Consider the following 108,993-nt stretch of genomic DNA (forward strand, 5'->3'; position numbering starts at 1 on the left):
CCACGGCCTCGCAGAGCTCGGCCGGTTCGTGAGGCGTTCAGATGTCCGCAGGGACATCTTCTCGTCCACACTCACCCACGGCCTCGCAGAGCTCGGCCGGTTCGTGAGGCGTTCAGATGTCCGCAGGGACATCTTCTCGTCCACACTCACCCCCCCGCAATCGGCGGCCAGATGGCGAGCACGTCGCCTTCGACGAGTGCGAGCGTCGCGCGGTCTTCGGGGGCGACGTAGCGGCCATTGACCAGCACCAGGTGCACCAGCTTCATCGGCAGACCGAAGGGTTCGATGACCTGGGCGATGCTGGCGCCGTCGGCCACATCCAGCCGCACTTCGTTGCCCGGTGGGCGATCATGCGGCAGGTACTGGGCCAGGCTGGCGTAGAGCTTGAAGGTGATCTGCATGTCGATGCCCAGTGTCGTGCAAGGCGCATGGCCTTGCACGAGCGGGCCCTTGCAACTCAGGCGCGGACGTGGGCCTGTTCGCCCTGCGCCTGGGCGCAGGCCAGGTAGGCTTCCATCAGCAGCGTGGGTTCCTTCAGCAGGCGCTCGCGCCAGTCACCCAGCTTGACCTGGCCTTCGACCAGGCCGCGCATCACGCCGACATGCTCGGTCCAGCCGATGGCGTTGCAGCCGATCAGCTTCTCGTCGTCGAACTGCAGGCTCAGGTGGCGGCCGGCGGCCTCGTCGGTCTGCTCGACATGCGCGCCACCTTCCACACCGTCCCACTTGCCGAAGCTGGCCGAGATCATGCCCAGCGTGTCGAGCACGTTGATCTGGGTGACGCCCTTGAGCTCGGTCGTGCGGCCGATCATGTTGAGCGCGGCCACGCGGGCTTGTTCAGCCGCGTTGGGCTGGATCGCGCTGACGATGGTGCGGCCGGTGACCTTGTCGAAGGCCTCGGCGCAGTCACCGGCGGCGTAGATGCCCGGCACGTTGGTCTGCAGATGCTCGTCGGTCAGCACACCCTGCAGGCAGGTGATGCCGCTGTCCTGCAGGAAGCCGATGTTCGGGCGCACGCCGGTGGCGCTGATGACCAGGTCGGCCTCCAGCACCTGGCCGGTGGACAGCTTCACCCGCATCGGTGCGCCGCCCGCCGGCGCGGGCGCCGGTGCCGGGGCGCTGCCCAGGCCGAAGGCGTTGGCGATCTTGCCCAGCAGGCCGGGCTCGGCAGCTGGCGCGGCCGCGGCGGCGCCAGGGCGCTCGATCGCCTCGACCTTGGCGCCGGTGAAGACCTTCACGCCCTTGCGCTCGACCCATTCCTTGATCATGCGGCCGGCGGTGGGGCCCATCATGCGCGGCACCATGCGGTCGCCCATCTCCACCACGGTGAGCTGCACGCCACGCGTGGCCAGCGCTTCCATGATGATGCAGCCGATGAAGCCCGCACCCAGCTGCAGCACGCGCGCACCCGGCTTGGCGCTGGCCATGATGGCGCGCGCATCGGCCAGGGTCCAGCAGCTGTGCACGCCGGGGCCGTTGATGCCCGGGATGGGCGCAGTGGCGGGCGAGGAGCCGGTGGCGATCAGCAGGCGGTCGAAGGACTCGCGGCTGCCGTCGGCCAGCACCACCGCCTTGCCCGCGACGTCGACCTTGGCGGCCTGGCCACGCTTGAGCGTGATGCCCAGTTGCGCGAAGTGGCCGGTGGTGTGGCGCAGGTGCGTGCCTTCTTCGCCCACCTTGCCGATCAGCAGGTAGGGAATGGCCATGCGCGAGTAGGGCGCCTCGGGCTCGTCGCCGATGACGACGACGCTGTCCTGGGGAGCCTGCTTGCGCAGGGTCTCGGCCGCAATGATGCCGGCCGGGCCGGCGCCGAGGATGACGTGCTTCATGGTGCGTGCGGTGCAGGAATGAAAAGGGCGGTCACGAGAACCGCCCGGTGGATCGTGGACCGAGGACTTACAGGCCCAGGCGCGAGCGCGTCTCGGGCTTCAGCTGGCCGTTGTTGTCCCAGCCACGCAGCTCGTAGTACTTGGGCAGCATCTCGGGCAGCTTGCTGACCAGGCCCTTGGCGGGGCCGGTCTTGGCCGGCTCTTCGAGCAGGCGCTTGGGCAGCGTGTCGTCCTTGGCGGTGAAGCCGGCCTGGTTGTTGAAGTCGCGCTCCATGTTCCAGATCCGCTCGCCGATCTTGGCCATGTTCTCGAGGGTGAACTCGGGACCGCAGGCGGCAGCCACCTGCGGCGCGACATCGGCCAGACCCCAGGCGAAGCTGGTGAAGATGCAGATGCCGGCGGCGTCAAACGCGGCGGTGGCGTCCTGGAAGGCGATGACCAGTTCGGGCTTGCCGTCGGCCGTCAGCGGATCGGTCTTGACGGGGATGCCCAGCACCTCGGAGGCGACGGTGTAGCTGCGCAGGTGGCAGGCGCCGCGGTTGGAGGTGGCGTAGGTCAGGCCCATGCCCTGGATGCCGCGGCCGTCATAGGCCGGGAACTCCTGGCCCTTGACGCTCATGCTCAGCTCGGGGTGGCCGTACTTCTCGCACAGGCGCTTGGAGCCCTGGCCGATCTCCTTGCCGAAGCCTTCGCCCTTGGCGGTGATCTCGGCGAAGTAGGCCAGCGCCTGGGCCGAGCCGAACTTGGCGTCGATGCCCAGTTGCTCCTGGGTGAGCACGCCCATCTGGTAGAGCTCCATCACCGCGCCGACGGTGGCGCCGAAGGTGATCGGGTCCATGCCCTGCTCGTTGCACAGCACGTTGGCGTACTGCAGCGCTTCCAGGTCGTTGACGCCGTTGGCGGCGCCCAGGGCCCAGGCCGCTTCGTACTCCAGGCCGCCCGAGGCGCCCCAGTACTGCGGCTTGTTCTCGACGGTGAAGTGGCCCTTGTCGATCTTGCTGATGCGGCCGCAGGCGATGGTGCAGCCGAAGCAGGCCTGGTTGGTCACCAGGTGCGGCTTGCCGTCGCTGGCGCGCGGCGTGGCCATGGCTTCGGCGGAGATGTCCTTCGCGCCTTCGAACTGCACGTCCTGGAAGTTGCGGGTGGGCAGCGCGCCGACCTCGTTGATGACGTTCATCAGCACCTGGGTGCCGTAGGTCGGCAGGCCCTGGCCGGTGACGGCGTTGTCGTGCAGGATCTTCTTCTTCTCGGCGGTGACCTTGAAGAACTCCTTGGCGTCGGCCAGGTTGCCCACGCCCTTGGTGCCACGCACCACCACGGCCTTGAGGTTCTTGCTGCCCATCACGGCGCCCACGCCCGAGCGGCCGGCGGCACGGTGCAGGTCGTTCACCACGGCGGCGAACAGCACCTGGTTCTCGCCGGCCAGGCCGATCGAGGAGACGCGCACCAGCGGGTCCTGGTGGGTCTTGTGGATCGTGGCCTCGGTCTCCCAGACCGACTTGCCCCACAGGTGCGAGGCATCCTTCAGCTCGGCCACGTCATCGACGATCGACAGGTACACCGGCTTGGGCGACTTGCCTTCGAAGATGACCATGTCCCAGCCGGCCATCTTCAGCTCGGCGCCCCAGTAGCCGCCCGAGTTGGAGCAGGCGATGGCGCCGGTCAGCGGGCCCTTGGTGACAACGGTGTAGCGGCCGCCGGTGGAGGCCATCGTGCCGGTCAGCGGGCCGGTGGCCCAGATGATCTTGTTGTCAGGCGACAGCGGATCGACCTTCGGCGAGATCTCGCTGGTCAGGTACTTGGAGGCCAGGCCGCGCGAGCCCAGGTACTCCTTGGCCCAGTCCATGCGCAGCGGCTCGGAGGTGACGGCGCCGGTGGTCAGGTTGACGCGGAGGATTTTTCCAGCCCAGGACATGTGTGATGCTCCTTGTTGCCTGTGGTCAGGCCGCGGCCTGTTGGTTGCCCAGCTTGTTCGCCCAGGCCTGCATCTTGTCGATGCCGGTCCAGTTGGCGTCGACATAGGTGATCGCGCCGGTGGGGCAGGCGTCGGCACAGGCCGGCTCGCCACCGCACAGGTCGCACTTCTGCACCTTGCCGGTTTCCTGGACGTAGTTGACGGTGCCGAAGGGGCAGCTGATCGTGCAGACCTTGCAGCCCACGCAGGTGCTCTCGGCCACCACCTTGGCGCCGGTGGCCTTGTCCACCGTGATCGCCTCGACCGGGCAGGCGTGCAGGCACCAGGCCTCATCGCACTGGGTGCAGGTGTAGGGCACCTTGCGACCGGTCTCGTGGAAGTCGAACACGCGGATGCGCGAGCGGGCGGTGGCGAACACGCCGTAGTTCTCGTAAGAGCAGGCCATTTCGCACTGCCGGCAACCCGTGCACTTGTCCGGGTTGATGTGAAGGCTCTTCTGCATGGAGGGTCTCCGCGTCGGTCCTTGTGAAGTTCGTGAGCCGGGCATAGGCGTTCAGCGCCTGACCTCGGGCTATGCAATGATCTGCATAGCCTCTGCCAACGCCTACCCCGGGGTAACCCGAAATCCTGTGCGGGTATCTGAGGCAGGTGTGCCAGTCTGGTACGTCACGCGCCGACGCCTTGCCGGCGAGGGGGTGAATACTGTATAAATATCCAGTGGATTCGCTGGATGTTTCACCCCTGGCCGACCCGGCTGCGCTGCACCCGGCGCTCTGGCGCGCCCGCCCGGGCGGCGGCGCTGCTGCGGGCGACACCACCCCCAGCGGGTTCGCGGCCCTGGATGCCGAACTGCCCGGCGGCGGCTGGCCGCACCGCGCGCTGACCGAGCTGCTGCTGGCCGGCCCCGGCCTGGGCGAGTGGCGACTGCTGGCACCGGCGCTGGCCCGCCAGGCGGCGGCCGGCCGCTGCCTGATGCTGGTCGACCCGCCGGCCGAGCTGTCGGCCCCCGCGCTGGCCGAGCTGGGTCTGCCGCCGGCGCAGTGCATCGTCGTGCGGCCGCGCCAGGCGGCGCGGCCGGCGGCGCGCAGCGCGGTGCGCCGCCACCAGGGCACGCCGGTCGAGGTCTGCTGGGCCATGGAGCAGGCGCTGCGCAGCGGCCAGCTGGGTGCCTTGCTGGCCTGGCCCGGCGCCGCCGCGCGGCCCGAGGTCCTGCGCCGCCTGCAACTGGCCGCCCAGGCCCACGCCGGGCCGGCCTTCCTGCTGCGCGAACCCGCCGCGGCCGAACGCCCCAGCCCGGCGCCGCTGCGCCTGCTGCTGAGCTGCAGCGGCCCGGATGAACTGTCGCTGCGCCTGCTCAAGCGCCGCGGCCCGCTGCGCGAGCAGCCGCTGCGGCTGGCGCTGCCGCCGGTGCTGTCGGCGCGGGCGCGCCAGCGCGCCAACCAGCCCTGGCCCGCCCCGGCCCGCCAGCCGCAGCCGGCGCTGCCGGAGCGGGCCGGGCCCGGTCTGGCGGCGGTGCCGGGCAGCGCACCCTGGCTGGCCCGGCTGGGCGCCCCTGCCAGCGACCGATGAGGGCCCAGGCATGCTGTGGCTGGGGGTGCACCTGCCGGTGCTGTCATTGGCGTCGCTGGCGGCCGAGCGCGGGCCCGCCGCCGCGGCCGAGCCGCTGGCGCTGATCGGTCAGCACCGGCTGCTGGCGGTCAATGCCGCCGCCCGGGCGCTGGGCCTGGCACCGGGCATGAAGCGCGCCACCGCGCTGGCGCTGTGTCCCACGCTGCAGCTGGGCGCGGCCGACGACGCCCGCGATGCCCGCGCGCTGCACGATGCCGCACACCGCCTGATGGTCTTCACGCCCAGCGTCGTGCTGTGCCCGCCCCAGGCCCTGCTGGCCGAGCTGCAGCCCAGCCTGCGCTGCTTCGGCGGTCTGGCGGCGCTGCGCGAGCAGCTGCTGGCCGCGCTGGCCCCGCTGGCGCAACCGCTGCAACTGGCCTGGGCGCCCAGCGCCCAGGGCGCCGCCTGGCTGGCCCGCTGGGCGCCCGATGACACCGCTCCCGCGGCGCTGACCCACGCGGTGCTGGCGCCGCCGCCACCGCCCGGCGGTGGCCACTCGCGCGATCCGGCCTGGGCCGCGCTGCAGCAGCGCCTGGACGCCCTGCCCGCCAGCGCGCTGGCCGACAGCCCGGCCCAGGCCGAGGCGCTGCAGGCCCTGGGTCTGGCTACGCTGGCCGACTGGCGGCGCCAGCCGCGCGCCGGCCTGGCGCGGCGCTTCGGCCCGGCGCCGCTGGACGCGTTGGACCGCGCCTGGGGCACTTGCCCTGATCCGCGCCAGCCGCTGCAGCCGCCCGAGCGCTTCGCCGAACACCTGGAGCTGCCCGGCCGCACCGATGACGCCGATCGCCTGCTGGAAGCCGCCACGCTGCTGCTGGGCCGCCTGGGCGCCTGGGCGCGTGCGCTGCAGGCGCGGGTGGGGCGCTTCACGCTGGTCTTCCACCACGAAACGCGCCTGCGCGCCGGCCCGGCCGGCGAGGCTGGCGCCCACACCAGCCCCTTCACGCTGGCGCTGGCCGAGCCCTCAGCCGATCCCGCCCACTGGCGCGCCCTGCTGCGCGAGCGCCTGGCGCGCGAGCCGCTGGCCGCGCCGGTGCTGGGCCTGACGCTGCGCTGCGACGACCCGGTGCGCAGCCCCGGTCCGCCCGCCGCGCTGTTCGACGAGCCCGGCGCCAGCGGCGAAGGCCTGGTGCGCCTGCTCGAGCGCCTGCAGGCGCGCCTGGGCGAGCACAGCGTAGGCCGGCTGGCGCCGCGTGCCGAGCACCGCCCCGAGCAGGCCAGCGCCACCGAACCCCTGCCGGCCTGGGAGCGCGCCCGCAGCGCCCCGCCGCCGCCCGCCGCCCGCCTCACACGACCCGCCTGGCTGCTGCCGCAGCCGCTGCCCCTGCCCGAGCAGCAGGCCCGCCCCTGGCTGGACGGCCAGCCGCTGCGCCTGCTGGCTGGCCCCGAGCGCATCGAGTCCGGCTGGTGGGACGGCGCGCCGGTGGCGCGCGACTACTTCATCGCCCAGACACCGCAGCAGGCGCTGCTGTGGATCTACCGCTTGCGCCCGGCACCGCCGGCCGGCCAGCCGGGTTGGTTCCTGCACGGTCGTTTTGCCTGACCCTCAGCCCCGCTTCAGTCGACGGGCGAGACAGCGGCGACAATCCGGCGCCATGTCCCGCCCATTGATGAGCCCCGCCGCCGACCAGCGCGGCGCCCCCAGTACCGACACCCTGGCCCTGGTGGCCAGCCTGTGGTTTGCGCTGGCCTGCAACCTGAGCTTCTGGCACGAGGTGCTGAGCGGCCGTGACGCCACCGCCCCGGCCACCTGGCTGTTTGCCGGCGCGCTGTTCGTGGCCCTGGTGGCCGTGCACTTCCTGCTGCTGGGCCTGGTGCTGCACCGCGCCTGGGCCAAGCCGCTGCTGGGCCTGCTGCTGGTGGCCACCGCCTTCGCGGTGCACTACACGCAGAAGTTCAACGTCTACCTCGACCCGTCCATGCTGCGCAACGTGCTGCGCACCGACGTCAAGGAAGCCAGCGAGCTGTTCACCTGGAGCATGGCGCCGCACCTGCTGTTCTACGCCGTGCTGCCGCTGCTGCTGCTGTGGTGGGTGCCGATCCGGCGGCGCCGCTGGCCGGGCGCGCTGGCGCGGCGCATCGGCTGGCTGCTGCTGGCAGCGGCGCTGGGCGTGGGCGCGGTGATGGCCGTGTTCCAGGACTTCGGCAGCCTGATGCGCAACCGCAAGGAACTGCGCTACCTGATCACCCCGGCCAACTACCTGTACTCACTGGGCCGCGTGGCCGTGGCCGACACCCGCAGCGCCGCCAAGCCGCGCGAGCCCCTGGGCACCGACGCCCGCCCCGGCGCGGCCTGGGCTGCGCGCAGCAAGCCCACGCTGTTCGTCTTCGTGCTGGGCGAGACCGCCCGCGCCGCCAACTGGGGCCTGTCGGGCTACGCACGTCAGACCACGCCGCAACTGGCCGAGGTGCCGGGCCTGATCAACTTCAAGGACGTCAGCGCCTGCGGCACCAACACCGAGACCTCGGTGCCCTGCCTGTTCTCGCCCTGGGGCCGGCGCCAGTACGACGAGGACCGCATTCGCGGCAGCCAGGGCCTGCTGCACGTGCTGGACCATGCCGGCCTGGGCACCTTCTGGCGCGACAACCAGTCGGGCTGCAAGGGCGTCTGCGATGGCCTGCCCAACGAGCGCCTGGCCACCACCGCCAGCGCCCTGTGCGATGGCGAACGCTGCCTGGACGAGGCACTGCTGCGCGACCTGGATGCGCCGCTGGTGGCCGCCTCCGCCACCGCCGCCAGTGCCGCGCAGGGCCTGCCCAAGGCCGTGACCGACAGCCGCGTGGTCGTGCTGCACATGCTGGGCAACCATGGCCCGGCCTACTACAAGCGCTACCCGGCGAGCTTCCGCCGCTTCGAGCCCACCTGCGACACGCCCGACCTGCGCCAGTGCGAGATCCCGCAGATCGTCAACACCTACGACAACGCGCTGCTCTACACCGACCACGTGCTGGCCCGCACCATCGACTGGCTCAAGGCGCGCCAGGACCGCTACGACACCGCGCTGATCTACGTGTCCGACCATGGCGAATCGCTGGGCGAGAACCGCCTGTTCCTGCACGGCGTGCCCTACGCCATCGCCCCCAAGGAGCAGACCCAGGTGCCGATGGTGGCCTGGTTCTCGCCGGGCTTCGCCGACAGCCGCCGCCTCGACCTGGGCTGCGTGCAGGCGCGCGCTGCCCAGCCCGCCTCGCACGACCACCTGTTCCACAGCCTGCTGGGCCTGATGGACGTGAAGACCGCGGTGCGCGAGCCCGCGATGGACCTGTTCGCCCCGTGCCGTCGATGATGCTGCAGCCCCCCGTCACCCCCGCCCCGCAGATCGACGCCACGCTCGCCGCCCAGGGCTTTGGCGTGCTGGACGCCGACGGCGCCGGCCACCTGCTGGGCTGCCCGTCCACCGCACTCGATGCCTGGCTGCCCTTCTGGGACCGCCTGCCCCCCGACCGCTACCTGAAGGACGGCGGCCGCTACCGCTACCGCCGCCACGGCTGCTTCATCGTCGAGGGCGAGCAGCTCACGCTGGCGCCGCACCGGCCGCACTGGCAGCCGGTCGAGTACAACGCGCTGCACGGCGGCATCGAGCGCCACTTCGAGCCGATCGAGCCGGCGCTGCTGGCGCATCCGCTGTGGAACCGCTGGCTGGTGGCGATGGCCGCGCGCGCCTCGGCCCTGAAGGGCGCCCGGCGCTGGTATGTCGAGGCGCATCCGTTCCGCATCGACACCACCGATGGCATCGGCCGCCCCACGCCCGAGGGCGCGCACCGCGACGGCGTCGACCTGGTCACCGTCACGCTGGTGGCCCGCCAGGGCATCAAGGGCGCCGAGACCCGCGTCTTCGCCGCCCAGGGCCGCGAGGGCCAGCGCTTCACGCTGAGCCAGCCCTGGAGCACGCTGCTGCTCGACGACGAGCGCGTGATCCACGAGTCCACGCCCATCCAGCCCGCCGAGCCCGGTGGCCATGGCCACCGCGACACGCTGGTGCTGACCTTCCGGGCGAACGGCTTCCAGGGACCCTGAGCCCGCTCAGGACGACCATGCGTGATTTCGCCTGGGGACTGATCGGACCGGGCGGCATCGCCCACCGCTTTGCCGATGCCGTGCAGCGCCTGCCGCAGGCGCACCTGGCCGCGGTGCTGGGCCGCCAGCCGGCGAGCGCAGCGGCCTTTGCCGCGCGCTGGCAGGTGAGCGGCAAACCGGCGCCGCGCGTGGCCGACAGCCTGTCCGCGCTGCTGGGTGCGGGCCGCATCGACGCGGTCTACATCGCCACCCCGCACAGCGCGCATGGCGACTGGGTCCGCGCCTGCCTGCTGGCCGGCGTGCCGGTGCTGTGCGAGAAGCCGCTGGTGCCGCACGGGGCGCTGGGCCGCGAACTGGTCGCGCTGGCGCAGCAGCGGCAGGTCTTCCTGATGGAGGCGCTGTGGACGCGCTTCCTGCCGGTCTACGAGCTCATCGGCCAGTGGCTGGCCGAGGGGGCGATCGGTCGGCTGCAGACCATCCAGTCCAGCTTCTGCTTCCCCGCCGACGCAGGGCCCGAGAGCCGGCTGTTCAACCCGGCGCTGGCCGGTGGTGCGCTGCTGGACATCGGCATCTACAACCTGTCGATGTCGCGCTGGGCCGTGGCCGCCGCCACGGGGCAGGCCAGCGACCCGCTGGACCTGGCGGTGGACGGCGTGCTGGCGGCCACCGGGGTGGATGCACGGGTCACGGCCACGCTGCGTTTTCCCGGCGCCATCCAGGCCCAGTTCGTCTGCGGTTTCGACGGCGCCGCCGAGAACAGCCTGGCGCTGTTCGGCACACAGGGCTCGATCCTGGTGCCGCAGCACTTCTGGGAAGGCACGCGGGCCGTGCTGACGCGGGCCGGCCAGGCGCCCGAGGTCCACGACCGGCCCTTTGCGATCAACGGTTTCGAGTACGAGATCGCCGAGGCCATGCGCTGCATCCGCGCCGGCCTGACCGAGTCGCCGCAGATGCCGCTGGCCGAGACCCTGGCCACCCTGGCCTGCATGGACGAGATCCGCGGCCGGCTGGGGGTGCGCTACCCGTTTGAATGATGGGGGACGCCGTTCACTGAGCTGTGCCCCATGCGCTTGAGGCGATCGCTCAGGCGCGCTGCGTGCAAACAATTGCACTTTCGTTCGTCGAGTCCGACCGCGACTTCCGGTGCCAGTCCCGTGCCGCCGGTGGCAGAGGTCGGTGCCCAGCGACATGCATCAGCCCTGAACACCTATGAAGTATTGATGCATTTCGCTATCCAACAGACCTCCAGGCGCTGACTCACGTAGCGCTCGAAGGCAGGGAACTTCCGGGCAAACCCTATGTGCAAAGGTTTGCACAAATGGCACACTGGCGCCCAGCGACGCGACACCCGCGACGCGATGGCCCTGGCCCAACCGACCCTGCCCCGAACAACACAAGCACTGGAGATGACGATGAAACACCCTCAAGCTCGGCTCACGCCGGTGGCCGTGGCGGCCACCATCGCCGTGCTCAGCCTCTGCGCCCAGCAGGCCCAGGCCCAGGCTGCGCCCGCCGCCGAGTCCACCGCCACGGACGCCGCCAAGGCATCCCCCGCGCCGGCCGGCGACGCCGGTGCGTCGGCAGCGGACATGCTGGAACTCAACAAGGTCATCGTCACCGGACGCGGCGCCGACATCACCAAGTTCAAGACCTCCTACTCCATCAGCACCTTCTCCGAGAAGGATCTGGCCCGCAAGGCGCCGCTGAGCATGGCCGCGCTGATCACCCAGACCCCTGGCATCTTCACCGAGAGTTCGGGCGGCGAGGTCGGCAACAACGTCTACTCGCGCGGCCTGCCGAACGACAACTACCGCTACCTGCCGCTGCTGGAGGATGGCCTGCCGGTGTGGGAGGAGGGCGCCGGTGCCTTCACCAACGCCGACGCGTTCTTCCGGCTCGATGCCACCACCAAGAGCGTGCAGATCACCCGTGGCGGCACCGCGTCCATCCTGGCGAACAATGCGCCTGGCGGCTCGGTCAACGTGATCTCCAAGAAGGGCACCGACACGCTGGAGGGGCTGGTGAAACTGGAGGTGGGCGACTACGACCACCTCCGCACCGATTTCAACCTGTCCGGCCCGATCAATGACAAGCTGCTGTTCCAGATTGGCGGCTTCCAGCGGGTCGACAACGGCCTGCGCGACCCCGGCTTCAGCGGCAACAAGGGCGGCCAGTTCCGCGGCGGCCTGACCTACAAGCTCGACGACGGTCAGATCTACCTGGGCTACAAAAAGCTCGACGACCGCAACATCTTCTACACGGCGATGCCGATGGCCTCGCCCAGCAAGGGCTTGCCGGGCCTGTCGGCTGGCGACGGCACCCTGGTCTCCAGTGCCTTCAGCGCGATGCAGATCCCTGACGGGCAGGGTGCGTTCAACACCCCCTACAACCTGAAGGATGGCATCCACACCGACACCAACACCTTCACCGCGCTCTTCGAGAAGAGCCTGTCCGACTCGGTCACGGTCTACAACAAGTTCCGCCGCACCACCGGCAGCATCGACTTCAACGGCCTGTTCAGCAACGGCGTCGACAACGCCCAGACCTTCCTCGACAACGCGCTGACCCGCCTCAAGGCGGCCAACCCCAACACCGTCTCCGCCGCCTACCGCGTGGTGGGTGGCGACGGCCGCAACCTCAGCGCCTCGCAGATCGGCAATGGTCTGGCGGTGACCGAGGGCCTGTGGAACACCAAGGTGGCCCTGGACAACATCGTCAACGACCTGAGCCTGAAGAAGGACATCGAGACCGCCATGGGCACGCACGAGGTCGTGGCCGGCGTGTACTACAGCCAGTTCGACCAGCAGCAGAACTGGAACTGGAGCGATGTGCTGACCGAAGCGGTCAATCGCCCCCGCCTGCTCACCGTGGTCGGCCTGGATGCCGCGGGCAACGTCACCACCTCGCGCACGCGTGGCGGTCTGCTGAACCTGCACACCAACCTGCAGGAGTTCCACGACCACGTGACCAACCTGGACTACTACGTCACCGATAACTGGCAGGTGTCCAAGCCGCTGCGCATCGACGGCGGCATCCGCTACCACACGGTCAAGAAGAACGGCCTGATCGCGCAGACCACCAACAAGGACCTGGGCGACCCGAACACCGTGGCCGATGACAGCGTGGCCGTGTTCACCGGGGAGTACAAGCCCTACAGCTTCTCGGCCAAGGAACTGGCCTGGTCGCTGGGCGCGAACTACGAGTTCAGCCCGCAGGTCTCGGTCTTCGCCCGTGCCGGCAAGAGCTTCCGCATCACGCCGGAGTTCGCGCAGTGGTTCAACTGCTGCACGCCGATCGAGAAGAACATCGGCATGTTCGAACTGGGCTTCAAGTACGCCACCCGCGAGTACTCCGCCTTCGTCACCGCCTACTACAACAACTTCCCCAACCTGTCCTTCAACACCACGTCGACGGTCAATGGCCAGCAGGTCACGCAGTCGGCCAAGGCAGCGGCCAAGTCGATGGGCCTGGAAGCCGAGTTCGTCTGGCGACCCAACAGCACGTTTGATATCGCGCTCAGTGGCGTCTACCAGGACCTGAAGTACAGCGGCTTTGCCGGCAACAACCCGGATGGCACATCGTTCGATTTCACCGGCAACCAGATCGTGCGCCAGCCCAAGCTGCAGGCCTCGATCCGACCGGCGGTGCACTTCGGCGACAACAAGGCCTACGACCTGTTCGCCGACTACCGCTACACCGGTCAGCGCTATGCCGACGTCGCCAACACCGTGGCCCTGCCGGCCTACGGTGAACTGGACCTGGGCTTCGCGGCGGCGATCAATCCGCAGACCCGCGTGCAACTGCTGGTGACCAACCTGTTCAACACGGTTGGCGTGACCGAAGGCAACCCGCGGGCTGGCGTGATCCAGGGCGGCCAGGAGGCGGCCTTCCAGGGTCGTCCGATCTTCGGCCGCCACGTTCGGGCCAGCGTCGAGTTCAAGTTCTGATCGAAGGGCAGGGCCAGCAGCCCCAGGGAAAGCCCGGTCGACCCAGAGGTCGACCGGGCCGATCGTTGAGGCCTCCGGCCTGTCCTGTCCCAACACACCAACATCGACCGCCCTCGTCTCCAGCAGCATGGCCTCACTGAGCCTTCAGGGCATCCGCAAACGCTACGGCGCCCTTGACACCATCCACGGCGTCGACCTGGACATCGACAGCGGCGAGTTCGTCGTCTTCGTTGGTCCGTCGGGCTGCGGCAAGTCGACGCTGCTGCGCATGGTCGCCGGCCTCGAGGAGATCAGTGACGGGCGGCTGACCATCGGCGGGCGCGATGTCACGCACCTGCCGCCGCCGCAGCGCGGGGTGGCCATGGTGTTCCAGTCGTACGCGCTGTACCCGCATATGACGGTCTACCAGAACATGGCCTTCGGGCTGAGCCTGGCCGGGACCGACCGGGCCGAGTTGCACCGACGCGTCACCCAGGCGGCTGAGATCCTGCAGCTGGGACCGCTGCTGGAGCGTCTGCCCAAGGCCCTGTCGGGCGGCCAGCGCCAGCGCGTGGCGATCGGCCGCGCCATCGTGCGGCGGCCGCAGGTGTTCCTGTTCGACGAGCCGCTGTCCAACCTGGACGCGGCGCTGCGGGTACAGATGCGCATCGAGCTGGCGCGGCTGCACGCCGAGATGCAGGCCACCATGGTCTACGTGACCCATGACCAGGTCGAGGCGATGACCCTGGCCGACCGCATCGTGGTGATCAACCAGGGCCGCATCGAGCAGGTGGGCACGCCCTTGAGCCTCTACCACCACCCGCGCAACCTGTTCGTCGCCGGTTTCATCGGCTCGCCGCGGATGAACTTCCTGCCGGCGCGCGCCGGGCACGAGCCCGGCCGGTTCGTGCTGGCGAACGGTGGAATCGAGGTCGCTGGCATCGCGCTGCCGGGCTTGGCACCAGCGGCTGCGGTGACGCTGGGCATCCGGCCGGAGCACATCGAGCTGGCCGACGATGCTCCGGGTGCCATTCCCGCCCGTGTGGAGGTCATCGAGCACCTGGGCAACGAGACCTTCGCACACCTCGACATCGGCGACGACGCACAGGCCTTGCTGGTGGCGCGACTGGACGCCGAATCCGCCGTCGTCCGCGGCCAGCGTCTGTGGCTGCGCCTGCCGTCCCAGCGCCTGCAGGTCTTCGCGGACGATGGCCGGAACCTGCGACCCGAGGTGGGCGCATGACCCTGCTGTCCCTGGCCACGCTGCGTCAACTGGTCTGTGCCGCAGGGGCGGTGCTGGCGATCATGGGCGCGGCGCAAGCCGCCACCGTGACCATCACCTGCGGCTCCACCGGCCGCGAGTTGGCGCTGTGTCGCGAGGGCACCGAGTCCTGGTCTGCACGCACGGGTCACAGCGTCAAGCTGGTGACCATGCCCGGTTCCGACACCCTCACGCTGACCCAGCAACTGCTGGCGGCAGGCGCGGCCGATATCGACGTGTTCCAGATCGACATCGCCTGGACCGGCATCCTGGCGCGGCACCTGCAGGCCTTGGGGCCAGCAGCCGCCGACCGCACGGCGCAACACTTCCCGGCCATGGTTCAAAGTGCCACGGTCGGAGGACAGTTGCTGGGCATGCCGTGGTTCGGTGATGCGGGTGTGCTGTACTACCGCAAGGACCTGCTGCAGCGCTACGGCCTGGCCGTGCCGCGCACCTGGGCCGAGCTGCGACAGGCCGCTCAGACCATTCAGGCTGGCGAGCGCCGGCGGGGCGCGGACAAGTTCTGGGGCTTCGTCTGGCAGGGGCGTGCCTATGAAGGCCTGACCTGCAATGCGCTGGAGTGGGTGGCGAGCCAGGGTGGCGGCGGTGTGGTGGACGAGGGCGGTCGGATCACGATCAACAACCCCGCAGCCGCGAAGGCCCTGCGCGAGGCGGCCGGCTGGGTGGGCACGATCACGCCCAAGGGCGTGCTCAACTACACCGAGGAAGAGGCGCGTGGCGTTTTCCAGTCGGGCAATGCCGCGTTCATGCGCAACTGGCCCTACGCCTGGTCGCTGGTCAATGACCCAGGCAGTTCGGTGCGCCACCTCGTGGGCGTGGCAGCGCTGCCCGCTGGCGCCGGAGGTCGATCGACTGCCACGCTCGCCGGCAGCCTGCTGGTGGTCAACAAGTACTCGCGCCACAGCGACCTGGCCATCGACCTGGTTCTGCACCTGACCAGTGCCGCCGAACAGAAGCGCCGCGCCATCCAGGGCTCCTACAGTCCGACGCTGCCGGGCCTGTACGGTGACCCGGAGGTGCTGGCCACCGCGCCCTATCTGGCCACACTCAGGGACACCTTGCTCAGCGCGGTGGCCCGACCTTCGACGGCCACCGGGGCCAAGTACAACCGGGTGAGCATCGAGTTCTCGAATGCCGTGCATTCGGTGCTGACCGGCGAGTCCGACGCCGACGAGCGGCTGCAGGTGCTGGACAACAAGCTGCGCCGACTGCGCCGCGGAGGCCAGTGGTGAACGCACGTCCTCAGACACCGAGGGTGAGCATCGCCCGCCAGCGCACGCGCATGGCCTGGTGGCTGCTCAGTCCGATGCTGCTGGTCCTGCTGGTGGTGGCGGGTTGGCCGCTGGCGCGCAGCGTCTGGTTCAGCCTGACCGATGCCAGCCTGACGGATCTGTCCCAGGTCAGTTTCATCGGGCTGGACAACTACCTGTCGCGCGATGAGGGCCAGTGGATCGGACTGTTGGCCGACCCTGACTGGTGGCATGCGGTGTGGAACACCTTCCGCTTCGCGGCGCTGTCGGTGGCCATTGAGACCGTGCTGGGCACCGTGTTCGCGCTGGTGCTGCATGCGCAGTTCCCGGGGCGCGCCTGGGTGCGCGCGGCCGTGCTGATTCCCTGGGCGGTGCCGACCATCGTGTCGGCGCGCATCTGGGGCTGGATGCTCAACGACCAGTTCGGCGTGATCAACCAGGGCCTGCTGGCCGTGGGACTGATCGATCAGCCGCTGGCCTGGACGGCAGACCCCAGCCTGTCGATGGTGGCCATCGTGCTGGTCGATGTGTGGAAGACCACGCCGTTCATGGCGCTGATGGTGCTGGCTGCGCTGCAGATGCTGCCCACCGACTGTTACGAAGCGGCGAGGGTGGATGGCGTGCCGGCCTGGACCGTGTTCTGGAAGGTCACCCTGCCGCTCATCCGGCCGGCACTGATGGTGGCGGTGATCTTCCGACTGCTGGATGCGCTGCGGGTGTTCGACGTGATCTATGTGCTGAGCGCGAACGGCCAGAGCACGATGTCGATGTCGATCTACGCCCGGCAGCAGTTGGTCGACTTCCAGGATGTGGGCTATGGATCGGCGGCGTCGACGATGCTGTTCATGCTGATCGCCGGCTGCGTTGGCGTCTACCTGACGCTGGGCCGCGTGCGTCTGGGCGAGGAGGACTGAACCATGCATCGCCATTGGGGACGTCTGGGGTTCTGGCTGCTGGTCGGGGTGATGGTCGTGTACTCCGTCTTCCCTTTCTACTACGCGGTCGTCACGTCGCTGAAACCGGGTTCGGCGCTGTTCCGTGTCGATGTCCTGATCCGGGACTGGCACTGGGAGAACTACGCCACCGTGTTCCGCGAACAGGCCTTCGGCACCAACATCCTCAACTCGGTGCTGGTGTCGGTGTCGGTGGTCGCTCTGTCGTTGGGCTTGGGCGTGCTGGCGGCCTATCCGCTCGGGCGGGTTCGCTTCGCCGGGCGTTCCACGCTGCTGGTGACCATCCTGGGCGTGTCGATGTTTCCGCAGGTGGCCGTGCTCTCGGGCATGTTCGAGCTGATCCGCGCGCTGGGTCTGTACAACAACCTGCTCTCGCTGACGCTGTCCTACATGATCTTCTCCCTGCCGTTCACGGTCTGGGTCCTGACCACCTTCATGCGCGACCTGCCCAAGGAGCTGGAAGAAGCCGCGTTGATGGACGGTGCCACGCCCCTGACCCTCATCACCCGCATCTACCTGCCGCTGCTGGGCCCGGCGGTGGTGACCACCGGCCTGCTGGCCTTCATCACCGCCTGGAACGAGTTCCTGTTCGCACTCACCTTCACCTTGAGCACCGAGCAGCGCACGATTCCCGTGGCCATCGGCCTGATCAGCGGTGCCAGCCAGTACGAGCTGCCCTGGGGCCACATCATGGCGGCGTCCGTCGTGGTGACCTTGCCGGTGGTCGCGCTGGTGCTGGTGTTCCAGCGCCGGATCGTCTCCGGCCTGACGGCCGGCGCAGTGAAGGGATGAGCGCGGGCCGTCCCCGCACGCACCCGAACGGAAAGCAGATGAACGAGACCCTGACTCCGGCCGTACCCGTGGCCGCTTCCCGCACGACGGACAAGGATTGGTGGCGCGGCGCCGTCATCTACCAGATCTACCCGCGCAGCTTCGCCGACAGCAATGGCGACGGCGTGGGTGACCTGCGAGGCATCACCCGTCGACTGGACTACGTGGCCAGCCTGGGTGTCGATGCGATCTGGGTGTCTCCTTTCTACCGCTCGCCGATGCGCGACTTCGGCTATGACATCGCTGACTTCCGCGAGGTGGATCCTCTGTTCGGCTCCCTGGCCGACTTTGACGAACTGCTGGCGCGCGCCCACGCGCTGGGTCTGAAGGTGCTGATCGACCAGGTGCTCAGCCATACCTCGGACGAGCACGCGTGGTTCCGCGCCAGCCGTGCCAGCCGCGACAACGACAGGGCCGACTGGTACGTGTGGGCCGACCCGCAAGCCGATGGGACACCACCCAACAACTGGCTCAGCGTGTTTGGTGGATCGGCCTGGCAGTGGGATGCGCGGCGCCGCCAGTACTACCTGCACAACTTTCTCGCCAGCCAGCCTGACCTCAACCTGCACCACCCGGCGGTCCAGGCGCAACTGCTGGACGATGTGCGCTTCTGGCTGGATCGTGGCGTCGACGGCTTCCGCTTTGATGCCGTCAACTTCTACTTCCACGATCGTGCGCTGCGCAGCAATCCAGCCTGGGGTGACGAGCCCCGGACCGATCACTCCACCCCCGACAGCAACCCCTACGCCTGGCAACGCCACCTGCACGACAAGACGCAGCCGGAGAACCTGGACTTTCTGCGCCGCCTGCGTGCGCTGATGGACGCCTATGGCGCCACCACCAGCGTCGGTGAGATCGGCGACGACAACGCGCTGGCGGTGATGGCCGACTACACCAGTGGCGGCGACAAGCTGCACATGGCCTACACCTTCAACCTGCTGCGCGATGAACTCGACGCGGCGCATGTGCGCAACGTGGTCGAGCAACTGCAGGCGGGCATCGGCGATGGCTGGCCCTGCTGGTCGATTGGCAACCATGACGCACCGCGCGTGATGAGCCGCGTGGGCGGCGAGCATGCGCCTCCTGAGCTGGCCAAGGTGCTGCTGGCCATGCTGGTCAGCCTGCGCGGCAGCGCCTGCCTGTACCAGGGCGAGGAGCTGGGCCTGCCCGAGGCAGAGGTGCCCTTTGAAGCTTTGCAGGACCCGTACGGCATTGCCTTCTGGCCCGAGTACAAGGGGCGCGACGGTTGCCGCACGCCAATGCCCTGGGACGACCAGTTGCCGCACGGTGGCTTCTCCAGCGTCACCCCCTGGCTGCCGATGTCGCCGCGCCACCTGCCCCTGGCGGTCAGCCGCCAAGAGGCCGACGCCAACTCGCCGCTGCACTTTGCGCGACGCTTCCTGGCCTGGCGGCGCACGCAGCCGGCACTCGCGAAGGGTGAGCTGCGCTTTCTGCCGGCGCCGGCGTCGTGCGTGGTGTTTGCCCGCAGGCTGGATGCCACCGACCTAGTGGTGGCGCTCAACATCTCTGCCGAGCCCGCCTGCATCGCGCTGACGGGCCTGGGCACGCTGCAAGCCCTGTCAGGACATGGCCTGTCGGGGGCGCTGGTCGGCGACCACATCGAGTTGCCCGCCTACGGCGGTTTCTTCGGACTGGCCGGCGGCGACGCCGCTTGAGCACCGGAGCGGCCATGCAGCGGGGCATCGTCGTGGCGCGCGCACCGCAGGTGGTGGCTGCGGCCGGACGAACGCGGCCGCAAATGGCCGATGTCGCGCGGCTGGCCGGGGTATCCGTGGCCTCGGTGTCGCGTGCGCTCCGCGGAGAGCCCGGCGTGCGCGAAGACCTGCGCCACCGCATCGAGGGCATCGCCAGGCAGTTGCACTACGAGGTCGACGAGGGGGCACGCAACCTGCGCATCCGGCACAACCGGACGATTTCGGTCGTGGTGCCGCACAGCCCTGCTGCCGGGGAGTCGCTGTCGGATCCCTTTCTTCTGGCGCTGATCGGCAGCATCGCCGATGCACTCACGGCCCGCAGCTACGACCTGCTGCTGTCACGGATCGACACCACGCAGGTGGGCCGGCTGTGCCGCGATGTCGAGTCCCGCCGCGCGATGGGTGTGATCGTCGTGGGCCAGGGGCATCACCATGAACAGCTCAACATGGTGGCTGACCGCGGCGTTCCGCTGGTGGTGTGGGGCGCGCACATCGAGGGGCGCCGCTATGCAACCGTGGGCAGCGACAACCGCTTGGGCGGTCGACTGGCTACCGCCCACCTGCTGGACGGCGGCGCTCGCCGGGTGGCCTTCATCGGTGACACCAGCCTGCCCGAAGTGGCTCACCGCCACGCCGGTTATGTGGATGCTCACCATGCGCGCGGCCTGCTGCCACCGATGGAGCTGACGCGCCCGGCGCCTTTCGTGCAGGCGCGCGTGGAGCGCGAACTGGCCAGCCTGCTGGCGATGGAGCCGGGCATCGATGCGATCTTCGCGAGCAGTGACCTGACGGCGATGACGGTCGTCCATGCGCTGCATCGTGCGGGCCTGCGTGTGCCCGAGGACCTGCAGGTGGTCGGCTTTGACGACATCCCCATGGTCGCCCAGATGCGACCAGCGCTGAGCTCCGTCGCGCAGTCGGTCGAGCAGGCCGGTGCCGCCTTGCTGCGGGCATTGGAAGCCGTGGTGGACGGTGCCCAGGCACCGAGCATCGTGCTGCCGACCACGCTGCAGCCCCGTGAGTCGACGCGGCTGGCGCCATGTGAATCGGCCAGACAGACGTGAGCCTCGCGGTTGGTGCCAGAATCGCCGGCGAACGGCGCCCAAGGACCCAGCTGCTGCCCATGCCCCGCCCCAAGCCGACCTCCGGCGAGCCACGAGACACCCCGTCGGGCCGCCCCACCAAACTTCAGATGGCCGACATTGCCCGGCTGGCGAATGTGTCCATCTCCACGGTGTCCCGAGCGCTGTCCAACAACCCGCGCCTGAGTGAGGAGACCCGCAACCGGGTCAACGAACTGGCGCGCAGCCTGAACTACTCGATCAACGTCGGCGCGCAGATCCTGCGTGGCAAGGCCATGCAGACAGTGGCCGTGGCCTTTCCCTACCATCCCGAGCACCGCCAGCACTTCAAGGACCCATTCTTCCTCGCGACCCTGGGCAGCATCGGTGACGCGCTGATCGACAGCGGCCACAGCATGCTCATCGTCGGTGTCGAGACCGACAAGAGTGAAACACTGACACAGCCCCACGAGTCCGGTCAGGCGATCGGCACCATCATGCTGGGTCAGGAGAACAACCATGACCGCTTCAACGAACTGGCTGTCCGCGGCTTGCCGTTCGTGGTGTGGGGCGCGCGACTGCCTGACCAGCTCTACTGCACCGTCGGCAGCGACAACCTGATGGGCGGTCGCCAGGCAACCGAACACCTGTTGGACTGCGGTGCCCGGCGCGTCGCCTTCTTCGGCGACGGCAGCCTGGCGGAGATCGGCCAGCGTCACCAAGGCTACGAAGCCGCTCTGGTGGCGGCCGGCCTGACGCCGGACCCTCAGCTGTACCGGCCTGTGCCCTTCGTCGACGCGGCCGTGCAGCGGGAGGTGACCGCCATGCTGGCCCAGGGTGTCGAATTCGATGCCGTGTTTGCCGCCAGCGACCTGGTGGCCTTGGCCGTCATTGCCGCACTGCGCGACCATGGCCGCCAGGTGCCACAGGATGTGCAGGTGGTCGGTTTCGACGACATCCGCCTGGCGGCGGAGTCGCACCCGGCGCTGACCACCATCCGTCAGTCGATCGATGAGGCCGGACGCGTGCTGGTCCAACTGCTGCTGGACAAGCTGGCCGGGCGCCGCGTGGAGTCGGTCATGATGCCGACGCGCTTGATGGTGCGGCAGTCCACGCGTGCGCGCTGAGCTGGCAGACCGTCAGCGATCGCGCCGCGGGTGCTCAGTCCTCCAGCGACGTGTCCAGCACGCCCGCAATCGCCTTCTGGTAGGCCGCGAACACGTCGATGCGGCCGTTGCCGATCATCGCGTTGGGCCACACCGTGGCGGCGGTGCCGCCGCAGGTCTGGTTGACCGGGTTGGTCACGCCGCTGCGCTGGGCTGTCTTGTTCAGCAGCTTCTCCACCGCGGCCGGGTTGCCCTTGAGCGTGGGCACGGCCGACATCAGCAGCGCCGCGGCGCCGGCCACGTGGGGCGTGGCCATGCTGGTGCCGCTGAGGTTGGTGTAGGTGTTGGGCGGGTAGGCCGAATTGACGTTCACGCCGGGCGCTGACACATCCGGCTTGACGCCCTTGCCGGTGACCGGGCCGCGGCTGGAGAAGCTGGCCAGCTTGTCGGCACTGTCGGTGGCGCCGATGGTGTAGGACAGCGGGTAGATCGCTGGCGGCTCGGTGATCGTGCCGCAGCTGGGGCCGGCGTTGGTGGCGGCGGCCACGAACAGGATGCCGCCCTTGACCAGGTTGGTCACCGCGCCCTTGATCTCGTTGCCCACCGTGCAGCCTTCACCGATGGTGCAGCCCCAGGAGTTGCTGATGATGTCCGGTGCCAGGTCCGGGTTGGGGTTCTGGTTGGCCAGGTCGGTGGGCGCCAGCAGCCACTGCATGCACTCGATGTAGGTGGCTGGCGTGCCGTTGCCGGCGTTCATGTTGCGGCAGCCGATCCACTTGGCGCCCGGCGCTACGCCGATCTGGTGGGTGGCGTGGTCGTCGCCGGCGAAGGTGCCGGCGGTGTGGGTGCCGTGGCCGTTGTCGTCGCAGGGCGCGGGTGAGTTGGCGGGGCAGCTGCCGTTGGCCACGTGGATCGCGTCATGCCAGCTGTAGTTGTGGTCGGCGGTGCTGCCGTTCCAGCCGCGGTACTGGGATTTCAGCGCCGGGTGGTCCCAGCGGTAGCCGGTGTCCTGGCCGGCGATCACCACGCCCTGGCCGGTGATGCCCTGGGCCCACACCAGCGGCGCGCGGATCTTGTCGACGCCCCAGGCCACGGTGGACACGCTCTCGACCTGCGCCGGCTGCCCGGTGGGGCGGGGCAGGGCCACGGCGATCGTCGGGTTGGGATCGATGCGGGCCACCTCATCGCGCTCGGCCAGTGCCGCCAGCTCACTGGCGTTGAGCCGGGCGTGGACGATGTTGGCGATCCAGAAGGGCTGGTAGGCGATCTGGCGGGCATCCATCCAGGCGCGCAGGCCGCGCTGCTGCTCGTCGGCGCGCGCCACCAGCGCGGCCACCAGTGCGCGCCGCCGCGCCTTGTAGTCGGCGTCGGCCGGCAGGGTCGCGGTGGCAGGCGTGCGCTGGTCCTTCAGCACGATCAGCGCCTCGGCGCGGCCCTGGCGCTGCGCGGCGGCGGCCAGATCGGGGTGGACCTGACCGGCCCAGGTGCTGCCGCCCACCAGGGCGAAGCTGCTCAGAACCAGCGCGCTGGCGCGCTGCAGCGGGAGTCGGAAAGCCATGGGAACTCCAGAAGTGGTGGGCGAGGTGACGCCGACGCGGCCGATGGTAGGGCCGACCTGGGCGGCGCCGAACGGCAGCGGGCGGTGTCTCCCTAGAACCCGAGCGCCGCGGGCGTGCCTGTGGCTTGGCCTGGATCAATCTAGGGATGCGGGTAAACCCTAGTTCTCTGTCACAATGCTGACGACAGGCCGCCATCGAGATGAGCCGTGGAGACCGTTGTACCACCCACGATGGAAAGGCCCACCATGCCCCGCATCAGCTTCCTGCTGGCCAGCCTCACCCTGCTGACCACCAGCGCCCTCGCTGCCGACCCGGCCGCGCCCGCCCACGCCAACGCCGATCACCCCGCCGTGGCCCAGCAGCGCCTGGCCGCCCACGCCAGCATCGACCCCAACACCTTCCTGGTCCAGCCGCCCGCCAGCGTGCACTGGACCGCGGCCCCCGCGGCCACCCAGCATGCCGGTGGCGCGCACCCGGCGGTGATCGTCGCCGCGCGCACCGCGGCCGGCATCGACCCGAACACCTTCCTGGTCCAGCCGCCGGCCACCACCGCCTGGACCGCACCGGCCCCGACGCTGCGACTGGCCGACGCCACGCGCTGAGCCAACCCACCGCGGTGGCCCGCGGTCCCGCGGCCTGTCATGATGCCGCTATGACACGCCATGCCTTGGACCGCGGAGCCGGCCGATGAACGACGCCCCCTGGGTGCTGTACGGCGCGCCGGGCTCGGGCTCGGACGCGGTCGTCATGGCCCTGCGCGCCTGCGGCCTGCGCCACCGCCTGGTGCTGGCGGCCACCTGGGAGCCCGGCGAGGGCCTGGACGCCCTGCGGCGCATCAACCCGCTGGGGCAGGTCCCGACCCTGCAGTTGCCCGATGGCACGGTGCTGAGCGAAAGCGCCGCCATCCTGATCCACCTGGGCCTGCAATTCCCCGCTGCCGGGCTGCTGCCCGCTGATCCTGGCCGCCGCGCCCAGACCCTGCGCGGCCTGGTCTTCATCGCCGCCAACTGCTACCCGACGGTCAGCATCAGCGACTACCCCGAGCGCTGGACCACCGCCACCAGCGTCAGCGCCCAGGCGAAGGTACGTGCCGCCGCGCGGGCACAACTGCACCGCGCCTGGGACATCTTCGCCGAGCAGTTCAGCGCGCTGCTGGACGAGGAGCCACCCGGTGCGCTGGCGATGCTGGCGGTGGTGGTCTCGCGCTGGTCGGGCACGCGGGCGCACCTGAAGCGGACCCGACCCGCGATGCATCAGGCGCTGACGGCCCTGGCCGAGCACCCCAGACTGCAACTGCCCTGACCGGCGTGCTGGTAGAGTGGGTTCACGCGCGATGCAGCGTCAGCGTGCGCAAGGGGAGAAAACAACATGAGAACCAGGACGGCCCTGCTGGCCGTGGCGCTACTGGCATTGCAGGCCTGTGGCGGTGGTGGCCGCGAGCCCACCGACGGTGGCTGCCTGAATCTCTATCTGGAACCGATCGTGCTGCTGGACCGCGTGAGCGTGGAAGGCGAGACCGGCACCATCAGCCGCGTCGTGATCGCCGATGTGCAACTCGACGGTCAACCGGTGTCACTGCAGCAGATCGCGGTGAGCTCGGGCATCGAGGAGACCGCGCAAGGCCTGGTGTGCAACCTGCCTTGCGGCCTGGGGAACACCGAAGGCACCTACACCCTCCAGCTCACCGCGTCGGGCTTCGCGCCACGCGCGGTGACAGTGACCGCGCGCTACGCGGTCTTCCAGGGCGGGTGCCCCTCGTCCAACGACGGTGGGACCCACGTCAGCGCGGTGATGAAACGTCTGTGATGACCACTGGGCGCTGGCACCGCGCTGTCAGACCACGCTCGCCACGCTGCCCCAGCAGCTCCACCTCACAACAGTCCGCCTGATGACACCTTGCTGGATGACCCGTACCGCTGCGGCGCTGCTGAGCACGCTGCTGCTGATCGCCACGCCCGCGCCGGCCGCCGACCAGGGCGCCGCTGACGCGCTGGCCCAGGCCAAGTCCGAGATCGACACCTACTACGGTGATGTCCAGCACCTGAACCGGGCCGCGCCCTTGCTGCTCAAGGCCTTGTCGGCGGAGCCCGGCAACGCGGCCATCTATGTGCAGGCGGCGCGCCTGACCATCAAGGGCGGCCATGTGGTGGCCAGCCAGTTCAAGCCCGGCACGGTCGAGGCCTACAACGAGCTGATCGACAAGGCGCTGGCGCTGGACCCGGCCCTCCAGAAGGCCCACATCCTGAAGGCCGAGGTGCACGACATCCGCAGACAGTACGAGCAGGAGCGGCTGTCGCTGGAACGGGCCCGCGCGCTGGGCGAGTCGGACCCCTGGCTGTGGGTAGGCTACGCGCGCTACTACCTGAAGATGGGCCAGTCCAACCAGGCCTTCAGCACCTACCTGCGGGTGATGCGCATGGGCCCGGGCCAGGGCCCTGAGGAGCGCAACGCCTACGTGGGCGCGCTCAACGAACTGGCCGGCTTCACGCTGCGGCCGGAAGACGGCGTGACCCTGCAGGACCTGGGCCGCAGGGTGCGCGAGGCGCGGCATCCGCAGGACGCCTGGGCCCTGGGCAACTTCGCCGAACAGGTGCTGTGGCGCGGGATGTTCGACGAGGCGATCGACTTCTCGCGCGAGGCGCTGAAGACCAGGGACTACGGCGCCGCCCGCCTGACCCTGGCGGCGGCGCTGTATGGCAAGGCCGCCGACCAGATCCTGCTGAAGCAGGAATCAGGCGTCCAGGCCCTGCTGGACGAGGCAGCCGCGCTGGGCGTCAGCCGGCAGCGCATCCTGCAACACCTGGCCGAGGACACACCCGAGGCGCGCCGGCGCGCGCCGGTCCTCGAGCGGATCGTCCGTTAGCCGGGGGCGGGTGCGGCGCTTACTCGTGCCGCAGCGCCTCGATCGGATCCAGCCGCGCCGCCCGCCGCGCCGGGAAGTAGCCGAAGACCACCCCGATCAGCGCCGAGAAGGCGAAGGCCAGCAGGTTCACGCCGGGGTTGAACAGGAAGGGCACCTGCATCAGGCCGGCCAGGGCCACCGACGCGGCGTTGGCCAGCACAATGCCCACCAGGCCGCCCAGTGAGGACAGCACGACGGCCTCAACCAGGAACTGCAGCAGCACCTCGCGCTCCAGCGCGCCGATGGCCAGGCGCACGCCGATCTCGCGGGTGCGCTCGGTCACGCTGACCAGCATGATGTTCATGATGCCGATGCCGCCGACCAGCAGGCTCACCGCGGCCACCGCGCCCAGCAGCGAGGTCATCAGCTGCGTGGTGCCGCTCAGCGTCTGGGCGATCTGGGCGGTGTCCAGCACGTTGAAGTTGTCGTCCTGGCCGTCGGCCAGCTTGCGGCGCTCGCGCAGCACGCGGGTGAGGGCCGCGGTGACCTGGCTGGCGTCGGCGCCATCGGCCATTGACACCAGCAGGGTGTTGATGCGGGTCGAGCCGGTGACGCGGCGCAGCGCGGTGCGCAGCGGCACGATGATCGTGTCGTCCTGGTCCTGGCCCATGGCCGCCTGGCCCTTGGCGGCCAGCGTGCCGATGATCTCGCAGGAGAAGGTCTTGACGCGGATGCGCTGGCCGATGACCTCGGCCTCGGCGCCAAACAGCTCGCGCCGCACCGTGGCGCCGACCAGGCACACCGCGGCGCCGGCAGCCTGTTCATCGGCGCTGAACACGCGGCCGCTGGCCAGGGTCCAGTTGGCGGCGGTGAAGTAGGCATTGGTGCTGCCGGTGACGGTGCTCGACCAGTTCTTGCCGTTGGCTACCACGGTGACGCCGCTGCGCACCTCGGGCGCCACCGCCTTGAGACCGCCCACCTGGCTGGCGATGGCCTCGACGTCGGCCTCCTTGAAGGCCGGCGCACCGGCGGTGTTGGGGCCGAAGGCCAGGCGCTGCCCGGGGCGCACCTGCAGCAGGTTGGAGCCCAGGCTGCTGATCTGCTGGCGCACCGCCTGCGTGGCGCCATTGCCCAGCGTGACCATGGTGATCACCGCCGCCACGCCGATGACGATGCCCAGCACGGTGAGAAAGCTGCGCAGCAGGTTGCGGCGAATCGCCCGCAGCGCCAGGAACAGGGTATTGGCCCACATCAGACGGGCTCCTCCTGCAGGCGCTCGTCGCGCTCGACCCGGCCGTCGCGGAAGTGCACGATGCGCCGCGCGAACGCCGCCATCTCGGGCTCGTGGGTGACCATCAGCACGGTGATGCCCTGCTCATGGTTGAGGCGCTGCAGCAGTTGCATGATCTCGCGGCTGCGCTCGGTGTCGAGGTTGCCAGTGGGCTCATCGGCCAGCAGCACGGTCGGGCGGGTGACGATGGCGCGGGCGATCGCCACGCGCTGCTGCTGTCCGCCGGAGAGCTCGGCCGGCGTGTGGTCGGCCCAGTCGGTCAGGCCCACCTCGGCCAGCGCCGCCATCGAGGCGGCACGGCGCGCGGCGCGGTTCTCGCCGCGGTAGACCAGCGGCAGCTCGACGTTCTCCAGCGCCGAGGTGCGCGCCAGCAGGTTGAAGCCCTGGAACACGAAGCCCAGGTGCCGCCGGCGCAGGCGCGCGCGCGCATCGCGGTCCAGGCGCTGCACCGCGATGCCGTCGAACAGGTACTCGCCCGCCGTGGGCGTGTCCAGGCAGCCCAGCAGGTTCATCACCGTGGACTTGCCGGAGCCGCTGGGCCCCATGACGGCGACGAACTCGCCGGCCGCGATGTCCAGGTCGATGCCCTTGAGGGCCTGGAAGGCCACCGCGCCCTGGCCGTAGGTCTTGGTCACGCCGCGCAGGCGGATCAACGCGCCGTCGCTCATTTCGCCGGCGTGCTGCGCTGCTGGGTGATGACTTCCAGGCCTTCCTTCAGGCCCTCGCCGCTGACCTCGGTGACGCGGCCGTTGGACAGGCCCACCGTCACCGGCAGGGGCACCGGCGTGCCGTCCTGCAGCACCCACACCTGGCGTGGCTGGCCGGCGCGGGCGCCGGGGGCGCCGCTGCCGGGCTTGCGCTGGTTCATGCCTGGCGGGCGCGGCATCAGCTGCGCCACGATGCTGCCCCCGCCGGACGGCGCCGCCGGCGCGGCGCCGGCGGCCGCGGGCTGGAAGCCCAGCGCGGTGTTGGGCACCAGCAGCACGCCGGTGCGCTCGGTGGCGGCGATCGTGGCGGTGGCCGTCATGCCCGGGCGCAGGCTCAGGTCGGGGTTGTCCACCTGCAGCTGCGTGGTGTAGGTGACCACGTTGTCGGTGATGGTGGAGCCATAGGCGACGCGGGTGATCGTGGCCGGGTAGCGCCGGCCCGCCCAGGCGCTGACGGTGAACTGCGCCGTCTGGCCCACGCGCACCTGGCCGACATCGGCCTCGTCCACATTGACCGACAGCAGCAGCTTGGACAGGTCCGGCGCCAGCGTGAACAGCGTGACCGCCTGCAGCGAGGCCGCCACCGCATTGCCGGGCTCGACCGCGCGCGTGAGCACCACGCCGTCGATCGGCGAGCGGATCGAGGCCTTGGCCAGGTTGGTCTCGTCGGTGCGCAGCGTCGCCTGGGCCTGGGTGACGCCGGCGGCCGCGCTGACCTCGTCGGCACGCGCCTTGTCCAGCGTGGCGCGGGCGTTGTCCAGCTCGGTGGCCGCGGGGAGTTGGCCGCCCGACAGGCGCTGCACCTCTTCCAGCCGGGCCAGCGAGGCCTTGGCCAGTGCGGCGCTGGCGCGGGACTGGGCCAGCGCCGCCTGGGCTGCCTGCAGCGCGGCGCGCGACTTGCCCACCTGGTCGCTGAGCTTGGCGGTGTCCAGGCGCACCAGCACCTGGCCCTTCCTCACGCGGTCATTGACGTCGACCAGCACCTCGGCCACGGTGCCGCTGAGCTCGCTGCCGATGCTGACCGACCGCGTGGGCTGCAGCGTGCCGTTGGCGCTGACCGTGAGCGCCACGTTGCCGCGGGTGACCGCTTCGGTCAGGTAGTGCGGCGCCTGGGCGGCCTGGCGGTCGGCGCGCCACCACAGGCCCAGCGCGGCGGCCGCGGCCAGGCCGGCGAGGGCCAGCCAGGGGCCGGGCCGGCGCCAGAGCGGGCGGCGATCGCCCTGCAGCCAGTCGGGGAGGGTGTCGGGGGAATCGGGCATGGTGTCGGTGCTCAGCGGTCGGCGCGGGCAGGGGCATCCCAGCCGCCCCCCAGCGCCTTCCAGGTGCGGATCAGGTTCGAGGCCTGGTCGGCGCGCGCCGTGACCCAGGCCAGTTCGCTGCTCAGCGCGGTGCGCTGGGCATCGAGCAGCGCGGCGGTGTCGATCAGGCCCGCCTGGCGACGCACCTGGCTCAGGCGCATCGCCTGCAGCGCGGCCTCGCTGGCGCGCCGCAGTGCGGTCTGGCGATCGGTCGCGCCCTGGAGCGCGGCCAGGCTGTCCTCGACGTCCTTGAGCGCGGCCAGCAGCGCCGCGTCATAGGCGGCGCGGGCGGCGTCCAGGGCAGCGTCCTGCTGCTCGAGCTGCGCGGCCTGGCGGCCGCCGTCCAGCAGCGGCCAGTTCACCGAGGCCGCCAATGTGGCCAGCGCAGCACCCGGCTGGCCCAGGCCGGCCAACGTGGCCGCCTGCAGGCCCAGCGAGCCATTGAGTGTCAGGCCGGGCCAGGCGGCCCGCTCGGCCTGCCGGCGGCGCAGCCAGGCAGCCTGGACCGACGACTCGGCGGCGTGCAGGTCGGGCCGGCGTCGCAGCAGGTCGGCGGGCAGGCCGGTGGCCAGGCCAGCCAGGGCCTGGTCCAGTCCTGGCAGGCCGTCGGCGCTGTTGTCCGGCAGCGTGGCGGCCGCGGGTGGGTCGCCCGCGAGCACGGCCAACGCATGGCGGTCCTGGGTGACCTGCGCGTTCAGGGCCAGCAGGCTGGCGCGGGTGCTTTCCAGCGTCTGCACCACCTGCTGCAGATCCAGCGCGCTGGCCAGGCCGGCCTGGACGTTCCAGCGCGTCAGGTCTTGCGTTTCCTCCAGGCTGCGCAGGCTCTGGCGGGTGATCCGCTGGCGTGTCAGGTCGGCCTGCCACTGGGTCCAGGCCAGGCCCAGTTCGGCCAGCAGCGCCAGGCGGGTGCTGGCCAGGTCGGCCTCGGCCGTGCGCTCGTCGGCACGCGCCGCGGCCACGCTGGCGGCCGTGGCCCCCCACAGGTCGGCCTCCCAGCTGGCGCTGAAGGCCAGCGACAGCGTGTGGCTGCCACCGGCGCCGTCGGTCTGCTGGCCTTGGGCACTGCCGCCCAAGGCCAGACTGGGCCGCGCGGACGCTTCGCTGGCGGCGCGCAGCGCGCGGGCCTGGCGCAGCGCGGCCTGGGCGCTGCGCAGGCTGGTGTTGCGGGTCAGCGCGCGCTCGACCAGCGCATCCAGATCGCGGCTGCCCAAGAGTTGCCACCAGCGCGCCAGCGCGGCGTCGTCGGCCGGGCGACTCAGGTCGCTGGCGGCCCAGCGGCTGGGCAGGGCCACGGTGGCGTCGGGCGCCGGGGGCGGTGTGCCCACGCTGGCACAGGCGGCGAGGAGCAGGACCGGCGCGCCCAGGGCGGCGCGCAGACATCGGGAGGTGGACAGGGGCATGGGTGGTTCGCGTCGCCGAGGTGCCGGCAGGGCACGGGGTCGACGGGGTCATGCTCGCGGTCCGACGGCACGGCCGTGCGTCCCGTTTGTAAAGTAAATCGGCCACCCGAAGGTGGCCGATCATCAAGCGAGGTGCAGATCGTCCGGCATCACTGGCTGACGAAGGCGCGCTCGATGACGAAATCGCCTGGCGTGGTGGTGCTGCCTTCCTTCAGGCCGCGGGCTTCCATCATGGTCTTCAGGTCGCGCAGCATCTCGGGGCTGCCGCAGATCATCACCCGGTCCTCGGCGGCGTTGAGCGCCGGCACACCCAGGTCGGCGGCCATCTTGCCGTTTTCGATCAGGTCGGTCACGCGGCCCTGGTTCTGGAAGGGCTCGCGGGTGACGGTGGGGTAGTACTTGAACTGCTTGGTCACCATCTCGCCCAGGAACTCGTGCTGCGGCAGTTCCTTCGTGAGGTAGTCGTGGTAGGCCAGCTCCTTCACCTGGCGCACGCCGTGCACCAGGATGACCTCTTCGAACTTCTCGTAGGTGTCGGGGTCGCGGATGATGCTCAGGAAGGGGGCCATGCCGGTGCCGGTGGACAGCATGTACAGGCGCTTGCCCGGCACCAGGTAGTCGATCAGCAGCGTGCCCGTGGGCTTCTTGCCGACGATGATGCTGTCACCCACCTGGATGTGCTGCAGCCGGCTGGTCAGCGGGCCGTCCTGCACCTTGATGCTGAGGAACTCAAGGTGTTCCTCGTAGTTCGGGCTGACGATGGAATAGGCACGCAGCAGCGGCTTGCCGTTCACCCGCAGGCCGATCATCGTGAAGTGACCGTTCGAGAAGCGCAGGCCGGTGTCGCGGGTGGTGGTGAAACTGAACAGGCGGTCGGTCCAGTGGTGCACGCTCAGGACGCGCTCTTCGTGAAAGGCACTCATGGGGTGGGGCTGAGGAAAAACGGTGGGCTGGCGCCGGCAGCCGCACAGGGCGCAGCCACCGTGCCGCTCGGCAAAAACCCTGTATTGTCGCCGATTGGCGCCACAGCGCTTGCGCTGCGTCAATTCCGCGGCCCATGCACCGCCGTGCGGCGCTCAGTGCTGGTCGCCCACGATGTGCAGGTCAAAGTCCACCAGGTGGCTGGCATCGAGCGGGCCGCGCGTGCCGTCAGTGGTCAACGTGCCCTGCACGGTGCCGCTCCAGGTGACGCCCGGCAGGCCGCGCACGATGCCGCCGGTGGCGATCGGCCGGACGCGGTAGACGGTGCCGCTGCCCAGCGCCAGCGTGGCCACCGTGGCCCAGCGGCCGGTGGGGGCGGGCAGGGCGGCGTTGCCGCGCCAGCGGTCGCCGTTGCCGGTGCGCCCCGCGCCCTGGTCATAGGCCACCAGTGTGATCCACCAGGGGTAGCTGCCCAGGTTGATCATGCCGCCGGGCAGACTGCCGCTGGGCTGGGTGCGCACCTGCAGCTTGCGGCCGTCGGCGCTGACGCGCACCGCGTCCAGCCGCCAGGCGTAGGCCGGACCGGTGTTGGACGGGTTGTAGGCCAGATCGATCGGCGTGGCGGCCGCCCACAGAGGCACAGCGGCCAGCAGGGCGGTGAACAGACGGCGGGTGAGCAGGCGCATCAAAGGTCTCCCTGGGGTGGAGACCTGATCGTGGCCAACCAGCGTGACGGCCGCCTTAAGGCCGCTGGCTCAACGCCCCAGCCAGTCGGCCAGCACCTGCGCCTGGTGCTCGCCCAGCGTGGGCGGCGCCTGCCGGTAGCTGACCGGCGAGGCCGACAGCCGGATCGGGTTGGCCACGCCGGGCACGCTGCCAAACGCCGGGTGCGGCAGGTCGATCTTCAGGCCGCGGGCGATGACCTGCGGGTCGGCGAACACCTCGGCCAGGCGGTTGATCGGGCCACAGGGCACGGCCTGCGACTCCAGCAGTGCAATCCACTCGGCGGTGGTCTTCATCACCGTGGCCTGGCGCAGCAGCGGGATCAGCACCGCGCGGTTCGTCACGCGCGCCGGGTTGGTGGCGAAGCGTTCGTCGGCCGACCATTCCGGATGACCGGCGGTGGCGCAGAAGCGGGCGAACTGGCCGTCGTTGCCGATCGCCAGGATCATGTCGCCGTCGGCGGTGGGGAAGTCCTGGTAGGGCACGATGGTGGGGTGCGCATTGCCCATGCGGCGCGGCGAAGCGCCGGTGGTCAGGTAGCTGGCTGCCTGGTTGGCCAGTGCGGCCACCTGCACGTCCAGCAGCGCCAGGTCGATCTGCTGGCCTTCACCCGTGGCGTGGCGGTGGTTCAGCGCCGCCAGCACCGCGATGGTGGCGTACAGCCCGGTCATGATGTCGACCAGCGCCACGCCCACCTTCTGCGGCCCCGCGCCGTCTTCCCCATCGGGGCGGCCGGTCAGGCTCATCAGTCCGCCCAGGCCCTGGATCAGGAAGTCGTAGCCGGCGCGTGGCGCATACGGCCCGGTCTGGCCGAAGCCGGTGATCGAGCAGTAGATCAGCCGTGGGTTGATCGCCTGGAGGCTGGCGTAGTCCAGGCCATAGGGCGCCAGGCCGCCGACCTTGAAATTCTCCAGCACCACATCGGCCTGCGTGGCCAGCTCGCGCAGCAGCGCCTGGCCCTCGGGCGTGGCCATGTCCACCGCGATGCTGCGCTTGTTGCGGTTGGCGCACTGGAAGTAGGCGGCCTGGCGGCTGTCGGCGCCGTTGGCGTCCTTCACCCAGGGCGGGCCCCAGGCGCGGGTGTCGTCACCGGCGCCGGGGCGTTCGACCTTGATCACATCGGCGCCCAGGTCGCCCAGCAACTGGCCGGCCCAGGGGCCCGCCAGCACGCGCGACAGATCCAGGACCTTCAGGCCCGCCAATGCACCAGTGGACATGCTCATGTGGGATGGGTTCTCGATGCCTGTTGCAGTACGACCCAGTCAAGCCGCATGCGCGGATCCGGCTCCGCCGGTCCGCTGCATGAGCCCCCTCGGGGGGCAGCGACCGGCAGGGAGCGTGGGGGCTCCATCAAAACGCCGCGATGCCGGTCATCGCGCGGCCCAGGATCAGCGCGTGGATGTCGTGCGTACCCTCGTAGGTGTTGACCACCTCCAGGTTGACCAGGTGGCGGGCGATGCCGAACTCATCGGAGATGCCGTTGCCCCCCAGCATGTCGCGCGCCACGCGGGCGATGTCCAGCGCCTTGCCGCAGCTGTTGCGCTTCATGATCGAGGTGATCTCGACCGAGGCCGTGCCCTCGTCCTTCATGCGGCCCAGGCGCAGGCAGCCCTGCAGGCCCAGTGTGATCTCGGTCTGCATGTCGGCCAGCTTCTTCTGCACCAGCTGGTTGGCGGCCAGCGGCTTGCCGAACTGCTTGCGGTCCAGGGTGTACTGCAGGGCCGTGTGCCAGCAGAACTCGGCCGCGCCCAGCGCACCCCAGGCGATGCCGTAGCGGGCGCTGTTCAGGCAGGTGAACGGGCCCTTCAGGCCACGCACCTCGGGGAAGGCGTTCTCCTCGGGGCAGAAGACCTTGTCCATGACGATCTCGCCGGTGATGCTGGCGCGCAGGCCCACCTTGCCGTGGATCGCCGGCGCACTCAGGCCCTTCCAGCCCTTTTCCAGCACGAAGCCGCGGATCTGGCCTTCATCGTCCTTGGCCCACACCACGAACACGTCGGCGATGGGGCTGTTGGTGATCCACATCTTGGCGCCAGTCAGCTCATAGCCGCCGTCGACCTTGCGGGCGCGGGTGACCATGCTGCCGGGGTCGGAGCCGTGGTCGGGCTCGGTCAGGCCGAAGCAGCCGATCCATTCCCCGGTGGCCAGCTTGGGCAGGTACTTGCGCTTGGTGGCCTCGTTGCCGAACTCGTTGATCGGCACCATCACCAGCGAGGACTGCACGCTCATCATCGAGCGGTAGCCCGAATCGACGCGCTCCACCTCGCGCGCCACCAGGCCGTAGCAGACATAGTTCAGGCCGGCGCCGCCGTAGGCTTCGGGGATGGTCGGGCCCAGCAGGCCCAGTTCGCCCATCTCGCGGAAGATGGCCACGTCGGTCTGCTCGTTGCGGAAGGCCTGCAGCACGCGCGGGGCCAGGCGGTCCTGGCAGTAGGCGCGGGCGGCGTCACGCACGGCGCGCTCGTCCTCGGTCAGCTGGCTGTCCAGCAGCAGCGGGTCGTCCCATTGAAAGCGGGCTTTGGCGGCGGTGGCGTTCATGCGCAGGTCTCCACGGTTCGGTGTTCAATCATGGCATCGTAGACGCTGATGCCGACGGGTGACAACCGACAATATTGCATTCCAATGTGCAGGAATGGAATTCCGGACCGACCCTCAAGCTGGGGGGATGGTACCGACCGCCCTGCGCTAGCATCCTTGCAGGGCCTGCGACGCAGGCCGGATCACACCCCCAAGGAGGACACACCGCATGTCACACCCTTCCCCGCGGATGCCATGGCGCACCGCACTCGTGTTTTCGGGCCTGCTGCTGGGCATGTCGGCCTGCCAGTCCGGCGCCGCCCTGCCGGACGATGTGCGCGACTTTGTCGCGCGGCGTGAGCAGTGCGACCACTTCCGCGGCGAGGAAACCGACAATGAAAAGCGGCAGGCCTTTCTGGATGAGCAGCTGAAGAAGTACTGCACCGGCACCGACGCGCAACTGGCCCAGCTGAAGAAGAAGTACGCCGGCCAGTCCGCCGCGACCAAGGCGCTGTCGCGCTTCGATCCACGCATCGAGTAAGGGGCACCGACATGGCAAGCCTGAGTGGATCGGTGGGCAAGGGCGGCGCGAACGCCGCCGCCGATGTGAAACTGGTGCAACAGAAGCTCAAGACCTTCGCGGCCATGCCTGACGGCAAGAGCTTCGATGTCAAGGTGGACGGCAAGAACACCAAGTCGCTGGAGGACGCGATCGCCGAGTTCCAGAAGCGGGTGGTGGGCATGAGCCGCGGCGACGGGCTGGTGGAGCCGGGCGGCAAGACCTGGCGGGCCTTGAACGGCCCGGTGCCGGCGCCGCCGCCGGCGCCCAAGGCGGCTGACCCGAAGAAGCTCAGCGGCGCGTCCTGGTGGCGTGCCAACCAGGCCAAGTTCCCGAACAGTGACAAGGTGGGTGACCTGGCCGGTTCGTTCCAGTCCAACGTCAAGGCCTTCCTGAAGGCGCTCGAGGCCGCGGGCGCCAGCGTGGATGTGGCCTCCACCTTGCGCAACAAGGAGCGGGCCTTCCTGATGCACTACTCGTGGGAGGTGTCGCGCGGCAACGTGAAGCCCGCGAAAGTGCCGGCGAACTCGGCGCTCGACATCGTCTGGGACCACGGCGACGACAAGGCCTCGGTGCAAGGGGCCAAGGAGATGGCCGACCTGTTCAAGCTGAAGTTCAAGCCGTCGCTGACCTCTCGCCACATCGAGGGCAAGGCGATCGACATGAGCATCTCCTGGAGCGGCACGCTGAAGATCGCCGACAAGAAGGGCAAGACGGTGGAGATCGGCTCGCCCACCAACGGCGAGTCGAACAAGGAACTGCACAAGCTGGGTGCCACCTACGGCGTGGTCAAGCACCCGACCGATCCGCCGCACTGGTCCACCGACGGACGCTGAAGCGGGTGCGGCGCAAGATCCCCTCCACCGCCGCGCTGGCCGCCTTCGAGGCCGCCGCGCGCCACCAGAGCTTCACCCGCGCGGCCGAGGAGCTGTCGGTCACGCAAAGCGCGGTGTGCCGGCAGATCGCCTCGCTGGAGGATTTCGTCGGCGTGCCGCTGTTTCGCCGCGGCCAGCGCGGCGTGCTGCTGACCGAGGCCGGGCGGCGCTACGCGCGCAGCGTGGCGGCGCGGCTGGATGCGGTGGAGCGCGACACGCTGGACCTGATGGCCCAGGCCGGGCAGGCCGCCGGTGGCGCGCTGGAATTGGCGGTGGTGCCCACCTTCGCCACCCAGTGGCTGCTGCCCCGGCTGGCGCGCTTCCAGGCGGCGCACCCGGGCATCACGCTGCACTTCACGCCGCGCACCCGGCCCTTCCTGTTCGACGACGAGTCACCCTTTGATGCCGCGATCCAGCCGGCCGAGTCGCCGTGGCCGGGCACGCAGGGCCTGGCCTTGCTGCCCGAGCACCTGGTGGCCGTGGCCGCGCCCGCGCTGCTGAAGGGCCGCCGCGTGCGCACGCCGGCCGAGGTGGCGGCGCTGCCGCTGCTGCAGGCCAGCACCCGGCCCGATGCCTGGCGCCAGTGGTTCGAGGCCCAGGGCCTGCAGGTGGAGCAGGCCATGGCCGGCGCGCGCATGGAGCTGTTCTCGATGCTGGCCGAGGCGGCGGCCCAGGGGCTGGGCGCAGCGCTGGTGCCACGGCTGTTGATCGAGACGGAACTGGCCTCTGGCCGGCTGCAGCAGTTGCTGCCTTTTGCGCTGGACAGCGGCCGGCGCTACCACCTGCTGTACCCGCCCCACAAGGCCGACCTGGCGCCGCTGCAGGCGCTGAGCGCCTGGCTGGCGCAGGAGGCCGCGGCCGCCCGGGTGTCTGCGACCTGAGGAGAGACGGAGATGACCAACAGCACCCGAGGCCACTGCCTGTGCGGCGCCGTGCAACTGCAGGCCATGCTGCCGGCGCGCTGGGTGGCCCATTGCCACTGCACGATGTGCCAACGCGCGCACGGTGCCGGCGTGGTCACCTGGGCCGGCTTCGATGAGGCGGCGGTGCAGGTGGACGATGCGCAGGGTCAGCTGCGCTGGTATGCCTCCAGCCCCGAGGCGCGCCGCGCTCACTGCGGCCGTTGCGGCACGCCCATGCTGTTCGCCTCCAGCCGCTGGCCGGGCGAGCTGCATCTGGCACGTGCGCTGCTGGACGAGGCGCTGACCCAGCCGCCCACGGCCCATGTGTTCCATGACACCCATGTCGACTGGCTGGTGCTGGGCGATACGCTGCCGCGCCATGCGGCCACCGACAGCGACTGAGCACTACACTGGCCGCTCCACCGATGGAGGTCCGACGATGAAGCCGAGGCTGGTATCCGTGCTGCTGGCTGCCCTGCTGGGTACGATGAGCAGCGGCCCTGTCGCCGCCCAGACCTCCGAGCCCGCCTGGACCGTCGCCGGCCGCCAGGGTCTGGTGCGCCAGGTGATCGTGCCCACGGCGCTGGCCAAGGACGAAGCCGCCTACCAGCGCCAGATCGCCCAGCTGTGCGGGGCCGACGAGACCTGCTTCCTGAACTTCTACACCAACAGCACCGGCGCCGAGGTGGCGCTGCCGCTGCCCGACGCCATCGCCAACGAGGCCACCGCCACCTGGCGCCGCTCGATGAAGAACGGCGCGCGGCTGTTCACCTGGAGCTGTCGGCTGCAGGTCCCGGACCGGCCCTGTTTCTGAACGGGCGCCCGGTGCACATCGCCCGCCTCGCCGACCCTGCCGACGTGCGCTGGCTGGCCTTGCGCCGTGCGCTGTGGGATGACAGCCGCGTGGATGAGCACCTGGCCGAGATGGCCCAGCAGTGCGCCGACGCGGCACGCTACGCGAGCTTCCTGGCCTGTGCCGAGGACGGCACGGCGCTGGGCATGGCCGAGGCGGCGCTGCGCCATGACTACGTCAACGGCACCGACAGCAGCCCGGTGCTGTTCCTGGAGGGCCTGTATGTGGCGCCTGCCGCGCGCCGCCAGGGCCTCGCACGGGCCCTGGTGGCCGCGGCGGCCGACTGGGGCCGGGCACGCGGCTGCACCGAAATGGCCTCGGACACACCGCTGGACAACACATTGAGCCAGACGGTGCACGCCCGCCTGGGCTTCACCGAGACCGAGCGCCTGGTGTGCTTCGCGATGTCGCTGAACGCGCCGGGCTGATCAGGCCTTGTCGGCCGCGCTGGTGAAGCTGTCGGCGAAGAACTGCTCGGCGGGCAACCCGCAGCGCCCAATGAAGTCGCGTTGCGCGGCGTCCACCATCGCCGGCAGGCCGCAGGCGTAGACCTGGTGGCCGCTCAGGTCCGGGTGGTCCGCCATCACCGCCTGGTGGACCAGGCCGGTGCGGCCGCGCCAGTCGTCCTCAGGACGCGCCTCCGACAGCACCGGCACATAGCGCAGGCTGGGCATCTGCGCGGCCTGCGCCTCGGCCCAGTCGTGCAGGTACAGGTCTCGCCGGCTGCGGCAGCCCCAGTACAGCGTGGCGGGGCGGGTGATGCCCTGCTGCTGCAGGCGCTCGATCAGCGCCTTGATCGGCGCCAGCCCGGTGCCCGAGGCCAGCAGGATGATCGGCGCGGCCGAGTCCTCGCGCAGGAAAAAGCTGCCAAACGGGCCCTCCATGCGCACGATGTCCTTCTCCTTCATCGTGCTGAACACCTGGTCGGTGAACAGACCGCCGGGCAGGTGGCGCAGGTGCAGCTCGATGCTGGGCGGCGTGCCCAGGTTGTGCGGCGCGTTGGCCATGGAGTAGGCGCGGCGGCTGCCGTCACGCAGGATGAACTCAATGTACTGGCCCGCGTGGTAGCTGAAGGCCTGGTTGGCCGGCAGCTGCACCCGCAGGCGCATCACATCGGGGGCGAGCCTGTCCATCGCCAGCACGCGGCCGGGCAGCTTGACCACCGGGTGCTCGCCGGCGCCGGTGACGCTGCGGGCTTCCACCACGCAGTCGGTCTGCGGCGTGGCGCAACAGGTCAGCACCAGACCTTGCTGCTCCTCGGCGGCGCTCAGCGCCTTCTCGGCATGGGCGCCATGGATCACACGGCCTTCCAGCAGGCGCGACTTGCAGGAGCCGCAGGCGCCGTCCTTGCAGCCATAGGGCAGGCCGATGCCGGCGCGGATCGCGGCGTTCAGGATGGGCTCGTCACGCGCCACGTCGAACTGGCGCTCAGAGGGCTTCAGGGTGATGCGAAAGGTCATGATCGGCCGGGCCACTACACTGCCGCGATTGTCCCCGATGCCCCGAAAGACCTGATGCCGCGCACGCTTGACCACCGCCCCTCGCTGCTGATCGTGGGCTGTGGCGATGTGGGCATGCGGGTGCTGCGCGTGCTGGGCCGGCACTGGCGAGTGCTGGCGCTGACCAGCCAGCCCGCGCGCCTGGCCGAGTTGCGTGCCGCGGGCGCGACGCCGCTGCTGGGCGACCTCGACCAGCCCGGCAGCCTCTGGCGCCTGGCCGGCCTGGCCGACGCGGTGCTGCACCTGGCGCCGCCGCCAGGCGCCGGCACCGAGGACCCGCGCACCCGCCACCTGCTGCAGGCCTTGTCGCGCTGCGGCCAGCGGCCGCGGGTGCTCGTCTATGGCAGCACCACCGGCGTCTATGGCGATGCCGGTGGGGCGCTGTTCGACGAAACCCGCCCCGTGGCGCCGGCCACCGACCGCGCCCGTCGCCGCGTGGCCGCCGAGCAGGCGCTGCGCGCGGCGGGCCGGCGCGGCTGGCGGGTGGTGTTGCTACGCATCCCGGGCATCCATGCGCCCGACCGCGCCGGGGGGTCAGCCATCGACCGCGTGCGCCAGGGCCGACCGCTGCTGCGCCCCGAGGACGATGTGTTCACCAACCACATCCACGCCGATGACCTGGCGCGCGCCTGCGTGGCGGCGCTGTGGCGCGGCGGGCCGCAGCGGGCCTACCACGTGACCGATGGCGTGGATTGCTTGATGGGCGAGTGGTACGACCAGGCGGCCGACCTGGCCGGCCTGCCGCGGCTGCCACGCGTCACGCGCGAGGAGATGACGCGCACCGCCTCGCCCATGAGCCTGAGCTTCATGGGCGAATCACGCCGCCTGCGCAATGAGCGCCTGCGGCGTGAGCTGGGGGTGGAACCCCGGCATCTGTTGCCGGGCTGAGGCGCTGGCGCCTCAGTCGGTGATCACCAGCGCGGTGTCGCTGACCCAGCCGGTGGTCACGCCGAAGTCCAGGCGGGCCTGGATCTTCACCGTGTTGGCGCCCGGCTGCAGCGGCACGACCATCGTGATCGAGGGCCGCACCCAGCTGTTGATCGTGGTGCCCACCTGGTAGGGGCAGAAGGCGTCCGTGTTGCCAGCGGTCGGCGCGATGGCCACGTCATTGACCAGCACATCCAGATCCAGCCAGCCGCCGGCGGTGGGGGCCAGCGCGGCACATTCGGCCGAGAAGGTCAGCACCGCGTTGACGGTCCTGGCCTTGTTGTTCTGGACGGTGATCGTGGTGTCCCCGGCGGCGTTCAGGGGCACCAGGGCGGTCGCGGTGGTGAATGAGAAGTTGGTGGCACGGACGGCGTTGGCCAGGATCTTGGCTTCGACAGCGCTGCTCGCGAGGGCCGCCAGGGTGAACAGGCTGGTGGCCAGGAAGCGGGTGTTCATGCGGTTGCTCCTTCGGTGGGTGCCTGGGGGTCAGGCGTTGATGACGGCCCGAAGCTTGCGCCTCGGTGCCGCACCGGCCCATCCCGAAGGTCCAGGGGCGGATTCCCGCTGAAAGTCCGTGTGCGCCCCGGCGCTTACCAGCGCCGTCGGCCCGAGAACGGCGGCTGACCGCGCCAATAGCGGATCATCAGCCAGGCGCCCAGCATGCCGCCCAGGTGGGCGAAGTGGGCCACGCCGGTGAAGCCCATCAGGCCCTGCAGCAGCTCCAGCCCGCCGAAGACCAGCACGAAGGTGCGCTGCTTCATCGGGATGGGGGGAAACAGCGGCATGATCGTGCGGTTCGGGAACAGCATGGCCGAGGCCAGCAGCAGGCCGTACAGACCGCCCGAGATGCCGATCGTCGGGCCCATGCTGCCCGCCAGTGCCGTGATCAGCATCTGCGACAGCGCGGCCGTCAGCACCGATGCGGCGATGAACTGCAGGTAGCGGCGCTGGCCCCACAGGCGCTCGATCTCGGCGCCGAACATGTACATGCCCAGCATGTTGAAGAACAGGTGCAGCATGTCGCCGTGCAGGAAGGCATAGGTCACCACCTGCCAGGGCATGAAGTGGCCGCTGGCCAGCGGCCACAGGCCGAACCAGCCCGTCAGCGCGTAGCCGCCCAGCAGGAACTGCAGGCAGAAGATGGCGGTGCAGGCCAGCATCAGGGCCTTGGTGACGGGAGGCAGGGGTGGCATGGCGTCGGTGTTGCGGCGCTGGTGCCCATGGCCAGACTCGAACTGGCACGCCTTGCGGCGGCGGATTTTGAATCCGCTACGTCTACCGATTTCGTCACATGGGCGCATCGGGCCGGGGCCGGGGCCCCGGTGCTGCGAGGGCGCGATTATGGCACGGGGGGGTGCTGGCCTAGGGGGGAGTGGGCGGGCATCCGTGGGTCATCGGTTGGCAGGCGCTTGGGGCAGGGGCCCGACAGTGGGGCCACCCCTGGGCCCCGGCGCCAGGGGGGGACTTCACCCTTCGCCGCCACCTTGCAGGAGCACCGCCATGACCACCCATGCCTCCCGCCGCCTGGCCCTGTGCCTGGCCGGCTTCGTCTCGGCCACCACGGCGTCCGCCGCCGATGTGTCCGACGCCCACCGCAGCATCAGCAGCGACGGCACGCCCGCACTGGCCAGCAGCAGCACCGCCGCCCCGGCGGCCGGTTTCCGCGGGCGCCTGGCGCCCGGCCTGGCGCCCGACGCCGAGGCCGAATTCCCCGCCGAGCGCTACTCGGCCGCGGAGATGGCCGACTTCGCCGCCCGCTACCGTCCGATGGTGGCTCCGGGCGCGCGCGGCGACGATCATCTGGCACCCGAATCGGTGCTGGGCGCTGACCGCCGTTTTCGCGTCTACCCTTCCGAGTCCGGCTACCCCTACCGCGCGGTGGGCCTGCTGACCTTCAACCAGGGCACCGGCAGCTACACCTGCACCGGCTGGCTGATCAGTGCCGACACGGTGGCCACGGCCGGCCACTGCGTGCACTCCGGCGGCACCGGCGGCGTGTGGTCGAACACCATGCGTTTCTATCCGGGTCGCAACGCCGCCAGCGCGCCCTATGGCTCGTGCACCGCCAAGCGCCTGAGCTCGGTGGCCGGCTGGACCAAGAACGCCGATGAGAACTACGACTACGGCTCGGTCAAGCTCAACTGCACCGTGGGCAACACCACCGGCTGGCTGGGGCGCTGGTGGACCACCGGCAGCCAGGCCAACCTGCCGATCGCGATCGTCGGCTACCCGGGCGACAAGCCCAGCGCCACGCAATGGGGCGGCGCCGGCCGGATCGTGGCGTCCGAGTCGCGCAAGACCCGCTACTTCCTGGACACCGCCGGCGGCCAGAGCGGCGCCCCGGTGATCCAGGCCGACGGCACCGGCCCGGGCGGCTGCGAGGGCGACTGCGGCATTGCCATCCATGCCTACGGCGCTGACAGCCTGGGCCGCAACAGCGCCACCCGCATCACCGAAGCCGTCAACACCAACCTGCAGAACTGGATCAACACGCCCTGACAAGCGACCCCCGGCGGGCGAGGTGCTCAGGGGCGACGTGATAATCGGCCACCGTCGCGCCTGATCGCCCCGCCATGCCCACCTACCTGACCCTGGAAGACGCCATCGGCCGCACGCCGCTGGTGCGCCTGCAGCGCCTGCCCGGCGCCGAGATCGCCGCGCGCGGCAATGTCATCCTGGGCAAGCTCGAGGGCAACAACCCGGCCGGCTCGGTCAAGGACCGGCCGGCGATCAACATGATCCGCCAGGCCGAGGCGCGCGGCGAGATCCGCCCCGGCGACACGCTGATCGAAGCCACCTCGGGCAACACCGGCATCGCCTTGGCGATGGCCGCGGCGATCAAGGGCTACCGCATGGTGCTGATCATGCCGGAGGACCTGTCGATCGAACGCGCCCAGACGATGAAGGCCTTCGGCGCCGAGCTGATCCTGACGCCCAAGTCCGGCGGCATGGAGCTGGCCCGCGACCTGGCCGAGCAGATGCAGCAGGCCGGCAAGGGCCGCATGCTCGACCAGTTCGCCAACGCCGACAACCCGGCGGTGCACTACGACACCACCGGCCCCGAGATCTGGGCCGACACCGACGGCCAGATCACCCACTTCGTCAGCGCGATGGGCACCACCGGCACGATCACCGGCGTCTCGCGCTTCCTGAAAGAGAAGAACCCGGCGGTGCGCATCGTGGGTGCACAGCCGTCCGAAGGGTCGCGCATCCCCGGCATCCGCAAGTGGCCCGAGGCCTACCTGCCGAAGATCTACGACCCGACCGCGGTGGACGAGCTGGTCTACGTCAGCCAGTCCGATGCCGAGGACATGGCGCGCCGCCTGGCCGCGGAAGAGGGCTTGTTCGCGGGCATTTCGGCGGCCGGCGCCTGCTGGGTGGCGCTGCAGCTGGCGCGCACGCTGGAGAACGCGACCATCGTCTTCATCGTCTGCGACCGTGGCGACCGCTACCTCTCGACCGGCGTGTTTCCCGCATGAGCGAGCCCTGGCGCTTCTGCCCGCAGTGCGCCGCGCCGCTGGCGCTGCGCCTGGCCGACGAGGACGGCGGACCGAAGGAGCGCCTGCGCTGCACCGCCTGCGACTTCACGCACTGGAACAACCCCACGCCGGTGCTCGCGGCGGTGGTGGAATGCACCGACCGCGGCGGCCGCATCCTGCTGGCGCGCAACGCCGCCTGGAGCGGGCGCATGTTCGCGCTGATCACCGGCTTCATGGAGGCGGGTGAAAGCGCCGAGGAAGGCATTGCCCGCGAGGTGGCGGAAGAGACCGCGCTGACGGTGGACCGCGTCGAGCTGATCGGCGTCTGGGACTTCCAGCGCATGAACCAGGTGATCATCGCGTTTCATGTGCAGGCGCACGGCGAAATCCGGCTGTCGCCCGAATTGGCCGAGTACAAGCTGTTCGCACCCCAGGACGTGGTCTGCTGGCCGGCCGGCACCGGCCACGCGATGGCCCAGTGGCTGCGCGGGCGGGGCCTCGAGCCGCGCTATTTCCAGCCCGGCGAACAGCCGGCGCGTTGAGGCCTAGAATCAGCGCTACAGGAGTGACACCCGCCATGGACGCCCAGAAGGAAATCGACACCCGCGGTCTGAACTGCCCGCTGCCCATCCTGAAAGCCAAGAAGGCGCTGTCCGAGATGTCCAGCGGCGACCTGCTGAAGGTGGTGGCCACCGACCCCGGGTCGATGCGCGACTTCCAGGCCTTCGCGCGCCAGACCGGCAACGAACTGGTCGAGCAGACCGCGCAGGGCGAGGAATTCATCCACCTGCTGCGGCGTCGCTGAGCGGCCACCGCCCCCAAGAACACCAAGGGCCTGCGCGTGCAGGCCCTTTGTCATGGTGGGGGGCGGATCAGAGCGACAGCGCCTTCAGGTAGGCGCGGAAGCCCGGGCCCAGCTGCGGGTGCGCCAGCGCCAGCTCGACATTGGCCTCCAGGAAGCCTTCCTTGCTGCCGCAGTCGTAGCGGCGGCCTTCATAGCGGTAGGCGAACACCTTCTCGCGGCGCATCAGCGCGGCGATGCCGTCGGTCAGCTGGATCTCGCCGCCCACGCCCCGCGGCAGGTTGGCGATCTCGCGGAAGATGCCCGGCGTCAGGATGTAGCGGCCGGCCACGCCCAGGCGCGAGGGGGCGTTCTCGGGGGCCGGCTTCTCGACGATGTGGGTCAGGTCCATCAGCCGCTCGTTGATGGGCGTGCCGGCGGCGATGCCGTAGCGGCGGGTGTGCTCGGCCGGCACTTCCTGCACCGCCAGGATCGAGGCCTGCCACTCGGCGAACTGGTCGACCATCTGCTTCATGATCGAGGGCTCGCCCACCATCAGGTCGTCGGCCAGCAGCACCGCGAAGGGCTCATTGACCACCACCGACTGCGCACACAGCACCGCGTGGCCCAGGCCCAGGGCCTTGGGCTGGCGGATGTAGATGCACTCCATGTCGTCCGGCTTGATCGAGTGCACCAGCGCCAGCAGTTCGCGCTTGTTGCCCGCTTCCAGTTCGTGCTCCAGCTCGAAGGCGGTGTCGAAGTGGTCCGGGATGGCGCGCTTGTTGCGGCCATTGACGAAGATCATCTGCCGGATGCCGGCCGAATAGGCTTCTTCCACCGCGTACTGGATCAGCGGCTTGTCGACCACTGGCAGCATTTCCTTGGGGTTGGCCTTGGTGGCCGGCAGGAAACGCGTGCCCAGACCGGCGACGGGAAAGACGGCTTTGTTGACGCGCATGGGTGCAGTGGGGGAGAGCAGGGAGGTCATGGCATTCTTGCATGCAGGATTCGCGCCCAGCGTGACAGAACGCGGACGAACACCCCCCAGACTGCCCCCCGTTGAGGTGACGCTGGCGCTGGCTCAGGCCGCCGGCAGCTTGGTCAGTTGCTCGCGCAGACGGGCCAGGGTCTGGCCGAAATCGGCCAGGCGCTGGCGTTCCTGGGTCACCACCGCCTCCGGAGCGCGGGCGACGAAGCTCTCGTTGCCCAGCTTGGCCTCGGCCTTGGTGATCTCGCCCTCCAGCCGGGCGATCTCCTTGCCCAGGCGGGCCCGCTCGGCCGCGACATCGATTTCCACCTTCAGCGCCATCCGCGCCGCGCCCTGCACCGCCACCGGCGCGGCGGCGCTGGCCTCGGCGAAGGCGGCGTCGTCCAGCAACTGCACGTCGGCCAGCTTGGCCAGGGCCTTGAGCACCGGCGCGGCCTGGCCGAAGAACTCGGCATCGCCATTGACCAGCAGCGGCACCCGCTCGGCCGGCGACAGGCCCATCTCGCCGCGCAGCGAGCGGCAGGTCCCCACCAGGGTCTTCAGGCGCGCCATCCAGGCATCGGCCGCCGCATCGATGCGCTCGGGCTGGGCCACCGGGTAGGCAGCGCTGGCCACGGTGTCGGCGCTCTTGCGGCCGGCCACCGGCGCCACCACGTCCCAGAGCTCGGCGGTGATGAAGGGCGCCACCGGGTGCAGCAGGCGCAGCACGGTCTCCAGCGTGCGGATCAGCGTGCGGCGGGTGGCGCGCTGTTCGGCCTCGCTGCCGTTCTGGATCTGCACCTTGGCGATCTCCAGGTACCAGTCGCAGAACTCGTCCCAGACGAACTGGTAGATCGCGTTGGCCACGTTGTCCAGCCGGTACTCGGCGAAGCCCTGGGCCACCGCAGCTTCGACCCGCTGCAGCTCGCTGCTGATCCAGCGGTCGGCGGCGCTGAAGCGCATGTAGCCGTGGGCCTTGCCGCCGGGTTCGCACTCGGCCTTGGTGTGCTCCATCAGCCCGCAGTCATGGCCTTCGCAGTTCATCAGCACGAACTTGCTGGCGTTCCATAGCTTGTTGCAGAAGTTGCGGTAGCCCTCGCAGCGCTTGCTGTCGAAGTTGACGCTGCGACCCAGCGTGGCCATGGCGGCGAAGGTGAAGCGCAGCGCATCGGCGCCGTAGCCGGGGATGCCCTCGGGGAACTCCTTCTCGGTGGCCTTGCGCACCTTGGGCGCGGTCTCGGGCTTGCGCAGGCCCTGGGTGCGCTTGTCCAGCAGCGCGGGCAGGTCGATGCCGTCGATCAGGTCCACCGGGTCGAGCACATTGCCCTCGGACTTGCTCATCTTCTTGCCGTGCGCGTCCAGCACCAGGCCGTGGATGTAGACGTGGCGGAACGGCACCTGCCCGGTGAAGTGCCTGGTCATCATGATCATCCGGGCGACCCAGAAGAAGATGATGTCGTAGCCGGTGACCAGCACGCTGCTGGGCAGGAACAGGTCCTGCTCAACGGTCCTGGCCGGCCAGCCGAGGGTGGAGAAGGGCACCAGCGCGCTGGAGTACCAGGTGTCGAGCACGTCCTCGTCGCGGGTGAGCGCGCCGCTGTAGCCGGCGGCCGTGGCCTTCGCGCGGGCTTCCTCCTCGCTGCGCGCCACGAACAGCTCGCCGCCCGCGCCGTACCAGGCCGGGATCTGGTGGCCCCACCACAGCTGGCGGCTGATGCACCAGTCCTGGATGTTCTTCATCCACTGGTTGTAGGTGTTGACCCAGTTCTCGGGGACGAAGGTCACATCGCCGCATTCAACGGCCTCGATCGCCTCCTCGGCGATGCTCTTGCCGTTGGCGCCGGCCTTGGTCATGGCGACGAACCACTGGTCGGTCAGCATCGGCTCGATCACCTGGCCGGTGCGGGCGCAGCGCGGCACCATCAGCTTGTGCTTCTTGACCTCGACCAGCAGGCCCTCGGCCTCGAGCTGGGCGACGATGGCCTTGCGCGCGGCGAAGCGGTCCTGGCCGATGTAGGCGGCCGGGATGTCGGTGGCTTCATGGGCGCTGACCTGGGCGGCCAGGTCGAAGATGGTCAGCATCGGCAGGCCATGGCGCAGGCCCACCTGGTAGTCGTTCTGGTCGTGCGCGGGCGTGACCTTGACCACGCCGGTGCCGAAGGCCTTGTCCACGTAGGCGTCGGCGATCACCGGCACCCGGCGGCCGGTGATCGGCAGCTTGACTTGCTTGCCGATCAGGTGGGTGTAGCGCTCGTCCTCGGGGTGGACCATCACCGCGGTGTCGCCCAGCATCGTTTCCGGCCGGGTGGTGGCCACCACCAGCGACTCGTCGCTGCCCTCGATGGGGTAGCGGATGTGCCACAGCGAGCCGTCTTCCTCCTCGCTCTCGACCTCGAGGTCGGACACCGCGGACTTGAGCACCGGGTCCCAGCTGACCAGGCGCTTGCCGCGGTAGATCAGGCCTTCCTCGTAGAGGCGCACGAAGGTCTCGGTGACCACGCTGGACAGCTTCTCGTCCATCGTGAAGTACTCGTGCTCCCAGCTCACCGAGTCGCCCATGCGGCGCATCTGGCGGGTGATGGTGGAGCCTGACTGCTCCTTCCATTCCCACACCTGGGCGACGAAGTTCTTGCGGCCCAGGTCATGGCGGCTGAGCTTTTTCTCCTGCAGCTGGCGCTCCACCACGATCTGGGTGGCGATGCCGGCATGGTCGGTGCCCGGCACCCACAGGGTGTTGAAGCCCCTCATGCGGTGGTAGCGTGTCAACGAGTCCATGATGGTCTGGTTGAACGCATGGCCCATGTGCAGCGTGCCGGTCACGTTGGGCGGCGGCAGCTGGATGCAGAACGAAGGACGCGACGCGTCCAGCGTCGGCCGGTAGACGCCGCTTTGCTCCCACAGCGGGGCCCATCGGGCTTCGATGTCTCGGGGTTCGAAGGACTTGGCGAGTTCGGTCATGGCGGGGGACACTGGAAGCGGACGGTGGCCACGGCAACGCCTGGACACCATTTGGATGTCAACGCAGGGGCCACGCGGGGAGTTGCTGGGATTGTAGGCGGTGGTCGCCCAGGCACAGGAGATGCAGATGAGGATGAACGAGCTGTGGCGCCGGGGTCGCGCCGGTCTGGGGGCTGCCGCGGCGGGCCTGGTGCTGGCAGCCTGTGGCGGCGGGGGGGGCGGCGATGGCGGCCCGCCGCCGCCGCTGAGCTGCTCGGTGACCGACCAGAAGATCTGGCTGGCCGATTACATGTCCGACTGGTACTTCTGGTACGCGATCAGTCCGCGCCCCGACCCGGCCAGCTACGCCAGCGTCGAATCCCTGTTCGATGCGCTGCTGTTCCCCGGCAACGCCACCTTCCCGGCCGACCGCTGGAGCTACGCCACGCCGACGGTCGACTACCAGCGCTTCTTCGGCGACGGCCAGACCCTGGGCTTCGGCGTGATGGTGGCGGGCCTGGAGGTGTCTGGCCACCCCGACTGGCCGCTGTATGTGCGCTACATCGAACCCGGCTCGCCGGCCGCCAGCGCCGGCGTGCTGCGTGGCGATGAGATCCTGCGTATCAACGGCCGGGCGGTGTCCGATCTGATCGCCGCCAACGACTTCTCGGCGCTGTCCGCCACCGCCACGGGCCAGTCGCTGACGATGCTGCTGGACAACGGTGTGTCGCAGCGCACCGTCACGCTGACGTCTCGTGTCTATGATCTGGTGCCGGTGACCAACGCCAGCGTGATGAGCACGCCGGGCGGCCGTACGGTCGGCTACCTGCAGCTCAAGGACATGGTCAGCCAGGCCGAGCGTCCCTTCGACACCGCCTTCGCGCAGTTCCGCGCCGCCGGGGTGCAGGACGTGGTGATCGACCTGCGCTACAACGGTGGTGGTCTGGTCTCCACCTCAGGGCGGCTGGCCTCGTATGTGTCGGCGCCGCGCACGGCGGGCCAGACCTACTCGAAGCTGCTCTACAACGACCGTCACGCGTCCAGCAACCAGGTCTTCGCCTTCGGCAATCCGGCCAACGCGCTGGGCCTCTCAAGGGTCTACCTGCTGACCGGGCAGCGCACCTGCTCGGCCAGCGAGCAGCTGATCAATGCGCTGCGCCCCTTCGTGCAGGTGGTCACGGTGGGCGACACCAGCTGCGGCAAGCCGGTCGGCTTCCTGCCGCAGGACGATGGCTGCGGCACCACCTGGAGCGTGGTGAACTTCGAATCGGTCAACTCGCGCAACGAAGGCCGCTACTTCGATGGCTTCGATGCCACCTGCGCGGTGGCCGAGGATTACGGCCAGCCGCTGGGCACCGCCACCGAGCCGCTGCTGGCCACGGCCATGGACCACGCCGACACCGGCGCCTGCCCGGTGGCCCTGGGCGCCAAGGCGCCCGGCCGCGCCCGCGCCCTGGCGCTGCGCCCGCTGGCCGAGCGGCCGCACTGGCTGGAGCCGGGTGACCGGCGCGGCATGATCGGACGCTGATCAGCCCAGGAAATCACGCAGCAGCCCGGCCAGTGCCGTGGGCTGCTCGTGGTGCAGCATGTGCCCGCAGGGCGAGAGTCGCTCGCGGCGCAGCTGTGGCACCACGGCGATGCGCTGGTCGAACTCGGCCAGGCTGTAGCGCTGCCCCCACCACAGCGACAGGTCGGTCAGGTCGCCGTCCACCCACAGCACCGGGGCGCTGATGCGGCGCCACGCCGCCAGCACCTCTTCCACCCGGTAGAGCAGCGGGTTGATGCGCTTGTGCGCCGGGTCGCCCAGGATGTGCCAGCGGCCTGCGGCATCCGGCTGCGCCCACTGGCGCGCCAGCCAGGCCGCCTTGTCCTCGGGCAGGCGCGGGTTGGTCTGGCGCAGGCGCGCGGCCACGGCCTCGGCGCTGTCGTAGCTGCGCAGCGGGGCCGCCTCGGCCAGTTCGTCCAGCCACTTGGCCAGGCGGCGCGGGGCCTCGTCGGGCTCGCTGCGCGGCAGGCCGAAGCCTTCCAGGTTGACCAGGCGGCGGATGCGCGTGGGGCGCACGCCGGCGTAGTGCATCACCACGTTGCCGCCCATGCTGTGGCCCAGCAGGTCGATCGGTTGCGCGCGGGCGTCCAGGCCGTCGAGTCGGCCGTCCAGCAGCGCGTCCAGGTCGGCCAGGTAGTCGGGGAACCAGTAGTGGTCGGTGGGCGGCACGCGGGTGTGGCCGTAGCCGCGCCAGTCCAGCGCCAGCACCCAGCGCGTCTGGCCCTCCAGTGCGGCGAGCGCGTCGACCATGAACTGGAACGAGGCGCCGACATCCATGTAGCCGTGGCACAGCAGCAGCGGCGGGCGCTCCGGGGTCGCCATCGAGGCATCGCCCCAGACGGTCAGGTGGTAGTCCAGCCCGCGCAGCGGCACGAACAGCGAACGGCCGGCGCGGCGCGGCAGGTAGGCGTCAGTCATGGCCGGATGGTAGGGGCGCTGCGCCGCCCGCGCTGGCGCACGGGTGACAGAATCCCGCGCATGACTGCAAGCCACCACCTGCGCCCGGCGGCGCCTGCCGATGTGCCGGCGATCGTCGGCCTGATCCGTGAACTGGCCGAGTTCGAGCAGCTCTCGCACCTGGTTGAGACCACACCCGAGCGTCTGCACCCGCACCTCTTCGGCGAGCGACCGGTGGCCGAGTGCCTGGTCGCCGAGATGGGCGGCGCGGTGGTGGGCTTCGCGCTGTTCTTCACCAACTTCTCCACCTTCCGCTGCCGGCCGGGCCTGTACCTGGAAGACCTGTATGTGCAGCCCGCGCACCGCCGCGCCGGCATCGGCCGCGCGCTGTTGAAGGCGGTCGGGCGGCTGGCCGCGCAGCGCGGCTGCGGGCGCTTTGAATGGTCGGTGCTGGATTGGAATGCCAACGCGATCGCGATGTACCAGGCCATGGGCGCGACGGTGCTGCCCGACTGGCGCATCTGCCGCGTCAGCGGCGAGGACCTGGCGTCCTGGTGATCAGCCGCGGCCGCGGTCCCAGCGCGGCAGGGTCAGCGTGAAGCAGCTGCCTTGGCCGGGCTCGGAGCGCGCCGTCAGGCGGCCGCCCATCTGTTCAGCATAGCTCTTGCAGATGCTCAGGCCCAGGCCGTGGCCCTTGATGCGGCTGCGCTCCGAGCCCAGGCGGTTGAAGGGCTCGAACAGCTGGGGCAACAGCTCCGCGGCGATGCCGATACCGTTGTCCTCCACCTCGATCCAGGCGTCATGCTCGTCATGGCCGCAGCGCAGGCGCACCGCGCCGCCATGGCGGCCGTACTTGATGGCGTTGGACAGCAGGTTGATCAGGATCTCGCGCACCCGTCGCGCATCGGCGCGCACGCGCGGGGCCTCGCCCACGTCGCTGTCGATGCGCATGTCCAGCGCCTGCGCCTCGGCCCGGTTGAGCGCGACCGCGGCGTGCACCTCGTCGGCCAGCGTCACCGCCACCATGTCGAGCTTCAACTGGCCGCTCTCGGCGCGGTTGATGTCCAGCACTTCCTCGACCAGTCCCAGCAGGTCGGCGCCGGCGGCGCGGATGTGCGCCAGGTAGGGGCGGTGTTCGGCCGGCAGGTGGTCCAGGTCGGCCATCAACAACTGGGCGAAGCCCATGATGGCGTTCAGGGGCGTGCGCAGCTCATGGCTCACGCGGGACAGCGTCTGGGCGCGTGCCTGGCTGCGCGTCTCGGCGTCGCGCTGCCGGGACTCCGCCGCCTGGCGGGCCTGCTCGGCCTCGCGGGCCTGCACCTGCGCCGTCAGGTCGATCAGCGAGCAGATCAGCGCCACGCCACGCACCGCGGCCTCTGCGTTGTCGACGCGCCGAAGCACGATGCGCGCCACCCGGGCTCCGCCGTTGCCGGGCTTCAGGGCCTGCTCTTCCAGCGTGGCCTCGCCCTGCGTGCGCGCATGGGCCAGCGCGTTGACCCAGCGCAGGTCGGCGTCACGGCCCTCCAGCAGACGGCGCAGCATCAACGGCGCCCGGGGCAGCGGGCGTGACAAGCCCAGGTAGTCCACCGCGCTGCCGTTGGCCTCGACCACCGTGCCCACGTCGCTGAGCAGCAGCACCGGCACCGGCAGCGCCTCGAAGAGGCTGGCGAACCAGGCCAGGGCCTGCTCGGTGGCCGCCTGCTGCTCACGCAACTCCTCCAGGTGCTGCGACAGTTCACGCTGGTAGCGCTGCACCGTGCCGGGCAGCGTGTCGGGCTCCTGGCTCACCAGGTGCGGGCGCACTGTCACGGCGCGGCCTCGGCAGGCTGGCCGGGCAGCCGGAAATGCGTGACCACCAGGCCGCCGCCCCGGGTCGGGAAGGGCCGCGCATGCATGGCGAACCAGCGCAGCTCGCTCGGGCCGTGGCAGTCGTAGACCTGACGGTACTCGGGCTGCCGGCCGGCCATCACCTCCTGCAGCCCGGTCAGCGTGGCGCGGGCCAGCGGGTGGCCGGAGCGCGCCAGCACCGCCAGGTAGTTGGCGCCCACCGCCACCATCGGTGAATGCTCGCCGCCATTGGCGCGTGCAAAGTCGCTCCAGGCCCGGTTGACACGTCGGATCGTGCCCTGCGGATCAAGCACCGCGATGTGCTCGGGCAGGGAATCGATCAGGTCCTGCAGCAGCGAGGCGTCACGCACCCGGGTGATGTCGATGAAGGTGACCACCGCACGCCGCGGCCGCCCCGGCAGGTGCGAGTAGCCGACCATGCTGGCCATGAAGCGGGTGTCGTGGGGACCGTCGACCATGCGCTCGATCGGCGTGTCCTGGTGCAGCGCCTGGCGCAGGTCGGCGCTCAGGCCCGGGTAGTCGAGCAGCGAGTTGAAGTCTTCGATCGAGCGGCCCAGGTCGCTCTGGCGCAGCCGGAACAGCATCGCCGCTTCCGGCGTGAAGCGCACCAGGCACAGCGCCTGGTCGACGAAGATGGTGGCCAGTCCGGTGGCCTGGGCCATGCCCTCCAGGTCAGCGTTCAGCGCATTCAGCGCATCGAGCTTGGCATTGAACTCGGCGTTGACCGTGTAGAGCTCCTCGTTGACCGATTGCAACTCTTCATTGGTGGACTGCAACTCCTCGTTCGAGGACATCAACTCCTCGTTGGTGGACTGCAGCTCTTCATTGGAGGACTCGAGCGCCTCGATGGTCGCCTGCAGGCTCTGGCGGGTGGCGCTGAGTTCCTGCTCGAGCGCGCTGACGGTGTCGACTGGCCGGGTCTCGACGCCGTCCGCCACCTCGGGCAGCGCGAGCTCCTCGATCGAGACCAGCACGCCGTCCAGCGCATGGCCCGCATCCAGCGGCTGGGCGTGCACCACCAGGCGATGGGCGACGCCGTCGATGTCGAGCTGCACCGGCGCCGAGCGATGCGCCTGCCGATCGGCCTGCACCAGGTGCTGCAGGTGCAGGACCACCGGTCCCAGGCGCTCGGGCAGCATGCGCATCACGTCGAGCGAGCCCTCGCCCTCGGGCATGCGCAGGTAGCGCCGCGTCGGGCCCCAGGCATGGATCAGTTCGCGCTGCGCGGAGATCAGCAGGCTGGCCGGCAGCCAGGCGGACATCAGCTGGTGCAGCCCCTGGTCGATCAGGCTGCGGGCGTGGGACGGCGTGGGGCCGGCATGCTGCGGCCGCGCCACCCGCGCGCTGCTGGCGAAGGCGTCGCGCAGCGCCGAGGCGGTGGCCACCGGGCGCTCCAGGCGGTAGATCTTGTGCAGGCCGTCCAGGGTGGAGAAGTCAGCCTGGATCGGTCCGAGCGACTCGCTCGCCCCCAGGAACAGCGTGCCGCCGGGCAGCAGGGCGTACTGCAGACGGCGCAGCAGGCGCTCCTGCGCCGCGGTCTGGAAATAGATCAGGGTGTTGCGGCAGGCCACCAGGTCCATGCGCGTGAACGGGGCGTCGTCGAGCAGGTTGTGGCGGGCGAACAGCACCAGCTGGCGCAGCTCGGGCCGCACCATCCACAGCTCGCCCTGGCGCACGAAGAAGCGCTCCAGGCGCTCCTGCCCCAGCACCTCGGCGGTGATGGCGGGGTAGCGGCCCTGGGTGGCGATGTCCAGCACCTGCGGATCGACGTCGGTGCCGAACACCTTGATGGAGGCACTCACCCCCAGGCGCTCGGCCGTTTCGACGCAGGCCATCGCCAGCGAGTAGGCCTCCTCGCCCGAGGCGCAGCCGGCACACCACAGCCGGATCGGCTGGCCGCGGCGCTCCAGCAGCAGCGGCTCCAGCACCTGGCGGCTCAGTGCGTCAAAGGCGGACGCATCGCGGAAGAAGCTGGTCACCGGGATCAGCAACTCGCGGCGCAGGCGCTCGCGCTCCTCGCTGGACTTCTCCAGCTGGTCGGCGTAGTCGCTGGCGTTGGCGGCGCGTGTGACCAGCAGGCGGCGCTCCAGCCGGCGCAGCACGGTGGGCAGCTTGTACACGCTGAAGTCGATGCGGCCATGCTCCAGCAGCAGGTCGAAGATGCGCTGCAGTGCCGGGCGCAGCTGGCGCGAGGCCAGCAGGTCGCCCTGGCCCATCCGGGCCGATTCGCCACGCACGATCTCCTGCGCCAGCTCGGCCAGGGCGGCAGGTGGCAGCGCCGCATCGACCGCGGTGCTGGCCATCACGCTGCGCGGCATGCTGTCGAACTTGGCGCTGTCGGGGGCCTGCACCAGCACATAGCCACCAGCGCGGCGCAGTGCGTCGGCGCCCACGCTGCCGTCGGAACCCGAGCCCGACAGCACCACCGCCACCACCCGCTCGGGCGCAGGCTGTGTCAGCGACAACAGGAAGTGATCGATCGGCAGGGCCAGGCCCTGCGCCGGACGGGGTTCGAGGTGCAGGGTGTCGGCGGCCAGCGACATCGACACACCGGGGGGCATCAGGTAGACCTGGTTCGGCGCCAGCGCCATGCCGTCCTGGGCGGTGCACACCGGCAGCGCGGTGTGCCGCGCCAGCAGCTCGGCCATCAGCGACTTGTGGTCCGGGGCCAGGTGCTGGATGACGACGAAGGCGGCGCCCGCCGGGTGCCGAAGCGCGGCGAAGAACTGCTGCAGGGCTTCCAGCCCGCCGGCGGAGGCGCCGATGGCCACCACCCACGGCGGGTGCGGCGGCAGGCTGCTGGGGTCAGGGGAATCGTCCACGGGTGCGAACCGTCAAGGCGAAGGGCACAGGTCAGTGGACGGCATGTTCCCCACAGTGCTTTGCCCAGGTCAAGGTCGGGTGTCAACCTGGCCACACACAATGCGCGCTTGACGGTCAGGACTTCAACGAGCGTTGATCACGGTCAATGTGGCGCGGCCGGGCTGCTCCCGATGGTGGGGGCGCCGGTCGCCGGATAGGCTGGCGCCATGCCCACCCCGATCCCTGATGGCACCGACGCCTGGGCCGCTCTGCACGGCGGCCTGGTCTGGCAGGTGCCCGACCACTTCAACATCGCCCAGGCCTGCTGCACCCGCTGGGCGCGCAGCCATCCGCAGCGCGTGGCCCTGCGCACCGAAGCCGCGGGCCGCAGCGTGCGCCTGACGCGGTTTGGTGAACTGCAGACCCAGGCCGACCGCCTGGCCAGGGCGCTGCGCCGCCTGGGCGTGCGGCGCGGTGACCGCGTGGCGGTGGTAATGCCGCAGCGCATTGAGACCGCGGTGGCCCACATCGCCATCTACCAGCTGGGCGCGGTGGCGATGCCGCTGTCGCAGCTCTTCGGTCCCGAGGCGCTGCTCTACCGCCTGCAGGACAGCGAGGCCGTGGTGGCCGTCGGCGACGCCTCGACGATCGCCGCCCTGCGCGCGGTGCGTGGCGAGTGCCCCGCGCTGCGCCACCTGATCGCGGTCGACACGCCCGCCGGCACGGACATCGACTGGACCGCCGCACTGGCCGCCGAGCAGGCGGGCTTCACCGCCGTGCGCACCCATGCCGACGAGGCCGCGGTGCTGATCTACACCAGCGGCACCACCGGGCCGCCCAAGGGTGCGCTGATCCCGCACCGGGCGCTGATCGGCAACCTCAGCGGCTTTGTCTGCAGCCAGAACCTGCTGCGCAGCGGCAGCGGGCGGCCGCTGCGTCGCGCCCTGGGGCCGGGCGGCTTGCCCGCCGATGCGGTGTTCTGGAGCCCGGCCGACTGGGCCTGGACCGGTGGCCTGATGGACGCGCTGCTGCCCAGCCTGTACTTCGCGATGCCGATCGTCGCCTGCGCTGAACGCTTCGACCCGCAGCGGGCGCTGGCCCTGATGGCGCACCACCGGGTGACCAACACCTTCCTGTTCCCCACCGCGCTCAAGGCGATGATGAAGGCCTGCCCGCGTCCGCGCGAGCAGCATGCGCTGCGGCTGCGGGCGATCATGAGCGCCGGCGAGGCCGTCGGCGACACGGTGTTCCACTGGTGCCGCGAGGCGCTGGGTGTCACCGTCAACGAGATGTTCGGGCAGACCGAGATCAACTACATCGTCGGCAACTGCAGCCAGACGCTGGGCACCGACGGCCACCCGGCACCAGGCTGGCCGGCGCGCCCGGGCAGCATGGGCCGGGCCTATCCCGGCCACCGGGTGGCGGTGATCGATGACGAGGGGCGCGAGTGTCCGCGCGGCACACCCGGTGACGTGGCCGTGCACCGCCGCGATGTGCACGGCCAACCCGATCCGGTGTTCTTCCTGGGCTACTGGAAGCGCGACGAAGCCACCCGCGCCAAATACACCGGCCCGGTGGACGACAGCTGGTGCCGCACTGGCGACACCGCGGTGATGGACGAGGACGGCTACCTCTGGTACCAGGGCCGCAGCGACGATGTCTTCAAGGCCGCCGGCTACCGCATCGGGCCCAGCGAGGTCGAGAACTGCCTGGTGCGCCATCCCGCGGTGGCCAACGCCGCGGTGGTGCCCAAGCCCGACCCCGAGCGCGGCGCGCTGGTCAAGGCCTATGTGGTGCTGGCGCCGGGCTTCACCGGGGGTGAGGCCCTGGTGGCCGAGTTGCAGCAGCACGTGCGCGGCCGCCTGGCGCCCTACGAGTACCCGAAGGAGATCGAGTTCATCGACGCGCTGCCGATGACCACCACCGGCAAGGTCCAGCGCCGCGTGCTGCGGCTGCAGGAAGAGGCGAGGGCGGCTGGCCGGGCCTGAGGGGCCGAGTGCCTCAGGCGCTCAGCGGCCCACCAGCTGGAAGGCCATGTCCTGGCTGCCGTGCAGGTAGAACTTGTCGCCGGTCCAGGCGGTGCAGTAGAAGTCCAGGTGGTCGCCCCCATCGCTCCAGGCCCAGCCCCAGGTGGGCACGCCGCTCTGCCAGGCCAGCACGCTCAGCCAGTAGTTGGTGGCGCCCTTGAGCAGCAGCGGCTGGGGCAGCTTGACCTGGTAGTGGATGCGGTCGCCCTCCACGGTCTGCGTGACCTTGCTGATCGCGAAGCGGTAGGCCTGCACCATGCCGCCCTGGTAGTTGCCGACATCGGGCTGCACCGGCCGGCCGTCGGGGTAGTCGATCGAGGTCCAGAACTCCAGGTGGAAGCTGTCCACCGTGGTGGCCGTGCCCCAGTTGCCCAGGCCGCCCCACCAGTGCACGCTGGTGATTTTGGCGTCCGTCGTCAGGCGGAAGTTGTCCCAGACCTGCTGGTCCCAGTCGCTGCCGTCCACGCCCCACTGGGCCGAGGGCGCCAGGCCACCCGGCACCGACACGACCTGGCGGAACAGCTTGGCGGCCGAGGCCGGACCTGACAGTGCCATGCCCAGGGCGAGGGCGGCGGTGAGGCAGGCGGAGCGAAGCAGCGGGCGCATCGGGGATCCTGTCTATAAATGTGCAATATGGCCATTTTATGGCGAAACGGGGCCGACGGACAAGGCTGGCGCCTCGCTGGGCTGGCCGGTCTCCTGCGGCGTGCGCCTCAATCCGGCCGACACCGCGCCGATATCCCCAGGACGGCCCCACCCCGGGGCCCGCTGCCGACCTGCACCGATGTCCTGCCGATTTCCCCGCGCCGTCCTGTCCCTGCTGTGCCTGGTGTTGGCCGCGCCGGCCATCGCCTCGCCGGACGCCACGCTGGCTGAGCTGCCGCTGGAAGCCCTGCTGGACCTGCCGGTCAGCGGGGCGTCGCGCCTGGGCACCCGCCGCAGCGACAGCCCGGCCTCGGTCACCGTGATCGACCGCCAGCAGATCGAGGCTCTGGGCCTGCGCCGCCTGTCCGACGTGCTGCGTCTGGTGCGGGGCATCGACATCAGCAGCGACGGCAGCTACAGCTACGCCGCGGTGCGCGGCATGTCCTCGGCGGGCGACTACAACACCCGGGTCCTGCTGCTGATCGATGGCAACCGGGTCAACGACAACGTCTTCGACCAGGCCATGCTTGGCACCGAATTCGTGCTCGATCTGTCGCAGGTCGAGCGCGTCGAGTTCATCGCCGGCCCGGGCTCGGCGGTGTACGGCGCCAATGCGCTGTTCGGCGTCATCAACGTCGTCACGCGCGCGTCGGGTGCCTCGGGCGTGCGCGGCGGCCTGCGCCTGTCCCATGGCGCCGCGGTGGACACCTGGGTGAGCCTGGACACGGCGCTGGCAGGTGGTCACCTGGCGCTGGGCGCCTCATTGCAGCATGACCGCGGCGAGGCGGTCCAGGAGGCCTGGTTCGGTACCGGCCAGGCCGAGGGCACGGCCCGCCTGGCGCGCCAGAGCTGGTCGGCCCGCTGGGAGACCACGGGCTGGCGCATGAACCTGATGTCATCCCGCCGCAGCCAGGGCACCCCGGCGGGGCCGGACATCGTGTTCGGCGACACGCGGGCGCGCTTTGTCGACAGCACCTTGCTGGTCGATGTCGAGCGCCGGCTGGTGCTGGACGAGCGCCTGGATGGCCTGGTGCGCGCCTTCGCCGGCCGCTACCGCTTCCTGGGCGACTACCCGATCGACTACCCGCCGGTGACGCTGAACCGCGACTACGCGGACGGCGACTGGTGGGGCCTCGAAGGGCGGCTGCTGTGGTCGCCCACCGCCAGCCACCGCGTGGTCGTGGGGGCGGAGCTGCAGCGGCAGCAGCGGCAATGGCAGTACAACGCGGATGTCCAACCGGCGCCGCTGCTGTACCTGGACGACCTGCAGCGCGGCTGGCGCTGGGGCGTCTATGTCGACGACCAGTGGTCGCCGGCCGACGACTGGACGCTGCATGCCGGCGTGCGCCTGGACCGTGAGCTGGGCCGGGCACACACCAGTCCGCGCCTGGCGCTGGTCTGGCGCGCGGCCCCTGAATGGACCTGGCGCTGGCAGCATGGCCGCGCATTCCGCGAGCCCAATGCCTACGAGCGCCGCTACCACGGCGACGGGCCGGGCAGCTGGCAGCTCAACCCTGCGCTGCATGGCGAACAGGTGCGCGCCGACGAGATCGGCATCGACTGGTCGCGCGGAGCCTGGCGCGCCGCGGCGGCGGCCTATCGCAACCAGGCCGACGGCCTGACGGTGCTGCACTACGACCCGGCCACCGAACGCTACCAGGTGCGCAACCTGGGCGCGCTCGGCACCCAGGGGATCGAGGCCGAGGTCGAGGCGCTGTCGGGGGCCGACCGCTACCGCCTGCAGCTGGGCCTGAACCGGACCCTGCGCTCCACGCAGTGGCCGGGCGCGTTGACCTACCCGCAGCGCCTGCTGGGCGCCCAGGCCCAGTGGCAGCTGGGCGAACGCAGCCTGCTGGCGGTCGATGCGCTGGCGCGTTCGCGGCGCGGCGACGCCGCCGGCCACCTCCTGCTCCATGCGCGCCTGTCGCTGCGCAGCGAAGACCGCCAGTGGCAGCTCGCGCTGGGCGTGCGCAATCTGGCCAACCGCCGCTGGTACGACCCGGGGCCGGACGCTGTGCGCCAGCCGCTGGTGCGCGGCGAAGCCCGCCAGTTCTGGCTGGAGTGGTCCTGGGAGCCGTCGCGATGAGGCGGATGCGCTGGCTGCTGTGCATGGCCGGGCTCGGCTGGGCGCTCTGCCCGGCGGGGGCCGCTCCGCCGTCGCCGGTCGACGAGTGGCCGTTGAAGGCCGCGATCGCCTACAACCTGCTGCTGTTCACGCAGTGGCCTGACGAGGACCGCTGGCCCGCGGGCGCGCCGCTGGTCTGGTGCGTCGATCCGGGCAGCCCCTGGTGGCCGGCGCTGCAGGGCCTGCAGGAGCGCCCGGTGCGGCACGCCCGCGTGGCGGTGCGCGCGGTGAGCCGGTCCGCGGACACCGCCGCCTGTCAGGTGGTCCAGCTCGATGCCGGTCTGCGCCCGGCAAGCCGCCAAGGTGCCCAACTGCTGATTGCCGACGGCCGAGACGCGACCGGCCCCTGGGCGGTGCGGCTGGCGGTGCACGGTGATCGGGTGGTGTTCGACATCGACCTGACCGGCCTGCGCGCCGGCGGCCTGCAGATCAGCTCGAAGGCCTTGCGTCTGGCCCGGGAGGTGCGCGAATGAGCCATCCGAGGGATGCCGACGGCGCCGCCTGCCCCCTGGGCGCGTCGCCGCCCGCGCCACGCGAGTCTGCGCACACCCCGCCCGCGCCGGGTTCGCTGGCGGCCCGGCTGACGCGCCTGTCGATGTGGGCCGCTGCGCTGGCCCTGCTGGTGACCGGCGCCGCCCTGAACCTGGCGACCTACCTGATGGGCCGCGAGGCGCTGCTGCGCCAGTCGGCCGAGCAGGCCCGGCTGGTGGCCGCGCAGCTCGGCGCGGCGGTCGCGTTCAACGACCGCCCGGCGATGGGCGAGTCCTTGCAGAGCCTGGAGGGGGTGCCATCGATCACCCACGCCACGCTGCAGGGCGCCGGTGGCCTGCTGCTGGGTCGTTACGACCGGGTTGGCGAGGTCAGCGTGCGTGCAGCCGGCGGATGGGGGGCCGAGCCCTGGGTCGAGCGGCTGCGCGTGGCCGCGCCGGTGCTGCTGGACGGACGCGAGCTGGCCCACCTGGAACTGGAGGTCGACACCGCCAGCCTGCTGGAGCGCGGCCTGGTGTTCGGCGGCCTGACGATGGCCGTGGGCGCGGTGGCGCTGACCATGGCCTGGCTGTTTGCGGTGGGCGTGCGGCGCGACATCGACCGTGTCGAGCGTCGGCTGGACGACCTGGCGCACCGCGACCCGGTCACCGGACTGTTCAATCGCCATGCGGCGACCAGCCATCTGCAGGACCTGGTCCGCACCGGGGACCGGCCGCAGCGGCCCTTCTCGCTGATCTCGATCGACCTGGACGACTTCAAGCTGATCAACGACACGCTCGGCCATGCAGCGGGCGATGCGGTGCTCACCCGGGTGGCGGCGCGGCTGCAGCGCGGCCTGCGGCCCGGCGGGCAGGCCTACCGCTTCGGCGGCGACGAGTTCGTCGTGATCTGCCCTTGCGAGCAAGGCCTGGAGCAGCCCGCGATGTACCACCGCCTGGTGCTGGACGCGCTGGCGATCGAGCCGCTGGCCGAAGCCCCGGACATGCAGCTGGGCGCCAGCGTCGGCGTGGCCCGCTTCCCGCGCGATGCGGGCGACGTGGCCGGGCTGCTGCAGGCGGCCGACATCGCGATGTACGCCGCCAAGCAGCGCGGCAAGAACCAGCTGGTGATCTTCGAGCCGGCGCTGCGCGAGCGCACCGAGCAATGGATGCAGATCGCCAACGACCTGCGCGGTGCGCTGCGCCGCAACGAGTTGCGCCTGCAGTTCCAGCCCATCGTCGATCTGCAGACCGGCCGCACCATCGGCGCCGAGGCCCTGGTGCGCTGGCAGCACCCGCTGCGCGGCTGGATGCTGCCCGGCGACTTCGTGCCGGTGGCCGAACGCTCGGGCCTGATCGCCGAGCTCGGCGGTTGGGTGCTGAGCGCCGCCGCCTGCCAGTGGGTGGCCTGGCGCCAGGCCGGCCTGGGCTGGTTGAACCTGGCGGTCAACGTGTCGCCGCAGCAGTTGCGCCGCGGCCTGCTGACCCAGCAGTTCGACCAGGCCATCGCCGCCAGCGGCGCCGACCCGCACCACCTGACGGTGGAGCTGACCGAGCACAGCCTGGTCGAGACGGCCGATGGCCAGATCAGTCTGCTCGAAGCCCTGCAGCAGCGCGGCGTGCAGGTGGCCATCGACGACTTCGGCACCGGCCTGTCCTCGCTGTCCTACCTGAAGCGCCTGCCAGTGAACAAGCTGAAGATCGACCGCTCCTTTGTGGCCGGGATGCAGGTCCATGAAGGGGATGCGGCGATCGTCGGTGCCACCGTGGCGATGGCCGGGGCCTTCGGGCTGCAGGTGGTGGCCGAGGGCATCGAAACCGAAGGTCAGCGCCGCGAACTGGCGGCGCTGGGTTGCCACCAGGGGCAGGGCTACCTGTTCAGCCGGCCGCTGTCAGCCGCCGATTTCGAAGAACGGGTGCGCCAGGAACTGACGACGGCGGCGGCCGAGACCGTGCTGTGAGCGGCGGCGGGCGGCTCAGCGCGCGCACTGGCCGCGCGCCGCCGCCACCGCCAGCGCCGGCAGGCTCAGCAAGCCCATGCCGCTGCCGGCGAACTCGCCCTTCAGGCAGTCGCCGTGCTGGGCGGCCTTGACGTCGTTGGCCAGTGCGGTGTCGGTGCGCTGGATGTCGGTGTCCGTCGCCCGTGCGGCGCGCTCGCTGAGCAGCGGCTGGCTGCCCAGCTGGCGCAGCGCCTGGCGGCTGGCCGCCGAATCCAGCAGCCGGGTGCGGGGCGCCGAGGCGGCCGACGCAGGCGGCTCCACCGGCACAGGCGCGCTGGGCGCCTCGACGAGGCGCAGTTGCGCTTCCTGGGGGGCGGCCGTGCGCGCAGGCAGCGTCGGCGCTGCCGGGCGGGTGCTCGGCGGCGGCGCAGCGGGGGGCACGCGCCGCGCGGGGACCGGCGGCGGCTGGGTCAGCGGTGGCAGCGTGATCCACTGCAGCGCGGGTTGCGCCACGGCGCTGGGGGCCGGGCGCCGCATCAGGGTGTGCAAGGCCCCGAACAGCAGCAGGTGGAGCAGCAGCACCAGGGTGGCCGTGCGCCAGTCAGTGCGGCTCATCGGGCTCCCAGCGCAACAGGTCGCCCGGCTGGCAGTCCAGGGCCCGGCAGATCGCTTCCAGTGTGTCGAAGCGCACGCCGCGGACCTTGCCGGACTTCAGCAGCGAGATGTTCTGCTCGGTGATGCCCACCAACTCGGCCAGCTCGCGCGAGCGCATCTTGCGCCGCGCCAGCATCACGTCCAGGTGAACGACGATGGGCATCAGACGAAGGCCTCGATCTCCTGGGCCTGGCGCGCCGCCTCGGTCATCACCCGTCCCAGCGCGACGAAGACCAGCGCGCTCATCAGCAGCGCGTAGTCGTTGCTGCCCAGCATCACCGCCACCAGGCGCTGGCCCGGCGGGTTGTCCCAGGAGGCGGCCACCGAGGCCAGCGTGGTGCTCAGCGGCTGGGCCGCGGCCAGCACCGTCATCGCCCAGCCGAAGCGGCGCAGGCTGGCCAGCGGCAGGGGGCCGAACACGTCGCCATGGCGGTAGGCGCCGAACAGCGTCCAGAGCTGCCACAGCGCGCTCAGGGCCGCGGCCACCGGCAGCACGGTCACCAGCGCCAGGCGCCAGCGCACGGCAGGCGTGATGCCGCCCTGGGCCATGTCCAGCAGGTGCCCGCCGAACAGGCCTTGCATGGGTTCCAGCGAGGAGCCGCTGCCCAGCGCAATCCAGGGCGGCAAGGCCACCAGGCCCAGGGCGCCCAGCAGCGCCAGCGCACGCACCGCCCGCGCCAGCCCGCGCAGACGGCGGGCCAGTTCGGGGCGGGGCAGGGGGGAAGGGGTATCCATGTCCATGAAATTAATGTAAAACGATAAAACATGAACGTCAAACAATCATTTCTCCGCGGCTGTTCGGTGCTGGCGCTGGCGGCGTTGCTGGCCGGTTGCAGCAAGATCCCGCTGTCCAGCCTGTGGGCGCTGCGCGGCCTGCAGTTCGCCGACGTAGATGCCGCCGCGCTGCGCGCGTTGCTGTGGCTGCCCGAGGGCGTGGACCTGGCCGGTGGCGCGCTGACGGTGCGGGTCAAGGTCGAGCGGGGCAACGGCCGCCCCGACAAGCGCGAAATGGATCTGCACCTGACGCCGCTGTCCGGGGCCGCGGCCACCCACGGCCTGAGCGCGCCGCGTGCGGGCGGTCGCTGGCTGGCGCTGGGGCTGCCGGCCGACGAGCAGCAGCGCCTGGCCGAGTTGCGCCGCGAGATGCAGGCCTGGCGCGACGCCGATGGTCCCGACGCCAAGCGCACGCTGGGCCTGGGCGCCGAGCTGAACGCCTGCAGCCGCGCCAGAACGCCGCCGCCGCCCGCCGAGGTGGCGGTGGACGCCTGGTTGCGCTGGAAGCCGGGGCAGAGCGATCTGCGTCTGCTGGACGGTGCCACGCTGGCTGACCTGCAGCCCGACGGCGCACCGCCCGCCCTGCCGCGCTGCTGAGCCGCCGCGCCACCGGGTGTGCACGGATGCGGCACACTCAGGGGCTGACGACGGACCTGGACCCCTCCCCATGAAGCATGTTTCCCTCGGCCTGAGCGATCTGCAGGTCACCCCGATCTGCCTGGGCACGATGACCTTCGGCGAACAGGTCGGCACCGACCTGGCCCATGACATCCTGGACCGCGCCCTGGCGCGCGGCATCAACTTCCTCGACACCGCCGAGATGTACTCGGTGCCGCCCAGGCGCGAGACCTTCGGCGCCACCGAGACCATCCTCGGCCAGTGGTTCGCCAAGCGTCCCGAAGTGCGCCGCCAGGTGGTGCTGGCCACCAAGGTGGCCGGACCGAGCCGCAACATGGACTGGATTCGTGGCGGCGCCCGCGACCTCAGGCCCGAGCACATCGTCCAGGCCTGCGAGGACAGCCTGCGCCGCCTGCAGACGGATGTGATCGACCTCTACCAGATCCACTGGCCCAACCGCAATGCGCCGGCCTTCGGCGCGCTGTACTACGACCCGTCCAAGGACGCCGAGCAGACCTCGATCGAGGCCCAGCTGCGGGCGATGGAGACGCTGGTGAAGGCCGGCAAGGTCCGCCATGTGGGCCTGTCCAACGAGACGCCCTGGGGCCTGATGGCCTTCCTGCGCGAGGCCGAGCGCCACGGCCTGCCGCGCGTGCAGACGGTGCAGAACCCCTATGCGCTGACCAACCGCGTGGTCGACAACGGTCTGGACGAGGTGATGAAGAAGGAATCGGTGGGCCTGCTGGCCTACTCGCCGCTGGCCTTTGGGGGCCTGACCGGCAAGTACGACGGCCCCGGCTTCGACCCGGCGCAGCCCGAGCTGGGCCGCATCGCCCGCTTCGAGAGCATGCGCAAGCAGCGCTGGGCCCGGCCCGAGGCCCTGACCGCGGCGCGCCGCTACAACGCGCTGGCGCGCGAGCACGGCCTGAGCCCGGCCCAGATGGCGCTGGCCTTCTGCTACCGCAACTGGCGGGTGGCCTCCACCATCATCGGCGTGACCAGCGTCGCCCAGCTCGATGCATGCCTGGACGCCTGGAGCGTGAGCCTCTCGCCCGAACTGCTGGCCGCGATCGACCAGATCCGCTGGGAGATGCGCGACCCCGCACAGTGACATGGCGAAGAAGGACAGGCACGTCAGCGAGACGCCGGCCACGCAGTGGCTCAAGGCGCAGGGCATCGCCTACACCGAGCATGCCTACGACTACGTCGACCACGGCGGCACCGCCGAGTCGGCCAGGCAACTCGGCTGGGACGAGCACGCGGTGGTCAAGACGTTGGTGATGCAGGACGACAAGGCCGAGCCGCTGATCATCCTGATGCACGGCGACCGCCAGGTCAGCACCAAGAACCTGGCGCGCGAGATCGGCGTCAAGAGCGTCGAGCCCTGCAAGCCCGAGGTGGCGCAGCGCCACAGCGGCTACCTGGTGGGGGGCACCTCGCCCTTCGGCACGCGCAAGGCGATGCGCGTGTTCGTGGAGGCCGGTGTGCTGGCGCTGCCGCGCATCCTGATCAATGGCGGCCGCCGGGGCTACCTGGTGGGCATCGAGCCCGCGGTGCTGAGCGGCCCGCTGGGCGCGCGGGCCGTGCACTGCGCGTTGTGATTCAGCGCTTGCCGAACATCACCCCGATGGCCTTGCCGATCTGCTCGCGGTTGCCGCCCAGCGCGCTGGCCAGCGTGGCCTGAGGCCCCTCGACAGCGATCCCCGCGGCGGCCAGGTCGGCCTGCAACTGCTCGACTGGCCGGCCCGTCAGAGGCGCCAGCTGCGCCAGCGGGGCCTGGGTGATCGCGCGGATCGCCAGTTGCGGCGGCGAGCCGCCGCCTTCGCTGGCGCCAGGCGGCGGTGCAAAGCTGCCGGCCAGCACCAGCACGCTGACCGCCATGATGGCGCGGCCGGTGCCGCTGTTCAGGAAGTAGCGCTTGAAGCCCAGCCAGTTGGCAGCGGCGTGGGCGGCCACGCCGGCCACCATCAGCCAGCCCAGCCATTCATGGGCGGTCTTGTTCAGGCCGCTGTCGAGGTGAAAGAACATCAGGACGCCGGTGACGGCCATCAGGGCGAAGCTGCCGATGGTCAGCGGCGTGGCCCATTCGCGGGAGATCTTCATGGTGTGCAGGGGACGTGAGCGGAGATCGGGTTCAGGATAGCCAGCGCATGTGAAGGCTCTGTAGCGCGACTCTGAGCCAGGTCAAATGGGCGCGCGTTCAGGCCAGGGTGTCGTGGAAGTCGGCAGCGCCGCGCTTCCAGTAGGCGGCCACGCGCATCGCGGCCACCGGCAGGCCTGCGGCCTGCAAGCTGTCACGGGCGCGGGCCATCAGCGCGGCTTCGCCGGCGCACCACACGAAGCCCTCGTCGGCGGCGGGCAGGGCCCGGGGCAGGGCGGCCAGCCAGTCCTCGGCCTGGCGGCAGTGATGAACCTCGACGGGTGCTGCGGTCGCCGGCAGGGCCAGCTCGGCGGCATCGTCGACCAGCGCGATCACCCGCACCGATGCGCCCGCTGGGGCCTCGGCCAGTGCGCGGCGGATGGCCGGCAGCGCGCAGGCGTCGCCGGCCAGCACCAGCGCCAGGTCCGGATCGATCACCATCGAGCCGCGCGGCCCGCCCACCTTCAGCCACTGACCCGGCTGGGCCTGCCGCGCCCAGGTGGTGGCGGGGCCATGGCCGTGCAGCGCGAACTCGATCGTCAGCTCGCGGCGGGCCGCATCAAAGGCCTGGGGCGTGTAGTCGCGGCGGGCCTCGCCGCCCGCGCCGTCGGGCACGAACAGCTTGACGTGGTCGTCAAAGGACAGGGACAGGAAGTCGGCGAGGTCCTCGCCGCCCAGCACCACCCGCGCCAAGGCCGGGTGGGGGTGTTCCACGCGCAGCACCTGCAGCGTGCGCAGCTTCAGTTCATGGCGGACACGCCGCACGCGGCGTTCCTGGAGGCTGTGTTCCATTCGGGGTCTTGTTGGTTGATAATGTCATCCATCATGCCGAACAAAGTTGATAGTGTCAACCAAAAGCCCGAGGACCCGGTGGCGGGCGTCGTCGAGGCTCTGCACGCGGTGGTGCACCGCCTGCGCGCCGCCGCCGCGGCGGAGCCGCTGGACGACGGCCTGGCACCGATGGAAGGCCGGGCCTTGGGCTTCTTCCTGCGTCACCCCGGCGCCACCGCCTCGCAGCTGGTCGAGCACAGTGGCCGCGACAAGGCCCAGGTGGCGCGACTGGTGGCGGCGCTGCGCGAGCGCGGGTTGCTGGAGGCGCGCACCGACGAGCATGATCGCCGCGTTTCCCGGCTTCACCCCACCGCTGCAGCGGCGCGTCTGCATCAGCGGGTGATGCAGGTGCGCGGCCGCAGCGCGGCGCAGGCCTTTTCGGTGTTGGACGCGGCCGAACTGCAGCAGTTGCGCAGTTTGCTGGAGCGCATCGCGGCGGGTATGCGGGCCGGCGCTGGCTGAGTGCCCGGCGGGGTAGACCGTCAGCGATCCAACAGTTCGACGACGCGGGTGTGATTGCCTTCGCGGGCCAGATCCAATGCGGTCTTGCCGTTCTTTGCCTTCAGCGACGGCGTGGCCTGGGCATCCAGCAGCACTGCCACTACCTCGACATGACCTCGCGCTGCTGCCGCCATCAGCGCGGTCATGCCCACGCCATCGCCGGGCACCAGGTCGACGTTGGCGCCGGCCGCCACCAGTTGCCGCACGATGTCCAGCTCCCCATAGCTGCTGGCAAACATCAGCGCTGTGCGGCCGAGGTGGTTCTGGCGATTGGGGTCGGCGCCTGCGGCAATGAGCATGGCCACGATCTCGCCGTGACGTTCTGCGGCTGCGATCATCAGCGGCGTCCAACCGGCCACGTTGGTCCAGTTCCGGTCGGCGCCGTCCTTCAACAGGGTGGCCACGCGGTCCGAATGACCGACATAGGCCGCATCAAACAGGGATCGACCGCCGGGAGACACCATCGCGCCGCTGCCCAAGCCGTACCTGGACAAGGCCAGTTGGCAGGCATCCGCCGTCGGGGCCTCGGTGCAACTGCGTGCCGCGTGCTCGCACAGGTAGCGAGCCGCGGTGTCCACCGCAGTGCGGTCCGGCAGTCGTGGATCGACACCCAGGCGCGGCAGCAGTGCGCTGCGCTCGACGTCCAGGCATCGCGACAGCAGCACCTCGGAAGCCGGCATGCCTGCCGAGTCGGCGACCGCGCTGAACGTCGCCGAAGCCATGAGCGGCACCACAAGGGCGCTGGACAGGCGGGCTCGGTAGCTCATGAACATTCCTGGGCCGCGACCGGTGACCATTGATCTGGGCAGATTGCATCGCGCGGCGAGCCGGCCAGTCTTGCGTTGCCTCAATGGTCGGTGTCCTCGATGGCGCAGCATGGAATCAGCCGGCGACGCCAACACCGGAAAGCGAGGTGACGATGGGTTCTCTCCGAAGGAGCGCAGTCTGGCTGCGCGCGCTGCTGCTGGCACCCTGGCTGCTGGTGGCTACGGCATCACAGGGTGGTGTCGTCGAGGACGCGTCGGCCCTGCAACTGGCCGGCAATCCCGGCGCCGCGATGGCCCTGCTGCGCCCCGCCGCAGAGGCGGGTGACGCCGCGGCCCAGGTGCTGCTGGGCAGTGCCTATGCCTACGCCTGGGCGGGTCAGCGCGACCCGGCCGAGGCCTATCGCTGGTATCGGCGCGCCGCTGAATCCGGTGATGTGGAGGGCGCCTACAACACGGCCGTGCTGCTGGCCGCGGGCGACGGCGTTTCGGCGGACGCCGCGGCCGCGGTGGACTGGTACCGCCGTGCCGCGGAGCAGGGTCACCGCAGCGCGGCGTACAACCTGGGCCTGCTGTACGAGGAGGGTCGCGGTACGGCCGTCGATCTGGCTCAGGCCTTGCAATGGATCCGGCGAGCGGCGGAGGCAGGACATGCGGCGGCGATGGACCGCATCGGTCTGTCCTACCTGCGGGGCGAGGCCCGACAGCCAAGAGATGCAGTGCAAGGCCGGGCCTGGGTTCAGCGCGCTGCGGCGGCGGGTCATGCCCAGGCGCAGTTTCGCCTGGCCCTCATGCTGATCCAGGGTGTGGGGGGCTCCGTTGACGAACATGAGGCCATGCTGTGGCTGCAGCGAGCGGCGGAGGGCGGCCTGCCCGCGGCGATGGGTGAACTGGGTGGTCGATACCTGGGTGGGAAGGGCCTCCCACAGGACCTGACCGCGGCGGCGCGTTGGCTGACCGCAGGGGCAGAGCGCGACCATCCCCGCGCGCAGGCCATGCTGGGCCTGATGGCGGCAGACGGCGTGGGTGTGCCGAAGGATCCGGTGCAGAGCGCTGTCTGGCTGTCGCTGGCCAGCCGGCATGACGATGATCTGGCGCCGATGCGTGACCGCCAACTCGGGCAGCTCGATGCGACCCAGCGTGCCGAAGTCCAGCGTCGCCTGCAGGCCTGGCAACCGGTGCCATTGTCGAAGCCCATCGGCCAGCGGTGAGCGAGGGCCGGGCAGGCACCCGCCCGCTCCCGCCTCAGCCAGGCAAGGGGGTGCCGGGCTGCAAGCCGTGAGCGGCCAGCATGTCCACCACCTCGGCCACCTGCCGCCTGCCCAGGTGCGGCAGGGCCAGCAGCTGTCGCTCGTCCAGCGCGGCCAGGGCGCCCAGCTGTTCGATGCCTGCCCGGCGCAGCGCCAGCTCGCAGCGCAGCGACAGCCCCAGGGCGTCCAGCGGCCAAGCCAGTGAGCCGCGCAGGCGCGGGCGCTCCGGCGGCGGTGGCGGCGGCGCGGCGGCCTCGGGCGCGAAGGACACGCAGACTGCACGCAGCTGGCGGGCCACACGGGCCAAGGTGGCGCGCGGATCGGTGCCGGCGTCAGCGTCCACCTGCAGCGTCAGCCGCTCGCCCTGGCCGGACCGCCCCGCAGGCGCCGGGCGTACCCGCGGCAGCACCGCCCGCACCCCGGGCTGCTGACGCAGATGCGCGGCCATCCAGCCGCCCAGCGTCAGGCCCAGCCCGCTGGCCACGACAGCCTCGGTGGTCACCGAACCGCGCTGGGCTTCGAGTCTCCCGAGCGGCCCGTTCATGAGCGGGCCCCCGCGGCAGCCCGGCCGATCGCCTGCCGGGCGCATTGGTGGCTCTGGTCGAGCAGCGCCTGCACCTGTTCCAGGCTGGGCAGCGCCGGTCCCATGTCCACCACCCGGCCATCGCGCAGCACCTGCCGGCCACCGCCCATCAGGTACTCGCCGCCTTCGAACACGTCGTAGCCCGGCAGATCCCGCCGCGTGGGCGGGTGGGCCTGGTTGGGGCAGGCGGCGTAGCCGGGGAACCGGCTGAGGCGCGCCTGCAGCATCAGGGCGCCGCTCTCCAGCGACACCAGGTCCGCGCGACGTTCCCGGTTGAAGGCATGTCGGCCGCCGAAGGGCTCGTGGCTGACCGGCAGGCCCAGCCGGCGGCGGTGGAAGTTCTGCCAGTCGCGCCGTGCCTGCTGGGCCTGCGGGCAGTCGCGCTGGGCGCAGGTCAGGCGCATCAGCAGCGCGGGCTGGACGCGGATGCCATCACACAGCCAGGTCTCGCGGCGACGTCCGGCCGGGTCGATGCGCATGGCGATGCTCACCGCATGGGCCTGGGCCCCGGTGTCGACTGTGCCTTCCACGGTGTGGCGGGTGCCCGGCGCCGCACCGGGCGGCACCGCGGCCTCGATCAGCTGAATCAGTTCCGAGATGTGCATGCATTGCTCCTGCTGGCGACCCCACAAAGACAATCGCACCGCGCCTGCCGCCGGCAAGGGCCGGCCACAGGCGTCAGGTGCGATCGGTGGTGATGATCCGCCGCAGCGGGTCGGGCCGCAAGCGAACAACCGGGCGGCGCGTTCGGGAACCCCTTGACAGCCGCGCGGGCTGCTCAGCGGCGCGCGGACGACACGTCGTCAAAGAAACGCCAGATCGCCTCGTTGGCATCCAGCGCGGTGGACGCCGCCGGCTTGCCACGCCGCACCTGCTCGGCCCCGGGCCAGGAGTGTCCACCGGTGTCGGTGACGCACAGCCGCACCCGGCTGCCACCGGCACAGTCGCGGTGCTCCTCGCAGTAAGCGCCCGGCCGCTCCAGGATGCGTTGGGGTGCGCCGCTGCAGCGATCGCGCTGCACCCAGCGGGCAATGGTGTCGGGCACCGAGACGAAGTCCATCACCTGGGCGCGATCGCGGAAGGCTTCCGCCCCGGCGCCGCCGTTGAACAGTACGTGGGTGTCGTCACGCGCATGGATGTGCAGCACCGACACCGGCCGCGACGGTGTGCACTGCCGCGTGGCATCGGTGCCGGCCACCGCGGCCACGGCGCGGAAAAGGTCGGCCGCGTCGCAGGCCAGGCGGTGCGCCAGCATGCCGCCGTTGGACATGCCGGTGGCGAAGATGCGCGTGGGGTCGATTGTGATGCGCTCGCGCACCGACGCCACCACGGCGCGGATGAAGCCCACGTCGTCGCTGCCGCGGTCGCGGGCGGCGCCGCAGCAGCCGCCGGCGTTCCAGGTGGCGAAGCGCCCGCCCGGCAGGCGGCTGAAGCCGTTCGGGTAGGCCACCACGAAGCCGCTGCGGTCGGCCTGGCGGCTCAGGCCGTAACGCTCGTCGTCGGCCATGAAGGCCGCATGACCGCCGCCGCCGTGCAGCGCCAGCACCAGCGGGACCGGCAGGCCGGCGGGCAGGCCCGGCGGGACATGCACGACCAGTTCACGCGACTGGCCGGCCCAGTCCAGGCGCCAGTGGTGGGTGCCGGCGGCCAGGTCAGCGGCGTGCGCCGGCAGACCGAGCAGGGCACACAGGAGCAGCAGCAGGCGAAGGCGCAGCGTCATGCGGCGATTGTGCGCCGCTGTGCGGTCCCGGGGTCCTCAGGGCTTGGCTTCGGCGGCGGCCTTGGCCAGCTCGGCGTTGAAGGCGCGCACGCCGTTCATCACGCCCTGGGTGTAGGCCTCGCGGTCGATGGTCAGCTTGTACTGGCCACTGCTGGCGCTGATCGATCCCGTGCCGGTCAGGGCACCCAGCAGGCCGCTGAGGGCATTGGCGGTCTGCGGCGTGGTGTCGGCCACCTTGGTCACGGTGCCCGCCTTCTCGGTGACGTTGATCACCTGCTGCTTGGTGGCCACGCCCGGGATGCCGCGCATCATGCGCGACTTGGGCTGGCCCATCCAGTGCGCGTTGGCCACCCACAGGTTCATGCCCTCGGCCACGTTGGCCTCGGCCGAGATGCTCTTGTAGCCGGCACTGGTGCCCGTCCACGCCTGCGGGGCGTGAATGGTGTAGGTCGGGATGATCAGCGTGGCATCGGTGAAGCGGTTCTTGCCGCCTTGCTGGAACTCGGCGAACCAGCCGCCGCCCAGGCCCTTCTTGAAGAACTGCTCGTCGCTGGGCGTGGCGATGACGTAGTTGTTGCCACCCTCGGAGACGGTGGGCAGGCCCATCGGGCCGGTGCTGGTGTCGCGGGCCAGGCCGCGCACCATGTCGCGGTCCTTGATGTCGGCCCAGGTCAGCACGGTGTAGCCCGCGGCGCGCAGGCGCGTCACGGCGTCGTCGTAGGCGGCCTGGGCGAGCTGCTGCGCGAAGGCCTTGTCCAGGCCCTCGACCTGGTAGCTGGCCGACGCCTTGGCGCTGTTGTTGCCGCCGCTGAACAGGCCCGACTGCTTGGTGGCCGCCACCCGGCCATCGACCAGCAGCGTCAGGTAGACCGTAGGGATGACGACGGTCTTGTTGGAGTCGAGCAGGTCTTCCGGATTCACCACATTGACCTGAATGGGCAGTGTGGACGCATCGGTCTGGCCGGCGCTCCACATGGGCCACGCGGCCAGGGCGGCCAGACAGATCAGACGACGGCTGGGGGGCATGGTGTGACTCCTCTGCGAGCGGCGGGTGTATCGGTGTACGCCGCTTCTGGGGGCCAGGCGGATCATGGAGCGGCGAGCGCTGGGCGTTGCCTATGCTGTGGCCGTATAGCAGCTAGACCTTCCGCGCAGTGCCGGCGCCATTGCCACGGCGAACAATGCGCGTCCATTCCCTCGACCGATCAGGAGTTTCCGATGGCCACTCAACGCGCCCAGGTCGCAATCATTGGCGCCGGCCCCTCAGGCCTGCTGCTGGGTCAGCTGCTGCACAAGGCCGGGATCGAAGCCATCATCCTCGAGCGCCAGACCGGCGACTATGTGCTGGGCCGCATCCGCGCCGGCATCCTCGAGCAGGTGACGATCGACCTGGTGGATGAGGCCGGCGTGGGTGCGCGCATGCACCGCGAGGGCCTGGTGCATGACGGCTTCGACATGCTGTTCGACGGCCAGCGCCACCGCGTGGACCTGGCGGGCCTGACCGGCGGTCAGCATGTGATGGTCTACGGCCAGACCGAGCTGACGCGCGACCTGATGGAAGCCCGCGCCGCCGCGGGCCTCACCACGGTGTACGAAGCGCGCGACGTGGCGGTGCACGACTTCGACACCGCCCACCCGCGCGTGACCTACACCAAGGACGGCGTCGCGCACGAGATCCACTGCGACTTCATCGCCGGCTGCGACGGCTTCCACGGCGTGTGCCGCGCCAGCGTGCCGCGCAGCGCGATCACCGAGTACGAGAAGGTCTACCCCTTCGGCTGGCTGGGCCTGCTGTCCGACACACCGCCGGTGCACCATGAGCTGATCTACATCGCCACGCCGCGCGGCTTCAGCCTGTGCTCGCAGCGCAGCACCACGCGCAGCCGCTACTACCTGCAGGTGCCGCTGACCGACAAGATCGAGGAGTGGACCGACGAGGCCTTCTGGCAGGAGTTGCGCCTGCGCCTGGACGAGGAGGGGCGCGACAAGCTGGTCACCGGGCCATCGATCGAGAAGAGCATCGCCCCGCTGCGCAGCTTCGTCACCGAGCCGCTGCGCTTTGGCCGCCTGTTCCTGGCGGGTGACGCCGGCCACATCGTGCCGCCCACCGGCGCCAAGGGCCTGAACCTGGCGGCCACCGATGTGAAATACCTCAGCAGCGCGCTGATCGAGCACTACGCCGAGCGCAGCGACGCCGGCATCGACCACTACTCGCAGCGCTGCCTGCGCCGCATCTGGCGTGCCGAGCGCTTCAGCTGGTGGTTCACGCAGCTGATGCACCGCTTCCCGGACGAGGGCCCGATCGAGGCCAAGCTCAAGAGTGCCGAACTCGACTACCTGATGCACTCGGCCAACGGCCTGAAGACCATCGCCGAGAACTATGTCGGCCTGCCGCTGGACTTTGGTGGCTGATCGGCCAGTGCGCGCAGCGCGTCGGCATTGAGCAGCTCGATGCGGCCATAGCCGCGGCGCAGCCAGCCGCGGGCCTCGAAGTCGCCCAGGGTCTCGCTGACGGTCTGGCGCGTCAGCGCCAGCATCGCGCCCAGCTGTTCCTGGTTCAGCGCCAGCTCGCGCTGCACCACACCCGGGGCCAGCATGCCGTGCCCCTCGGCCAGCGCCAGCAGGCGCAGCGCGATGCGCTGCGGCGCCGGCAGGGCCGCGATCTGCTCCAGGCCGGCCAGCAGCGCGCGCGACTTCTCGGCCAGCAGCCGACCCAGGTGACGCCACCACAGCGGATCGTCCGCCAGCAAGGCCTGCAGCGCCGCCTGCGGCACCTGCAGCAGGCGGCATTCGCCGCGGGCGCTGACATCGTGGGTGCGCGCGCCACCGTCGATCACCGCGATCTCGCCGAACCAGTGCGGCGCGCCCAGCACCTGCAGCAGCAGGTCGCGCCCGGCGGCGTCCACCGCGCCGATGCGCACGGCGCCATCCAGCACCGCATACAGGCCGTCGCAGGCATCGCCGCGCCGGAACAGCGTGTCACCCGCGCCCAGCGTCACGCAGCGCGCCTCGGCCAGCAGGGCGCGCTGGGCGGGCTCGCCCAGGTCGGCAAACCAGCGGCCGGCCCGCAGCGGGGTCAGCCAGTCATCGGTCGGGGTTTGTCCTGAGCGGGGCATCGTGGGAATTGTCGGCTGCCCGATAGTCGCCGGGCCGCCTCAGGCCGAATACTGCGCCCCCAGCGTCCCCGAGGTGCCACCATGAAAACCCTGAACGAACAGCTGATCCAGTACGCCCGCTACCACCGCGACCCGCGCAACATCGCCACCCACTTCGTGGGCATCCCGATGATCACGTTCGCGATCGCGGTGCTGCTGTCGCGTCCCGCCTGGGGCGCGCTGTCGCCTGCGCTGGCGCTGGCGGCGGCCTTTTCGGTGTACTACCTGCGCCTGGACGGGCGCTACGGCGTGGCGATGACGGCGTTGCTGGCACTGGCGCTCTGGGGCGCCCAGGGGCTGGCCGCGGGCAGCACCGCCAGCTGGCTGGCCTGGGGCATCGGCCTGTTCATCGTCGGCTGGGTCTTCCAGTTCGTCGGCCACTGGTGGGAAGGCCGCAAGCCGGCCTTCGTGGATGATCTGGTCGGCCTGGTGATCGGGCCGCTGTTCGTGGCGGCCGAGGCGGGATTCCGGCTGGGCTGGCGCCGCGAGGTGGCGCAGGCGATCGATGCCGCGGCCGGCCCGGTGGCCCGTCGGGATCCGCAGGCCCTGGCGCCGCAGGCCCGCGGATGAGCCGCCTGCGCTGGCACGACTTCGACGCGGCCCTGACCGGGCTGGCAGCGCTGCCGCGCTCGTCGCTTCCGGCCGTGGTCGAAGGCCGTACCCTGGCCCAGGCGCTGCTGCACTGCGCGCAGGGCATCGAGTACTCGATGCAGGGCTTCCCGCAGCCCAAGCCGCGCTGGTTCCAGCTCAGCGTAGGTGCGCTGGCCTTCGCGGTGTTCCGGCGGCGTGGCTGGATGTCGCACGACCGCCGTGCGCCGGTGCCCGGCGAGCCCCCGCCGCCCGACCATGCCGACGAGGCCCAGGCCCTGGCCCGGCTGCACTCGGCGATCGCGGCCTTCCGCGCCTGGCCCGGGCCCTGGTCACCGCATTTCGCCTACGGCGCACTCGACCGCGCCGGTCACGAGCAGGCCCACGCGATGCACCTGGCCGACCACCTGCAGGCCTTCCTGGCCGAGTGACTTTGGTCTGGGTGCGATGATCGGGTGATGAACCCGATGCAGCCCGTTCCCCTGTCGATGCTGGATCTGGTCGCGGTGCGCGATGGGCGCAGCGTGGCTGATGCGCTGGCCGTGGCCCGGCAGACCGCCCTGCATGCCGAGCGGCTGGGCTTCACCCGCTACTGGCTGGCCGAACACCACAACATGGCGGGCATCGCCAGCTCCGCCACCGCGGTGCTGGTGGGCCACATCGCCGGCGCCACGCGGCGCATCCGCGTCGGCTCGGGCGGGGTGATGCTGCCCAACCACGCGCCGCTGGTGGTGGCCGAGGCGTTTGGCACGCTGGCCGAGCTCTACCCCGGGCGGATCGACCTGGGCCTGGGCCGCGCGCCCGGCACCGACCGCGAGACCATGCGCGCGCTGCGCCGCGACCGGGTTGAATCAGAGCAGGACTTCCCGCGCGACGTGGCCGCGCTGCAGCAACTGCTGGACGACCCCGCCCCAGGCCAGCGCGTGTTGGCCATGCCCGGCGCCGGCACGCGCGTGCCAATCTGGCTGCTCGGCTCCAGCCTGTTCTCGGCCCAGCTGGCGGCCGAGCGCGGTCTGCCCTATGCCTTTGCCTCGCACTTCGCGCCGCGGCTGCTGCTGCAGGCGCTGGACCTGTACCGCCGGCTGTTCCGCCCCAGCGCCGAACTGGCCCAGCCGAAGGTGATCATCGGCGTGCCACTGGTGGCGGCCCCCACCGACGACGAGGCGCAGTTCCTGGCCAGCAGCGTCTACCAGCGGGTGCTGGGCATCCTGCGCAACGACCGCCAGCGCCTGCAGCCGCCGCAGGCCGGGTTCGTCGAGTCACTGTCGCCCGCGGAGCGCGCCGGCATCGCCGACTTCCTGGGCTGCGCCGTGGTGGGCGGGCCCGACACCGTGCGCCAGGGCTTCGCCGCCCTGCTCGAGGCCACCCGCGCCGACGAGCTGATGCTGGTCTGCGACGTCTACGAGCCCGAGTTGCGCTGGCGTTCGCTGGACATCGCGGCTCAGGCGATGGCGACGCTGGGCTGACGACCGCCCGCCGTCTGCAGCAGCGCGGCGCAGTCCTCGGCCGACAGCGGCCGGCTGTGCAGGTAGCCCTGGAACAGACCGCAGCCCAGTTCGGCCAGGCACTGGCGCTGCTCGGTGGTTTCAACGAACTCGGCCAGCACCCGCACGCCCAGCGCGCGCCCCAGCTGGGCGATGCTGCGCACGATGTCGGCGTCGCTGCGGCTGCTGACGATGTCGCGGGTGATCGAGCCGTCGATCTTGATCGTGTGCACCGGGATGCGGCGCAGTTGCAGCAGCGACGAATAGCCCATGCCGAAGTCATCCATCGACAGGCGCACGCCGGTCTGCGCCAGCGCCTGCAGCGTCTCGTCGACCTCGCGCAGCGCAGGCACCGCGTGTGTTTCGGTCAGCTCCAGCTCCAGCTCCTCGGCGCGCAGGCCGTGGCGCTGCAGCGCCGCACCGATGCGCTGGGCGAGGCGGCGGTCGCGCAACTGGGTGGGCGAGAGGTTCACCGCCATCACCACCGGCGGCAGTCCCTGGCGGTTCCAGCGGGCCTTGCAGGCCAGCGCGGTGTCCAGCGCCCAGTCGCCCAGGGCGTCGATCAGCCCACCCTGCTCAGCCAGAGCGACCACTGCGCCTGGGGCGATCGGGCCATGGCGCGGGTGATGCCAGCGCAGCAGGGCCTCGACGCCGACGCAGTGGCCTGCGGTATCGACCTGCGGCTGGTAGTGCTGCACCAGCGCGCCGCGCTCCAGGGCCTGGCGCAGGTCGGCCAGCAGTTCGCGTGCGCTGCCGCCCACGTTGTCCTGCCGGCGCAGCGGCGGCACGGTGCCGGCGGTCGTGTCCAGCAGCGCGGCCACCGTGGCGTCCAGGGTCTGCCTGTCCAGGGCTTCGCGGCGGCGTTCCCAGCGGCTGACCAGTGGCCAGTACAGCGCGGTCGACAGCGCCAGCAGCAGCGCCTGGAAGGCCGCGCCCCGCCAGGAACCGGTGATCAGCCAGCCGGAAATCAACGGCGGCGTGGTCCAGGGTACCGAACGGGCATCGCTGATCGCCAGCGCCAGCCAGCCGTGGTCAAAGGCGACCAGGGTCAGCACCGCCATCAGCACCGGCACGCCGATGAAGGCGGGCAGGAAGTGGCGGTTCAGGGCCAGGGGCAGGCCGAAGATCAGGGTCTCGTTGATGTTGAAGCTGCCCGGCAGCAGCGACAGCCAGGCCAGTCGCCGGGTGGCCCCGGGGCGGCTGTTGAACAGCATCGCCAGCATCAGGCCGAAGGTGGCGCCGCTGCCGCCCATCAGCACGAAGCTGTCGAACACCGGCCGCCACATCCGGCCCGGCAGTGGCGGGCCGCCGGTGGGTGCGAACAGCGTGGCGGTGTCCATGTCCAGCAGATGCCCCCCGGGAATGCCGACGCTCCAGGCGAGTTGATTGAGCAGCACCGCGGTCAGTGTCAGCCACTGCTGGGGGTTGCTGCGCGCGTGGAGCCAGGCGAGTGCCGGGTCGACCCACTGGCCGTCCGGGCGCAGCAGCGGTGCCAGCAGCCAGGCGGCGCCCATCAGCACCAGGCTGCTCAACACCGCCGCCGGCGTGATGCGCAGCGCATGGAAGAACTGGCCATCGCTGCCGAAGGGCAGCCCGCGGGGCCACAGCCAGTGCCAGGCGCCGCAGCGCTGCAGCAGCTCCGCCGTGGCCACGCCCACCAGCATGCCCTGCACCAGGTTGTCCAGCACCGGCGGCTGGCCTGGGTGGAGCATGCGGCCGCACAGCAGGTAGTTCGCCATCGACAGGGTGCCCACGGCCAGCGCCGGCAGGTGCTGGTCCAGCGCGCGCGGCGGCGGCAGCAGACGCGTCAGCCGCACCGCCACCAGGGCCGACAGGGCCAGACCGAAGACGCCCAGGGTCGAGCGCTCGACCGCCTTCAGCGCATGCGCCCAGTCCGGCCCGAACCAGGACTGGGTCAGGTCCCGGTAGGGCGCCCAGGGAAAGTGGTACAGCAGCACCGCGCCGATGCCCAGCGCCGTCAGCGGCAACAGCATCACGAAGCTGTCGCGCACGGCGAGCAGCCACAGGCGTGCGCGGTCGATCATGGCCGCCGATGCTACGCCGCCGCGCGACGCACCTGCAGCACCTTGAGCGCGCGCTGCGGATCGACGTCGGCGAAGGCCGCGGGGTTGGGCAGGCGCGCAACCACTTCCATCGTCGGCGCGGCTTCAGCCAGGGTCTGGCGCAGGACCTCCTCACCCAGTTTGGGCGAGTTCAGGCACAGCAGGGCCTCGCCGCCGGGCGCCAGCAGCTCAGGCAGGCGGCGCAGCAGGCGCGCCCAGTCCTTGTCGGCGACGAAGCTGCCCTTCTGGTGGCTGGGCGGGTCCATCACCACCAGGTCATACGGGCCGTGGCGGGTGATGCGGCCCCAGGAGTTGAAGATGTCGTGCGGCAGGAAGGCCGCGCCCTGGTCCAGGCCGTTGAGCAGGTGGTTGCGCTTGGCGATGGCCAGCGCGCCGCGGGCCATGTCGTAGTTGTCCACCCGGGCGGCGCCGCCGCGCAGGGCCGCCACCGAGAAGGCGCCGGTGTAGGCGAACAGGTTCAGCACCCGCGCGCCGGGATGCGCCGCCGCCCATTCGCGCACCCAGCGGTGGCCCTCGGCCATGTCCAGGAACAGGCCGTGGTTCTGGCCGCGCAGCAGGTGCACGCCGAAGCGGGCGCCGTTCAGCATGACGACATGCGGCTCGGGGATCTGGCCGGCCATCAGACGGTTGTCGGCGCGCATCTCGTCGCGCTGCTGGAACACCCAGTTCAGCGGCTGGCCGGGCGCCAGCTCGGCCCAGCGCGCGGCCAGTGCGGCGCCGATCGCCGCCAGGTCGGCCTCGCTGGCGGGCGCAAAGCTGGTGAGCAGCCAGACCGGGTCATACCAGTCCAGCGTCCAGGCCTCGCAGCCCGGGTGCAGGCCGCCGCGGCCGTGGAAGACCCGCGCCGCCTCGGTGGGCAGGGTCATCTGGCGCAGGGTGGTCAGCAGGGCGTGCATGGGCAGGTCAGCGTGTGGGTGTGGCCGCGACCATACCCCGGCTCAGAGCAGTCCCCGCTCGGCGAAGCTCACCACCTGGCCGGTGCCCACCACCAGGTGGTCCAGCACCCGCACGTCCACCAGGGCCAGCGCGCTCTTGAGCGCCTGGGTCAGGTACTCGTCGGCGCGTGAGGGCTCGGCCAGGCCGCTGGGGTGGTTGTGGGCCAGGATCACCGCGCCGGCATTCAGCGCCAGCGCCTCCTTGACCACCTCGCGCGGGTAGACGCTGGTCTGCGTGAGGGTGCCCTGGAACAGCTCGCGCCACTCGATCAGCCGGTGCTGGCCATCCAGGAACAGCACGCCGAAGACCTCGCGCCGCTGGCCGCCCAGCTTCAGCGCGACGAAGTCCTTGACCTTGGTCGGGGCGTCGAACACCGGTTCCGCGCGGATCTGCTGCGCCAGCGCGCGCCGCGCCATCTCCATCACCGCGGCCAGTTCGGCCCGCTTGGCCGGCCCCAGGCCCTTGACCTGGCCGAAATCCGCCGGCGTGCCGTGCAGCAGGCCGCCAAAGCCGCCAAAGCGTTCCAGCAGGCTGCCCGCCAGCGCCAGCACACCCTGGCCCGGCAGGCCGGTGCGCAGCAGCAGGGCCAGCAGTTCGGCGTCGGCCAGCGCGGCCGGCCCGCGGGCCAGCAGCTTCTCGCGCGGCCGCAACTCGGCCGGCAGATCCTTGATCGTCATGCCCGTCTCCCTGAGATTCAGGCGCCCATGCGTGGGGCGACCCGTAAAATCAGCGCCCAGACTACCAGTTTTCCCACCGTGAACACCATCCAGCAAGGGTCCTTCCTGACCCTGCACTACCGCCTTGCGGGCCCCGACGGCGCCGACGTGGTCACCACGTTCCACGACAAGCCGGCCACGCTGACGCTGGGCGCCGGCCAGCTGTCGCCGGCCTTTGAGGCGCGCCTGATCGGGCTGCAGGAGGGCGCACGCCAGGCCTTCACGCTGGCGGCGGGCGAGGCCTTCGGCCCGCGCAACCCCGATATGGTGCAGCGTCTGAAGCGCCAGGTCCTGAACGAGATGGGCGACCCCGAGGCCGAGTACCACGTGGGTGATGTGGTCGAGTTCCCCACCCCCGACAACACCGGCCGCTTCGCCGGTGTGGTGCGGGCCGTGGGCGAGGGCTGGGTCGAGTTCGATTTCAACCACCCGCTGGCCGGCCAGGCCGTGACCTTCGAGGTCCAGGTGATCGGGGTGCTGTGATGGGCGAGATCCTGCTGGCTGAACCGCGTGGCTTCTGTGCCGGGGTGGACCGGGCGATCGAGATCGTCGAGCGCGCGCTCACGCTGTACGGCGCGCCGATCTATGTGCGCCACGAGATCGTCCACAACACCTACGTGGTCAACGACCTGAAGGCCAAGGGCGCGATCTTCATCGAGGAGCTCTCGGAGGTGCCGGCCGGTGCCACGCTGATCTTCTCGGCGCATGGCGTCAGCAAGGCGGTGCAGGCCGAGGCCGAGGCCCGGGGCTTTCGCATCTTCGACGCCACCTGCCCGCTGGTCACCAAGGTCCACGTGGAAGTGGCCAAGCTCTCGAAGGAGGGCTACGAGTTCATCATGGTCGGCCACAAGGGCCACCCCGAGGTGGAAGGCACGATGGGCCAGCTGCATGAGGGCATCTACCTGGTCGAGGACGAGGCCGATGTGGCCACCGTGCCGGTGAAGAACCCCGACCGCCTGGCGGTGGTCACCCAGACCACGCTGAGCGTGGACGATGCCGCGGCCATCCACGCCGCGGTGAAGGCGCGCTTCCCGAACGTGCGCGAACCCAAGAAGCAGGACATCTGCTACGCCACCCAGAACCGCCAGGACGCGATCAAGGTGCTGGCCCCGGCGGTGGATGTGGTGATCGTGGTGGGCAGCCCCACCAGCTCGAACAGCAACCGCCTGCGCGAGCTGGCCGAGCGCCTGGGCACGCCGGCCTACATGGTCGACGCCGCCGACGACCTGCAGCCTGCCTGGCTGGACGGCCGCCCGCGCGTGGGCCTGACGGCTGGCGCCAGCGCGCCCGACGTGCTGGTGCAGCAGGTGATCGCCCGCCTGAAGGCGCTGGGCGCCACCGGTGTGCGCAAGATGACGGGCGTTGAGGAGACGATCCAGTTTCCGCTGCCCAAGGGCCTGGGCGACAAGTCGATGGCGGCCTTCGCGGCCGAGCGATCCGGGCGCTCCGAGGCCTGATCCTGCCGCCCGCCGACGCGCTGCGCCGGCCCCGATTCGAATTCGCGAAGAGAGACTTCCATGCTCGACATCACCCAGCTGCGCCGTGACCTGAACGCGGTCGTGGCCAAGCTTGAGACCCGCAAGACCCCGCAGCCCTTCCTGGACGTGCCGCGCTTTGGCGCACTGGAAGCCGAGCGCAAGACGCTGCAGACCCGCACCGAGGAGCTGCAGGCGCAGCGCAATGCGCTGAGCAAGCAGATTGGCCAGCTCAAGGGCAAAGCCGCCAAGGGCGAAGACACGGCCGCCCAGGTCGAGGCGCTGATGGCCCAGGTGGCCGGCATCGCCGACGAGATGACGGCCGGCGCCACGCGCCTGGACGCGCTGCAGGCCGAGCTGCAGGGCCTGCTGCTGGGTGTCCCCAACCTGCCCGACGACAGCGTGCCGGTGGGCCCGGACGAGACGGCCAACCAGGAGGTGCGCCGCTGGGGCACACCCGGCACCTATGCCTTCCCGGTCAAGGACCACGTGGACCTGGGCGCGCCGCTGGGCCTGGACTTCGAGGCCGGCGTCAAGCTGGCCGGCGCGCGCTTCTCGCTGATGCGCGGCCCGGTGGCGCGTCTGCACCGCGCGCTCGCCCAGTTCATGCTGGACACCCACACCCAGCGCCACGGCTACACCGAGTGCTACACGCCCTACATGGTCAACGCCGCCGCCATGCGCGGCACCGGCCAGCTGCCCAAGTTCGAGCAGGACCTGTTCCATGTCACCTCGGGCGACGGCGACGAGGCCGGCAACAAGTGGTACCTGATCCCCACCTCGGAGGTCACGCTGACCAACACCGTGGCCGACAGCATCCTCAGCGCTGACCAGTTGCCGATCAAGCTGACCGGCCACACGCCCTGCTTCCGCTCGGAAGCGGGCAGCGCCGGACGCGACACCCGCGGCATGATCCGCCAGCACCAGTTCGACAAGGTCGAGATGGTGCAGATCACCACCCCTGACCAGAGCTTCGCCGCGCTCGACCAGATGGTCGGCCACGCCGAGGCCATCCTGCAGGGGCTGGAGCTGCCCTACCGCGTGGTGCTGCTGTGCACCGGTGACATGGGCTTCGGGGCCGTGAAGACCTTCGACCTGGAGGTCTGGCTGCCGGCGCAGAACACCTACCGCGAGATCAGCTCGTGCAGCAACATGGGGGCCTTCCAGGCCCGCCGCATGCAGGCGCGCTTCAAGAACGCCCAGGGCAAGACCGAGCTGGTCCACACCCTCAATGGTTCGGGCCTGGCGGTGGGCCGTGCGCTGGTGGCGGTGCTGGAGAACCATCAGCAGGCCGACGGCCGCATCCGCGTGCCGGCCGCGCTGCGCCCCTACCTGGGCGGCGACGAGTTCATCGGAGCCTGAGCGATGCAGTACCCGCAATTCAACCGCGCCTCGCCCAACACCCCGCTGAGCGAGGAGGAGCTGGAACACCTGGACCAGTGGCTGCTGCAACTGGCCCAGTCCGGCCGCGACGGCGTGATGAGCCTGGACGGTCTGGACGGCTACCTCACCGCGCTGGCGGTGGGCCCGGCCAGCGTGCTCGACACCCTGCCCACCGCCGACTGGCTGCCCGCCGTCTGGGGGGGCGATGGTGACGACGGCGCCCCGTTCACCAGCAACCAGCAGCGCAAGCGCACGGTGGTGCTGGTGCTGCGGCATCTGCAGGCCATCCTCAGCACGCTGCGCGAACACCCCACGCTGTGGGAGCCGGTGTTCAGCCTGGCCGAGCACGAAGGCCACGAGTGGGCCGATGCCGGCGACTGGTGCACCGGCTTCCTGCAAGCCACCGACCTGGACCCGGCGGCCTGGGCGCCGCTGTTCGACGACCCGCAGCTCGGGCCCTTGCTGGTGCCGATCGCGCTGCTGGGCGGTGACGGCGAGGCGGACAACGAGGACCTCGACGATCCCGCGGTGCGCGAGTCGCTGAGCCGCGCCGCGGCCGAAGCGGCGCTGGCGCTGGCCGAGCGCGCCTGAGCATGGACCATCCGGCCGCCTGCCCCAACTGTGGCCAGGACCTGTCGGTGTGGCCGCAGGCGCGCCACTGCCCGAACTGCGGCCAGGAGACCCACCTGCACGCGCCCACGCTGTGGGAGTTCGTGCACGAGTTCATCACCCACTACGTGGCGCTGGAAGGCGCGCTGTGGCGCACGCTGCGGGGTCTGGCGGTGCCAGGCCGGCTGACGCTGGAGTACCTGGCCGGTCGGCGCCGTCTGTACCTGCTGCCGCTGCGCCTGTACCTGAGCTGCAGCTTCGTGTTCTTCCTGGCGCTCAAGCTCAATGCCACCCCGCCCGAGATCGAGGTGCAGCGCTCCGGGGCCGAGTCGGCCGCGGTGGCGGTCGATGAGCTGCAGACCGAGGCCGATGAGCTGCTGGCGGCCTGCCAGGCGCCTGCGCCGGCGTCGGCCGTGGCCTCGGCGGCCAGCCGTCCCACCGAGGCGCAGTGCCGCGACGCCCAGCGCCTGCAGGCGGTGGCCCAGGGCATCGCCAGTGCCGCCTCCGGTGCGGCCAGTGGAGGCAACCTGGCCAACAGTGCCCGGGTGCTGGCCTGGGCACCCTACGCCATGTTCCTGATGCAGCCGGTGTTCGCCGCCCTGCTGAAGCTGCTCTACCTGGACCGGCGGCGCAGCTATGGCGAGCACTTCGTGTTCTCTTTGCACCTGCACAGCGCGTGGTACCTGCTGCTGCTGGCAGCCATGGCCCTGCCGGGCCCGGTGGACATGCTGCCGCTGCTGGGCCTGCCGGTGTATGCGGTGCTGGCGATGCGGCGCGTGCACGGGTCACCCGGAGCGGGCCGCCTGGCCGGCATGGTGGTGACCAGCCTGGTCTACTGCACGCTGCTGGTGGCCGCCGCGGTGGGCATGGCCTGGCTGGCGATGGGGTCGGGTCACTGAGCCGGCCCTCAACCGCCCGGCGTTTCAGCCGATAACGGTGATGGATGAATCCCTTGGAGTCCCGATCCGTGAACTGGCTCGCCCTGGCCTACAGCAGTGTGCCGACCCGCCCGATGAGCGCGACCGACCTGGGCAACCTGTTGCTCCAGGCCCGGATGTTCAACGCCAGCCAGGGCGTCAGTGGCGTGCTGTTGTACGACAGCGAACGCTTCCTGCAGTACCTGGAAGGCCCGCCCGACGGCGTCCAGCGCGTCTGGGACCGGGTGTCGGCCTCACCCCGCCACCGCGAGCTGCACGTGCTGTGGCGCGAGCCGATCGATACTCGCCTGTTCGCCGACTGGCAGATGGGGTGCCTGGAGGCGCCGGCCTCGCTGCTGCAGCGCCTGGCCAATGAGCAATGGCGCATCGCCCAGGCCGTGGCCGAGCGCCGGCAACCGCTGTCGCCGGCGCTGGCGCTGCTGCGCCAGTTCGCGAGCGGTGATCAGCGCGAGGCGTTGGGGAAGAACAGCGGCTCGCCGTTGATCTTGTAGGCGCTGATGCTGGCCTGGCCGGCCGGTGACACCACCCAGTCGGCGAACTGCTGGGCCAGCGCGCTCTTCACGTGCGCAAACCTGGCCGGGTTCACCACCATCACGCCGTACTGGTTGAACAGCTTCTTGTCGCCCTCGACCAGCACGCTGAGGTCCTGGCGGTTCTTGAAGTTCAGCCAGGTGCCGCGGTCGGTCAGCACGTAGGCGCCGGTGGAGGCGCCCATGTTCAGCGCCGGACCCATGCCGCAGCCGCATTCCTTGTAGCCGGCCGGCTTGGCCGTGCCCAGGTCGACCCCGGCGCCCTTCCACAGGCGCAGCTCGGCGGCGTGGGTGCCGCTCTTGTCGCCGCGCGAGATGAAGCTGGCGCCCGCCGCGGCCAGCTTGCCGAAGGCGGCCCCGATGTCGCCGCCCTTGACCTTGGCCGGATCCGCCGCCGGGCCGACCAGCACGAAGTCGTTGTACATGACGTTGCGGCGCTGGGTGGAGAAGCCGTCAGCGACGAACTTCTCCTCGGCGGCGGTGTCGTGCACGAAGAGCACATCGGCATCGCCGCGGCGGCCCATGTCCAGCGCCTGTCCGGTGCCCACCGCCACCACGCGCACCTCGATGCCGGTGGCCTGCTTGAAGGCCGGCAGCAGGTGGCCGAACAGGCCCGACTGCTCGGTGGAGGTGGTGCTGGCCATCACGATGAACTTGTCGTCCGCCCAGCTGGGCAGGCTGAGGGTGGCGACGGCGGCGGCCAGCGCCAGGCCCAGCTGGCGGCGGGTGAAGGGACTCAGGTCCATGGGAGTTCTCCTTTGAGGAACAGGCTGACCTCGGGGTCGAGGTCGGTGCGATGGAAGAGCTCGTCGGTGGGCAGGTCGGCCAGCACGCGGCCGTGGTCCAGGCAGACAACCCGCGTGCTCAGGCGCTTGACCTGACCGAGGTTGTGGCTGGTCAGCACCAGGGTCATGCCGTCGCGGGCGAATTCATCGATCAGCGTCTCGACCTCGCGCTTGGCGCTGGGGTCCAGGCTCGCCGTGGGCTCATCCAGGAACAGGATGTCGGGCTGCAGCGCCCAGGCGCGGGCCAGGGCCAGGCGCTGCTGCTGGCCGCCCGACAGCGCCCGCGCCGGTCGCCGGGCCATCTCCGCCAGGCCCACGCGCTCCAGCGCCAGCCGGGCGCGCTCGGCACGCTGCGCGGCCGCCACGCCGCGCAGCCACAGCGCCAACGTCAGGTTGTGCCAGGCCGACAGGCGCAGCAGGAAGGGGTGCTGGAACAGCATGGCCGCCACCAGCGGCCGGTGCAGCGTGCGCTGGCCCTGGTGCGCCTGCAGACCGTGGAGCAGGCGCAGCAGCGTGGTCTTGCCCGAGCCGTTGGGGCCGATCAGCGCCAGGCGTTCGCCGCGCGACAGCGTCAGGTGCAGCGGCTGCAGCGCGCAGACGCTGCCGAAGTGCACACTGGCACCTGCCAGGCTCAGCAGCGGTTCGGCCAGCAGGGTGGCGGCGTCGGACCTCATGCCAGCGCCCGGGCCTCGGTGACCGAGGATTCGCTGCCCGGCAGCAGCGCCGCCAGGCCGTTGAGCAGGCCCACCACCGCCAGCAGCAGCAGGCCCAGCGCCAGCGCCAGCGGCAGGTCGCCCTTGCTGGTCTCCAGCGCGATCGAGGTGGTCATCACCCGCGTCACGCCATTGATGTTGCCGCCGACGATCATCACCGCACCCACCTCGGCGATCGCCCGGCCGAAGGCGGTGAGCAGGATGGTCAGCACCGCCAGGCGCTCGTGCATCAGCATCAGGCCGGCTGACAGCATCGGCCCGGCACCCAGCGAGCGCAGCTGGTCACCCCCCTCGGCCAGCGCGCCCAGCACCACGCGGCGGGTCAGCGCGGCGATCAGGGGCACCACCAGGATGCTCTGCGCGATCACCATGGCCGTGGGCGTGAACAGCAGGCCCCAGTCGCCCAGCGGCCCGGAGCGCGACAGCAGCAGGTAGACCAGCAGGCCCACCACCACCGAGGGCAGGGCCAGCAGCGTGTTCAGTGCCCAGACCAGCGTGCCCTGGCCGGGGAAGCGGGCCACGGCCAGCCAGGCGCCCAGCGTCAGCCCGATCAGCGCGCCGAGCAGGCAGGCGGTGGCGCTGACGCGCAGCGACAAGGCGACGATCCGCCAGAGCTCGGGGTCGGCGGCCAGGATCAGTTGCAGTGCGCGCTGCAGGCTCTCGGACAGGGTGTTCATGCGGGGGCGGCGCGATTCTGGCGGGCGCCCTGGCGCAAGGCGATATGCATGGCATTGCATATCATGGCGAACGTCGCTTGGCGCCGACAATCGCCACCCTTCCCACCGCTGCCGTGCCCGTCCCCATGCCCGAACTCGGACCTTCCCCCCTGGCCGCTGGCCATGAACTGCCGGTTGACGAGGCGCGCCGCCGCGTGCTGGCCACGCTGCGGCCGATCACCGACCAGCAGACGGTGCCGCTGACCCAGGCGCTGGGCCGGGTGCTGGCCGAGCCGGTGGTCTCGCCGATCGACGTGCCGGCGCATGACAACTCGGCGATGGACGGCTACGCCTTCCGCGGTGCCGACCTGGCCGCCAGCGGCGAGACCCGGCTGACGGCCTTGGCCGAGACCGTGTTTGCCGGCGCGCCGACCTCACCGGCGGTGCCGCCCGGCCACGCGGTGCGCATCATGACCGGCGCGGTGATGCCCGAAGGCCTGGACACCGTGGTGCCGATCGAGCTGTGCCGCGTCGATGCGGACGGCGTGCACATCGCCCCCGGCGTGCTGCGTCCGGGCGAGAACCGGCGTCCGCAGGGCGAGGACCTGGCCCAGGGCAAGCCGGCGCTGGCCGCCGGCACGGTGCTGGGCCCGGCCGAACTGGGCCTGGTGGCCTCGCTGGGCATCGAGACCGTTCCGGTGCGTCGCCGCCTGCGCGTGGCCCTGTTCTCCACCGGCAACGAGTTGCGCACGCTGGGCCAGCCGCTGGATCCGGGCTGCATCTACGACAGCAACCGCTACAGCCTGATGGCCGCGCTGCAGCGCCTGGGCGTGGAGGTGCTGGACCTGGGCCTGGTGCCCGACGACCCGGCCGCGCTGAACGCCACGCTGGACCGCGCGATCGCCGAGGCCGACGTGGTGCTGACCAGCGGCGGCGTCAGCATGGGCGACGCCGACTACACCCGCGACCTGCTGGCGGCGCGCGGCCAGGTCGATTTCTGGAAGGTGGCGATGCGCCCCGGCCGGCCCTTCGCCTTCGGCCCGCTCGACGGGCCCGGCGGGCGGCGTGCCTGGCTGTTCGCGCTGCCGGGCAATCCGGTGGCGGCGCTGGTCACCTACTACGTCTTCGCCCGCGAGGCACTGCTGGTGCTGGCGGGCGCCACTGCACGCCCGCTGCCGGCGCTGCGCGCGCGCAGCGTGGCGGCGATCCGCAAGCGCCCCGGGCGCAGCGAGTTCCAGCGCGGCATCGTCGAGCCCGCCGAGGGCGGTGGCTGGCAGGTCCGCCTGACCGGCGCCCAGGGCGCCGGCATCCTGCGCAGCATGGCCGAGGCCAATGCGCTGGTCTGCCTGCGCCACGACCAGGGGAGCGTGGCGGCGGGCGACGAGGTCGAGGTCTGGCTGTTCGACGGCCTGCGCTGAGCGGCGTCACACGCGCTAGCACGGGCCCGCACCGGTGTGCGAGGCTGGAGCAATTGCCCCGTGTTTTCCCGGGGATTTGAGCGCCGCGCGTCCGGTCCAACCCTGAGTTTTCGGCCCTGCAGCGACTGGCACGCCACTTGCCGGGAAGAACTCCCGGAACGCCCCGGAAGTGCCAGGGCGTGACAACGCGAAGCCCCCGCTACAGGAGACAACCCATGCGCATGAAACTGCTTGCCCTGCTGATCACGCTCGGCACGGCCCAGATGGCCCAGGCCGTCGTCACCGACCAGATGATCGAGAACGACGCCAAGTCCCCCGGCGACGTGCTGTCGTGGGGTATCGGTACCCAGGGCCAGCGCTTCTCGCCGCTGGCCAAGATCAACACCGGCAACATCGGCAAGCTGGTGCCGGCCTGGTCCTTCTCGTTCGGTGGCGAGAAGCAGCGCGGCCAGGAGTCGCAGCCGGTCATCCACAACGGCAAGATGTTCGTCACGGCCTCGTACTCGCGCATCTACGCGCTGGACGCTGCCACCGGCCAGAAGCTGTGGAAGTACGAGCACCGCCTGCCCGAGGGCATCATGCCCTGCTGCGACGTGATCAACCGCGGCGCCGCGCTGTATGACAACCTGGTCATCTTCGCCACGCTGGACGCCCAGCTGGTGGCCCTGAACCAGGACACCGGTGACGTCGTCTGGAAGGAGAAGATCGACAACTACGCCGACGGCTACTCCGCCTCGGCCGCGCCGATCATCGCTGGCGGCCTGCTGCTGACCGGCGTGTCCGGCGGCGAATTCGGCGTGGTGGGCCGCGTCGAGGCGCGCAACCCCAAGACCGGCGCGCTGGTCTGGGTGCGCCCGACCGTCGAAGGCCACATGGGCTACAAGTTCGACGCCAACGGCAACAAGACCGAGAACGGCATTTCCGGCACCCAGGGCAAGAGCTGGCCGGGCGACCTGTGGAAGACCGGCGGCGCGGCCACCTGGCTGGGCGGCACCTACAACGCCAAGACCGGTCTGGCCTACTTCGGCACCGGCAACCCGGCGCCGTGGAACAGCCACCTGCGCAAGGGTGACAACCTCTTCAGCTGCTCGACCGTCGCCATCGACGTGAAGACCGGCCAGATCGTCTGGCACTACCAGAACACGCCCAACGACGGCTGGGACTTCGACGGCGTCAACGAGTTCGTCACCTACGACGACGGCAACCAGGTGCTGGGCGGCAAGGCCGACCGCAACGGTTTCTTCTACGTCAACGACGCCAAGACCGGCAAGCTGGTCAACGCCTTCCCCTTCGTCAAGAAGGTCACCTGGGCCACCGGCATCGACCTGAAGACCGGCCGCCCGAACTTCGTGCCTGAGAACCGCCCGGGCGACCCCACCGCCGGCGCCGACGGCAAGAAGGGCCAGAGCGTCTTCGCCGCCCCGTCCTTCCTGGGCGGCAAGAACCAGATGCCGATGGCCTACAGCCCGCAGACCGGCCTGTTCTACGTGCCGGCCAACGAGTGGGGCATGGAGATCTGGAACGAGCCGATCACCTACAAGAAGGGCGCGGCCTACCTGGGCGCCGGCTTCACGATCAAGACGCTGAACGACGGCCCGATCGGCGCGCTGCGCGCGATCGATCCGAAGTCCGGCAAGATCGTCTGGGAAGCGCCGAACAACGCCCCGCTGTGGGGTGGTGTGCTGACCACCGGCGGCAACCTGGTGTTCTGGGGCACGCCGGAAGGCTACCTGCAGGCCGCCGATGCCAAGACCGGCAAGATCGTCTGGAAGTTCCAGACCGGCTCAGGCGTGGTCGCGCCCCCGGTCACCTGGGAAGACAAGGGCGAGCAGTACGTGGCCGTGGTCTCCGGCTGGGGCGGCGCTGTCCCGCTGTGGGGCGGCGACGTGGCCAAGAAGGTCAGCTTCCTGGAGCAGGGCGGCTCGGTCTGGGTCTTCAAGATGACCAAGTGACCGCTGGCTGACCCGCCAACGCACCGAGGGCCCCGCAAGGGGCCCTTTTTCGTGGGTGGTCGGCGGCGGCCTGATGTGCCGCAGATGCATCCTGAACACAGCGCATGGCGCTTGTTGCACAGCAGGATGGTCTCGCGGCACGATCGGCTGTTGCCGGATCATGAGCCCAAGACATGACCCGCAGGCGGATCCGCTGCTCCCTGCGTTTGGCTCAAGGCCCAGGACCCCGACAACGACGGCACGGTGGACCTCGAGGCGCCCAAAAAGCCCGGCTGGCCGCGCGCTGCTCAAGCTGGTCCGCTGAGTCCCGGGCAAGTCAGCAGCCTCGGTCCCTGAACGCACGGCGTCCAGGGCCCTTGTTCCGCCTCAGTACTGCCAGCGCAGACCCACCTGGATGGCGCGTGGCGCACCGGGCGCCACGAACAGCGCCGCGGTGTCGTCGCCGGTGAACTGGCCCTGCGCATCGAACTGCGTGGCGGCCAGCGCGCCAAAGCTGGCGTAGCGCCGGTTGAAGGCGTTGGTGATCCGACCGAACAGTTCCAGCCCCTTGACCTGCGCAGGCTTCCAGGTGGCGCGCAGGTTGACCAGCGCATAGCCTGGCAGCGACAGATCGACGCGTTGGCCCGCGCCGTCCTCCAGCAGACCGTCCTCATTGCCCGACACGCCGCGGCCCGACAAGGCCTGCAGGTCGGCGCCCAGGCTCCAGCCGCCGCCCACGCGCCAGTCGGCGCTGAGCTTGAACTGGTGGCGCGGCAGGCCGGCGATACGTGTGCCGGGGGTGATCGTGACGTTGCGCTCGCCCATGCGCAGCACGCCGCTGGCCTGGTAGGTGGCCTCGAGGTGGCTGTAGCCGGCGCCCAGCTCCCACTCGCCCAGCGTCCATTGCGCGTCGAGGTCCAGGCCCTGGTGGCGGGTGCGGGGGAAGTTGGCGAAGTAGCCCAACTGGCCGGTGATGCTGGTGCTGCGGAACAGGATGTCGTTGCGGTTGTCGGTGCGGTAGGTGGTGATGCTGCCCTTGACGCCGCCGGGCAGCGCGAAGCGGGCGCCGCCCTCGAAGCTGGTGGCGATCACCTGCTTCAGGTAGGGATCGGATTGCAGGCCGGCGGGCAGGCGGCAGGGCTCCTCGGGGTCGGCGCAGCCCAGCTCGATCACCGTGGGCACCCGGTTGTTGCGGGCCACGTTGGCGAACAGCGTCAGCGCCGGGCTCAGCCTGTGCGCCACGCCCAGGGCCGGGTTGACGCTGGTGTAGCGGAAGCGCTCGTGGGGATGGGCCTCGAACAGGCCGGTGTCATCGTTGATCGAGGACAGGGTGTTGCCCACCTGGGCCCAGTTGATGCGCACGGCGCCGGTGAGGTGGGTCTCGGGCGCGACCTGCCAGGTGTCGCTGGCATAGACGCCAGCACTGGTGGACGTGCCGCTGACCGTGGCGCTCAGCTCGGGGTCTTCGCCGGCGATCGGCTGCACGCCGCGCGTCGCGTCAAACATGCCGGCCTGTTCGGTTTGCTCGTAGTGCACCGTGGCGCGGTCCAGCGCCGCACCCAGCTGCCACTGGTGCGCGCCATGGCGGCCCGACAGCGCCAGCGCCACGCCGGCCGACTTCTGCTGCGTGGCGGTGCGGTTGAAGGTGGCGTTGGGCTCGTCCTCGTCGGCCAGGGGCTGGCGCTGGGCGGCGGCCTCGGCCTCGTCGTCCGCGCCGTCGCCATTGATCGTGGTGCGGCGCGAGTCGCGCATGTAGACCAGTGACTCCAGCGTGGTGCGCCCATCCAGCTGACGGCGCCACTGGGCGCTGAGCTGAAGCAGCTGGTTGCGGGTCAGGTCGGGGTGGGTGAAGACGGCGGCGCGGTCCAGCGCGCCCAGGTCGGGCGTGCGCTCGCCGTTCTCGTCCAGCGTCACCAGCGGCACCAGGCCGTTGCCGACCAGGCGGCTGCGGCCGGCCTGCAGGCTGACGACGATGTCGTCATCGCCCACCTGACGGCCGATCTTGAACAGCCCATTGGCCAGCCGGCCGGCGGAGTGATCGCGCCAGCCGGTCTCATCGAACAGGCCCACGCCCGCGTAGTGGTGCCAGCCCTCGTCGTGGCTGCCGCCGTGCGAGAGCTCGAACTTCTTGCGGCCAAAACTGCCCAGCGAGGCCTCGCCACGAAGGCCTGGCGCCGTCAAGCCGGTGGCGGTGGTCAGCGACAGTGCGCCACCCAGCGTGTTCAGGCCAAAGGCCGGGTTGGCACCGGGCACCAGAGACAGGCTGTGCAGCGCGAACTCGGGCACCATGTCCCAGTTGACGACGTCACCGAAGGGCTCGTTGAAGCGCACACCATCGACATAGACCGACACACCTTGCGCCGCGCCCAGGATGCCCGAGGCCCGGTAGCCGCGAAAGGTCAGGTCGCCCTGGAAGGGGCTGCCCTGGATGTCATTGACCTGGGCGCCGGGTACGCGCCGGCCCAGGAAGTCGGTGGTGTTGTCGGCCTGCGCCTCATCCAGCGCGGCGCGGCGCACGACCTGGGTGCCGTAGGGCAGGGCATTGCGGTCCACGCCCTGGCCGGGCAGCGGCGAGGTGCCGACCACCTCGACCTGCTGCGGCGCTGTCTGCGCTGCCAGCGGACCACTCATGCCCAGCAGGGCGGCACTGCACAGTGCCAGGCGCACGGACAATGCGCAGCGGGTTTCAGGGTGAACCCGGTGGGGAGCGGGCATGGAACTTGTCTCCTCGAATCATTGTTGGGAATACATCGTCATGGAAGCAAGCCAGGTTCCTGAACCCGCGGGAAGACTTCCCGAACCGCCGCTCACCCTGCCGCGCCTGGTGATGCGCCGTGCCGCCTGGGTGGCTGTGGCCGGGGTGCTGCTGTGGGCGGTGATCGGGCTGGCGCGCATGGCCGCCGACGTCGACGAGGAACTGGATGGCGCGCGCGCCCTGGCCAGCCTGTTCGAGCGTCTGGCCAGCGCCAGCGCCATGCCCGACCCCGACCGTGCCCGCCGCCTGCTGGCGCCCGGCCCCGGCGACGGCCCGACCCGGCACCTGCAGCTGCGCGTCACCGACGCCAGCGGCGGCACGCTGCTGGTGGCCGAGCCCGAGGGCCAGTTGCCGGCGCCGGTACAGGCTGTCCTGGCGGCGGTCGAGTCCGTGTTCGGCGACACACCGTCGTTCACCGTGGCCTGGATGCAGCCGCGGCCTCAGGGCGAGGCCTGGCAGGTGGCGCTGACCGCGCGGCCGCAGAGCGAGCGCGCGGAGGCCTTGATCGGCCTGGGCGTGGACACGCTGCTGCTGGCGCTGGTGGTGCTGGGCATGCTGGTGGCGATCGGCTGGAACACGGGTCGCGCGCTGGCCCCGCTGGCGCGCCTGGTGGCGGCGATCGGCGAGATGGGTGACGGCGAGGGCCGGCACCCCGGCGTGCGGCGCCTGCCCGCGATGCCGGTGGCCGAGCTGGAGACCATCGCCGGTGCCTTGCGCCACCTGGATGGCGAGCTGGCCACCGCGCAGGCCCAGCGCCGCCAGCTGGCGCGCCAGCTGCAGGTGCTGCAGGAGGAGGAGCGCCAGCGCCTGGCCCAGGAGCTGCACGACGAATTCGGCCAGCACCTGACCGCGCTGCGGGCCAACGCGGCCTGGCTGCAGCGCCGTCTGGCCGGCCAGGACGAACTGGCCGGCGTGGCGCGCGAGATGGCGCAGCAGTGCGAGGCCATCCAGCAGGACGTGCGCGGTGTGCTGGCGCGCTTGCGGCCACCCGGCACCGACGAGGCGCCGACCCTGCTCAGCGTGGGTCACATGCTCGACGCGCTGCAGCGCGCCTGGCCGCGCGGCGCGGCCGATGCCACCCGCCTGGTGCTGGACCTGCAACTGCAGGACGCCCAGGGCCAGCCCCTGGACTGGGCGCTCGCCGCGCAGTGGCCCCTGTCGGCCGAGACGGCGATGGTGCTCTACCGCATCAGCCAGGAGGCCCTGAGCAACGTGGCCCGCCATGCGCAGGCCAGCACGGCCCGGCTGACCATCCAGGCGCGGCTGCGGGCCGAGGGCCGCGGCCTGGGCCTGGACTGGTCGGTGCAGGACGACGGCCGGGGCATCGCCGACCCGGCGGCCGCGCTGCAGCAGGGCAGCGGACTGGCCGGCATCAAGCAGCGCCTGTGGTCGCTGGGCGCCGAGCTGACGGTGCACCCCGCCCGCCCGGGCACGCTGCTGGCCGCCCACATCGAGGTCGACCTGCCGGAGACTGTCCATGGTTGAGTTGTCCGCCCCACTGGTGCCGATCCGCGTGGCCCTGGCCGACGACCACGCGGTGGTGCGCGAGGGCTACCGCCGGCTGCTGTCGCTGGAGTCCGACCTGGTGGTCTGCGGCGAATTCGCCGACGCCGACGCGGTATTCGACGCCCTGCAGCGCGGCAGCCTGGCCGCCGATGTGCTGGTGCTGGACCTGAGCATGCCCGGACGCAGCGCGCTGGACCTGCTGCGCCGCATCCAGGCGCACTGGCCGGCGCTGCGGGTGCTGGTGTTCTCGATGCACGAGGACCCGGCACGGGTGCAGCAGGCGCTGCGCGCCGGCGCGCTGGGCTACATCACCAAGAGCAGCCCACCCGAGGACCTGGTGGCCGCGGTGCGCCATGTGGCGCGTGGCCAGGCGGTGCTGTCGTCCGACATTGCCGCGCATGCCCAGGCGCCGGCCGGTCCGCTGCCGCACCTGTCGCTGAGCCCGCGTGAATTCGAGGTGCTGCGTGGCCTGCTGCAGGGCCAGGCGCTGGAGCAGATCGCCGAGCAGCTGCACATCAGCCCGAAAACGGTGTCGAACCTGCAGACCCAGCTGCGGCAGAAGCTGGGCGTGGCCAATGCGGTGGAGCTGCTGCGCTATGCACAGCAGCACGGCCTGATGCCCTGATGCCCTGAGGCGCGCTCAGCCCTTGTTGGCCGCCAGCCCCAGGCGCTCGACGGTGCGCTTCTCGGCAGCAAAGGCCTCGCGCATGGCGGCACCGTACTCCTCGGGGCCCAGGTACATGGGCTCCTGGTCGTACTTGGCCAGCTCGGCCAGGTGCGCGGGGTCGAACAGCGCGGCCTTGAAGGCGTCGTGCAGCACCTTGACCACGGCCGGGCTCATGCCGCGCGGGCCGGCCAGGCCATAGGGCGAGCTGGCGACGATGCCGTGTCCCAGCTCCTTGAGCGTGGGCACGGTGTTCCAGCGCTTGTGGCGGTGTTCGCCGAAGGTCACCAGCAGGCGCAGCTTGCCGCTCTCCACAAACGGCGCAAAGCCATTGCTGTTGATGCCCACCTGCACCTGACCCGAGGCCACCGCCAGCATCTGCTCGGCCGTGCCCTTGTAGGGCACGTGGTTGTAGCTCAGGCCCTTGCGCGCCATCAGTTCGTCCATCACCACGTGCGGTGTGGTGCCGACGCCATTGGTCGAGATGGTCAGTTCGCCGGGCTTGGCCTTGGCAGCGGCGAACAGGTCGTCCAGGGTCTTGAAAGGGCTGCCCGCCGCGACCACGATGCCGAAGGTCACGCCGGTGAGCTGGATGATGGGCGTGGTGTCGCGGATCGGGTCCCACTGCACCTTCTGCGTCCAGGGCATGCGGAACACCGGCTGCGGCATCTGGGCCACGGTATAGCCATCGGGCGCGGCCTGCTGCAGCACCGGCATGGCCAGCGTTCCGCCAGCGCCCGAGCGGTTCTCGGTGATCACCTTCTGGCCCAGGTGGCGGCTGGTCAGCTCGGCCAGCAGGCGCATCGTCAGGTCGGTGGCGCCGCCGGCCGGCCAGGGCACCCACAGCGTCACGGGGCGGCTGGGAAAGCCGTCGGGCGCCTGGGCCTGCGCGGCGGGCCACGCGGCGCCCAGGCCCAGCGCGGCCAGGGCCTGCAGCGCGGCACGGCGATCGGGGTTCATTGCCATTCGGTCAGTTCCATCGTCAGGGTGCCACCGGTCAGGAAGGTCGAGTTGGCGGGCTCTTCGCGCACCAGCTTGACCAGGCCGACTCCGGGGCAGTACCACTCGCGCGTGGTCAGCGGCATGTCCTTCCAGCCCACCACCGGGTCGGCGAACAGGCGCAGCGTGGCGATGCCGCGCACGCGCAGGCAGCCGCTGAAGTCGCCGGCCGCGGTTTTGACCGCCTCGCCCAGCGCCTCGATCGTGTAGTTCATCGGGATGCTGGGGTGGCTGTGGCGGATCTCGGGCGGGAACTCCTGGCGCCGCCGCAGCAGGTAGGCGGTGGTGGTGGCCTGCCAGCCGGTGCCCACGGCCAGCGGCGCCTTGAGCACGTAGCGGGGCAGGGCGTCCTTCTTCGGCTCGTCGTCCAGATCGGACTTGGTGGCCACGCGGAAGATGCCGGTGTCGTCGCTGCGCAGCCAGTAGTCGATACCGTCATCGCTGCGGCGGTGCCAGGCGCTGCCGTCGGCCAGGCTGTCGCGGCCCAGGCTGCGCAGCACCCGGGTCTCGGTCTCGGTGGTGTTGTTCTCGTACTCGCTGCGGACCTGGTAGGTCCAGCGGTGGCCATCGTCGAGCGGGAACAGCTCGGTGCCGGGCGGCTTGGAGCAGCCCGCCAGCAATGCACAGGCCATCAGGGGCGGAACCAGGCGCAGCATCATTTCTCGGGCAGCTGGGGCACGGGCATGTCGCGGATCTTGACTTCCTGCTCGTCGCTGCCGGGCCGCAGCCAGGCCAGGCCGCGCTTGCCGGCCTTGGGCGTGGCCGTGCCCATCTGGCTGACGCCCTGGCGGGCCTTCTTCATGCCCTCGTTGAGCAGGCTGTGCAGGTCCTTGGTGTAGGGCAGCTTGTAGGCCCGCGGCTGGGCGCTGGGCTTGCCGTTCTCGATCGCGTTGACCCACACGTACAGCGCCCCGGCGCTCTTGTTGCTGGGCTCCTCGATCACCGCGGCCAGCAGCGCGAAGCGCTCGGGCAGGGCATCCGGGGTGGGCCAGCCGCTGAGCTGGTGCACGGCCTCGTCGGCGTAGAAGTAGAAGACCGCCACGCCGGTGACCAGCAGGGCCTTCAGCCAGGCCGGCCAGCGCGACTGCAGCAGGGCCAGGGCGCACAGCAGCAGCAGCACGCTGAAGGAGAGCACGACGGCGAGCGTCATCGGTTCAGATCCTCTCGACCAGGGTCTTGGGCAGGGTGTTGATGTTGGTGACGCTGCCGTCGGGCAGCAGCGTGAAGCGCACGGCCGTGGCCTCGTCGCCCTTGCGGGCGACGCTGACCTGGCCGTAGTAGACGACTTCGGCGCGCGGGTTGACCTTGATGACCGAGACCGTCACCTCGACCGGCTGCCCGTCCTTGGAGTCGTAGTAGTGCACGTTGACCGTGTACTCGCCGGCGGCGATGCCGCGCAGCGTGACGACTTCCTGGTTCAGCGGGTTGCTGATCTGCTTGCCGTTGATGACGATGGTGTCATTGGCCAGCCCGCGGTCATCACGGTCCAGGTGCATCATGCCGGCCTCGCGGGCGCGGAACCACACCAGGTTGCCACCCGGGTCCTGGACCCAGGTGTCGATGTCGTTGGGGTTCATGTCCGGCCAGGACACGTTGATGATGTACTCGGCCTTGGCCGGGATGTCCCCGGCCTTGAGCGCCTTGGGGTTCATCGCCAGCAGCGCCACGATGAAGCAGAACACGAAGGCGATCAGCATGTTGAACAACATGTCGTAGAACGGATCGACCTCGGGCTCGCGGGCGTGGCGGCGGCTGGGCATGGCTCAGCTCCGTGCGGTGGCGAAGCGGCGCAGCCCCTCGCGCTGGCAGTCGGCCACCAGGGTGTCGGCAAAGCGGTCCAGCCGGGTGAGCTGCAGGCCCAGCAGGATGTTGCCCACCAGGCCCACCATCGTGGTCAGCAGCGCGATGCCCAGACCGGCGGTCAGGCTCTTGAGCAGGTCCTGCGACTGCGAGGCGTCAAAGCTCTGCAGCTGGCCGATGTGCAGTGCCAGCACCGAGAAACCGATCACCTTGCCCAGCAGGCCCAGCTTGAGCTGGATGCCGTTGACCCACCAGGCGGTCTGGTGCGGGCCGTGGCTGTCTTCCAGCAGCAGGTCCAGCGGCGCCGCGCTGTCGCGGGGCGTACTGTCCAGGGCGCGCAGGTACTCGCCGGCCCAGCCCTGCAGTTGCGTCAGCGGCGTGCCGGCACGGGCGGCCTCCAGATGGCGGCGCTGGCGCTCGAGTTCACGGCTGCGGGCGCCGGCCCACAGCGTGGACGTGGCAAAGACGACGATGATCACCAGCGTCAGGCCGGTGGGATCGGAGGTCAGCAGCAGCGCCCAGACGCCGCGCACGCCCAGCAGCCAGGTGCCGAACAGCATCAGACCGCCCAGCGCCAGCCATTCGAACAGCAGCGGCTCGCTCTCGCGCAGCGCGGCGCCCGGCGCTGCGCCGGCGGGGCGGCGCAGCGCACCCAGCAGTTTCATCATCAGGCTGGTCCTCCGGGACCCCGTTTGGTGAGTGCACCGAAGCCGCGCTGCGGGTCGTAGCCCCAGGCCGCCAGCGCAAAGCACAGCGCCAGCGTGCCCAGCACCACCAGCGGGGCGATGCCGGGGTCCTTGCCGTACAGTGCAAAGCGCAGCCATTCGACCGCATGCGTGAAGGGGTTGAAGCGGGCGATCCACCACACCCACTCGGCGCCCGATTCCTCGAGCTTCCACAGCGGGTAGAGCGCGGTGGACATGAAGTACATCGGGAAGATGACGAAGTTCATCGTGCCGGCGAAGTTCTCGAGCTGCTTGATGTGCACGCTCAGCAGCAGGCCCAGCGCGCCCAGCATCAGCGCCGCGCCCACCGCGGCGGCCAGCACCATCGGTGTCTGCGGACCGAGCAGCGGCAGCTCGGTGCCCAGCGCCCAGGCCACCAGCACGAAAGCCAGCGCCTGCAGCAGCGACAGCGCGGCCGTGGCGCACAGCTTGGCCAGCAGGATCCACCACCTGGGCAGCGGCGCGGTCAGCAGCAGGCGCATCAGGCCCATCTCGCGGTCGTAGACCATGGCCAGGCTGGACTGCATGCCGTTGAACAGCAGCACCATGCCCACCAGGCCGGGCGCGATGTAGACGTCGTAGGGGATGTAGGTGTCGTAGGGTTCGTTGACGGCGATGCCGAAGACATTGCGAAAGCCCGCGGCGAACACCGCCAGCCACAGCAGCGGCCGCACCAGTGCCGAGGCCAGGCGGCCGTACTGGCGCAGGAATTTCAGCACCTCGCGGCGGACGATGGCCCACAGGGCCTGCAGCGCATGTCGCAGGTTCATCCGCCCCTCGCCTTGCACAGCTTCTCGCCCTGGTCCGCGCCCAGGGTGTCGAGCACGTTCTTCGGATGCAGCACGCCGTCGACCGGCGCCAGCGACACCACGCCCTGGCCGTCGGTCATCAGCAGGCGCTGGCGCAGCTGGCCGTCCCAGGCGCGGAAGCTCATCGACACGCCCTTGGAGCCGTCCAGCTCGACCTGGGCCAGCGCCGCCTGCATCTCGGCGGGCTTGCCCTTGGGCACGGCCAGCACCGCAGCGGCCAGCGCCTTGCCGGCCATCCAGGCGGCCCAGTCGGCCTGCTGCATGGCCCGCCCGCTGGCGTTGCGCGCAAAGCGGCGCGAGACCTGCGGCGCGCCGAAGCGGTCGAACTGGGCGTGCCAGCCCAGCGCGGTGAGGCCGGCGTCGCCCACCACCGGACGCGGCAGCACGGTGCGGTAGGGCAGGCTGCGGGCGAACTCGCCGTCGCTGTCGACCACCCAGACCGCGTCGTAGCTGCCGGTGGTCAGCAGGCGCGGGTTGGCCAGGTCGCGCTCGCGCGGGTCGGCCGACAGCTTGAACGGCTTGCTGCCGGCCAGCTTCAGGCCATAGCGCTTGATCGCCGCCTGCACCACGGCGGCGCGGCGCTGGTCGTTGGCCGAGGGGCCGGTCAGCAGCAGCACCTGCTGCCAGCGCTGGCTGGCCAGGGTCTGGCCGATGGCGTCGGCGCGCATGCGCTCGGAGGGGATCAGGTGGTACAGGCGCGGCCGGCAGTCGGCCTCGCGCAGGCGGTCTTCCGGGTTGCCCACATTGAGCACCGGCAGCTTGGCGCCATCGGCCGCAGCCAGCGTCCAGGCGGCAGGCAGGTCGGTCACCAGGGCCAGTGCGCCGGCCTTCTCGGCCTTCTGGGCGGCGGCCTTGGCGGCGTCGGGCGAGGCCACCGACACCACGTCCAGCGCCAGGCCGTGGCCGGCCGCATCGAGCTCGAGCTGGCTGTCCTTCAGTGCCATCTGCAGGCCGTCCTGGGCCGGCCCCGTGGGGTGGCCGAAGTAGGCGCGCTCGACGCGGTTGCGCTCCAGCCGCGGGTCGTCGTCGGGCAGCAGCAGCGTCACGCGCAGCGGCGCAGCCGAGGCGCTGGCGGCGGCCAGCGCAAGCAGGCAGGCCAGCGGCTTCATTCGGCGAGCAGCGCGGCGTAGGGCACGCGTCCGACCGGGATGCTCTTGAGGGCCTTGGCGCTGGCGATGTCGACCACGGTGACGTCGTCCGACAGGCCGTTGACCACCCACAGCTTCTGGCCGGCCTTGTCCAGCGAGACATTCCAGGCCCGCTTGCCCACCAGCACGGTGTCGGTCACCTGGCGGCTGGCCACGTCGACGAAGGCCACGCGGTTGGCCTGGCCGAGCGCCACGAAGGCACGCCGCCCGTCCTTGCTCATCACGATGCCCACCGGCGTGATGTCGCTGGCGCGCAGGCCCTTGACCTCGAACTTCAGCGTGGCCACCACGCTGAGGTCCCTGGTGCTGACGATGCTGACGCTGGCGCCCAGCTCGTTGGTGACCCACAGCTGGCTGCCGTCCGGGGTGAGCACCATGCGGCGCGGGCGCTTGCCCACGGCGATGTTCTTGACCACCTTGCCGGCCGCCGGATCGACCACGTGGACCAGGCTGGCGACCTCGGAGGTGACGTAGACGTGCTTGCCATCGGGCGCAGTCAGCACGCCCTCGGGCTCCTCGCCCACCTTGACGGCCTTGAGCTGCTTGCCGCTGGCGGCGTCCAGCACCAGCAGCTCGCCTTCCTCTTCGGCGCTGACGTACATCAGCTTGCCGTCGGGTGAGAGGTCGAAGGCCTCGGGGTCGTCGCCCATCGGGATGCGGGCCACCGACTTGCGGCTGGCCAGGTCGATGATGTCGGCCTGCGAGGAATCGCCGCAGGCGACCATCATCCGCTTGCCGTCGGGCAGCACGCGCAGGTGGCGCGGGCGTTTGCAGGTGGGCACGGTGCCGGTGACGCCCATCGTGGCCATGTCGATCAGCGTCAGCGCATGGTCCTTCTCGCTGCTGACCCAGGCGGTGCCCTGGGCCTGGGCGGCGGCGGCCAGCAGCAGGCCGAGCAGGGGAATCAGGGTGGGCTTCATGTGGTGGCCTTGATGAAAGCTTCTTCGAGCTGGGCGGCTCCCAGTTGTTCCGCGACCTGGGCCGGTGGCCCATCGGCCAGCAGCCGGCCCTTGTGCAGCACCAGCACGCGGTCGGCGGCCTCGGCTTCCTCCACCAGGTGCGTGGCCCACAGCACCGAGGTGCCACGCGCGGCCACGTCGGCGCGCACCGCGGCCAGCAGGTCGCGCCGCGACTTCGGGTCCAGGCCCACCGTGGGCTCGTCCATCAGCAGCAGCTTCGGGTGGTGCAGCAGCGCGCGCACCAGCTCGACCTTGCGCCGGTTGCCGCCCGAGAGCTCGCGCACCGGACGGTCCAGGTCGGCCGTGGTGCCCAGCGCCTGGCAGCCGGCGTCGATGCGTTCGCGCGCCAGCGCGCCTGGCAGGCCGTGCAGGTCGGCGTGGAACTGCAGGTTGCGCCGCACCGACAGGTCCAGGTCCAGCGACATCTGCTGGAACACCACGCCGATGTGGGCCAGCGCCTTCACGGCCGAGCGACTCAGCGACAGGCCGGCCACCTGCACCTCGCCACCATCGGCGACGAACAGGCCGGTGAGCACCTGGAACAGCGTGGACTTGCCGGCGCCATTGGGGCCGAGCAGCGCCACGAATTGACCGGCCGGGATGGCGACGCTGAGGCCGGCCAGGGCGGTGCGTTCTCCGTATCGCTTGGTCAGGGACTGGATCTCGAGCATGAAACGGGGTGAGGTCAGAGTTCGATCACCATACCGTCATAGGCGGGCTCGAAACCATCCCGACCGACCCCACTGGCGCTGCGCGCCAACAGCACCTTGCGCTGCGCCCGCCAGTCGGGCACGGGAAGGTGTCCCGACTCGGGCCAGGTGGTGCGGTCATCGAGCAGCACGCAGTCGGCGCTGCTGAGCCAGTCGAGCTGCGGTTCACCCAGCGCCTGGCCCCCTGCGGCACAGAACAGTCGCTGGCCGGTGCGGTGGTCCAGCACCGCCAGCGCGATGCTGTGGCCCACGGCCACCGGCGCCTCGTGCGGCTCCAGCACGCGCGGGGCCAGCGCATCGGTGGCCAGCGCGGTGAACTCCAGGTCGGGCAGACCCTCGACGCGGAAGCTGGCCGACAGGGTTTCGCCGGCCACCGGGATCACATGCCAGTGCACACCGCAGTAGCGCTGCAGCACCTGCAGCACCGGCATGTCCTGGCTGAGCACCTCGAACACCGCCGGCGTGGCGTACAACGCGATGGGTGCGCCATCGCGCAGGCTCAGCAGGCCGCTGACGTGGTCGACCTGGGCGTCGGTCAGCACGACCGTGCGCACCTCGGCATCGGCCAGGCCGGCGTGGTGGCGCAGCGTGGGGTCGGCCACCAGCTGGTCGGCCACATTGGGCGCCACATTGAGCAGCGCCCACTGCTCACCGCGGTCGGACAGCGCGATCGCGCCATGCCGGCTGGTGGGCGCGGGCTCCAGGCCGGCCCGCTGCGCATCGGCCGCGCCACCGCCTCGCAGCACGACGAGCTTCATCGGGGCCTCCCGGGACACCCGTGCGGTCTTGCGGCAAGATCCATGGAATGAAGCACATGTCTCCCTGTCATCGGAGCCCTCCGGTGCAAGACACATGCCCGCTGTCTGGGCGACAGTCTGTCGCCCCGACAGCCCGATTCCGCGGGCTTGCCCGGGGGCTGGTGCGCCGTGGTTGTCACGCGCTGCGGGCGCTTTGTCCGGCCTTGGCACAGGGTTTGTACGGGGCCGCGTTGGGGCTCGGCCTGCTGCTGACCCCGCCGGCCCAGGCCGCTTGTGCCGGTCCGGCGGGGCAGCTGCGGGCGATCGGGCCCGGCGCCTGGTGGCTGCCAGCGGCCAGCGGTGACAGCGACGCGATCAACCGCGGCGCCACCGCCAACCTGTGGGCACTGCGCCAGGGCCGGTCCCTGTGGCTGGTCGGCGGCGCCGGCACCCCGGTGCTGGCGCGGCAGGTGGCCTGCCTGCTGCGCGAGGCCGGCGCCGGCCGGGTCACCGACGTGATCCTGCCCTGGCCGCATGCCGAGCTGACGCTGGGGGCCCGGGCCTTCGAGGGGGCGCGCCTGTGGGTGCATGCCGACACCGCCGAGGCCATGCGCCAACGCTGCCCGCGCTGCGTCGAGCGCATGGCCCAGCGCCTGGGGGCGGCGGCAGCCGACCTGGGGGACGACCCGATCCCGCGCCCCACCCATGTGTTGCACGGCGCACAGGGCCGCGTCGGGCCGTTCGACTGGTGGCGACTGCAGCGGTCCGATGACACCGCGGTGCTGGCGCTGCGCTGGCACGGCCGGGCCCTGTGGAGCGCCCACAGCCTGGCCTGGGGCGACGGCCCGCCGGACCTGCGCGATGGCGAGGCGCTGCAGCTGGCGCGCTCCATCGACCAGTTGCTGGCCCGGATGCCGGCCTCGGCGCGCGTGCTGCCCGAGCAGGGCCCGTGGATGACGCCGGTGCAACTGCGCCGCCAGCGCGATGAGCTGCATCAGCTGGTGGATGCGGTGGACGCCGCGCTTCGGCGGGGCGACCTGGTCACCGACGCGCCCCCCGCCGCGCTGTCTGGGCGCCACCCGCGCCAGGCCCTGAACTGGCAGCGCACCTGGTCGCAGCGCGAGGCCGCGCTGTTCTGAGCGCTGCCAAGCCTGGCCCTGCGGGGACAGGGAGGCCCGGGGCGCCGCGGCGTTGCCGGGTGCGGCGGCGGCCGCTCAGCTCTGCCAGCGCAGCTTGCGGTAGATCGTGTTGCGGCTGATGCCCAGGCGCTTGGACGCCTCGGAGATGTTGCCGCCGGCCTGCTCGACGGCCTGGCGGATGGCCTCGAGTTCCAGGTCCTGCAGCGAGCGCGGGCCGGCGCTGGCAGCCGCGGGCGCGGCCGGGGCTGGTGGCGCGGACAAGGCTGGCGCCGGCTCGGCCGGCGCCGGGGCGGCCGCCAGGGCGACGGCGGGCGAAGCCGCCGGCACCTCGGCATGGGCGCGCCGCGCCCAACCGCGCTGGGCGTCGTCGATGAAATCGTCCGACAGGTGGTCGCGCGTGATCACGCTGTCACCGGCCGCCATCACGGCCGCGGTGCGCAGCACATTGAACAGCTGGCGCACGTTGCCCGGCCAGTCGCAGGACTGGAACAGGCGCAGCACGTCGGGTGCCAGGCTGAGGCGGCGCTGCGGGCTCTGCTGGTCCAGGATGCGTTGCACCAGGGCCAGCAGGTCCGTGCGCTCGCGCAGAGCGGGCAGGCGCACGGCCAGGCCGTTGAGCCGGTAGTACAGGTCCTCGCGGAACTGCTGGGCGGCGATCATCTCGCGCAGGTTACGGTGGGTGGCGCAGATGATGGCCACATCCACCGAGACCGACTTGGTGCTGCCCAGCGGCGTCACCTGGCGCTCCTGCAGCACGCGCAGCAGGTGGGCCTGCAGGCCGATCGGCATGTCGCCGATCTCGTCGAGGAACAGCGTGCCGCCGTTGGCCTGCACGATCTTGCCCACCGAGCCCTTGCGGCGTGCGCCGGTGAAGGCGCCTTCCTCGTAGCCGAACAGCTCGGCCTCGATCAGGGTGTCGGGGATGGAGGCGCAGTTCACCGCCACGAAGGGCTGGCGGGCGCGCTCGGAATCCTGGTGGATCGCCCGCGCCAGCAGCTCCTTGCCGGTGCCGGTCTCGCCCAGGATCAGCACCGGGATGTCGCGGTTGAGGACCCGGCGGATCTTGCCCACCACGGTCTCGATCTGGGCGTCGCCGGTGAGCAACTGCTTCAGGCCGGTGCCAGTGGCCGGCATCGCGGGGGTGGGCGGGGCAGCCATTTCCGGCAGGGCCGGCTTGGTGGTGTCGGTGCTGGTGCCCAGCGGGGGCGAGGTCTGCGCGGCTTCGGTCACGCTGGTCCAGACCGGCCAGTTGAAGCGCGCATAGACATGGAAGGGCCGCCCGTCGCTGGTTTCCACCTGCATGGGCAGCGCCAGTGGCGAGCGGAAGCGGTCGACCAGCGTGCCCACCGAGGTGCCGAACAGCGAGCCCAGGCTGTGCATGCGCAGCGCCGCACCCGACAGGCCCAGCTGTTCCAGCGCGCCGCGGTTGGCGCCGACGATCTTGCCGTCCGGCGCCACGGCCAGGATGCCTTCCATCAGCGTGCCGATGAACTCCACCCGGCTGTGCAGGTGCAGGCGCATGACGTTGCGGTAGTCGTCGGTCAGCCAGTGGTTCTCGATCATGCGCGCCGACATCTTCACCAGCGCCATCGTGTGCTGGTGGTAGCTGCGCTGGTCGCCCGACACGTCCAGCACGCCCAGGATGTTGCCGCGCGGATCCAGGATGGGCGCCGCCGAGCAGGTCAGGAAATGGTTGGCGTGCATGAAGTGCTCGTCCGCGTGGACCAGCGTGGGCACTTCGTCGATCAGGGCGGTGCCGACAGCATTCGTGCCCTTGCTGGACTCCGACCAGTTGGCCCCGGGCGCCAGCGCCACCTTGGCGGCGCGGCCGAGGAACTCGTCGTCGCCGATCGAGTGCAGGATGGTGCCGGTGGCGTCGGTCAGCACCACCATGCTCTCGGAGTTGATGATCTGCTCGAAGAGCATCTCCATCACCGGCGCGGCGTGGGAGTACAGCCGCAGGTTGCGCTCGCGCGCGACGGTCAGGTCGCTGCGGCCCACCGGCGAGTGGTCAGGGCGCTCGATGCGCGACAGACCGAGGGCGGCGCAGCGCTCGTGGGAGTGCTCGATCGCCGACTCGTGGGCCGGGTTGCGGCTGGTGCTGCGGGTCGCCGTCGCCGTGCGGGCGGCGGATTCCAGGCCGCGACGCTGTCGGCCGCCGCTGGCAGGGGGGTAGTAACCGCTCATGGGCCTTGTCTCCACCAGCGTGTGTGACACGCTGGACATTCTTGGTGTGCTCTGAAATCTAACAGTTTTGCCTGTCACCGTGGGTCCGATTCCGGTCTGATGCGTCATATCGCGTCAGATTGCAGCATCTTCCTGGGGATCACCCCGATGACCGGGCCCCTGAAGGGGGTCTGGCGGGCGGTGACGGGCTGGTGGCACACGCTTTGCAGATTTGATGCCTGACCCCCGCCCCCTCAGGGCTATTCCGCAGCCCCATGCCAATCCAGGAGACAGGCCCCATGTTCCGCCCCACCTTCCGCCCCCGCACCCCCTCACGCACGCTGCTGGCCTGTGTCCTCTCGCTGGCCGCGGCCGGCGCCTGGGCCCATGGCGACGTCACGCCGCAGGCCGTCGACACGCATGAACTGCCGCAACTGGGCAGCGAGTGGCGCAGCGAGAACCCGTTCCGTGGCAACGACATCGCGATCCGCATCGGCACCTCGGCCTACAACCAGAACTGCGCCCGCTGCCATGGCCTGGAGGCCATCTCCGGCGGCATCGCGCCGGACCTGCGCAAGCTGGACAACGAGTGCGCCACGCTGGCGGTGCCGGCCAAGAAGGCGGCCTGCGTGAAGGACGTCGACGAGTACATGACCACCACCGTGCGCCGCGGCCGCACGCGCAACGGCGCGGTCTACATGCCTCCGTTCGAGGGCGTGCTGAACCAGGAAGCCATCTGGGCGATCAAGTCCTACCTGGAAAGCCGCCGCGAGAAGCCGCTCTGATGAGCCGCCATCTTCCGACCCGCCTGACCCG

General features: G+C 70.8%; 107 protein-coding genes and 1 tRNA gene (1 of these 108 only partly in view). 56 read left to right on the plus strand and 52 right to left on the minus strand.

Annotation, left to right across the window (positions count from 1 at the left end; all coding sequences use genetic code 11):
* Positions 1 to 146: 146 nt before the first annotated feature.
* The 4 genes from thiS to KAK03_RS16745 all read right to left on the minus strand — a co-directional run bounded on the left by thiS (position 147) and on the right by KAK03_RS16745 (position 4,245).
* Positions 147 to 401: a sulfur carrier protein ThiS gene (gene thiS / locus KAK03_RS16730; RefSeq protein ID WP_210855448.1), complete on the minus strand. Its 255-nt coding sequence runs from the start codon at positions 399 to 401 to the stop codon at positions 147 to 149.
* A 56-nt stretch (positions 402 to 457) separates the two neighbouring features.
* Positions 458 to 1,828, minus strand: a complete 1,371-nt coding sequence (locus KAK03_RS16735; protein WP_210855450.1) for an NAD(P)/FAD-dependent oxidoreductase — start codon at positions 1,826 to 1,828, stop codon at positions 458 to 460.
* A gap of 67 nt (positions 1,829 to 1,895) precedes the next feature.
* Entirely contained in the window at positions 1,896 to 3,743 is a 1,848-nt protein-coding gene (locus tag KAK03_RS16740; protein WP_210855452.1) for an aldehyde ferredoxin oxidoreductase family protein, read from the minus strand.
* A 25-nt stretch (positions 3,744 to 3,768) separates the two neighbouring features.
* Positions 3,769 to 4,245, minus strand: coding sequence for a 4Fe-4S dicluster domain-containing protein (locus KAK03_RS16745; RefSeq protein ID WP_210803797.1), 477 nt, complete (start codon positions 4,243 to 4,245; stop codon positions 3,769 to 3,771).
* 215 nt (positions 4,246 to 4,460) lie between these two features.
* Between KAK03_RS16745 and imuA the strand changes: the two genes are divergently transcribed.
* The 13 genes from imuA (at position 4,461) to KAK03_RS16810 (ending at position 21,511) form a co-directional block, all read left to right on the plus strand.
* Positions 4,461 to 5,312: a translesion DNA synthesis-associated protein ImuA gene (gene imuA, locus KAK03_RS16750; RefSeq protein WP_310738641.1), complete on the plus strand. Its 852-nt coding sequence runs from the start codon at positions 4,461 to 4,463 to the stop codon at positions 5,310 to 5,312.
* Between the two features lie 10 nt (positions 5,313 to 5,322).
* Complete coding sequence (locus KAK03_RS16755; protein WP_210855455.1) at positions 5,323 to 6,891, plus strand: Y-family DNA polymerase; 1,569 nt, start codon at positions 5,323 to 5,325, stop codon at positions 6,889 to 6,891.
* A 52-nt stretch (positions 6,892 to 6,943) separates the two neighbouring features.
* Positions 6,944 to 8,635, plus strand: a complete 1,692-nt coding sequence (locus KAK03_RS16760; RefSeq protein WP_247661226.1) for a phosphoethanolamine transferase — start codon at positions 6,944 to 6,946, stop codon at positions 8,633 to 8,635.
* A complete protein-coding gene (locus tag KAK03_RS16765; protein WP_210855457.1) occupies positions 8,632 to 9,366 on the plus strand; it encodes a 2OG-Fe dioxygenase family protein in 735 nt (244 codons plus the stop codon). The genes KAK03_RS16760 and KAK03_RS16765 overlap by 4 nt, the downstream gene beginning before the upstream one ends.
* Positions 9,367 to 9,383: 17 nt before the next feature.
* Positions 9,384 to 10,400: a Gfo/Idh/MocA family protein gene (locus tag KAK03_RS16770; RefSeq protein ID WP_210855459.1), complete on the plus strand. Its 1,017-nt coding sequence runs from the start codon at positions 9,384 to 9,386 to the stop codon at positions 10,398 to 10,400.
* Between the two features lie 378 nt (positions 10,401 to 10,778).
* Positions 10,779 to 13,313: a TonB-dependent receptor gene (locus tag KAK03_RS16775; RefSeq protein WP_210855462.1), complete on the plus strand. Its 2,535-nt coding sequence runs from the start codon at positions 10,779 to 10,781 to the stop codon at positions 13,311 to 13,313.
* 127 nt (positions 13,314 to 13,440) lie between these two features.
* Positions 13,441 to 14,535: an ABC transporter ATP-binding protein gene (locus tag KAK03_RS16780; protein ID WP_210855464.1), complete on the plus strand. Its 1,095-nt coding sequence runs from the start codon at positions 13,441 to 13,443 to the stop codon at positions 14,533 to 14,535.
* Entirely contained in the window at positions 14,532 to 15,806 is a 1,275-nt protein-coding gene (locus tag KAK03_RS16785) for an ABC transporter substrate-binding protein (protein WP_210855466.1), read from the plus strand. Before KAK03_RS16780 ends, KAK03_RS16785 begins: the two co-directional genes overlap by 4 nt.
* Positions 15,803 to 16,738: a carbohydrate ABC transporter permease gene (locus tag KAK03_RS16790; protein WP_310738642.1), complete on the plus strand. Its 936-nt coding sequence runs from the start codon at positions 15,803 to 15,805 to the stop codon at positions 16,736 to 16,738. The genes KAK03_RS16785 and KAK03_RS16790 overlap by 4 nt, the downstream gene beginning before the upstream one ends.
* 3 nt (positions 16,739 to 16,741) lie before the next feature.
* Positions 16,742 to 17,569 carry a carbohydrate ABC transporter permease gene (locus tag KAK03_RS16795; RefSeq protein WP_210855468.1) on the plus strand — a complete coding sequence of 276 codons (828 nt, stop codon included), beginning with the start codon at positions 16,742 to 16,744 and terminating at the stop codon, positions 17,567 to 17,569.
* Positions 17,570 to 17,607: 38 nt separating this feature from the next.
* Positions 17,608 to 19,284: an alpha-amylase family glycosyl hydrolase gene (locus KAK03_RS16800; protein WP_210855470.1), complete on the plus strand. Its 1,677-nt coding sequence runs from the start codon at positions 17,608 to 17,610 to the stop codon at positions 19,282 to 19,284.
* 14 nt (positions 19,285 to 19,298) lie between these two features.
* On the plus strand, positions 19,299 to 20,387 hold the full coding sequence (locus KAK03_RS16805; protein WP_247661227.1) for a LacI family DNA-binding transcriptional regulator: 1,089 nt from the start codon (positions 19,299 to 19,301) through the stop codon (positions 20,385 to 20,387).
* Positions 20,384 to 21,511 carry a LacI family DNA-binding transcriptional regulator gene (locus tag KAK03_RS16810; RefSeq protein WP_310738643.1) on the plus strand — a complete coding sequence of 376 codons (1,128 nt, stop codon included), beginning with the start codon at positions 20,384 to 20,386 and terminating at the stop codon, positions 21,509 to 21,511. Before KAK03_RS16805 ends, KAK03_RS16810 begins: the two co-directional genes overlap by 4 nt.
* 34 nt (positions 21,512 to 21,545) lie before the next feature.
* Here KAK03_RS16810 and KAK03_RS16815 read toward each other — a convergent pair whose 3' ends face one another.
* A complete protein-coding gene (locus KAK03_RS16815; protein ID WP_210855472.1) occupies positions 21,546 to 23,048 on the minus strand; it encodes a S8 family serine peptidase in 1,503 nt (500 codons plus the stop codon).
* A 246-nt stretch (positions 23,049 to 23,294) separates the two neighbouring features.
* Here KAK03_RS16815 and KAK03_RS16820 point away from each other — a divergent pair, with 246 nt between their 5' ends.
* From KAK03_RS16820 to KAK03_RS16835, 4 genes are all read left to right on the plus strand, one after another.
* Positions 23,295 to 23,651 carry a hypothetical protein gene (locus KAK03_RS16820; protein WP_210855474.1) on the plus strand — a complete coding sequence of 119 codons (357 nt, stop codon included), beginning with the start codon at positions 23,295 to 23,297 and terminating at the stop codon, positions 23,649 to 23,651.
* 85 nt (positions 23,652 to 23,736) lie between these two features.
* On the plus strand, positions 23,737 to 24,351 hold the full coding sequence (locus KAK03_RS16825) for a glutathione S-transferase family protein (protein WP_210855477.1): 615 nt from the start codon (positions 23,737 to 23,739) through the stop codon (positions 24,349 to 24,351).
* Positions 24,352 to 24,417: 66 nt separating this feature from the next.
* The gene (locus KAK03_RS16830) at positions 24,418 to 24,855 is read left to right on the plus strand and encodes a hypothetical protein (protein WP_210855479.1); all 438 of its coding nucleotides are present in this window, start codon (positions 24,418 to 24,420) and stop codon (positions 24,853 to 24,855) included.
* 97 nt (positions 24,856 to 24,952) lie between these two features.
* On the plus strand, positions 24,953 to 25,912 hold the full coding sequence (locus KAK03_RS16835; protein WP_210855481.1) for a tetratricopeptide repeat protein: 960 nt from the start codon (positions 24,953 to 24,955) through the stop codon (positions 25,910 to 25,912).
* Between the two features lie 19 nt (positions 25,913 to 25,931).
* On the opposite strand, the gene KAK03_RS16840 is transcribed toward KAK03_RS16835, so the two are convergent.
* The 8 genes from KAK03_RS16840 to KAK03_RS16875 form a co-directional block, all read right to left on the minus strand.
* On the minus strand, positions 25,932 to 27,143 hold the full coding sequence (locus tag KAK03_RS16840; protein WP_210855483.1) for an ABC transporter permease: 1,212 nt from the start codon (positions 27,141 to 27,143) through the stop codon (positions 25,932 to 25,934).
* Positions 27,143 to 27,850 (minus strand): ABC transporter ATP-binding protein, encoded by a 708-nt coding sequence (locus KAK03_RS16845; RefSeq protein ID WP_210855485.1) that lies wholly within the window; start codon positions 27,848 to 27,850, stop codon positions 27,143 to 27,145. Before KAK03_RS16845 ends, KAK03_RS16840 begins: the two co-directional genes overlap by 1 nt.
* Positions 27,847 to 29,148, minus strand: coding sequence for an efflux RND transporter periplasmic adaptor subunit (locus KAK03_RS16850; protein ID WP_210855488.1), 1,302 nt, complete (start codon positions 29,146 to 29,148; stop codon positions 27,847 to 27,849). Before KAK03_RS16850 ends, KAK03_RS16845 begins: the two co-directional genes overlap by 4 nt.
* An 11-nt stretch (positions 29,149 to 29,159) precedes the next feature.
* Positions 29,160 to 30,587, minus strand: a complete 1,428-nt coding sequence (locus KAK03_RS16855) for an efflux transporter outer membrane subunit (RefSeq protein WP_210855490.1) — start codon at positions 30,585 to 30,587, stop codon at positions 29,160 to 29,162.
* Positions 30,588 to 30,736: 149 nt separating this feature from the next.
* A complete protein-coding gene (locus KAK03_RS16860; RefSeq protein WP_210855491.1) occupies positions 30,737 to 31,510 on the minus strand; it encodes a ferredoxin--NADP reductase in 774 nt (257 codons plus the stop codon).
* Positions 31,511 to 31,663: 153 nt separating this feature from the next.
* A complete protein-coding gene (locus tag KAK03_RS16865) occupies positions 31,664 to 32,194 on the minus strand; it encodes a hypothetical protein (RefSeq protein WP_210855494.1) in 531 nt (176 codons plus the stop codon).
* A 69-nt stretch (positions 32,195 to 32,263) separates the two neighbouring features.
* Positions 32,264 to 33,454 (minus strand): CaiB/BaiF CoA transferase family protein, encoded by a 1,191-nt coding sequence (locus KAK03_RS16870; RefSeq protein ID WP_210855496.1) that lies wholly within the window; start codon positions 33,452 to 33,454, stop codon positions 32,264 to 32,266.
* 127 nt (positions 33,455 to 33,581) lie between these two features.
* Entirely contained in the window at positions 33,582 to 34,769 is a 1,188-nt protein-coding gene (locus tag KAK03_RS16875; protein ID WP_210855498.1) for an acyl-CoA dehydrogenase, read from the minus strand.
* A 229-nt stretch (positions 34,770 to 34,998) separates the two neighbouring features.
* Here KAK03_RS16875 and KAK03_RS16880 point away from each other — a divergent pair, with 229 nt between their 5' ends.
* From KAK03_RS16880 to aac(6'), 6 genes are read left to right on the plus strand one after another with little or no spacing between them, the layout of a single operon-like run.
* Positions 34,999 to 35,289, plus strand: coding sequence for a hypothetical protein (locus KAK03_RS16880; RefSeq protein WP_210855500.1), 291 nt, complete (start codon positions 34,999 to 35,001; stop codon positions 35,287 to 35,289).
* A gap of 11 nt (positions 35,290 to 35,300) precedes the next feature.
* Complete coding sequence (locus KAK03_RS16885; RefSeq protein WP_210855502.1) at positions 35,301 to 36,143, plus strand: peptidoglycan-binding domain-containing protein; 843 nt, start codon at positions 35,301 to 35,303, stop codon at positions 36,141 to 36,143.
* Positions 36,144 to 36,148: 5 nt separating this feature from the next.
* The gene (locus tag KAK03_RS16890; protein WP_210855504.1) at positions 36,149 to 37,063 is read left to right on the plus strand and encodes a LysR substrate-binding domain-containing protein; all 915 of its coding nucleotides are present in this window, start codon (positions 36,149 to 36,151) and stop codon (positions 37,061 to 37,063) included.
* 12 nt (positions 37,064 to 37,075) lie between these two features.
* Positions 37,076 to 37,486, plus strand: coding sequence for a GFA family protein (locus KAK03_RS16895; protein ID WP_210855506.1), 411 nt, complete (start codon positions 37,076 to 37,078; stop codon positions 37,484 to 37,486).
* Positions 37,487 to 37,523: 37 nt separating this feature from the next.
* Positions 37,524 to 37,898 (plus strand): hypothetical protein, encoded by a 375-nt coding sequence (locus KAK03_RS16900; protein WP_210855508.1) that lies wholly within the window; start codon positions 37,524 to 37,526, stop codon positions 37,896 to 37,898.
* A gap of 17 nt (positions 37,899 to 37,915) precedes the next feature.
* Positions 37,916 to 38,365 (plus strand): aminoglycoside 6'-N-acetyltransferase, encoded by a 450-nt coding sequence (aac(6'), locus tag KAK03_RS16905; protein ID WP_375140988.1) that lies wholly within the window; start codon positions 37,916 to 37,918, stop codon positions 38,363 to 38,365.
* Here the strand turns inward: aac(6') and KAK03_RS16910 are convergent, their stop codons facing one another.
* Positions 38,366 to 39,397 carry a CDP-6-deoxy-delta-3,4-glucoseen reductase gene (locus KAK03_RS16910; protein WP_247661228.1) on the minus strand — a complete coding sequence of 344 codons (1,032 nt, stop codon included), beginning with the start codon at positions 39,395 to 39,397 and terminating at the stop codon, positions 38,366 to 38,368.
* A gap of 54 nt (positions 39,398 to 39,451) precedes the next feature.
* On the opposite strand from KAK03_RS16910, the gene KAK03_RS16915 reads away from it, so the two are divergent.
* Positions 39,452 to 40,324: an NAD-dependent epimerase/dehydratase family protein gene (locus KAK03_RS16915; RefSeq protein WP_247661229.1), complete on the plus strand. Its 873-nt coding sequence runs from the start codon at positions 39,452 to 39,454 to the stop codon at positions 40,322 to 40,324.
* Positions 40,325 to 40,336: 12 nt separating this feature from the next.
* On the opposite strand, the gene KAK03_RS16920 is transcribed toward KAK03_RS16915, so the two are convergent.
* From KAK03_RS16920 to KAK03_RS16930, 3 genes are all read right to left on the minus strand, one after another.
* Positions 40,337 to 40,819 carry a hypothetical protein gene (locus KAK03_RS16920; protein WP_210855516.1) on the minus strand — a complete coding sequence of 161 codons (483 nt, stop codon included), beginning with the start codon at positions 40,817 to 40,819 and terminating at the stop codon, positions 40,337 to 40,339.
* A 134-nt stretch (positions 40,820 to 40,953) separates the two neighbouring features.
* Entirely contained in the window at positions 40,954 to 41,556 is a 603-nt protein-coding gene (locus KAK03_RS16925) for a rhomboid family intramembrane serine protease (RefSeq protein ID WP_210855518.1), read from the minus strand.
* A gap of 19 nt (positions 41,557 to 41,575) precedes the next feature.
* Positions 41,576 to 41,660 (minus strand) — tRNA-Leu (locus KAK03_RS16930).
* 203 nt (positions 41,661 to 41,863) lie between these two features.
* On the opposite strand from KAK03_RS16930, the gene KAK03_RS16935 reads away from it, so the two are divergent.
* From KAK03_RS16935 to KAK03_RS16950, 4 genes are all read left to right on the plus strand, one after another.
* Positions 41,864 to 42,862, plus strand: a complete 999-nt coding sequence (locus KAK03_RS16935) for a trypsin-like serine peptidase (RefSeq protein ID WP_210855520.1) — start codon at positions 41,864 to 41,866, stop codon at positions 42,860 to 42,862.
* A 74-nt stretch (positions 42,863 to 42,936) separates the two neighbouring features.
* The gene (gene cysM / locus KAK03_RS16940) at positions 42,937 to 43,842 is read left to right on the plus strand and encodes a cysteine synthase CysM (RefSeq protein ID WP_210855522.1); all 906 of its coding nucleotides are present in this window, start codon (positions 42,937 to 42,939) and stop codon (positions 43,840 to 43,842) included.
* Positions 43,839 to 44,384: an NUDIX hydrolase gene (locus KAK03_RS16945; protein WP_210855524.1), complete on the plus strand. Its 546-nt coding sequence runs from the start codon at positions 43,839 to 43,841 to the stop codon at positions 44,382 to 44,384. Before cysM ends, KAK03_RS16945 begins: the two co-directional genes overlap by 4 nt.
* A gap of 35 nt (positions 44,385 to 44,419) precedes the next feature.
* A complete protein-coding gene (locus KAK03_RS16950; protein WP_210801477.1) occupies positions 44,420 to 44,647 on the plus strand; it encodes a sulfurtransferase TusA family protein in 228 nt (75 codons plus the stop codon).
* 67 nt (positions 44,648 to 44,714) lie between these two features.
* On the opposite strand, the gene galU is transcribed toward KAK03_RS16950, so the two are convergent.
* Together galU and KAK03_RS16960 are read right to left on the minus strand one after the other, a co-directional pair.
* Positions 44,715 to 45,581 carry a UTP--glucose-1-phosphate uridylyltransferase GalU gene (gene galU, locus KAK03_RS16955; RefSeq protein ID WP_210855526.1) on the minus strand — a complete coding sequence of 289 codons (867 nt, stop codon included), beginning with the start codon at positions 45,579 to 45,581 and terminating at the stop codon, positions 44,715 to 44,717.
* Between the two features lie 123 nt (positions 45,582 to 45,704).
* Positions 45,705 to 48,548 carry a valine--tRNA ligase gene (locus KAK03_RS16960; RefSeq protein WP_210855528.1) on the minus strand — a complete coding sequence of 948 codons (2,844 nt, stop codon included), beginning with the start codon at positions 48,546 to 48,548 and terminating at the stop codon, positions 45,705 to 45,707.
* A 127-nt stretch (positions 48,549 to 48,675) separates the two neighbouring features.
* Between KAK03_RS16960 and KAK03_RS16965 the strand changes: the two genes are divergently transcribed.
* On the plus strand, positions 48,676 to 50,055 hold the full coding sequence (locus tag KAK03_RS16965) for a S41 family peptidase (protein ID WP_247661230.1): 1,380 nt from the start codon (positions 48,676 to 48,678) through the stop codon (positions 50,053 to 50,055).
* Here the strand turns inward: KAK03_RS16965 and KAK03_RS16970 are convergent, their stop codons facing one another.
* On the minus strand, positions 50,056 to 50,991 hold the full coding sequence (locus KAK03_RS16970; RefSeq protein WP_210855532.1) for an alpha/beta fold hydrolase: 936 nt from the start codon (positions 50,989 to 50,991) through the stop codon (positions 50,056 to 50,058). It lies immediately after the preceding gene.
* Between the two features lie 60 nt (positions 50,992 to 51,051).
* Between KAK03_RS16970 and KAK03_RS16975 the strand changes: the two genes are divergently transcribed.
* Entirely contained in the window at positions 51,052 to 51,528 is a 477-nt protein-coding gene (locus KAK03_RS16975; RefSeq protein ID WP_210855534.1) for a GNAT family N-acetyltransferase, read from the plus strand.
* Here KAK03_RS16975 and KAK03_RS25285 read toward each other — a convergent pair whose 3' ends face one another.
* Together KAK03_RS25285 and KAK03_RS16985 are read right to left on the minus strand one after the other, a co-directional pair.
* The gene (locus KAK03_RS25285) at positions 51,529 to 52,779 is read right to left on the minus strand and encodes a PAS domain-containing sensor histidine kinase (RefSeq protein WP_210855535.1); all 1,251 of its coding nucleotides are present in this window, start codon (positions 52,777 to 52,779) and stop codon (positions 51,529 to 51,531) included. It abuts the gene before it with no gap.
* The gene (locus KAK03_RS16985) at positions 52,776 to 55,640 is read right to left on the minus strand and encodes a chemotaxis protein CheB (protein WP_210855537.1); all 2,865 of its coding nucleotides are present in this window, start codon (positions 55,638 to 55,640) and stop codon (positions 52,776 to 52,778) included. The genes KAK03_RS25285 and KAK03_RS16985 overlap by 4 nt, the downstream gene beginning before the upstream one ends.
* 207 nt (positions 55,641 to 55,847) lie before the next feature.
* Between KAK03_RS16985 and KAK03_RS16990 the strand changes: the two genes are divergently transcribed.
* The gene (locus KAK03_RS16990; protein ID WP_210855540.1) at positions 55,848 to 57,608 is read left to right on the plus strand and encodes an acetate--CoA ligase; all 1,761 of its coding nucleotides are present in this window, start codon (positions 55,848 to 55,850) and stop codon (positions 57,606 to 57,608) included.
* A gap of 21 nt (positions 57,609 to 57,629) precedes the next feature.
* Here KAK03_RS16990 and KAK03_RS16995 read toward each other — a convergent pair whose 3' ends face one another.
* Positions 57,630 to 58,253 carry a DUF7901 domain-containing protein gene (locus KAK03_RS16995; RefSeq protein WP_210855542.1) on the minus strand — a complete coding sequence of 208 codons (624 nt, stop codon included), beginning with the start codon at positions 58,251 to 58,253 and terminating at the stop codon, positions 57,630 to 57,632.
* A 178-nt stretch (positions 58,254 to 58,431) separates the two neighbouring features.
* On the opposite strand from KAK03_RS16995, the gene KAK03_RS17000 reads away from it, so the two are divergent.
* From KAK03_RS17000 to KAK03_RS17010, 3 genes are read left to right on the plus strand one after another with little or no spacing between them, the layout of a single operon-like run.
* Complete coding sequence (locus KAK03_RS17000; protein ID WP_210855544.1) at positions 58,432 to 60,378, plus strand: TonB-dependent receptor plug domain-containing protein; 1,947 nt, start codon at positions 58,432 to 58,434, stop codon at positions 60,376 to 60,378.
* Positions 60,375 to 60,890, plus strand: coding sequence for a YfiR family protein (locus KAK03_RS17005; protein WP_210855546.1), 516 nt, complete (start codon positions 60,375 to 60,377; stop codon positions 60,888 to 60,890). Before KAK03_RS17000 ends, KAK03_RS17005 begins: the two co-directional genes overlap by 4 nt.
* Complete coding sequence (locus tag KAK03_RS17010; protein WP_210855548.1) at positions 60,887 to 62,845, plus strand: putative bifunctional diguanylate cyclase/phosphodiesterase; 1,959 nt, start codon at positions 60,887 to 60,889, stop codon at positions 62,843 to 62,845. The genes KAK03_RS17005 and KAK03_RS17010 overlap by 4 nt, the downstream gene beginning before the upstream one ends.
* Positions 62,846 to 62,860: 15 nt before the next feature.
* Here the strand turns inward: KAK03_RS17010 and KAK03_RS17015 are convergent, their stop codons facing one another.
* The 3 genes from KAK03_RS17015 to KAK03_RS17025 are packed head-to-tail and all read right to left on the minus strand — an operon-like array spanning position 62,861 to position 64,219.
* Positions 62,861 to 63,439 carry a hypothetical protein gene (locus tag KAK03_RS17015; protein WP_210855550.1) on the minus strand — a complete coding sequence of 193 codons (579 nt, stop codon included), beginning with the start codon at positions 63,437 to 63,439 and terminating at the stop codon, positions 62,861 to 62,863.
* On the minus strand, positions 63,426 to 63,641 hold the full coding sequence (locus KAK03_RS17020) for a helix-turn-helix domain-containing protein (RefSeq protein ID WP_210855552.1): 216 nt from the start codon (positions 63,639 to 63,641) through the stop codon (positions 63,426 to 63,428). The genes KAK03_RS17015 and KAK03_RS17020 overlap by 14 nt, the downstream gene beginning before the upstream one ends.
* Complete coding sequence (locus KAK03_RS17025; RefSeq protein WP_210855553.1) at positions 63,641 to 64,219, minus strand: DUF2975 domain-containing protein; 579 nt, start codon at positions 64,217 to 64,219, stop codon at positions 63,641 to 63,643. The genes KAK03_RS17020 and KAK03_RS17025 overlap by 1 nt, the downstream gene beginning before the upstream one ends.
* A 24-nt stretch (positions 64,220 to 64,243) precedes the next feature.
* On the opposite strand from KAK03_RS17025, the gene KAK03_RS17030 reads away from it, so the two are divergent.
* The 3 genes from KAK03_RS17030 to KAK03_RS17040 all read left to right on the plus strand — a co-directional run bounded on the left by KAK03_RS17030 (position 64,244) and on the right by KAK03_RS17040 (position 66,471).
* Positions 64,244 to 64,849, plus strand: a complete 606-nt coding sequence (locus KAK03_RS17030) for a hypothetical protein (protein ID WP_210855555.1) — start codon at positions 64,244 to 64,246, stop codon at positions 64,847 to 64,849.
* A gap of 70 nt (positions 64,850 to 64,919) precedes the next feature.
* Entirely contained in the window at positions 64,920 to 65,981 is a 1,062-nt protein-coding gene (locus tag KAK03_RS17035) for an aldo/keto reductase (protein ID WP_210855557.1), read from the plus strand.
* A 1-nt stretch (position 65,982) separates the two neighbouring features.
* Positions 65,983 to 66,471 carry an aminoacyl-tRNA deacylase gene (locus tag KAK03_RS17040; protein ID WP_210855559.1) on the plus strand — a complete coding sequence of 163 codons (489 nt, stop codon included), beginning with the start codon at positions 65,983 to 65,985 and terminating at the stop codon, positions 66,469 to 66,471.
* 1 nt (position 66,472) lies between these two features.
* On the opposite strand, the gene KAK03_RS17045 is transcribed toward KAK03_RS17040, so the two are convergent.
* Together KAK03_RS17045 and KAK03_RS17050 are read right to left on the minus strand one after the other, a co-directional pair.
* Entirely contained in the window at positions 66,473 to 66,973 is a 501-nt protein-coding gene (locus KAK03_RS17045; protein WP_210855561.1) for a DUF4405 domain-containing protein, read from the minus strand.
* A 97-nt stretch (positions 66,974 to 67,070) separates the two neighbouring features.
* Positions 67,071 to 67,802, minus strand: a complete 732-nt coding sequence (locus tag KAK03_RS17050; protein WP_210855563.1) for a siderophore-interacting protein — start codon at positions 67,800 to 67,802, stop codon at positions 67,071 to 67,073.
* A gap of 33 nt (positions 67,803 to 67,835) precedes the next feature.
* On the opposite strand from KAK03_RS17050, the gene KAK03_RS17055 reads away from it, so the two are divergent.
* Entirely contained in the window at positions 67,836 to 68,303 is a 468-nt protein-coding gene (locus KAK03_RS17055) for a MarR family winged helix-turn-helix transcriptional regulator (protein WP_210855565.1), read from the plus strand.
* A 20-nt stretch (positions 68,304 to 68,323) separates the two neighbouring features.
* Here KAK03_RS17055 and KAK03_RS17060 read toward each other — a convergent pair whose 3' ends face one another.
* Positions 68,324 to 69,109: an ankyrin repeat domain-containing protein gene (locus KAK03_RS17060; protein ID WP_210855567.1), complete on the minus strand. Its 786-nt coding sequence runs from the start codon at positions 69,107 to 69,109 to the stop codon at positions 68,324 to 68,326.
* 83 nt (positions 69,110 to 69,192) lie between these two features.
* On the opposite strand from KAK03_RS17060, the gene KAK03_RS17065 reads away from it, so the two are divergent.
* Positions 69,193 to 70,317 carry a tetratricopeptide repeat protein gene (locus tag KAK03_RS17065; protein ID WP_210855570.1) on the plus strand — a complete coding sequence of 375 codons (1,125 nt, stop codon included), beginning with the start codon at positions 69,193 to 69,195 and terminating at the stop codon, positions 70,315 to 70,317.
* Between the two features lie 34 nt (positions 70,318 to 70,351).
* Here KAK03_RS17065 and KAK03_RS17070 read toward each other — a convergent pair whose 3' ends face one another.
* From KAK03_RS17070 to KAK03_RS17085, 4 genes are all read right to left on the minus strand, one after another.
* Complete coding sequence (locus KAK03_RS17070; protein WP_210855571.1) at positions 70,352 to 70,900, minus strand: DNA-directed RNA polymerase subunit alpha C-terminal domain-containing protein; 549 nt, start codon at positions 70,898 to 70,900, stop codon at positions 70,352 to 70,354.
* On the minus strand, positions 70,897 to 71,544 hold the full coding sequence (locus KAK03_RS17075; protein ID WP_210855573.1) for a hypothetical protein: 648 nt from the start codon (positions 71,542 to 71,544) through the stop codon (positions 70,897 to 70,899). The genes KAK03_RS17070 and KAK03_RS17075 overlap by 4 nt, the downstream gene beginning before the upstream one ends.
* Before the next feature lie 173 nt (positions 71,545 to 71,717).
* On the minus strand, positions 71,718 to 72,659 hold the full coding sequence (locus KAK03_RS17080) for an extracellular catalytic domain type 1 short-chain-length polyhydroxyalkanoate depolymerase (protein WP_210855576.1): 942 nt from the start codon (positions 72,657 to 72,659) through the stop codon (positions 71,718 to 71,720).
* A gap of 36 nt (positions 72,660 to 72,695) precedes the next feature.
* Complete coding sequence (locus tag KAK03_RS17085) at positions 72,696 to 73,685, minus strand: hypothetical protein (protein WP_210855578.1); 990 nt, start codon at positions 73,683 to 73,685, stop codon at positions 72,696 to 72,698.
* A gap of 192 nt (positions 73,686 to 73,877) precedes the next feature.
* Between KAK03_RS17085 and pobA the strand changes: the two genes are divergently transcribed.
* Positions 73,878 to 75,071, plus strand: a complete 1,194-nt coding sequence (gene pobA / locus KAK03_RS17090) for a 4-hydroxybenzoate 3-monooxygenase (RefSeq protein ID WP_210855579.1) — start codon at positions 73,878 to 73,880, stop codon at positions 75,069 to 75,071.
* On the opposite strand, the gene KAK03_RS17095 is transcribed toward pobA, so the two are convergent.
* A complete protein-coding gene (locus KAK03_RS17095; RefSeq protein WP_210855581.1) occupies positions 75,038 to 75,775 on the minus strand; it encodes a Crp/Fnr family transcriptional regulator in 738 nt (245 codons plus the stop codon). The genes pobA and KAK03_RS17095 overlap by 34 nt on opposite strands.
* Positions 75,776 to 75,856: 81 nt before the next feature.
* On the opposite strand from KAK03_RS17095, the gene KAK03_RS17100 reads away from it, so the two are divergent.
* From KAK03_RS17100 to KAK03_RS17110, 3 genes are read left to right on the plus strand one after another with little or no spacing between them, the layout of a single operon-like run.
* Positions 75,857 to 76,384 carry an Mpo1 family 2-hydroxy fatty acid dioxygenase gene (locus tag KAK03_RS17100; protein WP_210855583.1) on the plus strand — a complete coding sequence of 176 codons (528 nt, stop codon included), beginning with the start codon at positions 75,857 to 75,859 and terminating at the stop codon, positions 76,382 to 76,384.
* Positions 76,381 to 76,833, plus strand: coding sequence for a DUF1569 domain-containing protein (locus KAK03_RS17105; RefSeq protein ID WP_210855585.1), 453 nt, complete (start codon positions 76,381 to 76,383; stop codon positions 76,831 to 76,833). The genes KAK03_RS17100 and KAK03_RS17105 overlap by 4 nt, the downstream gene beginning before the upstream one ends.
* A gap of 27 nt (positions 76,834 to 76,860) precedes the next feature.
* A complete protein-coding gene (locus tag KAK03_RS17110) occupies positions 76,861 to 77,868 on the plus strand; it encodes an LLM class flavin-dependent oxidoreductase (RefSeq protein ID WP_210855588.1) in 1,008 nt (335 codons plus the stop codon).
* Here the strand turns inward: KAK03_RS17110 and KAK03_RS17115 are convergent.
* From KAK03_RS17115 to radC, 3 genes are read right to left on the minus strand one after another with little or no spacing between them, the layout of a single operon-like run.
* Positions 77,844 to 79,931, minus strand: coding sequence for an EAL domain-containing protein (locus tag KAK03_RS17115; protein ID WP_210855590.1), 2,088 nt, complete (start codon positions 79,929 to 79,931; stop codon positions 77,844 to 77,846). The two genes, KAK03_RS17110 and KAK03_RS17115, sit on opposite strands and share 25 nt — an antisense overlap.
* Before the next feature lie 11 nt (positions 79,932 to 79,942).
* Entirely contained in the window at positions 79,943 to 80,866 is a 924-nt protein-coding gene (locus KAK03_RS17120) for a class I SAM-dependent methyltransferase (protein ID WP_210855592.1), read from the minus strand.
* Positions 80,867 to 80,908: 42 nt separating this feature from the next.
* A complete protein-coding gene (gene radC, locus KAK03_RS17125; protein ID WP_210855594.1) occupies positions 80,909 to 81,583 on the minus strand; it encodes a RadC family protein in 675 nt (224 codons plus the stop codon).
* Positions 81,584 to 81,610: 27 nt separating this feature from the next.
* Here radC and KAK03_RS17130 point away from each other — a divergent pair, with 27 nt between their 5' ends.
* The 6 genes from KAK03_RS17130 to KAK03_RS17155 all read left to right on the plus strand — a co-directional run bounded on the left by KAK03_RS17130 (position 81,611) and on the right by KAK03_RS17155 (position 86,518).
* Positions 81,611 to 82,105 (plus strand): FKBP-type peptidyl-prolyl cis-trans isomerase, encoded by a 495-nt coding sequence (locus KAK03_RS17130; RefSeq protein WP_210855596.1) that lies wholly within the window; start codon positions 81,611 to 81,613, stop codon positions 82,103 to 82,105.
* On the plus strand, positions 82,105 to 83,079 hold the full coding sequence (gene ispH / locus KAK03_RS17135) for a 4-hydroxy-3-methylbut-2-enyl diphosphate reductase (RefSeq protein ID WP_210855597.1): 975 nt from the start codon (positions 82,105 to 82,107) through the stop codon (positions 83,077 to 83,079). The genes KAK03_RS17130 and ispH overlap by 1 nt, the downstream gene beginning before the upstream one ends.
* Before the next feature lie 60 nt (positions 83,080 to 83,139).
* The gene (gene serS / locus KAK03_RS17140; protein ID WP_210855599.1) at positions 83,140 to 84,459 is read left to right on the plus strand and encodes a serine--tRNA ligase; all 1,320 of its coding nucleotides are present in this window, start codon (positions 83,140 to 83,142) and stop codon (positions 84,457 to 84,459) included.
* A gap of 3 nt (positions 84,460 to 84,462) precedes the next feature.
* Entirely contained in the window at positions 84,463 to 85,071 is a 609-nt protein-coding gene (locus tag KAK03_RS17145; RefSeq protein WP_210855600.1) for a UPF0149 family protein, read from the plus strand.
* 2 nt (positions 85,072 to 85,073) lie between these two features.
* On the plus strand, positions 85,074 to 85,988 hold the full coding sequence (locus tag KAK03_RS17150; protein WP_210855602.1) for a DUF3667 domain-containing protein: 915 nt from the start codon (positions 85,074 to 85,076) through the stop codon (positions 85,986 to 85,988).
* Positions 85,989 to 86,056: 68 nt separating this feature from the next.
* Positions 86,057 to 86,518, plus strand: a complete 462-nt coding sequence (locus tag KAK03_RS17155) for a BLUF domain-containing protein (protein ID WP_210855604.1) — start codon at positions 86,057 to 86,059, stop codon at positions 86,516 to 86,518.
* Here KAK03_RS17155 and KAK03_RS17160 read toward each other — a convergent pair.
* From KAK03_RS17160 to KAK03_RS17170, 3 genes are read right to left on the minus strand one after another with little or no spacing between them, the layout of a single operon-like run.
* Positions 86,470 to 87,303 (minus strand): ABC transporter substrate-binding protein, encoded by an 834-nt coding sequence (locus KAK03_RS17160; protein ID WP_210855606.1) that lies wholly within the window; start codon positions 87,301 to 87,303, stop codon positions 86,470 to 86,472. The two genes, KAK03_RS17155 and KAK03_RS17160, sit on opposite strands and share 49 nt — an antisense overlap.
* The gene (locus KAK03_RS17165; protein ID WP_210855609.1) at positions 87,294 to 88,016 is read right to left on the minus strand and encodes an ATP-binding cassette domain-containing protein; all 723 of its coding nucleotides are present in this window, start codon (positions 88,014 to 88,016) and stop codon (positions 87,294 to 87,296) included. Before KAK03_RS17165 ends, KAK03_RS17160 begins: the two co-directional genes overlap by 10 nt.
* Positions 88,013 to 88,732 carry an ABC transporter permease gene (locus KAK03_RS17170; RefSeq protein WP_210855611.1) on the minus strand — a complete coding sequence of 240 codons (720 nt, stop codon included), beginning with the start codon at positions 88,730 to 88,732 and terminating at the stop codon, positions 88,013 to 88,015. Before KAK03_RS17170 ends, KAK03_RS17165 begins: the two co-directional genes overlap by 4 nt.
* A gap of 125 nt (positions 88,733 to 88,857) precedes the next feature.
* Between KAK03_RS17170 and moeA the strand changes: the two genes are divergently transcribed.
* Both moeA and KAK03_RS17180 read left to right on the plus strand, forming a co-directional pair.
* Positions 88,858 to 90,129, plus strand: a complete 1,272-nt coding sequence (moeA, locus tag KAK03_RS17175) for a molybdopterin molybdotransferase MoeA (protein WP_210855613.1) — start codon at positions 88,858 to 88,860, stop codon at positions 90,127 to 90,129.
* 215 nt (positions 90,130 to 90,344) lie between these two features.
* Complete coding sequence (locus tag KAK03_RS17180) at positions 90,345 to 92,081, plus strand: PQQ-dependent methanol/ethanol family dehydrogenase (protein ID WP_210855615.1); 1,737 nt, start codon at positions 90,345 to 90,347, stop codon at positions 92,079 to 92,081.
* A 366-nt stretch (positions 92,082 to 92,447) separates the two neighbouring features.
* On the opposite strand, the gene KAK03_RS17185 is transcribed toward KAK03_RS17180, so the two are convergent.
* Complete coding sequence (locus KAK03_RS17185; RefSeq protein ID WP_210855617.1) at positions 92,448 to 94,775, minus strand: TonB-dependent receptor; 2,328 nt, start codon at positions 94,773 to 94,775, stop codon at positions 92,448 to 92,450.
* Between the two features lie 112 nt (positions 94,776 to 94,887).
* On the opposite strand from KAK03_RS17185, the gene KAK03_RS17190 reads away from it, so the two are divergent.
* Both KAK03_RS17190 and KAK03_RS17195 read left to right on the plus strand, forming a co-directional pair.
* The gene (locus tag KAK03_RS17190; RefSeq protein ID WP_210855619.1) at positions 94,888 to 96,300 is read left to right on the plus strand and encodes a histidine kinase; all 1,413 of its coding nucleotides are present in this window, start codon (positions 94,888 to 94,890) and stop codon (positions 96,298 to 96,300) included.
* Positions 96,293 to 96,946, plus strand: coding sequence for a response regulator (locus KAK03_RS17195; RefSeq protein WP_210855621.1), 654 nt, complete (start codon positions 96,293 to 96,295; stop codon positions 96,944 to 96,946). Before KAK03_RS17190 ends, KAK03_RS17195 begins: the two co-directional genes overlap by 8 nt.
* Before the next feature lie 15 nt (positions 96,947 to 96,961).
* On the opposite strand, the gene KAK03_RS17200 is transcribed toward KAK03_RS17195, so the two are convergent.
* Genes KAK03_RS17200 through KAK03_RS17245 form a run of 10 tightly spaced genes read right to left on the minus strand, consistent with a single transcriptional unit; the run spans position 96,962 to position 104,893 of the window.
* On the minus strand, positions 96,962 to 97,951 hold the full coding sequence (locus KAK03_RS17200; protein ID WP_210855623.1) for a tripartite tricarboxylate transporter substrate binding protein: 990 nt from the start codon (positions 97,949 to 97,951) through the stop codon (positions 96,962 to 96,964).
* On the minus strand, positions 97,942 to 98,640 hold the full coding sequence (locus KAK03_RS17205; protein WP_247661231.1) for a hypothetical protein: 699 nt from the start codon (positions 98,638 to 98,640) through the stop codon (positions 97,942 to 97,944). Before KAK03_RS17205 ends, KAK03_RS17200 begins: the two co-directional genes overlap by 10 nt.
* Entirely contained in the window at positions 98,640 to 99,134 is a 495-nt protein-coding gene (locus KAK03_RS17210; protein WP_210855627.1) for a hypothetical protein, read from the minus strand. The genes KAK03_RS17205 and KAK03_RS17210 overlap by 1 nt, the downstream gene beginning before the upstream one ends.
* Positions 99,135 to 99,138: 4 nt before the next feature.
* Positions 99,139 to 99,744 (minus strand): hypothetical protein, encoded by a 606-nt coding sequence (locus KAK03_RS17215; RefSeq protein WP_210855630.1) that lies wholly within the window; start codon positions 99,742 to 99,744, stop codon positions 99,139 to 99,141.
* 3 nt (positions 99,745 to 99,747) lie between these two features.
* On the minus strand, positions 99,748 to 100,452 hold the full coding sequence (locus tag KAK03_RS17220; protein WP_247661232.1) for a hypothetical protein: 705 nt from the start codon (positions 100,450 to 100,452) through the stop codon (positions 99,748 to 99,750).
* Positions 100,452 to 101,279: a lanthanide ABC transporter permease protein PedC gene (gene pedC / locus KAK03_RS17225; protein ID WP_210855632.1), complete on the minus strand. Its 828-nt coding sequence runs from the start codon at positions 101,277 to 101,279 to the stop codon at positions 100,452 to 100,454. The genes KAK03_RS17220 and pedC overlap by 1 nt, the downstream gene beginning before the upstream one ends.
* Entirely contained in the window at positions 101,276 to 102,427 is a 1,152-nt protein-coding gene (locus KAK03_RS17230) for a type 1 periplasmic-binding domain-containing protein (RefSeq protein ID WP_210855633.1), read from the minus strand. The genes pedC and KAK03_RS17230 overlap by 4 nt, the downstream gene beginning before the upstream one ends.
* Entirely contained in the window at positions 102,424 to 103,386 is a 963-nt protein-coding gene (locus tag KAK03_RS17235) for a PQQ-dependent catabolism-associated beta-propeller protein (protein WP_210855636.1), read from the minus strand. The genes KAK03_RS17230 and KAK03_RS17235 overlap by 4 nt, the downstream gene beginning before the upstream one ends.
* Entirely contained in the window at positions 103,383 to 104,096 is a 714-nt protein-coding gene (pedB, locus tag KAK03_RS17240; protein ID WP_210855637.1) for a lanthanide ABC transporter ATP-binding protein PedB/LutE, read from the minus strand. The genes KAK03_RS17235 and pedB overlap by 4 nt, the downstream gene beginning before the upstream one ends.
* Positions 104,097 to 104,110: 14 nt before the next feature.
* A complete protein-coding gene (locus KAK03_RS17245) occupies positions 104,111 to 104,893 on the minus strand; it encodes an MBL fold metallo-hydrolase (protein WP_210855639.1) in 783 nt (260 codons plus the stop codon).
* Positions 104,894 to 105,123: 230 nt separating this feature from the next.
* On the opposite strand from KAK03_RS17245, the gene KAK03_RS17250 reads away from it, so the two are divergent.
* Positions 105,124 to 106,011 (plus strand): MBL fold metallo-hydrolase, encoded by an 888-nt coding sequence (locus tag KAK03_RS17250; protein ID WP_210855641.1) that lies wholly within the window; start codon positions 105,124 to 105,126, stop codon positions 106,009 to 106,011.
* A 75-nt stretch (positions 106,012 to 106,086) separates the two neighbouring features.
* Here KAK03_RS17250 and KAK03_RS17255 read toward each other — a convergent pair whose 3' ends face one another.
* A complete protein-coding gene (locus KAK03_RS17255) occupies positions 106,087 to 108,198 on the minus strand; it encodes a sigma-54-dependent Fis family transcriptional regulator (RefSeq protein ID WP_210855642.1) in 2,112 nt (703 codons plus the stop codon).
* A gap of 278 nt (positions 108,199 to 108,476) precedes the next feature.
* Between KAK03_RS17255 and pedF the strand changes: the two genes are divergently transcribed.
* Both pedF and KAK03_RS17265 read left to right on the plus strand, forming a co-directional pair.
* On the plus strand, positions 108,477 to 108,962 hold the full coding sequence (gene pedF, locus KAK03_RS17260) for a cytochrome c-550 PedF (protein ID WP_210855644.1): 486 nt from the start codon (positions 108,477 to 108,479) through the stop codon (positions 108,960 to 108,962).
* Positions 108,962 to 108,993, plus strand: the beginning of a protein-coding gene (locus KAK03_RS17265; protein WP_210855646.1) for a substrate-binding periplasmic protein. 823 nt of this gene lie beyond the right edge of the window; 32 of the gene's 855 nt are visible here — the first part of the coding sequence; its start codon is at positions 108,962 to 108,964; its stop codon lies off the right edge, out of view. The genes pedF and KAK03_RS17265 overlap by 1 nt, the downstream gene beginning before the upstream one ends.

The sequence above is a fragment of the Ideonella alba genome, from assembly GCF_018069845.1.
Taxonomy (GTDB): Bacteria; Pseudomonadota; Gammaproteobacteria; order Burkholderiales; family Burkholderiaceae_C; genus Ideonella; species Ideonella alba.

Bases quoted from the DNA above. Each gene is read 5' to 3' on its own strand.
- KAK03_RS16990 (WP_210855540.1), top strand. From the start codon at position 55,848: ATGCCCACCCCGATCCCTGATGGCACCGACGCCTGGGCCGCTCTGCAC.
- KAK03_RS16875 (WP_210855498.1), bottom strand. From the start codon at position 34,769: ATGAACGCCACCGCCGCCAAAGCCCGCTTTCAATGGGACGACCCGCTG.
- KAK03_RS16745 (WP_210803797.1), bottom strand. From the start codon at position 4,245: ATGCAGAAGAGCCTTCACATCAACCCGGACAAGTGCACGGGTTGCCGG.
- KAK03_RS17170 (WP_210855611.1), bottom strand. From the start codon at position 88,732: ATGAACACCCTGTCCGAGAGCCTGCAGCGCGCACTGCAACTGATCCTG.
- KAK03_RS16825 (WP_210855477.1), top strand. From the start codon at position 23,737: ATGAACGACGCCCCCTGGGTGCTGTACGGCGCGCCGGGCTCGGGCTCG.
- KAK03_RS17160 (WP_210855606.1), bottom strand. From the start codon at position 87,303: ATGGACCTGAGTCCCTTCACCCGCCGCCAGCTGGGCCTGGCGCTGGCC.
- KAK03_RS17245 (WP_210855639.1), bottom strand. From the start codon at position 104,893: ATGAAGCTCGTCGTGCTGCGAGGCGGTGGCGCGGCCGATGCGCAGCGG.
- KAK03_RS16995 (WP_210855542.1), bottom strand. From the start codon at position 58,253: ATGCGCCCGCTGCTTCGCTCCGCCTGCCTCACCGCCGCCCTCGCCCTG.
- KAK03_RS16815 (WP_210855472.1), bottom strand. From the start codon at position 23,048: ATGGCTTTCCGACTCCCGCTGCAGCGCGCCAGCGCGCTGGTTCTGAGC.
- KAK03_RS17150 (WP_210855602.1), top strand. From the start codon at position 85,074: ATGGACCATCCGGCCGCCTGCCCCAACTGTGGCCAGGACCTGTCGGTG.
- serS (WP_210855599.1), top strand. From the start codon at position 83,140: ATGCTCGACATCACCCAGCTGCGCCGTGACCTGAACGCGGTCGTGGCC.
- KAK03_RS17205 (WP_247661231.1), bottom strand. From the start codon at position 98,640: ATGCTGCGCCTGGTTCCGCCCCTGATGGCCTGTGCATTGCTGGCGGGC.
- KAK03_RS17120 (WP_210855592.1), bottom strand. From the start codon at position 80,866: ATGCACGCCCTGCTGACCACCCTGCGCCAGATGACCCTGCCCACCGAG.
- KAK03_RS16820 (WP_210855474.1), top strand. From the start codon at position 23,295: ATGCCCCGCATCAGCTTCCTGCTGGCCAGCCTCACCCTGCTGACCACC.
- KAK03_RS16805 (WP_247661227.1), top strand. From the start codon at position 19,299: ATGCAGCGGGGCATCGTCGTGGCGCGCGCACCGCAGGTGGTGGCTGCG.
- KAK03_RS17130 (WP_210855596.1), top strand. From the start codon at position 81,611: ATGCGTGGGGCGACCCGTAAAATCAGCGCCCAGACTACCAGTTTTCCC.
- KAK03_RS17165 (WP_210855609.1), bottom strand. From the start codon at position 88,016: ATGAGGTCCGACGCCGCCACCCTGCTGGCCGAACCGCTGCTGAGCCTG.
- KAK03_RS16795 (WP_210855468.1), top strand. From the start codon at position 16,742: ATGCATCGCCATTGGGGACGTCTGGGGTTCTGGCTGCTGGTCGGGGTG.
- KAK03_RS17025 (WP_210855553.1), bottom strand. From the start codon at position 64,219: ATGGACATGGATACCCCTTCCCCCCTGCCCCGCCCCGAACTGGCCCGC.
- KAK03_RS17035 (WP_210855557.1), top strand. From the start codon at position 64,920: ATGAAGCATGTTTCCCTCGGCCTGAGCGATCTGCAGGTCACCCCGATC.
- KAK03_RS17180 (WP_210855615.1), top strand. From the start codon at position 90,345: ATGCGCATGAAACTGCTTGCCCTGCTGATCACGCTCGGCACGGCCCAG.
- KAK03_RS17020 (WP_210855552.1), bottom strand. From the start codon at position 63,641: ATGCCCATCGTCGTTCACCTGGACGTGATGCTGGCGCGGCGCAAGATG.
- KAK03_RS16860 (WP_210855491.1), bottom strand. From the start codon at position 31,510: ATGAGTGCCTTTCACGAAGAGCGCGTCCTGAGCGTGCACCACTGGACC.
- radC (WP_210855594.1), bottom strand. From the start codon at position 81,583: ATGACGATCAAGGATCTGCCGGCCGAGTTGCGGCCGCGCGAGAAGCTG.
- KAK03_RS17115 (WP_210855590.1), bottom strand. From the start codon at position 79,931: ATGATCGACCGCGCACGCCTGTGGCTGCTCGCCGTGCGCGACAGCTTC.
- thiS (WP_210855448.1), bottom strand. From the start codon at position 401: ATGCAGATCACCTTCAAGCTCTACGCCAGCCTGGCCCAGTACCTGCCG.
- pedB (WP_210855637.1), bottom strand. From the start codon at position 104,096: ATGCTCGAGATCCAGTCCCTGACCAAGCGATACGGAGAACGCACCGCC.
- KAK03_RS17185 (WP_210855617.1), bottom strand. From the start codon at position 94,775: ATGCCCGCTCCCCACCGGGTTCACCCTGAAACCCGCTGCGCATTGTCC.
- KAK03_RS16975 (WP_210855534.1), top strand. From the start codon at position 51,052: ATGACTGCAAGCCACCACCTGCGCCCGGCGGCGCCTGCCGATGTGCCG.
- KAK03_RS17030 (WP_210855555.1), top strand. From the start codon at position 64,244: ATGAACGTCAAACAATCATTTCTCCGCGGCTGTTCGGTGCTGGCGCTG.
- KAK03_RS16855 (WP_210855490.1), bottom strand. From the start codon at position 30,587: ATGCCCCTGTCCACCTCCCGATGTCTGCGCGCCGCCCTGGGCGCGCCG.
- KAK03_RS16760 (WP_247661226.1), top strand. From the start codon at position 6,944: ATGTCCCGCCCATTGATGAGCCCCGCCGCCGACCAGCGCGGCGCCCCC.
- KAK03_RS17095 (WP_210855581.1), bottom strand. From the start codon at position 75,775: ATGCCCCGCTCAGGACAAACCCCGACCGATGACTGGCTGACCCCGCTG.
- KAK03_RS16735 (WP_210855450.1), bottom strand. From the start codon at position 1,828: ATGAAGCACGTCATCCTCGGCGCCGGCCCGGCCGGCATCATTGCGGCC.
- KAK03_RS16780 (WP_210855464.1), top strand. From the start codon at position 13,441: ATGGCCTCACTGAGCCTTCAGGGCATCCGCAAACGCTACGGCGCCCTT.
- KAK03_RS17200 (WP_210855623.1), bottom strand. From the start codon at position 97,951: ATGGCAATGAACCCCGATCGCCGTGCCGCGCTGCAGGCCCTGGCCGCG.
- KAK03_RS16870 (WP_210855496.1), bottom strand. From the start codon at position 33,454: ATGAGCATGTCCACTGGTGCATTGGCGGGCCTGAAGGTCCTGGATCTG.
- KAK03_RS17080 (WP_210855576.1), bottom strand. From the start codon at position 72,659: ATGACGCTGCGCCTTCGCCTGCTGCTGCTCCTGTGTGCCCTGCTCGGT.
- ispH (WP_210855597.1), top strand. From the start codon at position 82,105: ATGGGCGAGATCCTGCTGGCTGAACCGCGTGGCTTCTGTGCCGGGGTG.
- KAK03_RS16865 (WP_210855494.1), bottom strand. From the start codon at position 32,194: ATGCGCCTGCTCACCCGCCGTCTGTTCACCGCCCTGCTGGCCGCTGTG.
- KAK03_RS17070 (WP_210855571.1), bottom strand. From the start codon at position 70,900: ATGAACGGGCCGCTCGGGAGACTCGAAGCCCAGCGCGGTTCGGTGACC.
- KAK03_RS17005 (WP_210855546.1), top strand. From the start codon at position 60,375: ATGAGGCGGATGCGCTGGCTGCTGTGCATGGCCGGGCTCGGCTGGGCG.
- galU (WP_210855526.1), bottom strand. From the start codon at position 45,581: ATGCGCGTCAACAAAGCCGTCTTTCCCGTCGCCGGTCTGGGCACGCGT.
- KAK03_RS16840 (WP_210855483.1), bottom strand. From the start codon at position 27,143: ATGTGGGCCAATACCCTGTTCCTGGCGCTGCGGGCGATTCGCCGCAAC.
- KAK03_RS16965 (WP_247661230.1), top strand. From the start codon at position 48,676: ATGAGGATGAACGAGCTGTGGCGCCGGGGTCGCGCCGGTCTGGGGGCT.
- KAK03_RS17215 (WP_210855630.1), bottom strand. From the start codon at position 99,744: ATGCCCAGCCGCCGCCACGCCCGCGAGCCCGAGGTCGATCCGTTCTAC.
- KAK03_RS16910 (WP_247661228.1), bottom strand. From the start codon at position 39,397: ATGACCTTTCGCATCACCCTGAAGCCCTCTGAGCGCCAGTTCGACGTG.
- KAK03_RS16945 (WP_210855524.1), top strand. From the start codon at position 43,839: ATGAGCGAGCCCTGGCGCTTCTGCCCGCAGTGCGCCGCGCCGCTGGCG.
- KAK03_RS17060 (WP_210855567.1), bottom strand. From the start codon at position 69,109: ATGAGCTACCGAGCCCGCCTGTCCAGCGCCCTTGTGGTGCCGCTCATG.
- KAK03_RS17195 (WP_210855621.1), top strand. From the start codon at position 96,293: ATGGTTGAGTTGTCCGCCCCACTGGTGCCGATCCGCGTGGCCCTGGCC.
- KAK03_RS17100 (WP_210855583.1), top strand. From the start codon at position 75,857: ATGAAAACCCTGAACGAACAGCTGATCCAGTACGCCCGCTACCACCGC.
- KAK03_RS16740 (WP_210855452.1), bottom strand. From the start codon at position 3,743: ATGTCCTGGGCTGGAAAAATCCTCCGCGTCAACCTGACCACCGGCGCC.
- KAK03_RS16765 (WP_210855457.1), top strand. From the start codon at position 8,632: ATGATGCTGCAGCCCCCCGTCACCCCCGCCCCGCAGATCGACGCCACG.
- KAK03_RS16770 (WP_210855459.1), top strand. From the start codon at position 9,384: ATGCGTGATTTCGCCTGGGGACTGATCGGACCGGGCGGCATCGCCCAC.
- KAK03_RS17220 (WP_247661232.1), bottom strand. From the start codon at position 100,452: ATGATGAAACTGCTGGGTGCGCTGCGCCGCCCCGCCGGCGCAGCGCCG.
- pobA (WP_210855579.1), top strand. From the start codon at position 73,878: ATGGCCACTCAACGCGCCCAGGTCGCAATCATTGGCGCCGGCCCCTCA.
- KAK03_RS17050 (WP_210855563.1), bottom strand. From the start codon at position 67,802: ATGGAACACAGCCTCCAGGAACGCCGCGTGCGGCGTGTCCGCCATGAA.
- KAK03_RS17000 (WP_210855544.1), top strand. From the start codon at position 58,432: ATGTCCTGCCGATTTCCCCGCGCCGTCCTGTCCCTGCTGTGCCTGGTG.
- KAK03_RS17110 (WP_210855588.1), top strand. From the start codon at position 76,861: ATGAACCCGATGCAGCCCGTTCCCCTGTCGATGCTGGATCTGGTCGCG.
- KAK03_RS17015 (WP_210855550.1), bottom strand. From the start codon at position 63,439: ATGAGCCGCACTGACTGGCGCACGGCCACCCTGGTGCTGCTGCTCCAC.
- KAK03_RS16845 (WP_210855485.1), bottom strand. From the start codon at position 27,850: ATGAGCGACGGCGCGTTGATCCGCCTGCGCGGCGTGACCAAGACCTAC.
- KAK03_RS16755 (WP_210855455.1), top strand. From the start codon at position 5,323: ATGCTGTGGCTGGGGGTGCACCTGCCGGTGCTGTCATTGGCGTCGCTG.
- KAK03_RS16935 (WP_210855520.1), top strand. From the start codon at position 41,864: ATGACCACCCATGCCTCCCGCCGCCTGGCCCTGTGCCTGGCCGGCTTC.
- pedC (WP_210855632.1), bottom strand. From the start codon at position 101,279: ATGAACCTGCGACATGCGCTGCAGGCCCTGTGGGCCATCGTCCGCCGC.
- moeA (WP_210855613.1), top strand. From the start codon at position 88,858: ATGCCCGAACTCGGACCTTCCCCCCTGGCCGCTGGCCATGAACTGCCG.
- KAK03_RS16925 (WP_210855518.1), bottom strand. From the start codon at position 41,556: ATGCCACCCCTGCCTCCCGTCACCAAGGCCCTGATGCTGGCCTGCACC.
- KAK03_RS17040 (WP_210855559.1), top strand. From the start codon at position 65,983: ATGGCGAAGAAGGACAGGCACGTCAGCGAGACGCCGGCCACGCAGTGG.
- KAK03_RS17055 (WP_210855565.1), top strand. From the start codon at position 67,836: ATGCCGAACAAAGTTGATAGTGTCAACCAAAAGCCCGAGGACCCGGTG.
- KAK03_RS16800 (WP_210855470.1), top strand. From the start codon at position 17,608: ATGAACGAGACCCTGACTCCGGCCGTACCCGTGGCCGCTTCCCGCACG.
- KAK03_RS17210 (WP_210855627.1), bottom strand. From the start codon at position 99,134: ATGACGCTCGCCGTCGTGCTCTCCTTCAGCGTGCTGCTGCTGCTGTGC.
- KAK03_RS17075 (WP_210855573.1), bottom strand. From the start codon at position 71,544: ATGCACATCTCGGAACTGATTCAGCTGATCGAGGCCGCGGTGCCGCCC.
- KAK03_RS16880 (WP_210855500.1), top strand. From the start codon at position 34,999: ATGCCATGGCGCACCGCACTCGTGTTTTCGGGCCTGCTGCTGGGCATG.
- KAK03_RS17255 (WP_210855642.1), bottom strand. From the start codon at position 108,198: ATGAGCGGTTACTACCCCCCTGCCAGCGGCGGCCGACAGCGTCGCGGC.
- KAK03_RS16785 (WP_210855466.1), top strand. From the start codon at position 14,532: ATGACCCTGCTGTCCCTGGCCACGCTGCGTCAACTGGTCTGTGCCGCA.
- KAK03_RS16895 (WP_210855506.1), top strand. From the start codon at position 37,076: ATGACCAACAGCACCCGAGGCCACTGCCTGTGCGGCGCCGTGCAACTG.
- KAK03_RS17230 (WP_210855633.1), bottom strand. From the start codon at position 102,427: ATGAAGCCGCTGGCCTGCCTGCTTGCGCTGGCCGCCGCCAGCGCCTCG.
- KAK03_RS17235 (WP_210855636.1), bottom strand. From the start codon at position 103,386: ATGAAGCCCACCCTGATTCCCCTGCTCGGCCTGCTGCTGGCCGCCGCC.
- KAK03_RS16830 (WP_210855479.1), top strand. From the start codon at position 24,418: ATGAGAACCAGGACGGCCCTGCTGGCCGTGGCGCTACTGGCATTGCAG.
- KAK03_RS16775 (WP_210855462.1), top strand. From the start codon at position 10,779: ATGAAACACCCTCAAGCTCGGCTCACGCCGGTGGCCGTGGCGGCCACC.
- KAK03_RS17065 (WP_210855570.1), top strand. From the start codon at position 69,193: ATGGTCGGTGTCCTCGATGGCGCAGCATGGAATCAGCCGGCGACGCCA.
- cysM (WP_210855522.1), top strand. From the start codon at position 42,937: ATGCCCACCTACCTGACCCTGGAAGACGCCATCGGCCGCACGCCGCTG.
- KAK03_RS16950 (WP_210801477.1), top strand. From the start codon at position 44,420: ATGGACGCCCAGAAGGAAATCGACACCCGCGGTCTGAACTGCCCGCTG.
- KAK03_RS17045 (WP_210855561.1), bottom strand. From the start codon at position 66,973: ATGAAGATCTCCCGCGAATGGGCCACGCCGCTGACCATCGGCAGCTTC.
- KAK03_RS16835 (WP_210855481.1), top strand. From the start codon at position 24,953: ATGACCCGTACCGCTGCGGCGCTGCTGAGCACGCTGCTGCTGATCGCC.
- KAK03_RS16915 (WP_247661229.1), top strand. From the start codon at position 39,452: ATGCCGCGCACGCTTGACCACCGCCCCTCGCTGCTGATCGTGGGCTGT.
- KAK03_RS16960 (WP_210855528.1), bottom strand. From the start codon at position 48,548: ATGACCGAACTCGCCAAGTCCTTCGAACCCCGAGACATCGAAGCCCGA.
- KAK03_RS17010 (WP_210855548.1), top strand. From the start codon at position 60,887: ATGAGCCATCCGAGGGATGCCGACGGCGCCGCCTGCCCCCTGGGCGCG.
- KAK03_RS16900 (WP_210855508.1), top strand. From the start codon at position 37,524: ATGAAGCCGAGGCTGGTATCCGTGCTGCTGGCTGCCCTGCTGGGTACG.
- KAK03_RS17190 (WP_210855619.1), top strand. From the start codon at position 94,888: ATGCGCCGTGCCGCCTGGGTGGCTGTGGCCGGGGTGCTGCTGTGGGCG.
- KAK03_RS16850 (WP_210855488.1), bottom strand. From the start codon at position 29,148: ATGCCCGATTCCCCCGACACCCTCCCCGACTGGCTGCAGGGCGATCGC.
- pedF (WP_210855644.1), top strand. From the start codon at position 108,477: ATGTTCCGCCCCACCTTCCGCCCCCGCACCCCCTCACGCACGCTGCTG.
- KAK03_RS16970 (WP_210855532.1), bottom strand. From the start codon at position 50,991: ATGACTGACGCCTACCTGCCGCGCCGCGCCGGCCGTTCGCTGTTCGTG.
- KAK03_RS17105 (WP_210855585.1), top strand. From the start codon at position 76,381: ATGAGCCGCCTGCGCTGGCACGACTTCGACGCGGCCCTGACCGGGCTG.
- KAK03_RS16885 (WP_210855502.1), top strand. From the start codon at position 35,301: ATGGCAAGCCTGAGTGGATCGGTGGGCAAGGGCGGCGCGAACGCCGCC.
- KAK03_RS16920 (WP_210855516.1), bottom strand. From the start codon at position 40,819: ATGAACACCCGCTTCCTGGCCACCAGCCTGTTCACCCTGGCGGCCCTC.
- KAK03_RS17145 (WP_210855600.1), top strand. From the start codon at position 84,463: ATGCAGTACCCGCAATTCAACCGCGCCTCGCCCAACACCCCGCTGAGC.
- KAK03_RS17085 (WP_210855578.1), bottom strand. From the start codon at position 73,685: ATGCCCCCCAGCCGTCGTCTGATCTGTCTGGCCGCCCTGGCCGCGTGG.